Source organism: Roseateles sp. YR242 (assembly GCF_900109745.1).
Lineage (GTDB): Bacteria > Pseudomonadota > Gammaproteobacteria > Burkholderiales > Burkholderiaceae_C > Roseateles.
Map to the genome: position 1 here is coordinate 230687 of NZ_FOAV01000003.1, position 112778 is coordinate 343464.

The 112778-nt window shown below is 67.0% G+C and carries 105 protein-coding genes, 1 tRNA gene, 1 pseudogene and 1 riboswitch (1 of these 108 cut by a window edge); of the genes and pseudogenes, 52 read left to right on the forward strand and 55 right to left on the reverse strand.

Annotation, left to right across the window (positions count from 1 at the left end; all coding sequences use genetic code 11):
- Positions 1-181: 181 nt before the first annotated feature.
- The 3 genes and pseudogenes from BMY53_RS26330 to BMY53_RS08185 all read right to left on the reverse strand — a co-directional run.
- Positions 182-592: pseudogene (locus BMY53_RS26330) on the reverse strand (IS3 family transposase); the annotation flags it as partial.
- A gap of 147 nt (positions 593-739) precedes the next feature.
- The gene (locus BMY53_RS08180) at positions 740-1030 is read right to left on the reverse strand and encodes a hypothetical protein (protein WP_092945447.1); all 291 of its coding nucleotides are present in this window, start codon (positions 1028-1030) and stop codon (positions 740-742) included.
- A 112-nt stretch (positions 1031-1142) separates the two neighbouring features.
- Positions 1143-2333 carry an amino acid aminotransferase gene (locus BMY53_RS08185; protein WP_092945449.1) on the reverse strand — a complete coding sequence of 397 codons (1191 nt, stop codon included), beginning with the start codon at positions 2331-2333 and terminating at the stop codon, positions 1143-1145.
- 140 nt (positions 2334-2473) lie between these two features.
- Here BMY53_RS08185 and BMY53_RS08190 point away from each other — a divergent pair, with 140 nt between their 5' ends.
- The gene (locus BMY53_RS08190; RefSeq protein ID WP_092945451.1) at positions 2474-2881 is read left to right on the forward strand and encodes a PaaI family thioesterase; all 408 of its coding nucleotides are present in this window, start codon (positions 2474-2476) and stop codon (positions 2879-2881) included.
- A 22-nt stretch (positions 2882-2903) separates the two neighbouring features.
- Here the strand turns inward: BMY53_RS08190 and BMY53_RS08195 are convergent, their stop codons facing one another.
- Entirely contained in the window at positions 2904-4223 is a 1320-nt protein-coding gene (locus BMY53_RS08195; protein WP_092945453.1) for a glutamate carboxypeptidase, read from the reverse strand.
- A gap of 421 nt (positions 4224-4644) precedes the next feature.
- Here BMY53_RS08195 and BMY53_RS08200 point away from each other — a divergent pair, with 421 nt between their 5' ends.
- Both BMY53_RS08200 and BMY53_RS25890 read left to right on the forward strand, forming a co-directional pair.
- Entirely contained in the window at positions 4645-4911 is a 267-nt protein-coding gene (locus BMY53_RS08200; RefSeq protein ID WP_255370110.1) for a putative quinol monooxygenase, read from the forward strand.
- 202 nt (positions 4912-5113) lie between these two features.
- On the forward strand, positions 5114-5263 hold the full coding sequence (locus BMY53_RS25890) for a hypothetical protein (RefSeq protein WP_177200788.1): 150 nt from the start codon (positions 5114-5116) through the stop codon (positions 5261-5263).
- A gap of 34 nt (positions 5264-5297) precedes the next feature.
- Here BMY53_RS25890 and BMY53_RS08205 read toward each other — a convergent pair whose 3' ends face one another.
- Positions 5298-5786: a glutathione peroxidase gene (locus BMY53_RS08205; protein ID WP_092945457.1), complete on the reverse strand. Its 489-nt coding sequence runs from the start codon at positions 5784-5786 to the stop codon at positions 5298-5300.
- A gap of 202 nt (positions 5787-5988) precedes the next feature.
- On the reverse strand, positions 5989-6849 hold the full coding sequence (locus BMY53_RS08210) for a DMT family transporter (protein ID WP_092945459.1): 861 nt from the start codon (positions 6847-6849) through the stop codon (positions 5989-5991).
- 489 nt (positions 6850-7338) lie between these two features.
- Here BMY53_RS08210 and BMY53_RS08215 point away from each other — a divergent pair, with 489 nt between their 5' ends.
- On the forward strand, positions 7339-8280 hold the full coding sequence (locus BMY53_RS08215) for a hypothetical protein (protein WP_092945461.1): 942 nt from the start codon (positions 7339-7341) through the stop codon (positions 8278-8280).
- Positions 8281-8355: 75 nt separating this feature from the next.
- Here BMY53_RS08215 and lplT read toward each other — a convergent pair whose 3' ends face one another.
- On the reverse strand, positions 8356-9633 hold the full coding sequence (gene lplT, locus BMY53_RS08220; protein WP_092945917.1) for a lysophospholipid transporter LplT: 1278 nt from the start codon (positions 9631-9633) through the stop codon (positions 8356-8358).
- A 243-nt stretch (positions 9634-9876) separates the two neighbouring features.
- On the opposite strand from lplT, the gene alr reads away from it, so the two are divergent.
- Genes alr through BMY53_RS08235 form a run of 3 tightly spaced genes read left to right on the forward strand, consistent with a single transcriptional unit; the run spans position 9877 to position 12196 of the window.
- Entirely contained in the window at positions 9877-10980 is a 1104-nt protein-coding gene (gene alr, locus BMY53_RS08225; RefSeq protein ID WP_092945919.1) for an alanine racemase, read from the forward strand.
- Positions 10981-10998: 18 nt separating this feature from the next.
- Positions 10999-11406 carry an alternative ribosome rescue aminoacyl-tRNA hydrolase ArfB gene (arfB, locus tag BMY53_RS08230; RefSeq protein ID WP_092945463.1) on the forward strand — a complete coding sequence of 136 codons (408 nt, stop codon included), beginning with the start codon at positions 10999-11001 and terminating at the stop codon, positions 11404-11406.
- 1 nt (position 11407) lies between these two features.
- Positions 11408-12196, forward strand: a complete 789-nt coding sequence (locus BMY53_RS08235) for a hypothetical protein (protein WP_092945465.1) — start codon at positions 11408-11410, stop codon at positions 12194-12196.
- Between the two features lie 13 nt (positions 12197-12209).
- Here the strand turns inward: BMY53_RS08235 and BMY53_RS08240 are convergent, their stop codons facing one another.
- Together BMY53_RS08240 and BMY53_RS08245 are read right to left on the reverse strand one after the other, a co-directional pair.
- Positions 12210-13091: a DMT family transporter gene (locus tag BMY53_RS08240; protein WP_092945467.1), complete on the reverse strand. Its 882-nt coding sequence runs from the start codon at positions 13089-13091 to the stop codon at positions 12210-12212.
- Positions 13092-13285: 194 nt separating this feature from the next.
- Positions 13286-13912: a LysE family transporter gene (locus tag BMY53_RS08245; protein ID WP_092945469.1), complete on the reverse strand. Its 627-nt coding sequence runs from the start codon at positions 13910-13912 to the stop codon at positions 13286-13288.
- 127 nt (positions 13913-14039) lie between these two features.
- On the opposite strand from BMY53_RS08245, the gene radA reads away from it, so the two are divergent.
- The 7 genes from radA to BMY53_RS08280 all read left to right on the forward strand — a co-directional run bounded on the left by radA (position 14040) and on the right by BMY53_RS08280 (position 19415).
- Positions 14040-15401, forward strand: a complete 1362-nt coding sequence (radA, locus tag BMY53_RS08250) for a DNA repair protein RadA (RefSeq protein ID WP_092945471.1) — start codon at positions 14040-14042, stop codon at positions 15399-15401.
- Between the two features lie 148 nt (positions 15402-15549).
- Positions 15550-16023, forward strand: a complete 474-nt coding sequence (locus BMY53_RS08255) for a hypothetical protein (RefSeq protein WP_092945473.1) — start codon at positions 15550-15552, stop codon at positions 16021-16023.
- Positions 16024-16054: 31 nt separating this feature from the next.
- Positions 16055-16978 carry a branched-chain amino acid transaminase gene (locus BMY53_RS08260; RefSeq protein WP_092945476.1) on the forward strand — a complete coding sequence of 308 codons (924 nt, stop codon included), beginning with the start codon at positions 16055-16057 and terminating at the stop codon, positions 16976-16978.
- Positions 16979-17085: 107 nt separating this feature from the next.
- Entirely contained in the window at positions 17086-17292 is a 207-nt protein-coding gene (locus BMY53_RS08265) for a zinc-finger domain-containing protein (protein ID WP_092945921.1), read from the forward strand.
- 18 nt (positions 17293-17310) lie between these two features.
- Entirely contained in the window at positions 17311-17769 is a 459-nt protein-coding gene (locus BMY53_RS08270) for a YybH family protein (RefSeq protein WP_310732106.1), read from the forward strand.
- 17 nt (positions 17770-17786) lie between these two features.
- Positions 17787-18854, forward strand: a complete 1068-nt coding sequence (locus tag BMY53_RS08275) for a YheT family hydrolase (protein WP_092945924.1) — start codon at positions 17787-17789, stop codon at positions 18852-18854.
- A gap of 27 nt (positions 18855-18881) precedes the next feature.
- Positions 18882-19415: a DUF2946 family protein gene (locus BMY53_RS08280; RefSeq protein ID WP_092945478.1), complete on the forward strand. Its 534-nt coding sequence runs from the start codon at positions 18882-18884 to the stop codon at positions 19413-19415.
- 73 nt (positions 19416-19488) lie between these two features.
- On the opposite strand, the gene BMY53_RS08285 is transcribed toward BMY53_RS08280, so the two are convergent.
- Complete coding sequence (locus BMY53_RS08285) at positions 19489-20085, reverse strand: c-type cytochrome (RefSeq protein WP_092945480.1); 597 nt, start codon at positions 20083-20085, stop codon at positions 19489-19491.
- A gap of 351 nt (positions 20086-20436) precedes the next feature.
- Here BMY53_RS08285 and BMY53_RS08290 point away from each other — a divergent pair.
- Positions 20437-20511 (forward strand) — tRNA-Arg (locus tag BMY53_RS08290).
- Positions 20512-20724: 213 nt separating this feature from the next.
- On the opposite strand, the gene BMY53_RS08295 is transcribed toward BMY53_RS08290, so the two are convergent.
- Positions 20725-21666 (reverse strand): LysR family transcriptional regulator, encoded by a 942-nt coding sequence (locus BMY53_RS08295; protein ID WP_092945482.1) that lies wholly within the window; start codon positions 21664-21666, stop codon positions 20725-20727.
- 128 nt (positions 21667-21794) lie between these two features.
- Here BMY53_RS08295 and BMY53_RS08300 point away from each other — a divergent pair, with 128 nt between their 5' ends.
- From BMY53_RS08300 to BMY53_RS08310, 3 genes are read left to right on the forward strand one after another with little or no spacing between them, the layout of a single operon-like run.
- Positions 21795-22799, forward strand: a complete 1005-nt coding sequence (locus tag BMY53_RS08300; RefSeq protein WP_092945484.1) for an alpha/beta hydrolase — start codon at positions 21795-21797, stop codon at positions 22797-22799.
- Positions 22796-23680 (forward strand): NAD(P)-dependent oxidoreductase, encoded by an 885-nt coding sequence (locus tag BMY53_RS08305; RefSeq protein ID WP_310732107.1) that lies wholly within the window; start codon positions 22796-22798, stop codon positions 23678-23680. Before BMY53_RS08300 ends, BMY53_RS08305 begins: the two co-directional genes overlap by 4 nt.
- Positions 23681-23721: 41 nt before the next feature.
- Positions 23722-23910 carry a hypothetical protein gene (locus tag BMY53_RS08310; protein ID WP_143073997.1) on the forward strand — a complete coding sequence of 63 codons (189 nt, stop codon included), beginning with the start codon at positions 23722-23724 and terminating at the stop codon, positions 23908-23910.
- Here BMY53_RS08310 and BMY53_RS08315 read toward each other — a convergent pair.
- The 3 genes from BMY53_RS08315 to BMY53_RS08325 all read right to left on the reverse strand — a co-directional run bounded on the left by BMY53_RS08315 (position 23859) and on the right by BMY53_RS08325 (position 26214).
- Entirely contained in the window at positions 23859-24764 is a 906-nt protein-coding gene (locus BMY53_RS08315; protein WP_092945488.1) for a helix-turn-helix transcriptional regulator, read from the reverse strand. The two genes, BMY53_RS08310 and BMY53_RS08315, sit on opposite strands and share 52 nt — an antisense overlap.
- Before the next feature lie 2 nt (positions 24765-24766).
- The gene (locus BMY53_RS08320; protein WP_092945490.1) at positions 24767-25168 is read right to left on the reverse strand and encodes a VOC family protein; all 402 of its coding nucleotides are present in this window, start codon (positions 25166-25168) and stop codon (positions 24767-24769) included.
- Between the two features lie 275 nt (positions 25169-25443).
- Complete coding sequence (locus BMY53_RS08325) at positions 25444-26214, reverse strand: hypothetical protein (protein WP_143073998.1); 771 nt, start codon at positions 26212-26214, stop codon at positions 25444-25446.
- Positions 26215-26259: 45 nt separating this feature from the next.
- On the opposite strand from BMY53_RS08325, the gene BMY53_RS25895 reads away from it, so the two are divergent.
- From BMY53_RS25895 to BMY53_RS08340, 3 genes are all read left to right on the forward strand, one after another.
- The gene (locus tag BMY53_RS25895; RefSeq protein ID WP_177200789.1) at positions 26260-26406 is read left to right on the forward strand and encodes a hypothetical protein; all 147 of its coding nucleotides are present in this window, start codon (positions 26260-26262) and stop codon (positions 26404-26406) included.
- Complete coding sequence (locus tag BMY53_RS08335) at positions 26396-27121, forward strand: SH3 domain-containing protein (RefSeq protein WP_092945496.1); 726 nt, start codon at positions 26396-26398, stop codon at positions 27119-27121. Before BMY53_RS25895 ends, BMY53_RS08335 begins: the two co-directional genes overlap by 11 nt.
- 912 nt (positions 27122-28033) lie before the next feature.
- Positions 28034-29614, forward strand: coding sequence for a pectate lyase family protein (locus BMY53_RS08340; RefSeq protein WP_177200790.1), 1581 nt, complete (start codon positions 28034-28036; stop codon positions 29612-29614).
- A 150-nt stretch (positions 29615-29764) separates the two neighbouring features.
- Here the strand turns inward: BMY53_RS08340 and BMY53_RS08345 are convergent, their stop codons facing one another.
- From BMY53_RS08345 to BMY53_RS08355, 3 genes are all read right to left on the reverse strand, one after another.
- Complete coding sequence (locus BMY53_RS08345) at positions 29765-30301, reverse strand: DUF1801 domain-containing protein (protein WP_143073999.1); 537 nt, start codon at positions 30299-30301, stop codon at positions 29765-29767.
- A 74-nt stretch (positions 30302-30375) separates the two neighbouring features.
- Positions 30376-32091, reverse strand: coding sequence for a ShlB/FhaC/HecB family hemolysin secretion/activation protein (locus BMY53_RS08350; RefSeq protein ID WP_092945502.1), 1716 nt, complete (start codon positions 32089-32091; stop codon positions 30376-30378).
- Between the two features lie 22 nt (positions 32092-32113).
- Positions 32114-38431 (reverse strand): two-partner secretion domain-containing protein, encoded by a 6318-nt coding sequence (locus BMY53_RS08355; RefSeq protein WP_092945504.1) that lies wholly within the window; start codon positions 38429-38431, stop codon positions 32114-32116.
- 372 nt (positions 38432-38803) lie between these two features.
- Between BMY53_RS08355 and BMY53_RS08360 the strand changes: the two genes are divergently transcribed.
- A complete protein-coding gene (locus BMY53_RS08360; RefSeq protein WP_177200791.1) occupies positions 38804-41050 on the forward strand; it encodes a hybrid sensor histidine kinase/response regulator in 2247 nt (748 codons plus the stop codon).
- A gap of 49 nt (positions 41051-41099) precedes the next feature.
- On the opposite strand, the gene BMY53_RS08365 is transcribed toward BMY53_RS08360, so the two are convergent.
- Positions 41100-42083: an aldo/keto reductase gene (locus tag BMY53_RS08365; protein WP_092945508.1), complete on the reverse strand. Its 984-nt coding sequence runs from the start codon at positions 42081-42083 to the stop codon at positions 41100-41102.
- A gap of 69 nt (positions 42084-42152) precedes the next feature.
- Between BMY53_RS08365 and BMY53_RS08370 the strand changes: the two genes are divergently transcribed.
- Complete coding sequence (locus BMY53_RS08370) at positions 42153-42539, forward strand: helix-turn-helix domain-containing protein (RefSeq protein ID WP_092945510.1); 387 nt, start codon at positions 42153-42155, stop codon at positions 42537-42539.
- A gap of 29 nt (positions 42540-42568) precedes the next feature.
- Here BMY53_RS08370 and BMY53_RS08375 read toward each other — a convergent pair whose 3' ends face one another.
- Positions 42569-43453: a LysR family transcriptional regulator gene (locus BMY53_RS08375; protein ID WP_092945512.1), complete on the reverse strand. Its 885-nt coding sequence runs from the start codon at positions 43451-43453 to the stop codon at positions 42569-42571.
- Between the two features lie 144 nt (positions 43454-43597).
- Here BMY53_RS08375 and BMY53_RS08380 point away from each other — a divergent pair, with 144 nt between their 5' ends.
- The 3 genes from BMY53_RS08380 to BMY53_RS08390 are packed head-to-tail and all read left to right on the forward strand — an operon-like array spanning position 43598 to position 46182.
- Positions 43598-44671, forward strand: a complete 1074-nt coding sequence (locus tag BMY53_RS08380; protein WP_092945928.1) for an alkene reductase — start codon at positions 43598-43600, stop codon at positions 44669-44671.
- 22 nt (positions 44672-44693) lie between these two features.
- Positions 44694-45518, forward strand: coding sequence for a pirin family protein (locus BMY53_RS08385; RefSeq protein ID WP_092945514.1), 825 nt, complete (start codon positions 44694-44696; stop codon positions 45516-45518).
- A gap of 58 nt (positions 45519-45576) precedes the next feature.
- Positions 45577-46182, forward strand: a complete 606-nt coding sequence (locus BMY53_RS08390) for an isochorismatase family protein (protein ID WP_092945516.1) — start codon at positions 45577-45579, stop codon at positions 46180-46182.
- 74 nt (positions 46183-46256) lie between these two features.
- Here BMY53_RS08390 and BMY53_RS08395 read toward each other — a convergent pair whose 3' ends face one another.
- On the reverse strand, positions 46257-47183 hold the full coding sequence (locus BMY53_RS08395; protein ID WP_092945518.1) for an AraC family transcriptional regulator: 927 nt from the start codon (positions 47181-47183) through the stop codon (positions 46257-46259).
- A gap of 99 nt (positions 47184-47282) precedes the next feature.
- Between BMY53_RS08395 and BMY53_RS08400 the strand changes: the two genes are divergently transcribed.
- From BMY53_RS08400 to BMY53_RS08410, 3 genes are all read left to right on the forward strand, one after another.
- Positions 47283-48035, forward strand: coding sequence for an SDR family oxidoreductase (locus BMY53_RS08400; protein WP_092945520.1), 753 nt, complete (start codon positions 47283-47285; stop codon positions 48033-48035).
- Positions 48036-48207: 172 nt separating this feature from the next.
- Positions 48208-50400, forward strand: a complete 2193-nt coding sequence (locus tag BMY53_RS08405; protein WP_177200792.1) for an HAD family acid phosphatase — start codon at positions 48208-48210, stop codon at positions 50398-50400.
- A gap of 51 nt (positions 50401-50451) precedes the next feature.
- Positions 50452-50715, forward strand: coding sequence for a DUF11 domain-containing protein (locus BMY53_RS08410; RefSeq protein WP_177200793.1), 264 nt, complete (start codon positions 50452-50454; stop codon positions 50713-50715).
- Here the strand turns inward: BMY53_RS08410 and BMY53_RS08415 are convergent.
- From BMY53_RS08415 to BMY53_RS08435, 5 genes are all read right to left on the reverse strand, one after another.
- Entirely contained in the window at positions 50709-51431 is a 723-nt protein-coding gene (locus BMY53_RS08415; protein ID WP_092945525.1) for an ABC transporter ATP-binding protein, read from the reverse strand. The two genes, BMY53_RS08410 and BMY53_RS08415, sit on opposite strands and share 7 nt — an antisense overlap.
- Complete coding sequence (gene modB / locus BMY53_RS08420; RefSeq protein WP_092945527.1) at positions 51428-52096, reverse strand: molybdate ABC transporter permease subunit; 669 nt, start codon at positions 52094-52096, stop codon at positions 51428-51430. The genes BMY53_RS08415 and modB overlap by 4 nt, the downstream gene beginning before the upstream one ends.
- 53 nt (positions 52097-52149) lie before the next feature.
- On the reverse strand, positions 52150-52968 hold the full coding sequence (modA, locus tag BMY53_RS08425) for a molybdate ABC transporter substrate-binding protein (RefSeq protein ID WP_255370091.1): 819 nt from the start codon (positions 52966-52968) through the stop codon (positions 52150-52152).
- 153 nt (positions 52969-53121) lie between these two features.
- Positions 53122-53538: a winged helix-turn-helix domain-containing protein gene (locus BMY53_RS08430; protein WP_310732108.1), complete on the reverse strand. Its 417-nt coding sequence runs from the start codon at positions 53536-53538 to the stop codon at positions 53122-53124.
- A 24-nt stretch (positions 53539-53562) separates the two neighbouring features.
- Positions 53563-55773, reverse strand: coding sequence for a diguanylate cyclase domain-containing protein (locus BMY53_RS08435; RefSeq protein ID WP_092945529.1), 2211 nt, complete (start codon positions 55771-55773; stop codon positions 53563-53565).
- A 307-nt stretch (positions 55774-56080) separates the two neighbouring features.
- Here BMY53_RS08435 and BMY53_RS08440 point away from each other — a divergent pair, with 307 nt between their 5' ends.
- The 4 genes from BMY53_RS08440 to BMY53_RS08455 are packed head-to-tail and all read left to right on the forward strand — an operon-like array spanning position 56081 to position 60162.
- Positions 56081-57520 carry a circularly permuted type 2 ATP-grasp protein gene (locus tag BMY53_RS08440; RefSeq protein WP_092945531.1) on the forward strand — a complete coding sequence of 480 codons (1440 nt, stop codon included), beginning with the start codon at positions 56081-56083 and terminating at the stop codon, positions 57518-57520.
- Positions 57514-58482: an alpha-E domain-containing protein gene (locus tag BMY53_RS08445; RefSeq protein WP_092945533.1), complete on the forward strand. Its 969-nt coding sequence runs from the start codon at positions 57514-57516 to the stop codon at positions 58480-58482. The genes BMY53_RS08440 and BMY53_RS08445 overlap by 7 nt, the downstream gene beginning before the upstream one ends.
- Before the next feature lie 36 nt (positions 58483-58518).
- Positions 58519-59355: a transglutaminase family protein gene (locus tag BMY53_RS08450; protein WP_092945535.1), complete on the forward strand. Its 837-nt coding sequence runs from the start codon at positions 58519-58521 to the stop codon at positions 59353-59355.
- Between the two features lie 51 nt (positions 59356-59406).
- Entirely contained in the window at positions 59407-60162 is a 756-nt protein-coding gene (locus BMY53_RS08455; RefSeq protein WP_092945537.1) for a proteasome-type protease, read from the forward strand.
- Between the two features lie 18 nt (positions 60163-60180).
- On the opposite strand, the gene BMY53_RS08460 is transcribed toward BMY53_RS08455, so the two are convergent.
- From BMY53_RS08460 to BMY53_RS08490, 7 genes are all read right to left on the reverse strand, one after another.
- Positions 60181-60963, reverse strand: a complete 783-nt coding sequence (locus tag BMY53_RS08460) for an amino acid ABC transporter ATP-binding protein (protein WP_092945539.1) — start codon at positions 60961-60963, stop codon at positions 60181-60183.
- A complete protein-coding gene (locus tag BMY53_RS08465; RefSeq protein WP_092945541.1) occupies positions 60947-61600 on the reverse strand; it encodes an amino acid ABC transporter permease in 654 nt (217 codons plus the stop codon). The genes BMY53_RS08460 and BMY53_RS08465 overlap by 17 nt, the downstream gene beginning before the upstream one ends.
- The gene (locus BMY53_RS08470; RefSeq protein WP_092945934.1) at positions 61593-62309 is read right to left on the reverse strand and encodes an amino acid ABC transporter permease; all 717 of its coding nucleotides are present in this window, start codon (positions 62307-62309) and stop codon (positions 61593-61595) included. The genes BMY53_RS08465 and BMY53_RS08470 overlap by 8 nt, the downstream gene beginning before the upstream one ends.
- A 380-nt stretch (positions 62310-62689) precedes the next feature.
- Positions 62690-63502, reverse strand: a complete 813-nt coding sequence (locus BMY53_RS08475; protein ID WP_092945543.1) for a transporter substrate-binding domain-containing protein — start codon at positions 63500-63502, stop codon at positions 62690-62692.
- On the reverse strand, positions 63499-64329 hold the full coding sequence (locus BMY53_RS08480) for a GntR family transcriptional regulator (protein WP_092945545.1): 831 nt from the start codon (positions 64327-64329) through the stop codon (positions 63499-63501). The genes BMY53_RS08475 and BMY53_RS08480 overlap by 4 nt, the downstream gene beginning before the upstream one ends.
- A 221-nt stretch (positions 64330-64550) precedes the next feature.
- Positions 64551-65411 carry a carboxylating nicotinate-nucleotide diphosphorylase gene (nadC, locus tag BMY53_RS08485; RefSeq protein WP_092945547.1) on the reverse strand — a complete coding sequence of 287 codons (861 nt, stop codon included), beginning with the start codon at positions 65409-65411 and terminating at the stop codon, positions 64551-64553.
- A gap of 10 nt (positions 65412-65421) precedes the next feature.
- Positions 65422-66120 (reverse strand): fumarylacetoacetate hydrolase family protein, encoded by a 699-nt coding sequence (locus BMY53_RS08490; protein ID WP_092945936.1) that lies wholly within the window; start codon positions 66118-66120, stop codon positions 65422-65424.
- Between the two features lie 73 nt (positions 66121-66193).
- Between BMY53_RS08490 and BMY53_RS08495 the strand changes: the two genes are divergently transcribed.
- The 3 genes from BMY53_RS08495 (at position 66194) to BMY53_RS08505 (ending at position 70047) form a co-directional block, all read left to right on the forward strand.
- Entirely contained in the window at positions 66194-67501 is a 1308-nt protein-coding gene (locus BMY53_RS08495) for a septal ring lytic transglycosylase RlpA family protein (RefSeq protein WP_092945549.1), read from the forward strand.
- Between the two features lie 210 nt (positions 67502-67711).
- Positions 67712-68860, forward strand: coding sequence for a GGDEF domain-containing protein (locus tag BMY53_RS08500; protein WP_177200794.1), 1149 nt, complete (start codon positions 67712-67714; stop codon positions 68858-68860).
- Positions 68860-70047, forward strand: coding sequence for a GGDEF domain-containing protein (locus tag BMY53_RS08505; protein WP_092945553.1), 1188 nt, complete (start codon positions 68860-68862; stop codon positions 70045-70047). The genes BMY53_RS08500 and BMY53_RS08505 overlap by 1 nt, the downstream gene beginning before the upstream one ends.
- A 27-nt stretch (positions 70048-70074) precedes the next feature.
- Here the strand turns inward: BMY53_RS08505 and BMY53_RS08510 are convergent, their stop codons facing one another.
- Positions 70075-71814, reverse strand: a complete 1740-nt coding sequence (locus BMY53_RS08510) for a tetratricopeptide repeat-containing diguanylate cyclase (protein WP_218151204.1) — start codon at positions 71812-71814, stop codon at positions 70075-70077.
- A gap of 278 nt (positions 71815-72092) precedes the next feature.
- Entirely contained in the window at positions 72093-73613 is a 1521-nt protein-coding gene (locus BMY53_RS08515) for a CoA-acylating methylmalonate-semialdehyde dehydrogenase (RefSeq protein WP_092945557.1), read from the reverse strand.
- A 130-nt stretch (positions 73614-73743) separates the two neighbouring features.
- On the opposite strand from BMY53_RS08515, the gene BMY53_RS08520 reads away from it, so the two are divergent.
- Both BMY53_RS08520 and BMY53_RS08525 read left to right on the forward strand, forming a co-directional pair.
- Positions 73744-74736 carry a LysR family transcriptional regulator gene (locus tag BMY53_RS08520; protein ID WP_092945559.1) on the forward strand — a complete coding sequence of 331 codons (993 nt, stop codon included), beginning with the start codon at positions 73744-73746 and terminating at the stop codon, positions 74734-74736.
- Between the two features lie 243 nt (positions 74737-74979).
- Complete coding sequence (locus tag BMY53_RS08525; protein ID WP_092945561.1) at positions 74980-75999, forward strand: YecA/YgfB family protein; 1020 nt, start codon at positions 74980-74982, stop codon at positions 75997-75999.
- Between the two features lie 7 nt (positions 76000-76006).
- Here BMY53_RS08525 and BMY53_RS08530 read toward each other — a convergent pair whose 3' ends face one another.
- From BMY53_RS08530 to BMY53_RS08540, 3 genes are all read right to left on the reverse strand, one after another.
- Positions 76007-77326 (reverse strand): Hsp70 family protein, encoded by a 1320-nt coding sequence (locus BMY53_RS08530; protein ID WP_092945563.1) that lies wholly within the window; start codon positions 77324-77326, stop codon positions 76007-76009.
- 297 nt (positions 77327-77623) lie between these two features.
- The gene (locus tag BMY53_RS08535; RefSeq protein ID WP_092945565.1) at positions 77624-78949 is read right to left on the reverse strand and encodes a D-amino acid dehydrogenase; all 1326 of its coding nucleotides are present in this window, start codon (positions 78947-78949) and stop codon (positions 77624-77626) included.
- Between the two features lie 15 nt (positions 78950-78964).
- A complete protein-coding gene (locus tag BMY53_RS08540) occupies positions 78965-79579 on the reverse strand; it encodes a LysE/ArgO family amino acid transporter (protein ID WP_092945938.1) in 615 nt (204 codons plus the stop codon).
- Between the two features lie 133 nt (positions 79580-79712).
- Here BMY53_RS08540 and BMY53_RS08545 point away from each other — a divergent pair, with 133 nt between their 5' ends.
- Positions 79713-80645, forward strand: a complete 933-nt coding sequence (locus BMY53_RS08545) for a LysR family transcriptional regulator ArgP (RefSeq protein WP_092945567.1) — start codon at positions 79713-79715, stop codon at positions 80643-80645.
- Positions 80646-80681: 36 nt separating this feature from the next.
- Here BMY53_RS08545 and BMY53_RS08550 read toward each other — a convergent pair whose 3' ends face one another.
- Positions 80682-80927: a hypothetical protein gene (locus BMY53_RS08550; RefSeq protein WP_092945569.1), complete on the reverse strand. Its 246-nt coding sequence runs from the start codon at positions 80925-80927 to the stop codon at positions 80682-80684.
- A 271-nt stretch (positions 80928-81198) separates the two neighbouring features.
- Between BMY53_RS08550 and BMY53_RS08555 the strand changes: the two genes are divergently transcribed.
- Complete coding sequence (locus BMY53_RS08555) at positions 81199-81420, forward strand: hypothetical protein (RefSeq protein WP_092945571.1); 222 nt, start codon at positions 81199-81201, stop codon at positions 81418-81420.
- Positions 81421-81539: 119 nt separating this feature from the next.
- Here BMY53_RS08555 and BMY53_RS08560 read toward each other — a convergent pair whose 3' ends face one another.
- Positions 81540-81962: a universal stress protein gene (locus tag BMY53_RS08560; protein WP_092945573.1), complete on the reverse strand. Its 423-nt coding sequence runs from the start codon at positions 81960-81962 to the stop codon at positions 81540-81542.
- A gap of 237 nt (positions 81963-82199) precedes the next feature.
- On the opposite strand from BMY53_RS08560, the gene BMY53_RS08565 reads away from it, so the two are divergent.
- A complete protein-coding gene (locus BMY53_RS08565) occupies positions 82200-83036 on the forward strand; it encodes a metallophosphoesterase (protein WP_092945940.1) in 837 nt (278 codons plus the stop codon).
- On the opposite strand, the gene BMY53_RS26175 is transcribed toward BMY53_RS08565, so the two are convergent.
- Positions 83037-83876: a UPF0149 family protein gene (locus tag BMY53_RS26175; RefSeq protein WP_092945942.1), complete on the reverse strand. Its 840-nt coding sequence runs from the start codon at positions 83874-83876 to the stop codon at positions 83037-83039. It lies immediately after the preceding gene.
- Positions 83877-84067: 191 nt separating this feature from the next.
- Here BMY53_RS26175 and BMY53_RS08575 point away from each other — a divergent pair, with 191 nt between their 5' ends.
- Entirely contained in the window at positions 84068-84310 is a 243-nt protein-coding gene (locus BMY53_RS08575; RefSeq protein WP_092945575.1) for a hypothetical protein, read from the forward strand.
- A 217-nt stretch (positions 84311-84527) separates the two neighbouring features.
- Here the strand turns inward: BMY53_RS08575 and BMY53_RS08580 are convergent, their stop codons facing one another.
- The 9 genes from BMY53_RS08580 to pruA all read right to left on the reverse strand — a co-directional run bounded on the left by BMY53_RS08580 (position 84528) and on the right by pruA (position 94630).
- A complete protein-coding gene (locus BMY53_RS08580; RefSeq protein WP_092945577.1) occupies positions 84528-86399 on the reverse strand; it encodes a phosphoenolpyruvate carboxykinase (GTP) in 1872 nt (623 codons plus the stop codon).
- A 327-nt stretch (positions 86400-86726) separates the two neighbouring features.
- Positions 86727-87038 carry a hypothetical protein gene (locus BMY53_RS08585; RefSeq protein WP_092945579.1) on the reverse strand — a complete coding sequence of 104 codons (312 nt, stop codon included), beginning with the start codon at positions 87036-87038 and terminating at the stop codon, positions 86727-86729.
- 278 nt (positions 87039-87316) lie between these two features.
- Positions 87317-88342 carry a porin gene (locus tag BMY53_RS08590; RefSeq protein ID WP_092945581.1) on the reverse strand — a complete coding sequence of 342 codons (1026 nt, stop codon included), beginning with the start codon at positions 88340-88342 and terminating at the stop codon, positions 87317-87319.
- Positions 88343-88425: 83 nt separating this feature from the next.
- The gene (locus tag BMY53_RS08595) at positions 88426-89145 is read right to left on the reverse strand and encodes an ABC transporter ATP-binding protein (protein ID WP_092945944.1); all 720 of its coding nucleotides are present in this window, start codon (positions 89143-89145) and stop codon (positions 88426-88428) included.
- 14 nt (positions 89146-89159) lie between these two features.
- Positions 89160-89951, reverse strand: coding sequence for an ABC transporter ATP-binding protein (locus BMY53_RS08600; protein WP_255370092.1), 792 nt, complete (start codon positions 89949-89951; stop codon positions 89160-89162).
- The gene (locus BMY53_RS08605) at positions 89948-90835 is read right to left on the reverse strand and encodes a branched-chain amino acid ABC transporter permease (protein WP_092945583.1); all 888 of its coding nucleotides are present in this window, start codon (positions 90833-90835) and stop codon (positions 89948-89950) included. The genes BMY53_RS08600 and BMY53_RS08605 overlap by 4 nt, the downstream gene beginning before the upstream one ends.
- The gene (locus BMY53_RS08610; protein ID WP_092945585.1) at positions 90828-91736 is read right to left on the reverse strand and encodes a branched-chain amino acid ABC transporter permease; all 909 of its coding nucleotides are present in this window, start codon (positions 91734-91736) and stop codon (positions 90828-90830) included. Before BMY53_RS08610 ends, BMY53_RS08605 begins: the two co-directional genes overlap by 8 nt.
- A 95-nt stretch (positions 91737-91831) precedes the next feature.
- Complete coding sequence (locus tag BMY53_RS08615) at positions 91832-92932, reverse strand: ABC transporter substrate-binding protein (RefSeq protein ID WP_092945587.1); 1101 nt, start codon at positions 92930-92932, stop codon at positions 91832-91834.
- A 48-nt stretch (positions 92933-92980) separates the two neighbouring features.
- Positions 92981-94630 (reverse strand): L-glutamate gamma-semialdehyde dehydrogenase, encoded by a 1650-nt coding sequence (gene pruA / locus BMY53_RS08620; RefSeq protein WP_092945589.1) that lies wholly within the window; start codon positions 94628-94630, stop codon positions 92981-92983.
- Between the two features lie 123 nt (positions 94631-94753).
- On the opposite strand from pruA, the gene BMY53_RS08625 reads away from it, so the two are divergent.
- A complete protein-coding gene (locus BMY53_RS08625; protein ID WP_092945591.1) occupies positions 94754-95449 on the forward strand; it encodes a GntR family transcriptional regulator in 696 nt (231 codons plus the stop codon).
- Positions 95450-95468: 19 nt separating this feature from the next.
- Here BMY53_RS08625 and BMY53_RS08630 read toward each other — a convergent pair whose 3' ends face one another.
- Positions 95469-97244: an oleate hydratase gene (locus BMY53_RS08630; protein ID WP_255370093.1), complete on the reverse strand. Its 1776-nt coding sequence runs from the start codon at positions 97242-97244 to the stop codon at positions 95469-95471.
- Between the two features lie 274 nt (positions 97245-97518).
- Between BMY53_RS08630 and BMY53_RS08635 the strand changes: the two genes are divergently transcribed.
- The 3 genes from BMY53_RS08635 (at position 97519) to BMY53_RS08645 (ending at position 99546) form a co-directional block, all read left to right on the forward strand.
- On the forward strand, positions 97519-98196 hold the full coding sequence (locus BMY53_RS08635; protein WP_092945593.1) for a PEP-CTERM sorting domain-containing protein: 678 nt from the start codon (positions 97519-97521) through the stop codon (positions 98194-98196).
- 166 nt (positions 98197-98362) lie between these two features.
- Entirely contained in the window at positions 98363-98950 is a 588-nt protein-coding gene (locus BMY53_RS08640; protein ID WP_092945595.1) for a TetR/AcrR family transcriptional regulator, read from the forward strand.
- Positions 98951-99036: 86 nt separating this feature from the next.
- Positions 99037-99546: a hypothetical protein gene (locus BMY53_RS08645; protein WP_092945597.1), complete on the forward strand. Its 510-nt coding sequence runs from the start codon at positions 99037-99039 to the stop codon at positions 99544-99546.
- Positions 99547-99575: 29 nt separating this feature from the next.
- Here BMY53_RS08645 and BMY53_RS08650 read toward each other — a convergent pair whose 3' ends face one another.
- Positions 99576-100748, reverse strand: a complete 1173-nt coding sequence (locus BMY53_RS08650) for a lactonase family protein (RefSeq protein ID WP_218151206.1) — start codon at positions 100746-100748, stop codon at positions 99576-99578.
- A 255-nt stretch (positions 100749-101003) separates the two neighbouring features.
- Between BMY53_RS08650 and BMY53_RS08655 the strand changes: the two genes are divergently transcribed.
- Positions 101004-102785, forward strand: coding sequence for a hybrid sensor histidine kinase/response regulator (locus BMY53_RS08655; RefSeq protein WP_092945599.1), 1782 nt, complete (start codon positions 101004-101006; stop codon positions 102783-102785).
- Here BMY53_RS08655 and BMY53_RS08660 read toward each other — a convergent pair.
- Both BMY53_RS08660 and BMY53_RS08665 read right to left on the reverse strand, forming a co-directional pair.
- Complete coding sequence (locus tag BMY53_RS08660; protein WP_092945601.1) at positions 102736-104079, reverse strand: voltage-gated chloride channel family protein; 1344 nt, start codon at positions 104077-104079, stop codon at positions 102736-102738. The genes BMY53_RS08655 and BMY53_RS08660 overlap by 50 nt on opposite strands.
- Before the next feature lie 98 nt (positions 104080-104177).
- Positions 104178-104255, reverse strand: a riboswitch (Fluoride riboswitch).
- A 24-nt stretch (positions 104256-104279) separates the two neighbouring features.
- Complete coding sequence (locus BMY53_RS08665; protein WP_092945603.1) at positions 104280-105374, reverse strand: extracellular catalytic domain type 1 short-chain-length polyhydroxyalkanoate depolymerase; 1095 nt, start codon at positions 105372-105374, stop codon at positions 104280-104282.
- 152 nt (positions 105375-105526) lie between these two features.
- Here BMY53_RS08665 and BMY53_RS08670 point away from each other — a divergent pair, with 152 nt between their 5' ends.
- Positions 105527-107272, forward strand: coding sequence for a GAF domain-containing protein (locus tag BMY53_RS08670; protein WP_092945604.1), 1746 nt, complete (start codon positions 105527-105529; stop codon positions 107270-107272).
- A complete protein-coding gene (locus BMY53_RS08675; protein WP_092945606.1) occupies positions 107253-107822 on the forward strand; it encodes an MOSC domain-containing protein in 570 nt (189 codons plus the stop codon). Before BMY53_RS08670 ends, BMY53_RS08675 begins: the two co-directional genes overlap by 20 nt.
- 32 nt (positions 107823-107854) lie before the next feature.
- Here BMY53_RS08675 and BMY53_RS08680 read toward each other — a convergent pair whose 3' ends face one another.
- A complete protein-coding gene (locus BMY53_RS08680) occupies positions 107855-108931 on the reverse strand; it encodes an alkene reductase (RefSeq protein ID WP_092945608.1) in 1077 nt (358 codons plus the stop codon).
- 443 nt (positions 108932-109374) lie between these two features.
- Between BMY53_RS08680 and BMY53_RS08685 the strand changes: the two genes are divergently transcribed.
- The 3 genes from BMY53_RS08685 (at position 109375) to BMY53_RS08695 (ending at position 112262) form a co-directional block, all read left to right on the forward strand.
- Positions 109375-110571 (forward strand): right-handed parallel beta-helix repeat-containing protein, encoded by a 1197-nt coding sequence (locus BMY53_RS08685; RefSeq protein WP_092945609.1) that lies wholly within the window; start codon positions 109375-109377, stop codon positions 110569-110571.
- 116 nt (positions 110572-110687) lie between these two features.
- Positions 110688-111542 carry a 23S rRNA (adenine(2030)-N(6))-methyltransferase RlmJ gene (locus tag BMY53_RS08690; RefSeq protein WP_092945611.1) on the forward strand — a complete coding sequence of 285 codons (855 nt, stop codon included), beginning with the start codon at positions 110688-110690 and terminating at the stop codon, positions 111540-111542.
- A 48-nt stretch (positions 111543-111590) separates the two neighbouring features.
- On the forward strand, positions 111591-112262 hold the full coding sequence (locus tag BMY53_RS08695) for a CAAX prenyl protease-related protein (RefSeq protein WP_092945612.1): 672 nt from the start codon (positions 111591-111593) through the stop codon (positions 112260-112262).
- A gap of 21 nt (positions 112263-112283) precedes the next feature.
- Here the strand turns inward: BMY53_RS08695 and BMY53_RS08700 are convergent, their stop codons facing one another.
- Positions 112284-112778 carry the 3' portion of a helix-turn-helix domain-containing protein gene (locus BMY53_RS08700; protein ID WP_092945952.1) on the reverse strand. 270 nt of this gene lie beyond the right edge of the window, so the window shows 495 of its 765 coding nt (coding positions 271-765); the start codon falls outside the window, past its right edge; its stop codon occupies positions 112284-112286.

Sequence of the window (112778 nt, forward strand, 5' to 3'; positions counted from 1 at the left end):
TTACCTGCTGTGATTGACATACACAACATGTATGACGAGCGGCAATGTCTAGGGAGCGCCTCCACGCCCGCCATTAGCACGCGGCGCAGAAACTTGGTTGCTAGTCTAGAAATATGGCGATTCCGGGCTCTCGAATTCGGCTCGGAAAAATAGCCGATTCAATCTATTGAAGCCGGCGATCGCGACAGATCGACTCGACCGCAACTGCTGGCGACGTTGGTCGACGAGGTCCTTCAGGACTTGATGCGCCGCGGTAGAGCTCCGCCTGCGCGAACAAGCGCGCTGGCCAGCTTCAAGTTCTCATCGGCCTTGCGCAGCTCACGAACCTCACGCTCAAGCCGCTTCACGCGTCGGGCCTCCGTGGTCGTCGTCACGCCTTCACGAACCCCGGCACCGACCCCCGTGCGCTTGACCCATTCATTGAATGAACGTCTGTGGCACGCAGCCAATGTTGGGCGCGATGAACTGAATAGCAGCCCACGGCGTACTCCCCTCGCTGCTCCTGCACCATCCTCACGGCTCGCTCGCGGATCTCGAGCGAGAACTGTGCGACTTGCTCATGGCTCAATCCTTTCCGGGTCGTGGTCCTCATCAAAACCCAGTGCGGCTGAGACGTCGCCCACGACGGTACCCAGGCGCTCGCCAGCGGCGCCGGAGTGTGCCAACAAGCGGCGTAGAGGTCGCTCGGCATGCGGGCCTCCAAGAATTTCTCGTAAATGCCAGAGCACGACTCTCCCGCCTACTCCGGTTTCAGTGACGCCACCAAACCGGACTGCGCCAACTGTTCCGCCGCCCGCTCCATCTCTGCCCTCGTCACGGACCGAACGATCACCAGATTGGGCTCGAAGAACACACGGCCGTTCTCAAGCTCACTTTCGATCTCCTGGCCGAGGCGTGTCGAGTCGTAGAAGTTCAGACGATATTGCTTCTCGGCGACGGTTATCAGCGCCTCTGAGAACCATCCCTTCGCCGCCACTTCCCATTCGTAGTCCGCAAAGTCGGACGGCAAGGTCAACGAATGACTCGACATGCCCACTTTTTTCTACCTCACGCAAACGAGGCTGCTGCAATGGTCTCGTCCATTCCTTGGACGCGGGCGTTGGCAGAAGAGTTGTTGGAGTTTCTCCCCCGCATCACCCGCCTCAGACCACTGCGCCGATGGCGTTGGCCGTGGCCTCGACGTTGCGGGTGTTCAAACCCGCAACGCACATGCGGCCCGAGCGCAGGATGTAGACACCGAACTCCTCACGCAGCCGGTCCACCTGGGCCGCTGTAAGCCCCGTGTAGCTGAACATGCCGCGCTGGGTCAGGAAATAGTCGAAGTTTCGGCCCGGCACCTTGGCCGACAACACTTCGAACAGTGCATTGCGCATGGCGAGGATGCGTTCCCGCATCGCCTCCACTTCACCTTCCCACAGGGTGCGCAGGCGTGGGTCCGACAGCACCTTGGCCACCACCTGGCCACCATGATGCGGCGGGTTGGAATAGTTGCGGCGGATGGTGGACTTGAGCTGGCCCAGCACATTGCCGGCCTGCGCCGCGTCGGGGCACACCACCGACAGCGCGCCGCAACGCTCGCCATACAGGCTCATGTTCTTGGAGAAACTGTTGGCCACCAGGAAGCTCAGGCCGGCACCGGCCAGGGCGCGCACCGCGAAGGCATCTGCCTCCAACCCATCGCCATAGCCTTGATAGGCCAGGTCCAGGAAGGCGATCAGGTCACGTTGCTGCAGCACCGGAATGAGGGCGTCCCACTGCAGCGGCGTGAGGTCCACACCGGTGGGGTTGTGGCAGCAGGCGTGCAGCAGCACGATGCTGCGGGCGGGCGCCTCGGACAGCGCCTGCAGCATGTCGTCAAAACGCAGGCCACCCGTGGCCGCGTCGTAGTAGGGATAGGTGCGGCATTCGATGCCGGAGCCCTCGAACACGGCGCGGTGGTTGTCCCAGGTGGGGTCGGAGAGGTAGATGGCGCTGTCGGGGAAATAGCGCTTGAGGAAGTCCGCGCCCACCTTCAGGCCGCCGGACGAGCCCACGCCCTGGATGGTGGCCACCCGCTGGTCCCGCAGGACGTCACTGTCCGGGCCGAACAGCAGCTTGCCCACCTCGGTGCGGAAGTTCGCTGCCCCTTCCATGGGCAGGTAGGGACGGGCCCCGCCCTGCTCCACCACCGCCAGTTCGGCTTGGCGAACGGAATCCAGCATCGGGATGCGGCCGTCGTCATCGAAGTAGATGCCGATGGACAGGTTGATCTTGGCCGTGCGGGGATCCTTCTGGAATGCCTCGTTGAGGCTGAGGATGGGATCGCCGGGGTAGGCGTCGACGTGCTGGAACATGCTGAACTCCACGGTGCGGACAAAAGGCGTTGCCCATTATCCCCAGGTCCGCGCCTTCCTCCGCGAGCACCGACAATCCCGCGCACCGGCGCACAAGCGCCATCGGGGAGCCTCGGCTCCCTCCCAGAATCAGGAGACCTATGTTCGACCAGACAGCATTCAATGAGCGCGGCGCCACCTGCCTGCCCGGCCACCTTGGCATCGAGATCCTGACGGTTCGCAGCGGGGCGGTGAGCGCCCGGCTGCCCGTGCGCGAGGCCGTGATGGCCCCCAACGGCTACCTGCATGCCGGCACCGTGGTGACGCTGGCCGATACCTGCTGCGGTTATGGCTGCGTGGCCAGCCTGCCCGAGGGCGCCCAGAGCTTCACGACGGTGGAGCTGAAGTCCAACCACCTGGGCACCGCCCGGGACGGCGTGATCGAGTGCACCGCCACCGCCGTTCACATGGGCCGCACCACCCAGGTCTGGGACGCGGTGGTCACGCACAACGGCAAGACCATCGCGCTGTTCCGCTGCACGCAGATGCTGCTGTATCCGAAGGGCTGATCCCGGCCCACGACTTCCGCGGTCAGGGCTTGGCGCCCAGCGCCATCAACGCCCGCGCCACCAGCACCAGCTTGGGCGCGATGCTGTCGAGCTGAACGAATTCGGCCTGGTTGCTGTGAGCGCCAAAGCCGCGCACCCCCAGGCCTTCCACCACCGGCGCCCGCGTGGCTGCGGCCGCGAAGGCAGCGTCCGTGCCACCACCCGTCGGCACATCCCGGACCACCAGCGCCAGGCCTTGTTCGGCGGCCAGCGTGGTCAGGGTGGCTCCCAGCGCACGTGAGGCCGGGGTGGCATGCAGGGGCGGCCGGCGGCGTTCGAAGCTCAGCGAGACCTCGGACTCCGGCAGCAGCCGGTTCTGGATGCGCTTGCGCAGTTCAGCCTCGATGAGGTCGAAGTCCTCCACCCGCTCCACCCGCACATCAGCCGACGCTTCGGCCGTAGGCGGGATCATGTTGCGCACCACGCCAGACCTCGACACCGTCCAATGCACCTGCCGGCCGACCTTGGGGTCGGACAGGTCCCGTGCCTGCAGCACCTGGTGGGAGAGCTCATACAGCGCATTCACGCCACGCTCGGGGGCCGCGCCCGCATGCGAGGCCCGCCCCTTCACCGACAAGGTGGCGGCACCAATGCCACTGGTGGCCAGGCGCAGGATGTCCGGGCCCTCGGGCCCACCACCGCCCTCAAAGGACAGGACGGCGTCATGTTCGCCCCCCAGTTGCGTGATGCGATGGCGCGAGGCGGGGGAACTGATCTCCTCGTCGCCGTTGATTAACACGGTGATCTCGCCGCAGTCCTTCCAGCCCGTGGCTTTGAGCATCGCCAGCACGTGCAGGATCGTGGCCACGCCCTGCTTGTCGTCGGCGATGCCCAGCCCATAGGCCCGTTGGCCTTCAATGCGGAAAGGCTGCTGGGCCAGCATGCCGCGCGGGTAGACGGTGTCCATGTGCGCGATCAGCAGCACCTTGCCCCGCCCCTGGCAGCCCTTGAACCGGGCCAAGACCATGGGGCCGACCTTCTCCGGTGTGTCGAACATGCGGTAGAGGTCGGCGCCGGGTTCGAGCAGGGTCACCTCACCGCCCAGGTCCTTCAGCCGCTGGGACACCACCGCGGCAATGCGGTCCAGGCCCTGACGGTCCGAGCTGCCGGATTCGATCTCCACCAACTGCTGCAGCGTCTTGAGCAGCGCCGGTTGTTCCTGGGCGGCCAAGGCCTGCAGGGCGGGCAAGGGCACGGCGGCAGCAGGGGTCTGCGCATGCGCACTGATGGCAGACAGGGCCAGCAACAGGCTGGGAAGCACACCAGGAAGCAGGCGAGCGAAGCGGGAGGTCAGCGGCTTCATCGAGAGGGCCCAGGAGTGGAAAACACCGATCCTACGGGACCTCTGCATCACTCCCGCGAGCCGAGGTGGCCCTGATTCGGGATGGGGCGCACGGCGCAGACCACAGCCATAGCGGGCGCTATGGCGAGGATTTGCAACGCGGCGGAAAGCCTGAAGCGGGGTCACAGCGGCCGCGAGGAGTCATTCAGAGGTTCATTAGGGGACACCGACGCTGACGGCGCTGCCAAACAGCCGTTGAAAGTGTTTCAGGCATGGCGGACTGTTCCGGTGGCGACCGGCCCTCTAGGATGCAAGCTCATCAACCGTCCCCCGGTCGGGCTGCTCGGCAGCGCCGGCCCGCTGCTTCATGAATGCCACTGCGCCCCTCCAGACTGCCACGGCCCGCACTGCAGCCACGCCGCCGCTCAGTTTCATCGCCGTATTGAAAGCCCAACCTGCGGCGCGGATAGCCATGTCCTCAGCCCTTCAGGCCCTGGTGATGCCAACCCGCCAGGAGCCGGGCTGCCTGGACTATCAGCTGTTCGAGCTGACGGACGAACCGGGCACCTTCTACATGCGCGAGTCCTTCACCGACGAACTGGCCATGGAAGCGCATCGGGCCACGCCCCATTTCCAGGCTTTTGCGGCGCAGATGGACGGCTGGCTGGCCGAACCCATGCGCCTCGTGCGGCTGACGGCCATCAACTGAAGTGGATGGCCTGCCACCTGTACAGCGTCAGGCGCCAGGCAAGGTGGGCTGCCAGCACTTGTTTCTACCTATGGCGACGGCAGGGGCGATGGCCCACACAGCGCCAGGGTCACTACGTTAGGGGTGGCAGCCTGTTGCGGCATGCGGCAAGCTTGATTTCACGGCAGGCGGCACCGAGTCCCCGGACGCGGTTGCTGGCCTGATGAGCAGCCCCTCAAGCCTCGTGCGTTCCACCATGCGCCTCACGCTTGCCCATCCGCTCACGCCCACGACCACCACCGCGCTGATTGCCGCGCTGGCGATAGCTGCGTTCGTCATTCTGGCGGCGTGGACATCGCCCGCACTGGCTTAAGGCCAGCGCAGGTCAAGGCGGGGCCCTCAACGACCTATTGCGCCAGCGCGCGTTCAATATCGCCGCGCAGGGATGCCGGTGAGTCGTTGGGCGCGAAGCGTTTGATCACCTGCCCGTCCCGACCGACCAGGAACTTGGTGAAGTTCCACTTGATCACCTGGGTGCCCAGGATGCCGGGCTTTTCGCCCTTGAGCCATTGCCACAAGGGGTGGGCCTCGGCGCCGTTGACCCTGATCTTGCCCATCATCGGGAAGCTCACGCCGTAATTCAGCTGGCAGAAGGAAGCGATTTCCTCGTTGTTGCCAGGGTCCTGGCCACCAAATTCATTGCTTGGAAAACCAACGATGACAAGCCCGCGCGCCTGGAATTCCCGCCAGAGTTCCTCCAGGCCCTTGAACTGGGGCGTGAAGCCACATTCACTGGCGGTATTCACCACCAGCAGGACCCGGCCACGGTACTGGGACAGCGGTACCTGCTCACCGGTGATGCTGACCGCGTCAAAGTCGAAGGCTGTCTGGCTCATGTTGGATGCTTCCCCTCGGGTTGGTGGGTGGATCGTAGCGCGCAGCGACGCTCACCGTCTGGACACACACGGACGGCACTCGCCCATCACTTCGGCTGATCACGACTGATCACGGCTCACCACGGCTGATCACCGCTTGGCACGCCCGACCTGGCTGCCCCAGGCCGACGGCGGCGCCCACCGCGCGAGCCCGCCCGCGCCCTCAGCTCGGCCGCCGCTCCCAGGCCGCCAGCATGGCGGCCGACAAGATGGCCAGGCCGCCCAGAGCCGTGCGCAGGTCCAGCGACCCGCCGCCCAGCCACAGCGCCGACAGGGCGGCCACCGGCACCTCGGTCAGCATCACCACTGCCGTGACGTTGGCCGGCAGCCGGGTGGCGCCATATTGCAGGGACATGTTGGAGGCGAAGAACAGCAGCGCCATGCCTGCCAGCGGCAGGCACCAAAGCGCGGAAGGCAGCCCCGGCCAGCCCACCAGGCCGCGCCCGGCCATGACGGTGGCCGCCACGCCGGCCACGATCACACCGCCGCTGAACATGGCCAGCGCCCGTGCACCAGGGCTGCTGGCCGCCTGGCGGCGCAGCATCACGTTGTTGAAGGCGAAGGTGAGGCCGCCCAACAGGCCCAGCCCGTCGGCCAGGCTGTTGGGCAGCGGCCAGCCGCCACCCGTTGGCGCCAGCACGACCCACGCACCGCCCAGGGCCAGTGCGATGCGCACGCCCGCCAGCAGGGTCAGCGGCTCCTTGAGCACCACCCGCGCCAGCAGCACGGCCCACAGCGGCATGAGATAGAAGAGCAGGACGACCCGCACCACATCGCCGGTGGCCACCCCCCAGTTGAAGGCGGTATTGGTGGTGCCCGCGGCCAGCAGCACCAGCCACAGGCCGGGCGATCGCAGCAGTTCGGCCACGGCACCGCGCTGCGTCACCAGCACCACCACCCAGGAGAGGGCATACATGATGACCGTGGTCCACAGGGGGTGCAGCCCAACGGCCTCGAACTGGCGGAATGGCCACCAGGAGAGCCCCCAGACCAGGGCGTTGAACATGAGGGCGAGGACCGGCATGGGCAACGCGAGGGCGCGGGCTGGCGAGGGGGACGGGGCGGAGGTGACGGACAAGATGGCGCCCGCTGGTGCGGGATTGAGCGGGTGAGTGAGCGGGTGATCCGGTGCGGTTGGGGCGGTTGGGGCGGATCAGGCGGATGATCGAGCGGATGACCGGAACGAGCGATTGAAGCGAAATGAGTGTCAGCGGGGACATCCGCTGGGCCGGTGCACTGGAAAAGCTGCGGGGTGGAAGCGTTCAACACCCCCTCATCCGGGCGTTTGCCAGACACCTGGGAGTCGCTTTTTAGCGGGATAAGGCCATCAGGGGCTTGGATCCTGCGCGAAGCCGGCCAACAATGCCCAGGGTTTATAGCATGGCGCAAGCCCTGACCCTGACCTACAACCGGGGCGCCTCGCGCCTGTCATCCGGGTGGCCTACGCTTGGGTGAACGGCGTTGACGCTGCTGACACCGAACCGACCGACTCGAGACATTGGGAGACCTCCTCTTGGACCACCTGGCCTGTTTTGCCCCGGAAGACCTCCGCTCCTCGCAGGCCCCCGACCTGCAAGGCTTCCACTGGCGTTTGTTGGCACAAGGGGATTCCTGGTTCTCCACGGCCGAGGCCAAACTGAGCGCCCACGCCAACCTGCTGCAGGAACTGGTGCTCTCCAAGCCGACCGCGGCCGTCAACTGCGCCGGCCAGCGCGAAAGCCTGGCCCGGCTGGTGGAGCTGGCCTCCGTGCCGGACTTTGTGCAGCTGCTCACCGGCCCGGACGCCCCCACCTGGGACGGCATCCTGCTGTCCGTGGGCGGCAACGACCTGATCAAGGCCGCCCAGACGCCCAGCCAGATCGACGGCGAGGACATCCCCCTCGAACTGCGGCTGCTGCGCCGCCAGACCGAATGGGGCCCGCCCTCGGCCGGCGTGGGCCGATATTTCTCGGAACCCGGCTGGGCGACCTATGCCGCCTACCTGAAGGCCAACCTGCAGCACCTGCTGTCCCTGCGGGACCAGGGGCCCTCGGCCGGCAAGCCGGTGTTCATCCACTGCTATGCGGTGCCCGTGCCCCGGCCCGCAGGCGCCGAAGACGCCGGCCACGGCCCCTGGCTGTACCCGGCGCTCAAGGCCTATTCCATCCCGGCGGCGGACTGGGCGGCGGTCAGCCGCCTGATGGTCATGCACCTGGCGCTGCTGCTGAAGACGCTGATGGCAGACAAGGTGGCCTTCCCCGGCCTGTTTGTCTTCGACTCGACCGCCGTGCCCCTGGCCCCGGCGGCGGCGGGCGCCAGCGGCATCAGCGGCGACTGGCACAACGAAATCCACCTGAATCACAGCGGCTGCTTCAAGATCGGCCGCGCCTGGTCCGAACACATCGAACAGGTGCTCACCACCGGCGGGCTGGTGCAGAACACACCCAGCGGCAAGGGCCGGGAAAAGCGGCGCTAGGCACCCCCTGATGAAAAAAACCCGCCATCTGGCGGGTTTTTTCTTGAACGCTGCGGGCTTTGGTGGCCCGGCTGCTCAGTGCTTGTCGCTGCGCGCAATCGCCAGCAAGCGTTCCATTTCCTCGGTGTGTTCGCGCATGTTGTGGCGGTGCCAGCGGCCAACCATCCACATGATGGAAGCAATGGTCAGGCCGAAGACGGTGATGGAGCCGAAGGCCGAGGTGCCGAAGCGGGTCAGGATGGTGTAGAGCGCGCCCAGGCCCAGGATGCAGGCCTGTTCGTTGAAGTTCTGCACGGCGATGGAGCGGCCGGCGCCCATCAGGTTGTGGCCACGGTGCTGCAGCAGCGCATTCATGGGCACCACCAGGTAGCCCCCCACCCCGCCCAGCAGGATCAGGAAGGGCACGGCCAGCCACAGCCGGTCGATGAAGTTCAGCACCAGCATCAGCAGGCCCATGGCGATGCCCAGCGGGATGACGTTGGTGGCCTTGTCCAGCCGAATCGTCATGGACGCCACCACGGCCCCCACCGCCGTGCCCGCCGCCACCACACCCGCCAGCAGGGACGCCTGCGTCGTGCCATAACCCAGCGCCGCACCGGCCCAGGCAAAGACGATGTAGCGCATATTGCCCGACACCCCCCAGAACAGCGTGGTCATGCCCAGGGAGATCTGGCCCAGCTTGTCTTGCCACAGGCGGGAGTTGCAGGCGGCGAATTCACGCACCAGCGCCGCTGCGCCATGCGCCACCGGCTGCAGCGGGGCTTCCGTGCGCGGAATCCGCAGGTTGAACAGTGCGGCGATGCCGTAGAGGATCACCATGAAGGCGATAGCGGCCTGCGGCGCGGTATCGATGCCGGTGTCGATGAGCGGGAAATCGAAGGCCAGCAGCACAGAGGCGGTGCGCGCGTCGATGAGGATGCCGCCCACGCCCACCCCGAGGATAATGGAGGTGATGGTCAGGCCTTCGATCCAGCCGTTGGCCTTCACCAACTGCGAGGGCGGCAGCAGTTCGGTCAGGATGCCGTACTTGGCCGGCGAGTAGGCGGCAGCCCCCAGGCCGACGATGGCGTAGGCCACCAGCGGATGCACCCCCACCAACATGCTTAGACAGCCCACCACCTTGATGGTGTTGGACACGAACATGACCTTGCCTTTGGGAACTGCATCGGCAAAAGCGCCCACAAATGGCGCCAGAACGACGTAGAAGAGCGCAAACATGGGCACCAGCGCGGCACGTTGCCACTCGGCCGACCCATTGGTGCGCAGCATCTCGACGGCAGCCACGAACAACGCGTTATCAGCCAGCGAGCTGAAAAACTGCGCTGACATGATGGTGTAGAAACCTTTTTTCATGGACCCGGCTATCTGGAACTGCGGCTTGCGTCGACTGGCGGCGGAGAACTTGCGGCGGAGATCACGCTGGTCCACACAGGTCATCACAGCGCTGCGGCGGGTTTATAGCATGCGCTTGTTTTCGTAACTGTCCTGCGCAGGTCCAAGTCTGTGTGTTAATTGCAGCCGTTCCGTCCGTGTAAGGTACGGGTGAGGGCTGGGCCACCCCCAGGCGGCGGATGGCTTGCGGGCACAATGCAGGTCATGCCGCGCCCTATAGAAGCTATCATCCATCAGCCCGCGTTGGCCCATAACCTGCAGCGGGCCCGCGACTGCACCCCCGATGCCCAGGTCTTCGCCGTCGTCAAAGCCAATGCCTACGGCCACGGCATCGAACGTGTGTTCGAGGCCTTCCGGGCCGCCGACGGGTTCGCGCTGCTGGACCTGGACGAAGCCCAGCGCCTGCGCGATCTGGGTTGGCGCGGCCCCATCCTGCTGCTGGAAGGCTGTTTCGAGGCCCGCGACCTGGAGCTCTGCTCCCGCCTGCGCCTGTGGCATGCGGTTCATTGCGAGCAACAGATCGACTGGCTGGCCATGCACAAGACGCATGAACCGCACCGGGTCTTCCTCAAGCTCAACAGCGGCATGAACCGTCTGGGGTTCACCCCCAGCGCTTTCCGGGGCGCCTGGACGCGGCTCAATGCCCTGCCCCAGGTGGACGAAATCTCCCTGATGACGCACTTCTCGGACGCCGATGGCCCTCGGGGCATCGACCGGGCCCTGGCCGTCTTCGAGGAAGCCGCGGCGGACCTGCCTGGCGAGCGTTCATTGAGCAACAGTGCCGCCGTGTTGCGCCACAGCAGCCGGCCGGGCGTGCGGGCCGACTGGGTGCGCGCCGGCATCATGAGCTACGGGAGCGCGCCGGACTTCCCGGAGCACGACATTGCCCACTGGGACCTGCGCCCCACCATGACCCTGCGGTCCAAAGTCCTGGCGGTTCAGGCCCTGCAGCCCGGCGACAGCGTAGGGTATGGCAGCACCTTCGTGACCGAACGCCCGATGCGTATCGGCATCGTGGCCTGCGGTTACGCCGACGGCTACCCGCGCCACGCCTGCCACGGCACCCCGGTGCTGGTAGGCGGGCGACGCACCGCCACCATCGGCCGTGTCTCCATGGACTTGCTGGCCGTGGACCTGACCGACCTGCCCCAGGAGGGCGCGGGCAGCGAAGTGACCCTCTGGGGCCAGGGGCCTCAAGGCAGCGTGCTGGCCATCGACGAAGTGGCGCGCGCCGCCGGCACCATCGGCTACGAGCTGATGTGCGCCGTGGCCCGCCGGGTGCCGGTGCACCTGGACCCGCTGGTCTGAGCCGGCGCGGCGACCTCCATGCATCTGGCCTGGACACCGGCGGACTGGGAGGTGGAGATCTCCGCCATCCGCGCCAGCGGCCCGGGCGGCCAGAACGTCAACAAGGTCTCCAGCGCGGTGCACCTGCGTTTTGACATCCACCGCTCCAGCCTGCCGGCGGTGATCAAGGAACGGCTGCTGGCCCTGTCGGACCAGCGCATCACCGCCGAGGGCGTGGTGGTCATCAAGGCCCAGGAATCCCGCAGCCAGGAGCAGAACCGGGCCGATGCCCTGGCGCGGCTGGTGGCCCTGGTGCAAGGCGTGGCCCACACGCCCAAGGCGCGCCGGGCGACCCGGCCGACCTACGGCTCACAGCAACGCCGGCTGGCGGGCAAGGCGCAGCGGGGCGAGGTGAAATCCGGCCGCGGCAAAGTTCGTTTGGATTGACATGTTCAAGGCGTTCCGGATTTTTGTGTTGCTGGTCATCCTCGCCGTTGTCGGCGGCACGGCGCTGATGCAACGCTGGCAAGCGCAGTCCTGGCGCCGTACGCAGGTGATCACCGTCTACCCGATCAATGTGGACGGCAACCCGGCCACGGACGCCTATCTCGACCAACTCGACCAGCTCGAACAACGGGGCGACAGCGCGTTTGCCGACATCGCCCCCTATTTCCAGGCAGAGGCCCGCCGCTACGGGCTGGCGCTGAGCCAGCCGGTGCAGGTGGTGCTGGGCCGGCGCGTGCGGGAACTGCCGCCGCCGGTGCCGCGCGAAGCCGGCATGCTCTCCGCCATGGGCTGGAGCCTCAAGATGCGCTGGTGGGCCTGGCGCAAGACCCCGCCCAGCTCACCCGTGCCGGACGTTCGCCTCTATCTGCTCTACCACCCGGGGGATTTCAACGGCCCGCTGCCGCATTCCACCGGCATGGAAAAGGGCCGCATGGGGCTGGTCCACCTGTTTGCCAGCCGCGCCCAGCAGGGGCCGAACCAGGTGGTGATCGCCCATGAGGCGCTCCACACCTTCGGCGCTACCGACAAATACGACCCCGGCACGCTGATGCCCACCTTCCCGGAGGGTTATGCCGCGCCGGACCAGCAGCCCACCCTGCCGCAGGACCAGGCGGAGCTGATGGCCGGCCGGATCCCGGTGCGCCCGGGCGAGGCGCGCATTCCGGCCCATCTGGGGCAGACGGTCATCGGCCGCAGGACGGCGGAAGAGATCAACTGGATCAAGCGTTAGGAAGCGTGCCGCGTCAGCGCTGCCGCGTCGCGGCGTAGATGCTGCCCAGGCACAGCGCCATGCCCGCCACTGACAGCACGGTGGGGTGCCAGCCTTCCAGCAGCGCGGACAGCACCAGCGCAATCACCGGAATCACCACGCCGGTCAGTGCGGCCCGGGCGGTGCCCTGGCGCTGCGCCAGCTTGAAATACAGCACAAACGCCACGACCGAGCCAAACACTGCCAGGTACAGCAGCGAGGCGATGTAGGACGGCTGCCACGAGAACTGAAGGCCCTCGCCAGCGACCAGCGACATCGTGATCAGGAACACCGCGCCATACCCCATGCTCCAGGCCAGCACTGGCACCAGCGGCAGGCCACGGCGGGTCAGCGTCAGGGTGAGCACATTGCCGATGCAGGCGGCCAGCACGGCCCCCAGCCCCATCAGCAGGCCATAGGTGGCGGAAGGGCGGGCGCCGGTGGAGGCAATCTCCGGCCAGAAGATCATCACCACGCCCAGCACGCCGCCCACGGCCGCCGCCAGGAATCGCGCCGAGACCCGCTGCGCAAAGAACACCCGGCCGGACAGGGCATTGCCGAACACCATCAGGCAGAACAGCACCGCCACCAGGCCCGACGGGATGTGGCGTTCGGCCTCATACACCGAGTAGTAATTGCCGCTGTATTGGACGATGCCCGTGGCCAGCATCAGGCCATGGGCCGACCAGGGCAGCCGCAGCGACAGGCCCTGCCAGCGTGACACCCCCGCCAGGATCAGCGCGGCAATGCCAAAACGCCAGCCCACGGAATTCAGCACCGGCACGCCGGAGGCCAATTGGTAGAGGATGACGTGCCAGGTGCTGGCCCAGATCAGGGTGGGGCCCCAGAACAACCAACGGTCGGACAACTTGGACATCACAGTGGCGCAGCACCCTCAACGGGACTGCGCATGAAGCGTGGGACGCCCCCAGGCGCGCCGGGGGCGAGAAATGAGGGCGGCCGCTCAAGCGAAATGAGACGGAAGAGGCAGCCGTTGGGGCTCGGCAGGCCAGTCCTGCCGGCGGGTGTGACCTGTGGGCCCGGCCGGTGGCAGCAGCGCCGAGGGGTGTGTCAGCTCCGCTTGATGGTGGCGAGCAAGGCACCCGCCGCCACAAAGAGCGAGCCGAACACCCGGTTCAGCGCCTTCAGGTGGGATTCGGAGCGCAGTGCCGACAGCACCCGCGAGGCCAGCGCCGTGTAGCCGGCCATCACCACCGCATCCGTGAACGACAGCGTGGCGGCAATGACGGTGTACTGGGGCCCCAGGTGCTGGTTCAGGTCGAGGAACTGCGGCACCACGGCCAGCAGGAACACGGTGCCCTTGGGGTTGACGGCGTTGATGCCCCAGCCGCGGATGATCAGCTGTCGTCGGGTAACGGGTTTGTCTTCACTGCGTTGCGCCACCAGTGGCTTGCCGGGGGAGCGCCACTGCTGGATGCCCAGGAAGACCAGGTAGGCCACGCCGGCCCACTTGACCAGGGCGAAGGCCTGCTCGGAGGTGGCGATCAGTGCGCCCAGGCCGGCCCCCACCAGCACGATCTGGGTCAGGATGCCCAGGATCAGCCCGATGGTGGTGAAGTAACCGCGCTTGAAGCCGTAATTCAGTCCGGAGCTCATGGCCGCAATGGCGCCCGCGCCTGGGGACAGGCTGATGGCCCACGAGGCTGCAAAAAACCCCAGCCAGACTGACAACTCCATGATTCGCTCCTAAACGAACCGGGTTTGTAGCACGCCACCCCCCATCCGGCCGAAGGTAAGGCTTCACGAATGTGGCCGCCAGCCTGCTGACGGACCGTGACTGTTGCGGCAGCGACAATCCAGGCCTATGGCTTCTCCCAAAACGCACTACGTCTGTTCTGAATGCGGCGCCACCAGCGCCAAATGGCTCGGCCGCTGCCCCTCGTGCAGCGCCTGGAACACCCTGGTCGAGACCGTGGCGGAGAGCGCCGGCAGCGGCAAGAACCGTTACCAGTCGCTGGCGCGGAGCCAGCCGGTGGCGACGCTGTCGGAGATCGAAGCCAAGGATTTTGACCGGACCCCCACCTCGCTGGAGGAACTGGACCGGGTGCTGGGCGGCGGCATCGTCAACGGCGGCGTGGTGCTGATCGGCGGGGACCCCGGCATCGGCAAGTCCACCCTGCTGCTGCAGGCGGTGGAAGCGCTGTCCAAGCGGATGAAGGTCTTGTATGTGACCGGTGAGGAGTCTGGCGCCCAGGTGGCCATGCGCGCCCGGCGGCTGGGGCTGGATGGCAGCCAGGTGCGGGTGCTGGCCGAAATCGGTCTGGAAAAGATCCTGGCCACCATTGAGACCGAGGCGCCCGACTTCTGCGTCATCGACTCCATCCAGACCATGTATTCCGAACAGTTGTCCTCCGCGCCCGGGTCGGTGGCCCAGGTGCGCGAATGCGCCGCCCAGCTCACCCGTACCGCCAAGTCCACCGGCTGCGCCATGGTGCTGGTGGGCCACGTCACCAAGGAAGGTGCGCTGGCCGGCCCGCGTGTGCTGGAACACATCGTGGACACGGTGCTGTACTTCGAGGGCGACACCCACAGTAGCTACCGCCTGGTGCGCGCCATCAAGAACCGCTTCGGAGCGGTGAACGAGATCGGCGTCTTCGCCATGACGGAGAAGGGGCTCAAGGGTGTCACCAACCCCAGCGCCATCTTCCTCTCCACTCACGGCGAGCCGGTGCCCGGCTCCTGCGTGCTGGTCACGCTGGAAGGCACCCGCCCGCTGCTGGTGGAACTCCAGGCCCTGGTGGACAGCGGCGGCCCCAGCCCGCGCCGGCTTTCCGTCGGACTGGACCGGGACCGGCTGGCCATGCTGCTGGCGGTCCTGCACCGGCACGCCGGGGTGGCCACCATGGACCAGGACGTGTTTGTAAACGCCGTGGGCGGGGTGCGCATTTCCGAGCCGGCGGCCGACCTGGCCGTGCTGCTCTCCATCCAGAGTTCCCTGCGGGGCAAGCCCTTGCCCAAGGGCTTCTTCGCCTTTGGGGAAGTGGGCCTGGCGGGGGAGGTTCGGCCGGCACCGCGCGGCCAGGAGCGCCTGAAGGAAGCCGCCAAGCTGGGCTTTTCCGTGGCGGTGGTACCGCAGGCCAACGCGCCCAAGAAGCCCATCCCCGGCCTGACCGTGCATGCGGTGGCCCGGATCGAGGACGCCATCGAGATCCTCCGCGGCATGTGAAACTCCTGGTTTTTCCCGGCAGCCACCCCGCCGATTCCATTTTTTGACAGGCCAAGTCCCCCGCCATGCGCCCAGACTTTCCCTTCCAGCCGCGCATTCAGCGCCCCGCCAGCCAGCCCGATGCCGCAGCCGCCGCCGGGAGCCGCGCATGAACCGCTGGTTCGGCATTGCCCTGGCCGTGGCGGCGATGGCCGTCGGCATCCAGCTGTTCGGCTGGAAAGGCGCCATCCTGGCGCTCTCGGTCATCGTGTTCTGGTTGCTGTTGCAGTTCAGCCAACTCATGCGCATCATGCGCACCGCCAATGAAGCGCCGCTGGGCCACGTCAGCAGCGCCTTGATGCTGCAATCCCGGCTGCAAGCCGGCATGACCCTGGTGCAGCTGATCAAGCTCTGCCGCTCCCTGGGGGTGAAGGTGGCGCCGGAAACCTATCGCTGGGCCGACACCGGGGGCGACGCCGTGGAGGTGGTGATGGCGCGTGGCAAGGTGGTGAGCTGGACCCTGTTCCGGGCTGAAACCCCTGGCGAGGCCACGAACCCGGCCTCTGCCAGTGGCGAAGCCGCCACGGGCGAAGACCACCCATCCGCCACGCCAAGGCAGTCATCCCGGGACGGGGTTGCATAAAATCCGGCTCTTTGACGCACAAGGAATTCCCATGTCTTTGGACGACCGCGACGGCAAGATCTGGATGGACGGCGAGCTGGTGGACTGGCGCGACGCAAAGATCCATGTGCTGACCCACACCCTGCACTATGGCTGCGGCGCCTTTGAAGGCGTGCGGGCCTACCAGACGGACCGCGGCACCGCCATCTTCCGCCTGCGCGAACACACCGAGCGGCTGTTCAACAGCGCCAAGATCCTGCGCATGAAGCTGCCCTTCACCATCGAGCAGGTGGAAGAGGCCCAGAAGCAGGTCGTGCGTGAAAACCAGCTGGCCAGTTGCTACCTGCGTCCGCTGACCTGGATCGGTAGCGAAAAGCTGGGCGTCAGCCCCAAGGGCAACAAGATCCACCTGATGGTGGCGGCCTGGGCCTGGGGGGCCTACCTGGGCGAAGAAGGCCTGAAGCGCGGCATTCGCGTCAAGACCAGCAGCTACACCCGCCACCACGTCAACATCACCATGACGCAGGCCAAGACGGTGAGCAACTACACCAACTCCATCCTGGCCAACATGGAAGCCACGGACGACGGCTACGACGAGGCGCTGCTGCTGGACGCCTCCGGCTTCGTCTCCGAAGGCGCGGGCGAGAACCTGTTTGTGGTCAAGAACGGCGTGGTCTACACGCCGGACCTGTCGGCCGGTGCCCTCAACGGCATCACTCGCAACACCATCTTCCACATCTGCCAGGACCTGGGCCTGCAGTTGGTGGAAAAGCGCATCACGCGGGACGAGGTCTACATCGCCGATGAGGCCTTCTTCACCGGCACCGCCGCCGAAGTGACGCCCATCCGCGAACTGGACCGCCTGGAGATCGGCATCGGCAGCCGTGGCCCGATCACCGAGAAGATCCAGACCGCCTTCTTTGATATCGTCAACGGTCGCAACCCCAAGTACGCACACTGGCTGTCCTTGGTCTGAGCCAGGTGCGGCCCCTTCGCGGGGGCTGATGACCTGCCCTCGGCACCGATGCCAGCCCCCGTCGCCCTGCCACAAGCATGGGCGGCGCCAGCCTCGAGAACAACATCATGAGCCAAACGAAATCCGTCGTCGAAGTCACCGCCCAGGACCTGCAAGGCCCCGGCGTGGTGTTCTGCCCTAACCCGAAGATGCCGCTGTGGAGCAACCATCCGCGCGTCTTCATCGACCTGAGCCATGAGGGCCAGGGGCAGTGTGCTTACTGCGGCACGGTCTATCGGCTCAAGGCGGGTGAAGTGCTGCCGGCCGGCCACTGAGCACGGGCAGGCACGATCGTGCGCAAGGCCCAGCCCGCCCTGTTGCTGGCGACCCCGGAAGACACCGAGGCCCAGTTCTACGAAGCCCTGCAGACCGGCGACCTGGAACGGTTGATGGCCATCTGGGGTGACGAGGACGAAGTGGCCTGTGTGCACCCCGGGGGCCCGCGCGTGGTGGGCTTGTCCGCCATCCGCGCCAGCTTTGAAGCCATCTTTGCGCGCGGGTTCATTCCCGTGCACCCCGAGTGCCAGCGCCGTTTGGTGGTGGGGGACACCGCCATCCACCATGTGCTGGAGCGGGTGGAAATCACCAGCGAGGCAGGCACGGAAAGTGCCTGGGTGGTGGCGACCAATGTCTACCTCAAAACCGCCCTCGGCTGGCGCCTGGTGTCGCACCATGCCAGCCCGGGCACCACGCAGGACGTGAAGCAGGAACCGTCGATCGTCTCCTCGGGATCGCCCACGACACTGCATTGAAAGGCGCCATGCACGCCATGCAGTACCAAGCACCGCCCTGGTTGCCGGGCGGCCATGCGCAGACGATCTGGCCTGTGCTGTTCGCGAAGCGTTTCGTGGGTCCGGCCCCGCAGTTCAAGCGGGAACGCTGGACCACGCCAGACGGCGACTTCGTGGATGTGGAACGGCTGGTGGAGACCGGCAGCCGGCTGGGCGTGGCGGCCGCCAATGACGCGCAGGGCTCCGGCACCCCCGCCCCTCAAGTGGCCGCATCGGCCGCCTCGGCCGCTGCGGCGGAGATCGGCTCCGAGCGCCCCCTGCTGGTGCTCTTCCACGGGCTGGAAGGCGGGCTGGACAGCCAGTACATCCAGGCCTTTGCCGCCGTTGCGGCGGAGCGTGGGTGGGCCTTTGCCATGCCCTATTTCCGGGGCTGCTCCGGTGAACTGAATCTGGCGCCCCGCGCCTACCACTCGGGCGATTTCGAGGAAATCGGCTGGATGCTGAGCCAATTGAGGGCGGCCCACCGCGGCCCCATGATCGCGGCCGGTGTCTCGCTGGGCGGCAACGCGCTGCTGCGCTGGGCGCAGGAAGCTGGCGAGGAGGCCGCCAAGACGGTGAAGGCTGTCTGTTCCGTGTGCTCCCCGCTGGATCTGACGGCGGCGGGCCATGCCATCGGCAAGGGCTTCAACTACCTGGTCTACACCCGCATGTTCCTGAACACCATGCGGCCCAAGGCCCTGCGCAAGCTGAAGCAACATCCGGGGTTGTTTGACGGCGAGCGGTTGCGGCGCGCCCGCAACCTCTATGAGTTCGACAACATCTTCACCGCCCCGCTGCATGGGTTCCGGGATGTGGACGACTACTGGTTGCGCGCCTCGGCCAAGCCGCACCTGGCCCGCATCCGCGTGCCGGCGCTGGTGCTGAACGCGCGCAACGACCCCTTTGTTCCCGCCCACAGCCTGCCGGAACAAAGCCATGTGGGCGCCTTTGTCACGCTGTGGCAACCGCATGAGGGTGGCCACGTCGGCTTCCCTGCCGGCCGCCCGCCCGGCCACGTGCTGGCCATGCCTGACAAGGTGTGCCAGTGGCTCGCCCGGGCGCTCTGACGCCCTCACCCACCCATCAGGCGCCCTATGGACCCCATCGTCGAAGCGGCATTGAAGAAGTGGCCCAACGTGCCGCACTGCTATGGCTGGCTGGCGTTGGATGCGCGCGGTGATTGGTACATGCGCGATGAGCGCATCCAGGCGGCGGGGCCCTTTCCAGTGGTGAAGGGCAGCCGCATCGTCCACGACAAGCTGATCGGCTTCATCCAGCGCAACTATGCGTCAGACGCCCACGGCGCCTGGTTCTTCCAGAACGGGCCGCAGCGGGTGTATTTGGAGCTGGAAGCGGCGCCGTGGATCTGGCGGCTGCAGCCGGATGGCCGGGTGTTGAGCCACACCGGGGAGTTGGCCCAGATCCAATCCGGCTGGCTGGATGAACATGACCGCCTGTTCCTGGTGGCGGACATCGGCCTTGGGCTGGTGCACACGCAGGATATGGGCCCGGCGGCGGATGCCATCGAGGCCGGGCGCTGGACGGTGGAGCAGACCACCCACCAGGCTTTGCTGGCGCGCTGCGGTGTGCAACTGGAACCTGCGCCAGCGGATCCGCCCATCCAATAGCGACCCCTGGACGGAACACCCTGGACGGAAAAAAGGCCGATCCGTGAGGATCAGCCTGCGGATCAACAACCCGTTATTGCGAGGCCGCCGAGGCAGCGCCTGAGGCGCCGTCAGCGGCGGCACTTGCGGCCGCAGGCGCCTTGGGCTCGTCAAACTTGGCGCCGCCATGGTTGGCCATGTAGACCACTGCGCGGGCGATTTCGAAGTCGCTGGCGTCACCGCCACCTTGCGGCGGCATGGCGTTCTTGCCCTTGAGTGCGGAGTGCAGCAGCGCTTCGAAGCCGGTCTTGAGGCGGGGGCCCCAGGCGTCTGCATCGCCGAACTTTGGCGCACCGAGCGTGCCGGTGGCGTGGCAGGCGGCGCACTGGGCCTTGAAAATGTCTTCACCGGACCGGGAGGCGGCGGGGTTGCTCAGGTCTTTGAGCTCGATCGCGCCGACGGGCTGGATGCGCGCAGCAACCGCTTCGGCGTCGGTGACATCGCTGCCGGCAGCGGGCTTGACCTCACTGGAGACATAGTTCGCGGCCAGGATCAGGACCACGATGGGGATCAGGAAAGCAAAGAACACCGCGACGATCAGCTGCTTGGGCGTCTTGATCGGCCCTTCGTGCGCGTCGTGCGCTTGCGCGGCGGAATGCGTTGCCGGGGCGTGATCCTGGGTTTCGCTCATGGAGTCCTCGTTGTGCTCGTTGCTGTTGACTTATAGCGAGTGGAGCTGGCGGCCGGGGTATACCGGACCGTGTGCCCGGTGAAAAGCACCGAGCGCAAAACCGGACAAAGTATAGCCAGCACCCCCCTTTGGCACCCTGGGGCTTTCGTCAAGAACAAGCGCTGTTGATTGGCGTACATGCGACGGGGGTGCGAGGATCCGGGTCTTGCCCTCGCCGCCCTTCAGGCGGGTTCCGAGTCGGTTCAGTGGGGGGCCTCCGTGAGGGTTGGTGCAGGGTGCCGCCAAGCGATGCAACGTTGTTTTGGCGAAATCGCGGGGGCGGCTCGGAACAAGGCTAGAATGCGGGTCGCCGCGACCGTGGTGAAGTGGATATCATTGGGCCCTCCGAAGGCCTAGTCGCAAGTTCGATTCTTGCCGGTCGCACCAGAATTGTTGGCGGGTTCAAGCGCTAAATTTGGTCGCTTCGTGTGGCCGCGAAGGCACCCGGCGCGCTGAGCCTGGATCGCGCGCAGTCGACGCCCCGTGCCGGCTCTTCGCGCAACTGCGGCTTTTGCCAGTGGGCATTACCGCACCGCGAGGAACGCCTCGACCCCCCCCCTGTGTCCGAACCCGCGCCTCTCTGCTGCGGAATTCGCGCAATCAGACCGCGGCTACCAACGCCGCCGGCAGCGCCTCCCTCATCGCGTCCAAGAAGTGCCGCATACGCGCGGGCATGTGGCGGCTGCGCGGATAGACGAGATGAATCGGCAGCGGTGCGGCCTGCCATTGCGGCGCCAGCTGCACCAGCCGACCGGCGGCGATGTCCGGGCGCATCACCCACTCCGACCCCACGCAGGCACCCACGCCACGCAGCGCCGCACCGTGGAGCGCAAACAGGTTGTCCGTGCTGAAGCGCACGCGCAGCGGCACGCGGCGGGTCTCGCCCGTGTGGGCATGAGTGAGCAGCAGTTCGTCGCGATAGAAGGTGCTTTGCGCGATCCATGGCAGCGCAGCCAGTTCATCCGCCTGCTGCGGCACCGGCGCGCCACGCAGCAGGTCCGGCGCCACCACGGCGATTCGCGGCACGTCGGCCACGCGCAGGGCAATCAGTGAGGGATCCGTGACCTCGCCGGCGTGGATGGCGCAATCGATGTTGTCCGCGATGAAGTCGGGCGTGCGGTCATGCAGCAGCCAGTCGATGCTGACCCGCGGGTGATTCGACAGAAAGCCGGCCACAGCATCGATCAGCACCGACTGCCCGAACGCGTGCGGTGCGACCACGCGCAGCGTCCCTCGGGGCGCATCACGTTGGCCGCGCAGTTCTGACTCGAACGCGTCCCAGTCGGCCAGCAGCTCCTGCGCCAATGCGTGGCAGCGCTCGCCGTCCTCCGTGAGGGACAGGCCGCGCGATGAGCGCTGCAGCAGGTTCACGCCCAGTTCGCGCTCCAGCGCCTGCAGCCGCCGGCTAATGGTCGGTGGCGTCGAGCCAAGTTGGCTCGCGGCAGCGGACAGGCTGCCCGCCTGGACGATGCGGACGAAGGTGTGCAGCAGCGCGATCCGGTCGACAGTGCCCGCGGCCGGAAGGAGGTCTCGGTCTTGCATACGTCCAGCGTAAAGCATGTTTGCGGGCCAGCCGTCTTCCGCCGGCCGCCATCGACTTCGACACTGCGTCCCGGCATCGCACACCGCCCCGTCGGGCTGCCACCGATGCCCTCATTTCTGGAGAACGTATGACCGTCGTTGTTACCCCCACTTTCGCGCCCTGGACCTCGGCACCCGCCCGCACCGTTCGACGCGGCCATTTCTGGATTCCCGGCGAGCGGGTCGTCCGGGCCGGAAAGACGCTGCAGGCCGGGCCCATGTACGTTGAGTGGGAAGCGCCGGAGCACCGACAACGGCCCTTCCCCATCGTGCTGATGCACGGTGGCGGCTTCCAGGGCTCGGAATGGTTCGACACGCCGGACGGCCGCCCCGGCTGGGCCCAGCGCCTGGTGGAGGCGGGCTACGTGGTGCTGGTGGTGGACCGGCCCGGCCACGGCCGCTCGCCCTACCACGTGGAAACGCTGGGCCCCATGGGCCCGCCGTTCTCCTACGAGGGTGGCCGGCAGATCTATTTCCCGGGCACCGATCCCCGCCACGACCAGTGGCCGTTCGCCGCGTCCGACGAACATGCCATGGACGAGTTCATCGCCGGCTACGGGCCGCTGCCGGAGGACCTGGCGCTGTCGCAGACGCTGGACGCCGACCGAGGCGCCGCGCTACTGGACCGCATAGGCCCCGCCATCCTGATCACCCACTCGGCGTCCGGGCCGGACGGCTGGCTCATCGCTGACCGACGGCCGGCCCTGGTCAAGGCCATCGTGGCCATCGAGCCCATGGGGCCGCCTTTTGCCAACATTCCCAACATCGGTCTGATGCGCTGGGGAGCCACCGCCGCCCCCATGCGCTTCGAGCCGCCGGTGTCGGACCCCGTCATGCTGCAGGAGGCGCGGCCGGGCACGTACCGACTGCCCTCGCTCGCTGCTGTGCCCATCTTGATCGTCACCGGAGAGGCCTCGGACTTCGCGGCCGCCAGCCCGCCGACAGCGGCCTTCCTTGGCGCGGCCGGCGCTCTCACCGAACTGCTGCCGCTGGCCGAGCACGGCGTGCACGGCAATGGCCACGGGTTGATCTACGAGAAGAATTCGGATGCGGCGCTGGTCCCCGTACTGGACTGGCTGGAGCGCCAGCCATGAACGAGGCCATGGACACCCTGATGGACATCGGCGTGATCGGACTCGGCGCGATGGGTCGCGCCATGGCGGCCAACCTGGTCGCCGCCGGGCACCGAGTCACCACCTGGACCCGTACCGGCGACAGCGTGCCGGGTGCCGTGGCGGTTGCGACACCGGTCGAGGCGATGCAGGGCGACGCCTTGCTCACCATGCTGCCGGACGACGCGGCCCTGCACTCGGTGCTGCTGGCGCCCGGGTGGCTGGGCCGGGCCCGTCCCGGCCTGGTGCACGTGGTGAGCGCGACGATCTCGGTCGCGCTTTCGCGGGAACTGGTCGGCATGCATCAACGGCACGGCATCGGGTACGTGGCCGCGCCAGTACTCGGGCGGCCGGATGTGGCCGCCAGCGCGCAGCTCAACGTGCTGGCGGCGGGCGAGCCCACGGCAGTCCGGCGCGTCGCACCGCTGCTGAGCGCCATCAGCCGCAAGGTCTGGCCCATGGGCGAGGATCCGCCCGCAGCGAACGCCGCCAAGATTGCCTGCAACATGATGATCACCATGGCCATCGAGGCGATGGCGGAGGCCGTGGTCCTCACCGAGGCCAACGGGCTGCATCGCGATCGCTTCTTCGACCTCATCCTCAACACGCTGTTTGGCAGCCGTTCCTACCAGGTGTATGCCTCGCACATCGCGGAGGAGCGCTACGAGGCTGGATTCAAGGCCTCGTTGGGGCTCAAGGACCTGCGGCTGGCGCGCGAGGCAGCGGACGTGGCAGGGCGGGACTTGCCGCTGCTGGAGGCCGTGGCCGGCCAGATGGCGCGGACGGTGGAGGCGGGCTTCGGCGCGAAGGACTGGTCCGCCATGGCCGGCTTCACGCTGCGCAGCCCGGGACTGAGCGCCTGAGCCCTTCCGGGGGCAAGGTGGCCACCTCGACGGCGGAGCATATGACTCCGGGACCTCGACCGCTGCTGGTCGACAGCTTGTTCGTCTACATGCGGCTGATGGCGGCAGGCAGCGCCGCGCAGTTGGCGCTGCAGCCGGGCGGGGTGCTCGGCGTCAACTCGCTCGACGACGCGTTGGCTCAGCGTGCCAACGCAGCTGTGGCGCGTTTCGTCGCCGAGTTCCTGAGGTGACCCCGCACGGCGGTCGGCGAGAACCCGAAGCGGTCCCGGAATCGCACCGCGAATCGGGACGGTGAGTCGTAACCGACGGCCAGGGCGATCTCCGACACCGGCTGGGACGTCGCCTGCAACAGAACCAACGCCGAGGCCATTCTCAAATCCGCGATCAGGTCGCGCAGGGTCACGCCCTCGGCGGCCAGCCGCCGCCGGAGCGTCGCTTCCGACATCGCGAGCGCACGAGCGATCCCGGGTGCGCCCCAGTCGCCCGCCAATTCTGTGGACAGCATGGCGCGGATGCGGCTGGAGAGCTTGGGGTCATTCGGCGGCATTTGCAGCACGAGACCGTCGGCGAGCAGCCAGTGCGCCACCTCCAGCAGTTGCTGCCGGACCACGCCATCGGGGCACGACGAGTCCGGTGCGAGGCCTTGTCTCGAGCGCTCGAATGCCTCGGCCAGACCGCTCGACACGTGCCGGATGGCGCGGGCGGGCGCCGCCGCTCCCCGGGCCCCTGCCAGGCGCTCGACGCTGGTGACGTAGTAAGGATCATCCAGGACGGCAGCACCGAACAGCAGCCAACGCGCCTCGTAGCGCTCACCGTCGGTCACCTGGTTGTGAAAATCGACCGTCTGGCCACCGGCCAACAACAGCGCTTGCCCTGGCAACGCGCGCACCGCAGCGCCGTTGGCCGGCTTCACCACCTTGACGCCTCGATCCACCAGGATCAATGCTGGCCGCTCGACGCGCACACGCACGATTTGCAATCCCGCGCCTTGGATGACGTGAGCGGCCACGCCCAGCGCCGGCCGTACATGCAGGGACCGCGCGAGCTCGTCACCCGATGGCGAGGCTTCGATACCCCGCGGCATGCTTAAGCCTCTACCTTGGGGCGATGCACCGCGCACAGCTTGTTGCCGTCAGGGTCCCGTACATAGGCCAGGTAATACTGCCCCAAGGGATCCACGCGCAGCCCCGGCGGCTCCTCGATCGAGATGCCCCCGTGCGCGACGGCCGTGTCGTGGAACGCATTCACCTCCTCCGGCGAGGTGCATCGAAATGCAATGGTGCCGCCGTTCGCGGATGTTGCAGGTTCGTCGTTAATGGGCTGGGCGATAGCGAGCGTGCCGCCGTCATGGCGATAGAACAAGCGCAAGTGCCCGGTCTTGGCGTGATGCGGCATCGGCTCACCGACGCCGAGCACGCCCAGCACACGATCGTAAAAGCGGCGCGAACGCTCGATGTCGTTGGTGCCAATGACGATGTGATTGAACATGGAAACTCCCGTTGGCTTATGGTTCAAGTGTAGGGAGTGCCCTGAGCGAAGGCAGGCTCGGATCGATCAAGTTTGGTGCCGAATCGCTCAACCAGCGGTGACCTGAGGATAGATCTGAGCTCGCGCATACGGGCGGCGTCTCGCGTCTGGCGACGCGGCACAGCCCTCTATAAATGGCTGCTGCCTGGAAGCGCCTTGATCTCACAGACTCGGCCAGGAGCAGTCATCGGCGAAGGTCGGCTTTCGAGTAGGCTGCATAAGCAGTTGGGCCATACCTAGAAGATGGAAATCTCTCGCGCACAGACGATTTTGCGAGTGGGCGCGGGCCCTCCTTTGCCCGTGCCTTTGCCTCGCGGGCCGCAGCCGCGCCGGACGAAGCGCTGCAGCAGTGGCGAGCCGATACTGCAGGCCTGACCGAAGTCTAACGCGACATCGGCGGGCGCCTCGCCGCCGCACAGCTCGATTGGCAAGCCAAGGCCGTGCTCGGAACGCGGCGCGATGGCACAGCTCTCATCACCGAGTGGGACGCCGATCGCCTGCGCGCACCTTACGTCCCGCGCCTGCCTCTGCTCTCCCAGCGCCAGACCTATGCCTACTGCGCCGGCATCGTCCTTCAGCGCGGCACCGCCGCAGCCGTCAACGCCCTCCAACAGGACCGAATGATTCTCGTCGGCCTGCGCCGTGAGACTTCCACGCTCGCCAATCAAGGCCTCGGTGTCTATGACGACCACATCGTTGTGCTCAATGGTGGGGACGGTCTGCGTACGGCTCGCGTTTTCCCCGCCTGCACCGAGCCTGGCGCCTAATACGCCCACCGCGCCTCTCCTGTAGGCAATGGTCGTCTCGATGACCGCTACAAGAACGTGCGCTTCAAACACACCGAAGGCTTTGACGTGAATGGCGACGGCATCGCCGAGATCGGCCGCCTCCGCGCCGGCACCTACTTCTTCGGGGAGAAGCCGCGAGGTCACGTCAAGCGCCGCGCCTTCGAGGCCACGCGCACCCAAACCGCCGAACGCGACACCAACGGCGATGGCCGATTCCACGCCTTCGATCCCAATCGGATCGACACGAAGAACGCCCAGACTACGATGTACATCCACCGGGGCGGCACCCAGGCCTCAGGCAACACCTGGTCCGCGGGCTGCCAGACCATTCCGGATGATCTCTACTACCGCTTCCTGGCCTCACTGGGCCAGATGTCGTCGTTCCACTACGTCCTCGTCGATGGCTACTGAACACCTCCTGCGTAACGTCGCCCTGCTTCTCGCCACGGCCGGCTTTGCTTCGCTTGCCAGTTGTGCTGGCGCTCCCTCCGAGAACAAGGCCGCGACGACCGTTGCGAACACAACGCTCCCGATTACCGCTTGCAAGTTCGGAGCCTTCGTTGCCGAGAACGATCCGGCCGGCCTCAACGTGCGCGCAGAGCCGAGTGCATCCGCCAAGGTGCTCGGGAAGCTTCCGCGAACCTTCGTCGAACCCTCGGCGGGCTACGGCGTCCGCATCGAGGTCGAGGTTGCCGGGGCGCGCAACGGCTGGTTCCTCATCCGCAACGCGCAGGACAACGATGCCCTCACGGGTCAGCCACCCCGGCGCCTGTACAGCGGCGAAGGTTGGGTCAGCGGAAGCAAGTTGACGGTGAAGTCTCAGGCCGACGTCGGCCGTTCCCTACCCGGACCTGACGCCGCTGCAGTGCTGCGCATCGGCGACAACCAACGCTTCGATGACGACGACACCATCGAGGCTGCTCGCCTGGTGGACTGCAAGGGCACCTGGGCGCAGGTGGAGTTTTCCGAGCAGCGTTTTCCGGCGGACATGCGAGCGAGTTTGAAAGTCGAGCGCGCCGCGCGTGAGGGTCTGCCCTCCGGTCGCTTCCGGGCCTGGGTTGATCGCATTTGCGCGATTCAGGAAACGAGCTGCCCCAGTCTTGGTGCGCCAGAGCCGGCGCCTTGAGACGGCGCAGAAGCCGCCGCCAGGTAGAACAGCCAACGAGGTCCGACGCGGGGCGATCGGCCTTTGCCGTCGCCTCTCTGCCTCTGACACTCGCGCTCAAGACGTGACCCTCCTCAGCTCGTCGGTCAATCGCGCGCTCCACCACCCCCAGCATCCTCTGCCCTTCGCGGAGCGAGTCCTTCACCGCGTTTCCGGACGAGGTCGATGCTGCGCTTCTCGCGGTGATGGAGACGGTCATGGCTTAAGGCGGTTCGGACGAGCGGCTTTGCAGCGATCGGCGACGGTCGGGAGGCTTGGCAGCGGTCACTCAGAGGTCATGAGCGCGGGCGGGATCGTGGAACGGCCGGTCTGGCCTCCAGCCCGATCTGTCTGAGCTTGAGCCGGTCGGCGCCTGGATGACAGGAATGCGCTGATGACCGGTCGCACCACGCGCGGCGTCGAATGACCGAGAACGCTGCAAAGCAGCCTTCGCTTCAGGCCGCAAGCAGTTAGAGCGTCTTCTCCGGCGCCCTACCAAAAGCGACAAGGAGCCGACGCGCTCCGTTGTTCCCAGGTGGCATAGCCGACCCAATGATCCGGTCCATTGAACGACCTGAAGAAGCTTGCGGCACACGAGGCTTAAACACCCTACGTGCCCACGCTCGGGGACGAGCTCGCTGAGCGCCAACTCCACGCAATCGGAGTGAGACCCTTACAGGGCCTTACAAGGCCTAACAGCGGCCGAGCGTGTGACCTGACACAATCCAGCAAACAAAAGCAAAAGCGTGCCACGATTCAAATGCGCACGTCGCTTGAGGGCGGCCTTTGCGGCCGTGAGGACACCAAAGCGCCACGAGGTAATGGCGCTGCGGTGTGTGCATGCAAGGATCACGGCCGTATCCGCAGCGGTGTGGGCCCTTGCGGAGGACCACTGTGAATTCACTTACCGGGCGCCCCCAGTGGCGCACTCGCGTCATTGCCATGGCGTTTGCCGTGTCCGCCGCCCTGGCCTTGGGCGCGTGCAAGGACGGCACCGACCAAGATCCCCAACCCGCGCCAAGCGGTGGCGCCGCACCGGGCGCGCCGGAGGTGCCTGCGAGTGCTGCTTCGGACAGCGTCAGCACGCCGGCCAGCTACACCTTGACGGTACAGCCTTCCACCAACGGCACCATCACCGGGACGGTCAGCAATTCGTCCTATGCCGCCGGCACGGCCGTCACCCTCACGGCCACGAGCGACGGCACCTATGGCTTGAACCAATGGTTGGGTGACGCCGCTTCCTGTGGATCAGCACCGACTTGCACCGTCACGATGAACGGCCACAAGACGGTCGGTGCCATTTTCAAGACGGTCCCGGTGGGCTACGGCGCAGCGGTGACCGGCGGAGCCGGCGGCCAGGTGGTGGATGTCTCGACTGCGGCGGAATTGAAGGCGGCCCTTTGCAATGCCTACAACGGCTCCATCTGCGTGGACACGACGCCTCGGATCATCCGGGTGACCGCCATGATCGATTTCATCGGGCAGGAGGGGACGACCACCGGCAAAGCTTGCGTCTATTCCCACAACAATTGCTCGCTGAACGGCAAGCAGGAAAAGATTCTCGACTGGAATGCCTACTGCGCCGACCGCACCCTGTTTGACCTCACCTACGATTCCGCAGGGGGTTCTCCGCTTCGTGTCGGCTCCAACAAGACGGTCATCGGCGTCGGCAAGGCGGCCGGTGTCAAAGGCAAGGGCTTCTACCTGCGGGACGGCGTCTCCAACGTCATCATCCGCAACCTGAACATCACCGACATCAATGACGGCGTGATCTGGGGCGGCGATGCCATCACCATCGATGGCGCCAGCGACGTCTGGATCGACCACAACTACATCGCCCGCATCGGCCGACAGATGATCGTGACGGGTTGGGGGCCCGCGGACCGCGTGACCATCTCCAACAATGTGCTGGACGGCACCACCGACTATGGTCACTACTGCGACGGCCGCAGCTATTGGTTCATGCTGCTCATTGCCGAAGGACAGACACTGACCATCATCGGGAACAAGATCTACAACTCATCCGGCCGCGCGCCCGAAGTCGGACGCAGCCCATGGGCTTTGCAGAAGGGGATGGTCCACCTGGTGAACAACCTTTATGACAGCAACTTTTGGATGGGTCTGGGCGCTTCGGATGATGTCGCTACGCTCGTCGAGGCGAACGATTTCACCTCCACCCCTCTGACCTTCTACCCCATCTTTAGCGGCTCTGAAACGAACTTGGTGTTTGCCCCCCTGCAGACGAATACCGATGTGGCCAATGGCTACTGCACCGGCGTGCTGTCCCGCAATTGCATGCCCAACAGCGCATCCAATAGCACGGTGGATTTCGTCGTGAATCCAGCAGTGACTGACCTCCTCCGACAAAACGCGACATGGCGACAAGGGGCTGCTGCGGTGCGTCCCATCCCGGCGGCCAGTGTCCGTGCCAGGGTCAACGCCACTGCCGGCCCTCAGCTCGATCCTGACAGCTGAACGGGCATCGCGCGGTGCGGCCTGCATCCCCAGTCGTTACTTCACGGAACTTGATGACCCGGTCTGAGGTTCGTGATCGTGCATGCGCCTGAAGGCCATTCTGGGCGGGGTCGTTTACTTGAACTACTCGCCGGCGAGGAACGAGATTTTTCACCCTTTCAGCCTAGGCGACCTTTTCTCCACGCCGGAGTCTGGCGGACCCGATGTACCGCGAAGCGACGGGCTGACTTCCCCCAATGTTCTGGTCGCACCCTTCTCAGCGACATGGAGCTCGTGGGTCGCTCCCCCGGCCCGATCGGCAAGCCGCATCGCCTGAAACTCGCGTGCGATCTGAACCACCCGCCGGATGGCCGGAGACTCGGCCTCTGCAACGGAGCCAACCTTGACGTGACGCATCGACTTGCCTGTTCCTTCGACCTCAAGCTCGTCCACTTGCAAGCTGGCTCCGTGATAGAGGCCCAAATTCACATGCCCTGCGTGCAAAGCGATAAACGCATAGTGCTCTGACATCTTCTTGGGACCAAAGCCGAAGCTGATGATCTTGTGTGCTGGCCAGGCCAAGACTGTTGCATTCGGGTGAACGTCCAGAAGCGCCTTTCGCAATGCCAGCGCGACGCTCTGCAGCGGCGGTGAGGCGCTCGAAATGACGCAACCTTCAGCATCGGACAGTGATGAGGCGAAGTGCATAACTGGTGGGGTAGCTACAAGATGTCTCGAACATACCGTTCGCCAAAGGGGTGGGCCCGGGAGGCCCCACCTCATTAAAACACCCACCCCGCCTGAAACCGAACAATGGTCTTCGAGATCGGCTCGCTGAGCGGCTCCCCGCCCTTGCTCCTATGTGCCACCTGCACCTTGGCGAACCCACCCCGAGCCATGGTGGCGCTCAGCCCCAGTCCGACATCCCCCAGGCTTCTCCCGCCGCTGTTCACCCCTTCCACGACCCGGGCCGGCCGGGCCCAGCCGTAGTCACCAAACACGCTGGCGGACCATTGAACATTCGTCAGGGTTCCCAGCGCCCGGGCCAGTTCCAGATGGGCCAGCGCGGCATGATCCCCGCTCAGTTCCCCGATCGGATAGGCCACCACGGCGGAAAGGCCGGAGACGCTCATGCGCTCGCTGCCATCCAGGTTGCGGTGGTTCAGCGCCGCCTGCCCTTTCAGACCGGCGGTCAGCGTGAACTGGCGCGGCAGCAGCAGCACCTGAGACACGCCCGCATTGAGCTTCCAGTAGCTCCCCTTGGTCTGCGCGCCCGCAGCGTCGAGGGCCTCTGCCGTCGCATCGCGGAAATCCAGGTAGCCACCGGTCAGCGAGGCTTCCGCCGTTCCCAGCCCGTCATATCCCATCACCAACGACTCGCGCCGCGCACGCACTGAGGCAGTAACGCTGTAAGAGCGTTTGCCCGTGATCGTGTTTGTCGCAGAGATCTCGTCGCGCAAACGCCGCGCGGCCAGTACCAGGCCTCCTTCCACGCTGACAGCAGTGGTGCGCTTGAGCGGTGTGGAGGCGCCCAGCTCGATCGAGTCGGCCGTGCCGGTCGCGCCCAGTGCGTCGTAGGCATCCCCAAGCTCATAACGGGTGCGGGCCAGGGCCAGCTCCATGCGGGTGCCATTCGGTGCAACCAGCGCGGAATAGGCCAGGCGCCCGTTGTACAAACCGGCACCGTCGGTCAGCATGCCGCTGACCGAGAGCTTGTCGCCACGGCCCGTGGGTGAATTCCAGTCCAGATTGCCGGACAGTCGCGTCTTGCCTGTGTAGACCGAGCCGTAGTTGTCCAGCAGCAGGTAGCCATTCAGCCGGGAGGTGGCCAAGGTGCCCACAGCGAAATCGCTGGTGCCCACCTGCTCGCCGGGCATCACGTCCGCCCGCACCACCTTCACGCCGGGCGTGTCGTTGATGATGAGCATCGATCGCTCCAGCGTGTCCAGCGAGACGATGTCGTACTTCTTCACGTCATCCAGCAAGCCCTGGACGATGTCATCGCGCACCAGCGACTTGTTGTCCAGCACGAACTTGCCGTAGTTGCCCTCCACCACGCGCAGCGTTACCACGCCAGCATCCAGCTCCTGGGCCGGCACGTAGGCACGCGCCACGAAGTAGCCCTTGGCGCGGTAGTAGCGGGTCAGGCGCACCGCCACCACCTCCAGTTCGGCCAACGTGTAGCGCTTGCCGCCTTCGCCCTGGATCTGTGCGGCGAGCTCCGCCGTGCCGATCTCCCGGTTGCCGACAATGCGGAAGGACTTCACGTCAATGGCGGTGCCGCCGCCCGGCAGCGCCTGCATCGGGGCCTCGGCGGGCAGGCCTCCAATCTTGGGCAGCGTCGCGGGCGCGGAGGCCGGCAACGATGGCGGGCGCACCTGCCGCAACACGTCGCCGCTGCCCGGCGCCGTCTGGGCCTGAGCCGAGTGCAGCGCTTGCAGCGAGATCAGCGCCATCGCGCTGGCGAGGGAAAGACGGTGCCTGCTCATCTTGTTCATGTGTGTCCCTGTAGTGGCCGCATTACTTCGTCGCCTTCACCACGAACAGCATCTGCTCGACGCCTCCGGGCAAACGCACCCCGCCATTGACAATCTCCGCCAGGGAGTTGCGGCTGACCGGCACACGCACCTCCTGGCTGCCGCCCGCGCCCTGCCCGCCGGGGCTGCCGACCATTCGACGGGCCTGTGCGAGCGTCACGCCTTCGCTGGGCTCCTCGCCCGAGGGCGCGGAGAGCACGACCAGTGGCGTGCCCTCGCCCCAAGAAGCTGCCAGGGTCGAAGGCGTGTTCACCACATTGGCGGCCGTGGATCCCAGGCTGCTGGTGCCCGCCAACGTGACCGTTCCCAACAAGTCGGCAGTGGGCACATAGGTCCGTTGTGCGGTGGCGATGATCGAGGCCAGTTCGTCCGTGACCACCGCCGCCTGATCGGCCGGCGTGATGCGCACGCTACCCGCAGGCGCCGTCGAAGCCACCTGATAGTCGCCATTGGAGAGCATCAATGTGCCCACGCTGCTCACCGTGTGGTTCCCGACGCCTGCGCCGTCCAGCAGCGCGTGGCCACTCAGCGTGGCGCTGTCGCCGTTCAGCAGGCCGGTGTAGGCGAACAGGCTGGCATCCAGATTGGATGTGTTGTCAAACACCCGCGTGGCGCCGCTCACCAGGGTGACGTCGATCAGCCGTGGCGTGATGGTCACGCCGCCCGTCAGGCTGGAGGTGTCCAGCACATAGTCCGCATTGGCGACGGAGAGGCTGCCAGCACCGGTAACGGTCCGGCCGCCGGCATGGCTGCTGTCCAGCGTCGCGCTGCCCGCCAGGCCCAGGCTGTCTCCCGCCACCGCATTGCTGACGGTGAACAACGAGGCTGAGGCGTCGCTGGTGCCGTCGTAAACGCGGGAAGCGCCCGCCGTCGGCGCCAGCGTGATCTGGCGCGGCGTCACGGTGACCGTACCCGTCGGCGCGCCGCTGGCCAGCACATAGTCCGAATGACTGACCGACAGCGTGCCCAGCGAGGCCACCCCACGGGTGCCCGCGTGAGCGCTGTCCAGCACACCGCTGCCGCTGAGCGCCACGGTATCGCCGTTGACCACGTTGCCCAGGGCGAACTGGCTGGCCGCAACCGCGGTGGTGCCGTCGTACGTCTGCGTGGCGCCCACGGCCGCCGCCACGGACAGGACGCGCGGCGTGATGGTGAAGGTGGGAACGAGGTAGCTGACCTCGAAGGTGGTGGGGGAAGCGCCGCCGCCGTAGGTGAACACCAGGACGTTACTGCCCGCCAGTGCGTATTGGCCCGCGTGCGTCGTGGCGTCCAGCGCGGTGCCCCAGGCCACACTGGTGATGATGCCGGCGCAATTCACCGTCGGGCAACCGGTGATGGTCGCGCCCGCCAGCGACGGATTCGCGTCGCCATAGGGCCGGCTGCTCACACCCAGGTCGACCACGATGCTCTCGGTAAAGCCAAAGGCCTTCAGTACGGGATAGGCGTCGTTGATGCTGTCCTTGCGTCCCCAGACGCCGGTGCCAAAGGTGAAGTCCCAGCCGGCAGCGACATAGGTGGACGTGCTGTTCATCTCCGCCGTGGTCTTGCCGGTGCCGTAACCGGTGCCGCCGCCGGTGGGGTTCTTGGTGGCGTCGTAGAAGCTGTTGGTGACCGTATAGAAACCAAAGCCCGCCAGCCCACCAGAGCCGAAGGACGAGCCCAGATCCGCCGCGCTGACCACGCCGCTGGAATAGACGCGATTGAGCGTCAGGGTGCCCGCCCCACCCCCTGCGAAGCCGCCTGAGGCTGCGAAGGACGGGTCCGTGGCCGTGACGTTGCCCGTGGCATAAGCATCAGTGATGGCCGCATTGCCCGTGCCGATGAACCCGCCCGCGAAGCGGACCGCCGTCACTGCGCCGCTGGCGTAGCTGCGGTCGATGACGGTCCCGCCGTACGGCGAGTCACCGATCAATCCCCCGACATTCTCTGAGCCGTTCACCGTGCCGGTGGCATAGCTGGTGGTCACGGTATTCCCGAGCGAAGGGCTGTCCAGCACCCCCACCAGGCCGCCCACGCCGATGGCCCCGGTGACCGCACCCGTGGCCCCGCTGTCCGTGATCGCCAGGCCGTTCTGCCCCTGGCCCAACAGGCCGCCGGTGTTGTTGGCGCCCGTCACGGTGCCAGTGGCCGTGGACGTATTGATCGTTCCGCCCGAGGCGTTGCCCACCAGCCCCCCGACGTTGTTGGCACCAGTGACATTGCCGCTGCTGTCGGAGGCCGTGATGTCAGTCTGGTCTGCCGAGCCCACCAGGCCGCCGGCGTAATCGGAGCTGGCCGTGACCGTCGCGGTGGCATGCACGTTCGTCAGGGACGTGCCCGCGTTGTTGACCACGCCGATCAGACCACCGGCATAGGTGCCGGCACCGCCATTGGCGTTGGTCGCGTTCACCGTGCCGCTCACGGTCACGTTGGCGATCTTGGACGGGTTGTTGATCGTCCCACCCAGCAGCGCCCCCACCTGCCCCGGCCCGGTGATGTTCACATTGCTCAGTGCGAGGTTGCTGAAGTCGGCGTTGTCCGCCAGCCCGAACAGCCCCACCTGGAAGAGCGCCACATGGCGCGGGGCCGTCTGGTTGATGGTCAGCCCGTCGATGCCGTGGCCGAGCCCGTTGAACTTGCCGACATACGGGTAGAAGGTATCCGCGATCGGCTTGAAGCCCTCACCGCCGTTCCAGCTCGCGGCAGAAGAGGCGTCGATGTTGGTGGCCAGCGCGTAGTTGGTGAAGACGTCCAGACCTTGCAACGTGCCGTTGGCCAACTGCTCGTCGCCCTGGCTGCCGAGCTGATTGACCAGGGTGTAGCCCTCGCCGTTGATCGTGAGGATGCCGGTGCCGGCGCGGTCGATATCGACACGGCCCGTGAAGGCGTGTGCCGCATCCATGCCCATGTTGACGCGGTAGCCGGGCGCGTAGACAGGCGCAGACGCGTTGAAGTTGTAGCCGGCCTTCATGTCCAGCTGCGCGCTGCCGGTAACGCTCAGCACCGCGTTGATGTTGAGATTGCCTGCGGCTTCCAGGTCCAGCTTGAAGTTGTTCCAGGCGAGCGGCCGGTTCACGTTCAGATCGCCGGAGGGCGCACGGGCGGCGATCACGAAACCATCGTAGTTCCCGGCACTGGTGGTGAGGTTGAGGCTGTAGCTGAGAACGCCACCGGTCTGGGAGAGCGTCATGGTGTCGCCCGCCAGCAGCCCGGCGGTGGAATAGACCACCGGCGCGCCGCCGGTGCTGGCCAGCCAGCCCGCGTCGATCAGGATGGTGCCGATGCGCTCCACATAACCGGCGCCGCGCAGCACCGGATATTTGTCGTTGACATCGTCCCGGCGCGCCCAGATGCCACCGGAGGCCAGATTCCAGCCGGCATTAATGAAGGTGCTGGAAGTGGTCATGTCGGCGGTCGACCGGCCCGTACCGCCAGCGCTGCCCGCCGTGCCGCCGGCAACGCCGCGGCCCGAGGTCTCCACATCCCAGAAGCTGTCAGTGACGGCACCGCCCGAGGACGCGCCAATCAGCCCGCCCACATTGACACTGCCGGTCACCAGGCCCGTGGCGTAGGCGTGCGACACGGTGGAGCTGTTGCTCCCTATCAGGCCGCCCGCCCAGCGTCCGTTCACCGAGTTCACGTCACCGCGTGCATAGACGTCGGTGAGCGTGCCGTTGATGGTCTCGCCGATCAGGCCGCCCACCCACCAGTTGTTGCCCGGCAGGGTCAGGTCGCCCACCGCATAGCTTCTCTGGATGGTCATGTTGCGGGCGCGGCCCACGAGCCCCCCGTACCAGAAGCTGCCCGGGGCGCTGGCCACCACGGCCGTGTCCGCATAGCTGTCCGTTACCGTCCCGACATTCAGATAACCAAGCAGGCCACCGATCTGCCCTGGGCCTGAGGCGCTGCCACCCGCTGCGAAGCTGTTGGAGATCACCAGCGGCACCGAGGCACCACTGCCGTCGGCCGCGCCGATCAGCCCGCCACCGGTACTGTTGCTGACGGTGACGTCCCCGCTGGCGGAGGTCTGGTCAATGACCGTCGCGGTGGCGCCCCCGGCAGAGATGTAGCCAATCAGGCCGCCCACGTTATTGCCGCCGGTTGCGGAGCCACTGGCGGAACTGGTGCTGACGGTGCTGACGCCTTCCACCTTGCCGATCAGCCCGCCCACGCTGTTGGTGCCATCCACGGTGCCACTGGCGGTGGACCCTGTCACGGTGGCGCCATTGATGCTGCCCACCAGGCCACCGGTGTTGTCACCATAGGGGCCCGAGACGTTGCCTGCGGCGCTGCTGTCGCGGATGACGGCACCGGTCTCGGCCCGGCCGACCAGCCCGCCCGCATCCCCGGCGCCGAATGTGATGTCCACCTTCGCGTAGCTCTGGGAGATGGTGGTGCCCGCAGATGCCAAGCCCACCAGGCCGCCCGACTGCGGCGCATAGGCCGCCATCTGGCCCGTGGCAAAGGCATTGCTGACACTGCCAGCCGAGAGCAGGCCGACCAATCCACCGAAGTTGGGCGGCGAGTCCCCACCCACAACGATATTGGTCACGCCGATGTTGCGCACTGCGGCGCTGGCCGCATTGAGCTGGCCCACCAGGCCGAGGTTGTTGGCGCTGGCGCTCAGGCCGTAGCCGAAGACCACGTGGCCCAACCCGTCGATCACGCCAGTGAAACCGGCGACACGGCCAATGGGGGAAAAGCCGTTGCCGCTGCCCCAGCTGCCCCAGCCCGCCGATGCGGTGGCGTCGATATTACTGGCCAGGGCATATTTGCCGCTCAGATTACCGTTGATGCCCTGCAGGTCGGTACCCGTGGTGCTGCCGGAAGCCCCCAAGGAATTGATCAGGGTGTACGCCGCACCGTTGATGGTGAGCAGCCCGGTGCCGGTCCGGTCGAAGTCAATGCGGCCGACAAAGGACGGCGTGCCGCTACCGTCCACTGTCCACTTGGTGCGCACCGTCTTGCCCAGGTTGAAGGTGGGGCTCGAGGTGTTGAAGTTGTAGCCGGTCTTGAGATTGAGCGTGGAAGTGCCGGTGGCACTCATCACGGCGTTGACGTTGATGTCGCCGTGGGCCTCGAGCGTGAGCAGGTTGGCACTCCAGGCGACCGGCGCGTTGACATTGATGTCCCCGGCGGCCGACCCCGTGCTCTGCGTCTGGATGGTGACGTTGCCGGCGCCCAGCGCTGTCTGCAAGGTGGTGGCGCCGATGCCACTGGTGCTTGAGGCGGCGCTTCCTGCGCTGATTTCGAAGTTGGTCGGGTCGATCAGCCAGGTGCCGTTGCTGCCTTGAGCCGCCGCCGTGGTGACCTGGGCCCCCGCCTTGACCGCCACGGCGGGCCCGGAGGTCTCGATGAACCCACCGTTGCCGGCGCCCGTGTTGGTGGCGTCCAGGCTCCCTGCGACTTCGACCCCGCCGCCCTCGCCCAGCAAGACGATCTTGCCGTTGCGCTCGCCGACCGACCGCGCCTGGATCTGGCCGGTATTGTTGACCACCGTGTCCAGCAACGCCTCGGCAGCCGTTGCCTTCAGCAACACCGTACCCCCATCGGCCAGCACCGCGCCGCCATTGCTGACCAGCGCCTCCAGCGCGCCCTGGTCCACCGTGACGCCCACCAGGGAGCGGCCGTCGAAGTTCAGGCTGACGCGATTGCCGGCTGCCAGGGCCACGGTTCCCAGCCGTGCAGTGATGACGCCGTCATTCCGGACCTGCCGCCCGATCAGCGCGACATAGCCGCCATCGGCAGCGGTCAAACGACCGGCATTGACGACGTCGCCTGCGCCGGTACCGCTGAAGGTCGCCTTGCCCGCCATGAAGTCGGCATCGGACAGATGGCGCGTCGTGGCGACCAGACCGGCGGTGTCCACCCTGGCACTGGACGAGAACAACACGCCGTTAGGGTTGAGCAGGAAGACCTGGCCGTTGGCCTTGAGTGCGCCGTCAATGACGGACTGCTGGCCGCCGGTCACCCGGTTCAGCATCACCGCGTTGGCGTTGGGTTGGGCAAAGGTGACGCTGGCGTCCTTGCCAATCGAGAACCCCTGCCAGTTGATGGCCGCGCGCTGGGTGCCCTGCGTCACGGTCATGGCGGCGCCGGACTGGGTGATGACGGCATTGCCGGCACTCACCTGGCCACCGTTGGGCAAGGTGGTGGCGCCTGGTGGCGCGGCCATGGCGGTGCTCACCATCAGCAGGCCGACCGCCGCAGCAGCCCCCACCAAAGCCCCACCGGGCGTCTTGCCGCGACTGCGCGCGGTCTCCGCAACCGCCACAAACGCGCCCAGGCGGACGCTCCAGATCTTGCGATGGATACGATTCATGACTGCTCCCTGTCCAAACACCCATCCGTCCGCACGCCGTTGCGAGCGGATCAGGAAACCGGAAGGCAGGTGGAATCAGGGATATCGGTCGTAGCCACCGGTGGCACTGACCATGACGGGCGGGCTGTCTTCCCATGTCGGGCGACGCTGTTGTTCTATGGAGGCGCCAACTTGCATGTCTGCTCCCATGAGGCCTGTGGCCTGGAAGCTGTCAGATCCTGAGAGTCAGGCTCACGACAGCGGTCCGGACAAAACGGGGCAATGCGGATGCCCAAACCACGGTGAAACCCCTGCGGATTTCAGGCCCATTGCATGGGATGGCAAGTTGGTCCCGCCCGCGGCAAACTCGCGAGGCCGCGTAACATCCGCCCCATGAATACAGTCGGTCAAGACGTCGCGGCGGTGGCTCGGGTGGCGGTCGTGCCTGCCATCATGGAAGTGGTCAGCCAGACCACGGGCATGCGGTTTGTGGCCGTGGCACGGGTGACCGACACCTCCTGGACCTGCTGCGCCGTGCGCGACGAGATCGGGTTCGGGCTGCAGCCGGGTGGGGAGCTGGAGCTCTGCACCACCATCTGCGATGAGATTCGCCAGCACCGTCAGCCGGTGCTGTTCAGCAGTGCCAGCGCAGACCCCAAATACCGAGACCACGCCACTCCCCGGCAATATGGTTTCGAGAGCTATCTCTCCATCCCGATCGTCAGGGCGGATGGCTCCTTCTTCGGCACCCTGTGTGCGCTCGACCCCAAGCCGGCCCAGCTCGACAGCCCGCTCACCCGCAAGACGTTTGAACTCTTTGCGCAGCTCATTGCCTCCCACCTGGACGCGCAGGAACTGGACGACCAGCGCCTGCATGCGCTCGCCGTGGCGGCCGACACCAGCCGACAGCTGGAGCTGGAGAACGACCGCATCGTGCGGCTGCTTGATGAGCGAGACCAGACCGAGGTGCTCATCAAGCGCGAGCTCAAGGACACCCGAAGACTGCGCGACGTGGCGGCGGCGCTGCTGGGTCCGGACGGCAACTTCGATGCGCTCTACAAGGAAATTCTGGACGCGGCCATCGAGATGTCCGATGCGGATGCGGGCACCATCCAGTTGCTGGAACCGGCCAGCCAGACGCTGAACATGCTGGCCAGCCGCGGAATTGAGCGCGGCATGCTCGACCATTTCGCGTGTGTGGATGCCTCATCCGGGTCGCCTTGTGGCGTGGCCCTCGCCACCCGCAAGCGCTCGTTTGTGGAGTTCGATGCCCCGGACGCCCCGGACATCGACGGTTCCAACCGCATGCACCTGGCCGCCGGTCTTCGATGCGCGCAATCAACGCCGCTGATGAGCCGCTCCGGCCGCGCGCTGGGCATGTTCAGCACCCATTGGAAACACCGGCGCGAACTCAACGAACGGGAAGTGCGCTTCCTCGACCTGCTGGCTCGCCAGGCGGCCGATCTGATCGAGCGCAACCAGGTGCAGGCCGCGCTGCTGGAGAGCGAGCGGGAGCTGCGCGAGGAGGCCCGGCGCAAGGATGAATTCCTCGCGGTGCTGGCCCATGAACTGCGCAACCCCCTCGCGCCCATCCGCAGCGGCGTGGAGGTGCTGAAGCGCGCCGCGCACGACCCGGCCCTGGTGGAACGGGTGCGACCGATGATGGAACGTCAGGTGGCGCACGTCGTACGTCTTGTGGACGATCTGCTGGACGTGTCCCGCCTCAAGTCGGGCAAGGTGCATCTCAAGCGAGAGCCGGTGGCCCTGGGCGACCTGGTCAACCGGGCGCTTGAAGCGCATCGCGCGCAGGCAGCAGCTGCGGGCATCGACCTCTCGTCCGAACTCCACGATGGGCACCTGGAACTGGTCGTGGACCCCACCCGGCTGTCGCAGGTCATCAGCAACGTTTTGCACAACGCGGTGAAGTTCACACCGGCCGCGGGGACGATTGCCCTCCGGTCTGCCGTCGAGCCGGGCCCGGAGGGCGACACGCTGGTGTTGCGCGTCGCGGATTCCGGGATGGGCATTGCGCCCGAGGTATTGCCCACCATCTTCAACCTGTTCACCCAGGCCCGCACGGACCGGCATGGAGGCATGGGCATAGGCCTGGCGCTGTCCCGGCAGTTGATGGAACTGCATGGCGGCTCCATTGAGGCCCGCAGCGGCGGTATCGGCTTTGGCAGCGAATTCATCATTCGCCTTCCGATGGGCCCCAAGACGGCGCAACGCCAGGCACCCAGCGCTGAGCAGCCGCTGGACGGCATGGCGGGTTCTCGGGTCTTGGTTGTGGATGACAACCAGGATGCGGCCGACTCCATCGCCATGCTGCTGGCAGGCGCCGAGGCGGCGGTGCGGGTGGCTTATGACGCGGCTGCCATCGTGGAAGTAGCCAAGGAGTTTGACCCTCACCTGGTGCTGCTGGACATCGGCCTTCCCGGCGTGGATGGCTATGAGGCCTGCCGTCGCCTGCGGGAACAACTCGGGCAGTCCGTCCAGATCGTCGCCCTGACCGGTTGGGGTCAGGAGGAAGACCGCCGTCGCGCGTCCGAGGCAGGCTTTGACACGCACCTGACCAAACCGGTGGACTTCGCTCACCTGGCCAGAGTGGCGCGGCAGGCGCTGCAACGGCCCGTGGCTTAACCCGTGACTTGAGCGGCCGCTGCTTCTCACGGGCGCGGCAGGCAAGGAATCAGAGCGAGACCCCTTGGACGGCGGCCGCCAAGGGTGCGATCACCGCCATCTCCCGCTCATCCAGGACCAGGGTGGCGGCGGCCACGTTCTCCATCAGCCGCGCCCGACGACGTGTCCCCGGGATGGGAACCACGGTCACGTCCAGTTGCCGGGCCCGAGTCTGGAGCCAGGCCAGCGCAAGTTGGGCGGTGGAGATGCCTCTCGCTTTTGCCAGTTGGTCCAACGTCGCGACCAGGTGTGCGTTCGCTGCCTGGTTCTCGGGCTGGAAGCGGGGGAAGTGACGGCGGGAGTCGTCCGTCTCCAGCCGTTGACCAAAGGCGGCGCCTGTCAGCAGGCCCCGGCCCAGCGGGGCATAAGGCACGATGGTGATGCCCAACGAGGACGCCACGGGCGCGACCGCCTGCTCGATCTGACGACTGAACACCGACCATTCGGACTGCAGCGCAGCAATGGGATGGATGGCATGGGCCGCCCGCAATTCCTCGGCGCTGACCTCACACAGGCCCAGCGCCCGCACCTTGCCCGCCTTCACCAGTTCAGCCATGGTGCCGACCGAGTCTTCCAGCGGCACATCAGGTGTGCGCCGATGCATGTAGTACAGGTCGATGGTGTCGATGCCCAGGCGACGCAGCGATTGGTCAACCGCGTGGCGGATGTGCTCTGGCCGGTTGCTGAGGCTCCAGTCGTCCGGCCGCTCCGCCGTGCGGGTATAGCCAAACTTGGTGGCAATCACCACGCGCTGCCGATGGGCCTTCACAAAGGGCGAGAGCAACGATTCATTGGCACCCAGGCCATACATGTCGGCGGTGTCGAACAGCGTCACGCCCAGGTCCAGAGCCTGTTCCAGGGTTGCGCGCGCCTCCGTGGTATCCGTGGCGCCGTAGAACTCGCTCATGCCCATGCAGCCGAGGCCCTGGGAACCCACCAGGGGGCCGTCCACGCCAAGGTGTACACGCGGCAGTGTGGGGAGAGAAGAATGCATCTTGTTGATTCCGGAGAGAGGAAGCCGCTGTTATAAGGACGTAGTGCACTACAGGGTCAAGGGAGCGCCATGCTGTTGTCGGAGTTCGCGAAGGAGACGGGTCTGTCGCCCGAGACGGTCCGGTTCTATGTCAGCAAGGGCCTGTTGAAGCCGCGGCGCGGCGCGCTCGGCGGCAGCAACCCCTACCAGGTGTTTTCGGCCGATGACGTGACGGCCGTCCGGATGATTCAGCTTCAGAAGTCGCTGGGCTATTCGCTGAGCGAGATCTCGGCGCTCAACCGTGCATACCGCCAGGGGGCGACATCGGCAGTACGCACCGCGCAGGTGTTGCGAGACCAGATCGACAAGCTGCAGTCACAACGTGCTCAATTGGATGCGGCCCTGACTTTCCTGACCGAGAAGCTGGCGTGGGTGGAAGCCGGCAAGCCGGGGACAGCGCCGCAGTTTCCGTGTTGACCCGCAGCCCGTTGGGGCCACCCATGGCCTCAGGCAGCGGCGTGTTGCCCCAGCCGCTCCTGCAGGAACTCGATGAAGCGCTGTGTCTTTGCGGGCAGCAGGCGCGTCTCCGTCAGGGCGTAGACCGGCGTTGAGCGGCCCAGCCAGTCCGTGAGGATGGGCCTGAGCCGTTGGGCCGCAACATCCTCGGCAACGATCTCCTCGGGCAGCAGGACAATGCCTTGATCAAGGGTCGCCAGGCGCCTGAACATGCCGACGCTGTTGACCTGAAAGCGGCCGCCTACGGGCACCTCCACCGCCTCCTTGCCGCGCTGCAATGCCCACTTGCCGGCGCGGGAGAAGCCCAGGCATTCGTGCTGCTCCAGTTCCGACGGATGCCGGGGTTCGCCGAAGCGCTTCAGGTAACCGGGCGATGCATACGCGCGCACCGAAAGCCTGGCCAACAACCGGGCCACCAGGTTCGAATCGCTCAACTCACCCATGCGGATGGCCACATCAAAGGGCTCGGCGACCAGGTCCACGCGCCGCGGTGTGAGATCGAAGTCGAAGGTGATGCCGGGGTATCGGGCCGCGAATTCTGCAATCAGCGGCGCCATGTAGATGGTGGCGAAATCTACCGGCAATGAGGCCCGCAGGACGCCGCTGGGCTGCGCCTGCATCTCCCGCAATTGCTCATGTGCCAGGCGGGCCTCCTCCACGATGCGCCGGCAGCGCTCGTAGTACAGCTGACCTGCTTCGGTGAGCTCCACCTTGCGAGTGGTTCGATGCAGCAGCCGCAGCCCGATGGCCTTTTCCAGGGCGCTGATGCGCCGCGACAGCGTGGAGTTGGGCACACCGGTGACGTCGGCCGCCCGACTGAAGCTCCGGGTGTGGGCGACCTCCACGAACAAGGCCATGTCGTTCAGCAGCTCCATCCAACTATCCCATTATTGGAAGAATGATTGCCACTCTACCGTATTTATCTCGTTGACGGATTAATGGAACATTCATTCATCGCGGCGGCCAGCCTCCATCAAGCGGCCCGCCACCTTCCCAGACCCTGCCTCAAGGAATTCAACATGACCCAACTGCTTACCCCGGTCCGCATTGGCCGCTATGTCGCCCCCAACCGCCTGGTGATGGCGCCGATGACCCGCTCCCGCGCCGACGGCAATGGCGTCCCCAGCGACATGACCGTCACCTATTACGCCCAACGTGCCAGCGCCGGTCTCATCATCTCGGAGGGTGTGTTCCCGTCGGCAATGGGCAAGGGCTACGTCCACACGCCCGGCATCGAGACTGAAGCGCAAGTGGCTGCCTGGAAGAAGGTGACCGAGGCCGTGCATGCTCGAGGCGGCCGCATCTTCATGCAGGTCATGCACTGTGGCCGTGTCTCGCACCCATCGTTGCTGAACGGGGCAACGCCGGTCGCACCTTCGGCCATCAAGCCAGCCGGCCAGGCCTGGACGCCGGTGGGTCAAGTCGACTTCGAAACGCCCCGCGAGCTGACCGTCGCCGAGGTCACCGCCGTGGTGGAGGACTACCGCATGGCCACCCGCCGTGCCATGGAGGCCGGCTTCGATGGCGTGGAGCTGCATGCTGCCTCCGGCTACCTGCCCGAGCAGTTCCTGTCCTCGGGCAGCAACCAGCGTCAGGACCTGTACGGCGGCTCGGTCGAGAACCGTGCCCGCTTCGTGCTGGACGTGCTGGACGCCATGGCTTCGGAGGCCGGGTCCGACCGCGTGGGTATCAAGATTTCTCCGGAGATGAACTACAACAGCATCACGGACACCAATCCGGCAGAGACCTACACCTACCTGGTGGACCAGCTCAAGGGCTGGGGGCTGGCTTATCTGCATGTGGCCCTCTTCGGCACGCCAACCTTGGACTACCACGCCCTGCTGCGTCCACGCTTCGAGGGCACCTACCTCATGGGTAGCGGCCTGACGCAGGACAGCGCCGAAGCGGCACTGTCTGAGGGCAGGACCGATGCCACCGTCTTCGGCAGCGCATTCCTGGCCAATCCGGACCTGCCCGAGCGCTTCCGGCTGGGCGCTGCCCTCAACACGCCGGACCGCAGCACCTTCTTCGCACCGCCGACCGCGCAGGGCTACATCGACTACCCCGCACTTCCGGTCGCGGAAACCGCTTGATTCTCAAGAGAGGCTGACCGCCATGACGACCACCGCCCGCATGCAACGTGCCAACCGGGGCGCTCACTTCCGGGCTTACCGCCTGCACAGCGCCGACCCGGCGCAGTTCGATCCCTTCATGGGCATCGATCACGCCTGGATGAGTGAGCCGACGTTCCCGCCACATCCGCATGCCGGCTTCTCCGCCGTGACCTACCTGTTCCTGGATTCGGAGACCGGCATTGCCAACCGCGATTCCAACGGAAACCGCACGCTGATCCAGCCGGGCGGCCTGCACTGGACGGCGGCCGGGCGGGGCGTGGTGCACGAGGAGAACCCTGCGGTGCTGGGCAGCACCACGCACCTGCTGCAGATCTTCGTCAACCTGCCCCGTGAGCGTCAGAACGACGCGCCGTTCGCACTGACGTTGGCACCGCAGGACGTCCCCGTGGTGACGAAGCCCGGTGTGAAGGTCCGCGTGCCCCTGGGCCGTTTCGAAGAGGCGCAGTCGCCGCTGACGCCGCCCACCGACGTGACGCTGCTCGACATTTCCCTGGAAGCCGGCGCCGAACTGAAGCTGTCGATTCCCGCAGACCAGCGCGCCTTCCTGATGCCCATCTTTGGCAGCGCGTCGCTCGACGGCGAGCGCTTCGGCCTGGATGACCTGGGCGCGCCCCTCCTGCCCCCGGCGGATGGCGCAACAACGCACCGGCTCGCCGGCGGCGCGGAGGGCGCCAAGGTGGCCGTCTTCATCGGCGAACCGCTGCACCAACCCGTTATTTCGAATGGGCCCATGGCTTTTGCAAGCCAGGAGCACCTGATTGCGGCAACCGCCGCCTACCAACGTGGCGAGATGGGGAGGCTGTAAAGCAGCCCGCCACACCCCGGGGCGTCAGCCCCATCACTACACACTTAGGAGCGACATCATGAAGATCGAACGTTTCACTGCTGAAAACTCTGCCCTGCTGCTGATCGACCACCAGGTCGGCACGATGCAACTGATCAAGAACATCAACAAGGACTTCGCTGCCAAGCAGTCGATCGCCCTGGCCAAGATGGCCAAGATCCTCAACCTGCCGGTCGTGATCACGTCCAGTCAGGAAGAGAATGCGCAAGGTCCGATCCTGCCGGAGATCGCCGAGATCCTGCCGCAAGCGTATGAAGCCCGCGTCAAGCGTCCTGGTGTGGTGAATGCCTGGGCCTATGCCGACTTCCGCAATGCAGTGCTCGCCACCGGCCGCAAGAATCTGATCATGGCCGGCGTCACCACCGACGTCTGCCTGATCTTCCCCGCCATCGACGCCGCCGTCGAAGGCTTCAATGTGCAAGCCGTGCTGGATGCCTCGGGTTCACCGAGCGACCTGTCCGAAGAACTCTCGCGCCAGCGCATGCACGACGCGGGCGTGGTGTTGACCGCCACCAACACCCTGATGGCGGAGATTGCACAGGACTGGTCCACCCCCGCCGGCCAGCAACTCATCACGCTGCTGTTCACGGATGTCTTCCCGGCACTGGGGGCGGGCATCCAGTAAGGGATGACCGGATCTCCAGCGGCCAGCTCGGCGACATCGGCGCATCCGCCTTCTTGCGCTGGCACCTGATGCGCTCAGGCGTGAGTGTCCTGCCATTGCTTCACAAACCGCCCGGGTGGCGCCCCCACCTGGCGGGTGAACGCCACGCCAAAGGCGCTCACGGAGCTGTATCCGACACGCTCGGCAATCGTCGCCATGGGCAGCGCCTGCTGCAGGAGCATCTGCTTGGCCAGCGCCATGCGCCAGGCCAGCAGGTATTCGGTCGGGGCCATGCCAACGATTCGGCCAAAGCGTTCAAAGAATGCGGAACGCGACATGGCGGCCTCCGCCGCCAGTCGCTGGACGGTCCACGGCTGCGCCGGCCGTTCATGCATGCAGCGCAACGCCTGCGCCAGCTTGGGATCCGCCAGGCCACTCACGAGCCCCGGGGTCGAGGCGGAACTGGCGGACGAGCGGAACGCTTCGATCAACATCACCTCCAGCAAACGCGCCGTCACGATCTCCCGTGCGGGGCGGTTGGCGCGTGACTCATCCGCCACGAGTTGGACCAGGCTGGCGAGACGGCGGTCACCACGCACATGGATCCATTGCGGCAGCAACGAGACCAGCAGCGCCGCATCCGGCGAACCCAGTTCGCAGTTGCCCACCAGCATGCGCAAGTCCACGAGGCCATGGGGATCACCCACGCGGGCACCGCCCGACATGGCCGCGATGGGGGTGGTGACCGACTCCCCTTCGCTGGGTGGCTCCCGGTCCAGGCTGGAGGTGGCGAAACCCCGGGAGGCCGGGATCAGCACGAAGTCACCCGCCTCCAGCGTCAGCGCCTCGCCGGCCCCTGGCCCATCGACCTTCAAGCGGCAGCCCCCCTCCAGCACCACGAAGTAGAACGGACGGCCGATCTCCGAGCGACGCACCGCCCACGGCGCCGAGGCCACGACCAGTTTGGAGAACGGCGCACTGGGCCGCAGGAGGGAGACGACTTCGGCCAGCGGGTCTGTCATTCTGGACGATCTCAACAAATATCAAGACTTTGAAGTGTAGTCAGTCCGGTGACTGACGCCTATCGTGAGGCTGTTCATCCACCCTCACTGCACTCATCCATGTCCACCACACCTACTGTTCTCATCACCGGCTGTTCCTCTGGCTTTGGCCTGGAGACGGCCCGTCTCTTTCTCGACCGGGGATGGCGCGTCGTTGCGACGATGCGCACTCCGCGCGAGGATCTGCTGCCGGTCTCGGACCGGCTTCGCGTTCTGCCACTTGACGTGACGCTGGATGACAGCATCGAACGCTGCGTGGCGCAGGCCGGCCCCATTGATGCGCTGGTCAATAACGCAGGCGTTGGCGTGCTGGCTCCGCTGGAAGGCCTGACGATGGCCAGCGCGCGGGACGTCTTCGAGACCAATACCTTGGGCACCATAGCCATGACCCAGGCCGTAATGCCGCAGTTTCGGGAACGGCGCGGCGGCGTGATCGTGAACGTCACCTCCAGCGTGACCTTGAAGTCGCTGCCCCTGCTGGCGGTCTATACCGCCAGCAAGGCTGCGGTGAACGCCTTCACCGAATCATTGGCGCTGGAGCTCGCACCGTTTGACGTGCGTGCGCGGCTGGTGCTGCCGGGTCGCTCACCCACGACCAGCTTCGGTTCCAACGCGCAGCGCCACATGGCGCACGGTGCTCCGGACGCTTATGCAGCCTTCACACAAAGCGTCTACGCCGGGGTGCGAAGCATGGAGACCCCCGTGACACTGCCGGAGGATGTGGCCGAGGCGGTATGGAAGGCCGTTACCGATCCCGGCGCACCCATGCGGATCCCGGCTGGGGCGGATGCGGTGGCGATCTTCGGGGGCTGAGGACTCCACGTTTCATCTTCCGCCCCGCGACGAATTCAAGCGTTGGGCAATGCCGGGGTCCATCTGCTCATCAACCTGTCGGATGGCATCACGCCGGCCGATGCCAACTCGACCTGCGGCTGCGTTCCAATACAGCCTCCACGGGAGCGATGTTCAGCAGGAGATGAGCGAGATGAACGTATGGGACCGAACGATGCGGGGGCTGGTGATGCTGTGCGGGGCCGGTGTGATGAGCGCCGCTCACGCCGCACCGCCGTTGGAGATGACCAACGCCGTGCTCTGGCAGCAACGAAGCGTCGAATACGACGCGCTGGCGCGCCAGACCTACCGCCAGGCCACCGCCGCCTTTGACGAAGCCCTCGCCCGCTGCGACCGCAAGCACCTGAAGGGCTGCGAACCCGTCGCGATCGAACAGATCGGCACCCGGCCCGCCGCCCTGGCGCGCATGCGCCCCGCCGTCATCGTGGACCTCGACGAGACCATCCTCGACAACTCACGCTTCCAGGGCGAAATGCAACGCCTGGGCGACGACTTCACCGACGGACTGTGGGACCGCTGGGTCGCCGCCTCCGGTGCGCCCGACGCCGAACAGACCTTCGGCCGGCTGTTCGTGCCCGGTGCCATCGAGTTCCTGCAACACGTCGGCCTGCGCGCTGACGTGTTCTTCGTCAGCAACCGCGAATGCCCCGCCGGCCAGCCGCAAGACCCGAAGAACTGCGACGCCCTGCGCGCCAGCATGGCCCTGCTCAAGGCCCACAAGATCCCGCGCGCGGACGACCCCGCGGCCTACTACTTCAAGACCCATGGCGTGTCCGGCGAAAAAACCGGCCGCCGGGCCGAGATCGCCAAGCTGCCCCGCCGCATCGTGCTGCTGGTGGGCGACGACCTCGGCGACTTCGTTAGCCGGCCCGACCGCGACCTGCTGCGCGCCCATCAACAGCCCGCACAGGCCCGCCATATCGAGGCGCAATGGGGCCGACGCTGGTTCGTGCTGCCCAACGCCATGTACGGCTCATGGGACGACTGGGAAACCAAGGCCGCCGCCGCCAGCTGCGGCAAGGACACCGCCGACCCTGCCGTTCGCCAGGCCTGCCGCCAAAGCCGAGCCGACGCCAAGGACGCAGCCATCAAGGGCTTCCAGCCGCCCGCCCTGCGCGTCGTGACCTGGAACCTGGGCTGGCACGTGGCCCAGGCCGAGGTGCCCGCCTGGGCCGCCGTGTGCGATCAGTTCTTCAAGGAGACCAGCAAGGACCGCTGGCAGAAGGTCCCCGCAGGCACCGACGGCGCCGTGCAGGGCTGGAGCATCAAGGGCGGCCGCCCCGTGATCGAGGGCAATGACCTCTCGGTGATGCCGCCCTGCACCGCCTACCGCGACGCCAGGTCCCAAGGCGTCTCGGTCACGCCTACTGCCTATGCGGCACGCAACCGGCAGTTGGCGGGCGTGCTGCGCCAGCTGCATGCCGATGTCATCGCCTTCCAGGAAGTCTCCGGCGCAGCGGCCGTGACGGAGGCCCTGGGCGATGAAGCTCCCCACTACAACGTCTGCTCTTTCGACCCCAAGTACAAGGTGCAGCGCCTGGCCTTCGCCTGGCGCAAGACGCTCGGTGAGGCCGCCAGCCCCTGCGAAGACCTCCCGGCCCTTTCGCTGCCCACCGCCGCGCCGGAGCTGCAACTGCGCCCGGGTTTCTCGTTGGTGCTCAACGTGGACGGCAAGAAGGTGCGCTTTCTGACCGTGCACCTGAAGTCTTCCTGCGTCTCGCCGCTGGAGGCGCGGGGCAAGCTGGACGCGGGCATGAAGCCGGACGACGCCTGCACGCTGCTCCAGCAACAGGTGCGCCCGCTGGAGACGATTTGGGAATCGCTCGGCCAGGGGGTCGACCACTTCGTGGTGCTGGGCGACTTCAACCGCAATCTCTGGCACGAAGCCCATGTGGCCGACAACGAGGCCGTACGCAGCGACGGCTCCAGCGACCTGACCACCCCACTGCCCGAGGGCGTGCGGACCCGCAACCTGCTCCGTGAAGTGAATGACAGCGCCCCGGCCAGCTCGAAGGCCGAGCTGCTCGCCGCCCGCTGCCCGGGCAGCGCCGATGTGCAGCAACTGTGCGAGACCGCCAAGCACGCCCTCCTCAGTGGGGCTGAGCAGTCCCGATTGGGCGCAGCGGACGCCCTGGGCTGCCGCAATCCGATCGGGCTGGACCAGGTGCTGGTCTCCACCTCATTGAAGACCGCCGTGCGCGACATCAGCAAAGTGCCGCTGGGCAAGCTTGGCGGCTCCATGAAGGCGTCGCCGCCACAATTTCCGGAACCGCGCCTGGCGGTATCGGACCATTGCCCGACACTGTTGGAACTGGGCTTGCAGTAATTGATAAACGAGGGTGGCCGGTATCACCAGCGATATCGGCGCAGCGCGGCAGTGGCCGGCGACCTGATCACCTACACCATCACGTTTTCCAACCTCAGCACCGAGGCCATCGTGTCGCTGAAGGTCACCGACGCCACGCCAGCCTACACGGTGTTCCAGTCCGCGGCCTGCGGCACCATGCCGCTGCCCACCCTGACCTGCAGCATCTCCGCCCAGCCTGCGGTGGGTGCCAATGGGCGGGTGGAGTGGACGATCGGCGGTGCGTTGAACAGCGGGCTGTCCGGCACGGTGACCCTGGTCGTGAAACTTCAGTAGCGGTGGCGCTGCCCGCCGCTCACCATGTCCGCCAGTGCATCCGCGGCCATCGTGCGGATGGCGCCGTCCAGGATGGACACCGTCTGTTCACCGAAGCGTTCCAGGTCTTGCGGATCATGCGTGATCATCAGCATCGGGATGCTGATGCTGTCCAGCAGGGCTTCCAGTTCGTCGCGGGTTCGCTCCCGCAACGAGGGGTCCAGCGCGGAGAACGGTTCGTCCAGCAGCAGCGCCCTGGGCTCGTTCACCAGTGCACGCGCCAGCGCCGTGCGTTGCCGCTGGCCGCCAGAGAGCTGGTGGGGGCGCTGGTCAGCCACGCGCTCCAGCTCCAGGGACTTGAGCCACCGCGCCACCGCGTCGCCGCCAGCGCCCTGGCGGGCCGGATTGAGCCAGCCCTTCTGCAGGCCGAAGGCAATGTTCTGGCGCACCGTCAGGTGCGGAAACAGCGCGTAGTCCTGGAACAGATAACCCAGGCCGCGTTCGCGCGCAGGCACGTCGATGCCCTTGGCGTGGTCGAACACCGGTTGCCCGTCCACCCGGATCACGCCTTCGTCGGGCCTCAACAGGCCGGCGACGGCTTGCAGCGTCAGGCTCTTGCCGGCACCCGAAGGGCCGTAGATCACCGTGCGGCGCGCCTCGGTGCGGAAGCGGACCGCCAGCTCGAACTGCCGGCCATGCGCACCGACCCGCTTGCGAATGTCGACCTCGAAACTCATGCCACCCCTCGGGGACGCGCCAGGCGGCCGGCACACAGCAGCACCACGATGCAGGTGACCGAGATCACCAGCACCAGCAGGTTGGCGGTGTCGTCCTGCCCGGCCTGCACTGCTTCATAAACGGCGATGGAGAGCGTCTGGGTCTTGCCGGGAATGCTGCCCGCCACCATCAGCGTGGCCCCGAACTCACCCAGCGCACGGGCAAAGGCCAGCAGCACACCGGCCAGCACGCCGTGCCAGGCCATTGGCAGCGAGACACGGAAGAACACGGCCCACTCGCCCAGGCCCAGGACGCGAGCGGCCCGCTCCAATTGCGGGTCCACGCCTTCAAAGGCCGCCCGCGCCGACTTGAGCACCAGCGGAAACGAGACGATGGTGGCCGCCAGCACAGCGCCTTGCCAGGTGAAGATCAACTGGATGCCGAAGTGCTCATACAACCAGCCACCCAGCCAACCGCGCCGGCCGATCACGACCAGCAGGTAATAACCCAGCACGGTGGGGGGCAGCACCATCGGCAGCGTGAGCACGGCATCGATGAACTCACGGCCGGGGAGACGCCAGCGGGCCAGCGCAAAGCCCGCCGCCACGCCCAGCACCAGGTTCAGGAACGTGGCCCAGCCCGCCACCTTGAGCGAGAGTGCGAGGGCGATCCAGGCGGCTTCCACGATGGGTCAGGTCCAGCGCTCGGGTTCAGCGGGGTTCAGCAGGGTTCAGCGCCTCAGGGCTTGGAGAAGCCGTACTTGGCCAGCACTGCCTGACCCTCAGCCGAGAGTACATAGTCGATGAAGGCTTTGCCGCCGGTCGCATTCGGGGCCTGGTTGATCAAGGCCAGCGGGTAGCGGATGGGCGTTTCCGTGGGTACGGTCAGCAGGATGCGGACCTTGTCCTTTTGTACCAATGCGTCCGTGCCGTAGACAAAACCGGCTTCGGCTTCGCCGCGCGACACATAGTCCAGGGCCTGGCGCACGTTCTGTGCAAACACGGCCTTGGGCTCCACCACCGACCACAGCTTGGCCGCCTCCAGCGCGCCCTTGGCGTAGCGGCCGGCCGGCACACCCTCCGGCTTGCCAATGGCCACGCGCTTGACGCCGGCCTGCTGCAGATCGGCCAGCGACTTGAGCGGCAGGCCACCCTCCACCGGCGTGATCAGCACCAGTGAGTTGCTGACGAAGTCACGGCGGGAGCCGGCAGCCAACAGTTTCTGCTGCTCGGCCCGGTCCATGGTTTCCTGGTCCGCCGAGGCGAACACATCGACCGGCGCGCCCTTGGCGATCTGAGCCAGAAGCGCATCCGACGCGGCAAAGTTGAGCTGCAGCCGGGTGCCGGGGTGCCGGGCCTCGAAGGCGGGCGCCAGTTCCTTGAAGGCATTGGTCAGGCTGGCGGCGGCGGAAACAGTCACATCAGCGGCTTGGGCGGCGAAGGACATCACGCCCAGGCCCATGCCCAGACCGAGACCCACTGCCAACCCGAGGCCCTTGGACCAGGCCCGGCGGGCGATGCGGCGACGGTTCACTCCCGGGACTTGATGTGTGTTCATGTGCGCTCCAGCAAGCGCCTGCCCTCCGTGGGTCAGGCCGGCCCGCAATATATCCCAGGATATGACGCCACGCGTCCGACCCGGTCAAAGGCAGGTGGGCGCCCACGCGGTGCTCGCACCCTTGGCGGCGCTGGCGCCATGGGCGGCGTCAGATCACTCCGCCAGCATCTTCATCAACTTGCGGATATCGCCCGCGCAGTGGCTGAGCGCTTGCGCTTCGATGCGGCGGTACAACGCCACCAGTGCCCGGCCGCTCTTGGTCAGCGCGCTGCCACCGCCCTGGGCGCCGCCTGCGGCGGTGGCCACCGCCGGCTCGCGCAGGGATTGGTTCAATTCATCGATCAACAGCCAGGCGCGGCGGTAGGACATGCCCAGCGCCTTGGCGGCGGCCGTGATGGAGCCGGCCTCATCCAACGCTTCCAGCAAGGCGATCTTGCCGGGCCCGATGGCGATCACCTCGCCCTGGGTGGCCCGCATGCGCAGCTTGAACTGAGGCGTCAGGTCCTCGGTGGCGGCGGGGTTCACCACTTCGGTGGTGGCGTCGGAAGGGGAAGTCTTGGCGCGGGACATGGCGTGATTAAACACGAGCCCCGATCAACCCCAGGGCGTGGGGCCGGACGGGCCAGGCTGGCCGGTCTGGCTGGTCTGACTTGTCGGCAGCGGCGCCCGTGCCAGGCGCCAGCAGCCTCGCCCGGCCGCCTTCGCGGCATACAAGGCATCGTCCGCCCGGGCCAGGAAGGCCAAGTCGCTCTCCGTGTCCGCGCCTGTGCAGGCAATGCCGATGCTGGTGGACAGCTCCACCGGCGTGCCCAGCACCATCAGCGGTGCACGGACGGCATCCAGCAGCTTCTGGGCCACCGGACCGGCCTCGTCCGCATCGTTCAGGTTCTCGACAATCAGCACGAACTCGTCGCCCGCCAGCCGGCACAGCAGGTCGGTCTCACGCACGGCCCGGCGCACGCGTTCCGCAAAAGTCTGCAGCACCACATCACCGCCCGCATGGCCGAGGCTGTCGTTCACCTGCTTGAAGCGGTCCAGGTCCATGAACATCAGCGCCATGACATGGCCGCTGCGCCGCGCCCGCGCCAGGGCCTCGGCCAGGCGCTGGTCAAACTGGCGGCGGTTGGGCAGGCCGGTGAGCGGGTCGATGCGGCTGAGCTGGTCCAGTTCCCGCTCCACCTGCTTGAAGGCAGAGACGTCGGTGCTCAGCGTGTAGACACCGGCCACCGTGCCGTCGGGCCGCAGGTCGGGCACATATTCGGTCAGCAGGTCGCGCATCACGCCGTTGGATTCGGAGCGGGTCTCGAAGCGTTGCCGCACGCCCGCCAGCGCGCCCTTGAGTGATGGCATGCGTTGCTCATAAAGCACCGGCCCGATGGTCTCGAGCAGGGTCTTGCCCAGCGCCGCCTCCGGCTCGGTGCCCAGCCAGGTGCGGAAGGTGGCATTCAGGAAGCGCAGGCGCTGGTCGGCGTCGATGTAGGAGATGAGCACCGGCAGGTTGTCCGCGATGGTGCGCAGCCGGCGTTCGCTGGCTTCCTGGCGCTGCATCGCCACCTCCAGCTCGACCGTGCGGGAATGCACCCGCTCCTCCAGCGAGGCATTGAGCTGGGCCAGGGAGGCGTCCTGCTGCGCCTGGCGCTGCGCCAGTTCGGTCAGCGCGTGGGAGAGCACCGCCACCTCGCGGTAGCCGCCCACCTCGGGCAGCGCGTCCTCGCTGAGATGGCGCCGGTTGGCGATGGCGAGCGAGAGCTGGTTCAGCGGGCGGGACAGGCGGCGCGCCTGCCACCAGGACAGCGGCACCGCCAGCGCCAGCAGAATGAGCGCACTCAGGATGATCTGGTTGCGCAGGCGGTAATAGTCTTCCAGCGCCACGGTCACCGGCTGGCGCACCAGCACCGTCCAGCCCAGGCCCGGGTACGGGCCGTAGCCCTGCGTCTGCACGCTGATGGCGAAGTACTCCTTGCCGTCGAAGTCGTAGTGCCGCAAGGCGGCGCCCGCATCGGGCTGCACCGGCACCTTCTTGCCCTCCAGGTTGGAGGGGCCCAGGATCACCGAGCCGTCCTTGCCCAGGATCAGTGCGTCCGCCTGGTGGCTGGCCATGGTGGCGTCGATCAGCTCGGACTTGATCTGGCGCGCCCAGCTCCAGCTCAGATGGGCACCGAACACGCCACGGCGCTGGCCGTTGTTGTCCACGAGCGGAATGGCGAAGTCCACGAAGCGCCAGGGGTCGCTCTGGCGCGGCAGCAGGCGCTCCAGCAGCACGGCCGCATGCAGGTCTCCCACAAAGGGGCCGCGCTGGGCGCCCTGGAACCAGGGGCGCTTGGAGACATCCACGCCGTCCAGCAGCCCCCCCGCGGCAGCCACCACCTTGCCATCCGCATCGGTCACGCCCAGCCAGGCGAAATGGTCGAAGCCGATCTGGACCTGGTCGAGCGCCCGGCGCATGGCCGCAGCGTCACCACCCCGGAAGGTCTCCAGCTGGGCCAGCACCCGGATCTCCCGGAACTGCTGGGACATGCCGCGGTCCAGCGCGTCGCGGAAGTCGATGGCCACCTGGCGCAGGGACTGGACAGCCCGGCGCTCCGCATGGGCGCGGGCGAAGTTTTCGATCAGCACGGCCGAACTGAGCAGGGCCACGGCCACCGCCGAGAGCACCACGGCCGTCAGCCAGCGGCCCAGCGATGCGCGAGAGCCGCGTGCCGGCACAAACAACCGGGGGCTACCGGACGAGGAAGGAGGCACGGACGTTGGCGCGGCGGCCTCAGACGTGGAAGATACCGTCGGGTCCGGGGTGGGAATCTGCATGAGGTATTTTGACCAGTTGCCCCCCGGTGATGCAACGCGGGATAGTGCGGCCGCACCACAGCAGGGCCACCCTCACGGCCGGCACCTCAGCGGCTCGCCAATCGCACCAAAACCGGTAATGCTTGCGCCCTGGACGCAGGCACAGAACTGCCGGTGCGCCTCAAAGTGGGCCGCAGCCCCCGGCGGGCGCGGCTTGTGGGCGGCTTGAAGGCAACCGGGCCCGGACGGACGGGGGCACCATTTCCAGGCACGCCCCTTGCAATCACTCCGTCCGGACCGCCACCGACGGTCCTCCCTTGGAGCCTCCATGCACGCGCTGACCCTGCCGGCCTCCGGCCATTACGACGAGATGCTGCTGCAAAGCGGCGGCATCCGGCCCAGTTACCAGGCCTTTGCCGACTGGCTGCATGCCCAGACCCCCGACGCCCTGGCCAAGAAGCGGGCCGAGGCCGACCTGCTGTTCCACAAGGTGGGCATCACCTTCGCCGTTTATGGGGACGAAGCTGGCGCCGAGCGGCTGATCCCCTTCGACACCGTGCCCCGCATCGTGCCCGCCGACGACTGGCGCATGCTGGAGCAGGGCCTGCGCCAGCGGGTCAATGCCCTCAACCGCTTCCTCTGGGACATCTATCACGACCATGAAATCGTCAAGGCCGGCCTGATTCCGGCGGAGCAGATCTTCGCCAACGCGCAGTACCAGCCGGCGATGCAGGGGCTGGACCTGCCGCTGGGGGTCTACGCCCACATCACCGGGGTGGACCTGATCCGCCATTCCGATGGCGGTTATTACGTCCTGGAGGACAACCTGCGGGTGCCCTCCGGCGTGAGCTACATGCTGGAGAACCGCAAGATGATGATGCGGCTCTTCCCGGAGCTGTTCGCCCGCTACCCGGTGGCTCCGGTGGCCCACTACCCGGCGCTGCTGCTCAACACGCTCCGCCAGGCCAGCCCTGCGGACAACCCCACCGTGGTGGTGCTGACGCCGGGCCCCTTCAACTCCGCCTACTTCGAACACGCCTTCCTCGCACAGCAGATGGGGGTGGAACTGGTGGAGGGGCAGGACCTGTTCGTGAAGGACGGTTTTGTCTTCATGCGCACGACGGTGGGCCCCAAGCGCGTGGACGTGATCTACCGCCGCATCGACGATGCCTTCCTGGACCCGCTGGCCTTCCGCGCCGACTCGATGCTGGGCGTGCCCGGGCTGCTCTCGGTCTACAAGCAGGGCCATGTGGTGCTGGCCAACGCCATCGGTACCGGCGTGGCGGACGACAAGTCCATCTACCCCTACGTCCCGGACATGATCCGCTTCTACCTGGGCGAGGAGCCCATCCTGCACAACGTGCCCACCTGGCAGTGCCGCAAGCCGCAGGACCTGGACCATGTGCTCAACCACATGGCCGACCTGGTGGTGAAGGAGGTGCACGGCGCCGGCGGTTACGGGATGCTGGTGGGCCCGGCCGCCACCGCGGCCGAGGTGGCCGACTTCAAGGAGCGGGTGAAGGCCAACCCGGCCAACTACATCGCGCAGCCCACCTTGTGCCTGTCGAGCTGCCCGACCTTTGTGGAGCGCGGCATCGCGCCGCGCCACATCGACCTGCGGCCCTTTGTGCTCTCCGGCCGTGAGGTCAACATGGTGGCCGGCGGCTTGACGCGGGTGGCGCTGAAGGCGGGGTCGCTGGTGGTGAATTCGTCGCAGGGCGGCGGCACCAAGGACACCTGGATTCTGGAGAGGAGCACCGCATGCTGAGCCGCACCGCCGCCCAGCTCTACTGGATGAGCCGCTACCTGGAGCGGGCCGAGAATCTGGTCCGCATGCTGGACGTGACCCATTCGCTGTCGCTGCTGCCGCAGAGCCGGGGCGCCGCCACCGAACTGGCCGCCCCGTTGGCGGTCACGGGCACGCTGGAGGCCTATCAGGCCCGCCATGCACGGCTGAGCGCGGAGCAGCTGTTCCGCTTCATGGGCCTGGAGCTCGAGAATCCGGCCTCGGTGCTGTCCTGCATCCGCCAGGCGCGGGAAAACGCCCACGCCGTGCGCGGCCAGATCACCGCCGAGATGTGGGAGGCCATCAACACCAGCTGGCTGGAAGCGCGTGAACTGGCGCGCCGCGGCATGGCGGACCCTTCCTCCTTCTTCGACTGGGTGAAGGAACGCTCCCACCTCTTCCGCGGCGCCACCTACGGCACGCTGCAGCGCAACGACGCCTACTGCTTCATTCGGCTGGGCACCTTCGTGGAACGGGCGGACAACACGGCGCGGCTGCTGGACGTGAAGTCCCAGCTCATCGCCCCGGCGGTGGACACGCTCGCGCCGGTGGACGTGCCCAGCGAAAGCGCACCGGATTTCTACGCCTGGAACGCACTGCTGCGCTCGCTCTCCGCCTTCGAGGCCTACCATGCGGCCTACCGCGACAGCCTCAACGGCCGCCGTGTCACCGAGCTGCTGATCCTGCGCCCGGACGTGCCGCGCTCCCTGCGCGCCTGCTGCGACGAGATCCGGTCCATCCTGCCGCAGATCGAATCGCGCGAGGGTGCCTCGGATGCCGGCCGTTCCGTCAAACAGCTGGCCGGCGAGCTGGCCTTGCGGCTGGAATATGGAGCGGTGGACGAGATCCTGGACACGGGCCTGCATACCTGGCTGACCGGCTTCCTGGAAGACTCCGCCCTGCTGGGCCTGGCGATCCAGCGCGCCTACTTCGAGGCGCAGTGAGCGCCATGACTGCACGAGCACCCAACGGAACGCGCCATGCATCTGCACATCTCGCATGACACGGTGTATGCCTACGCGGCGCCGCTCAGCCGCAGCACCCAATACCTGCGGCTGACGCCGCGCCGTTCACCAGGCCTGCAGGTGCTGCACTGGGGCCTGCAGCTGCCAGCCCAGGCCACGGTCTGCAAGGATGCCTTCGGCAACACCATGCATGTGCTGAGCCTGGATGGCCCGCGTGGAGAAATCCACCTGCATGCCGCTGGTGAGGTGCGGACCGACGATGCCCCGCCGCGCCCCGACCCCACCGACGAATTCCCCGCCCCGGTCTTCCTGCGGGACAGCCAGCTGACCCGGGCGGACCCCGCGCTGCGTGAATTTGCCCAGGGTTTTGCCGACACCGCCCGGCGCGACGCGCATGCAGCCCTGCTGGCGCTGATGGCGGCCCTGGGCGAACGCATGCCGTATGTGCGGGGCTTCACCGATGCGGCCACCCCCGCCGCCGAGGCCTTTGCGTCCGGCCGCGGCGTCTGCCAGGACCATGCGCAGGTCTTTGCCTGCTGCGCCCGCCTGCTGGGCCTGCCGGCGCGTTATGTCTCCGGCTACCTGGCCACCGACGCCGAACACGTCGCCAGCCACGCCTGGACGGAAGTCCGCCTGCCGGACGGCGGGACCACCTTCAGCGAGGCGGCCGAAGGCGGCTGGCTGGGCTACGACATCAGCAACCAGTGCCTGGCGGACGGGCGGCATGTGCGTCTGGCCTTTGGCGCCGACTATCTGGACGCTTGCCCGGTGCGGGGCGTGCGGCTGGGCGGCGGTACCGAGACGATGCGGGCGAAGGTGCTCGTGAAACCTGCCACGCACGACCAGCAATGAGCACGCGGGCAATGTGCCGCGCTGCCAAGGGATAGGCTAATCTCACGGCCCATGACTTACTGTGTTGCCATGCGGCTGCGTGCCGGCGTGCTGTTTGCGTCCGATTCCCGCACCAACGCGGGCGTGGATCACATCGCCACGTTCCGCAAGATGAACCTGTTTGAGGTGCCGGGTGAGCGGCTGGTGACGCTGCTGAATGCCGGCAACCTGGCCACGACCCAGAGCGTGGTCAGCATCCTGCGCCAGCGCGCCAAGGAAGGGGCCGGGCAGCATCTGCTCAACATCGGCTCCATGTATGACATTGCCGAGCTGGTGGGCCGCACGCTGAGAGAGGTGGTGGCACGGGACAGCGAAGGTGGTGGCCAGCACAGCCAGGGCGTGGACTTCGGTGCCAACTTCATTGTCGGCGGCCAGATCCGTGGCGAGGTGCCGCGTATTTTTCACGTCTATCCGCAGGGCAACTTCATCGAAGCGACGGAAGACACGCCTTACCTGCAGATCGGCGAATCCAAATACGGCAAGCCCATCATCGACCGGGTGATCGATTTCGAAAGCTCGCTGACCGAAGCGACCAAGTGCGCGTTGATTTCATTCGACTCGACCATCCGCAGCAACCTGTCCGTGGGCCTGCCGCTGGACATGCTGCTCTACCGCACCGACAGCTTCGCGCCGGCGCAGCCGCACCGCATCACCCACCAGGACCCCTACTTCAGCGCCTTGCGGCAAGGCTGGGGCGGCGGCCTCAAGCGGGTGTTCGCCGAACTGCCGGACGGCGACTGGTTCTCACCGGACCAACTCGGCAGCTGAGGCGGCTGAGCCGCCTGGTCAGTCGTGCAGGGACGCGAGGAACTGCTTGAGTTCCGGCGTCTTGGGCGCACCGAAGATCTCGGCCGGCGGGCCGATCTCATGGACGCGGCCCTGATGCATGAAGATGACCCGGTCCGCCACCTTGCGGGCAAAGTTCATCTCGTGGGTGACCATCAGCAGCGTCATGCCCTCTTCGGCCAGTGACTCCACCACGCGCAGCACCTCGCCCACGAGTTCGGGGTCCAGCGCGGAGGTGATCTCGTCGCACAGCAGCACCTGGGGTTCCATGGCCAGCGCACGCGCAATGGCCACACGCTGCTGTTGACCACCGGACAGTTGCTCCGGCAGGGCATCGAACTTCTCCGCCAGCCCGACGCGCGCCAGCAGGGCCTTGGCCTGCGCCGTCGCCTCGCGCACGCTGCGCTGCTTCACCAGCGTGGGCGCCAGCATCACGTTGCGGCCCACCGTGAGGTGCGGAAAGAGGTTGAAGCTCTGGAAGATCATGCCGACCTGCTGGCGCAGGGTCCGCATGGCCATGGCGCTTTCATGGAGCAGCGGCTTGCCGGCCACCGTCAGCGAGCCGTCCTGGAACTGCTCCAGGCCGTTGATGCAGCGCAGCAGTGTGCTCTTGCCGGAGCCGCTCTTGCCGATCAGCGCGATGACCTCTCCCCGCAACACGTCCAGGTCGATGCCCTTGAGCACTTCGTTCGTGCCATAGGACTTGCGCAGCGCGGTGATGCGCACCACGGGCACACGGGGCGCCACCGTCGGCGCCGTGAGGTCTTCAGGCTGGGCGGCCATGGCTTTTCCTTTCCAGATATTGGGCGAACAGGCTCACCGGGAAACACAGGACGAAATACATCAGCGCAACGCAGCCAAACACCAGGAAGGGTTTGAAGCTGGCGTTGGCCATCATGCTGCCGGTCTTGGTGAGTTCGGCGAAGCCGATCACCGACGCCAGGGCGGTGCCCTTGATCACCTGCACCAGAAACCCCACCGTGGGGGCGATGGCCAGGCGCAGCGCCTGCGGCAGCACCACGTGCCGCAGTTGTTCACCGAAGCTCATGGCCAGGCTGCGTGCGGCCTCCCATTGCCCCTTGGGCACGGCCTCCACGCAGCCGCGCCAGATCTCGGTGAGGTAGGCGCTGGTGTAGAGGGTGAGCGCCACACTGGCCGCTGTCCACGCGGACACATCCACGCCCAGCAGCGACATGCCGAAGTAGGCCAGGAACAGCTGCATCAGCAGCGGCGTGCCCTGGAAGACCTGCACATACAGGCTGATCAGCCGACCCGCGCGCCGGCCCAGGCCCAGCCGCAGGCACAGCAGCAGGGCGCCCACCACGCCGCCGCCGATGAAGGCGATGAGTGAGAGCGCCACTGTCCAGCGCAGGGCCATCAGCAGGTTGCGCAGGATGTCCCAGAGTGTGAACTCAACCATGGCGGGCTCCCAGCCAGCGGCTGATCAAGGTCGGGCGGGCGGCCAGGGTGGGCGCGCTGCCGAACAGGAACCGGGCGCCCACCCATAGCAGCAGGTGGCGCACCACGATGCTCAGGGCCAGATAGAGGCCTACTGCCACGAAGGTGGCCTCGAAGGCCCGGAAGTTGCGGCTGTGGATCAGGTTGGTGGCGTAGCTCAGTTCTTCGGTGGAGATCTGGCCGCACACGGCGGTGCCCAGCATGACGATGATGATCTGGCTGGTCATGGCCGGCCACACGCGCTTGAAGGAAGGCGGCAGCACCACCCGGACGAAGGTCTGCATGGGTCCCATGGCCAGGCTGTAGGCGGCTTCCCACTGGCCCTTGGGGGTGGCCTGGATGCCGGCGCGCAGGATCTCGGTGCCGTAGGCGCCGAGGTTGAGTGTCATGGCGATGACCGAGGCCAGTTCGGGCGACAGCTTCACGCCGAGTGACGGCAGGCCGAAGAAGATGAAGAACAGCTGCACGATGAAGGGGGTGTTGCGCAGCAGTTCCACATACACACCCACTGTGCGCGCCAGCCACCGGGGCCCACAGGCACGGGCCCATGCGCCGGCCGTCGCGGCCAGCAGCCCCAGCGGCACGGCCACGGCGGTCAGGCCGACGGTCCAGCCCAGCCCGCGCAGCAGCAGCGGCCATTCCGCCAGTACTGCGCCAAAGTCGAACTCCATCACACCCTCCTTCAGACTTACCCACAGCCCGTCGCCCGAACGCGCCAAAGGCGCCGTTCAAGCGGGGCTCTCACCAGCACCGCAGGCCTCCTTCAGCCTCACCTACACCGCACCTCTTCGCATCCAGTCGCCTGAACGCGCCGCAGGCGTCGTTCAAGCGGGGCTCTCATCAGCGGAGCGAGGCTCTCACCAGTGCCGCAGGCCTGCTTCAGCCTCACCTACACCGCACCTCTTCGCATCCAGTCGCCTGAACGCGCCGCAGGCGTCGTTCAAGCGGGGCTCTTGTCGGCGAAGCGGGTCTCCGCCGGGCCGCCCCAAGGAGGCCCGTTGCCCCCTCGGGGGGCGGCTGTTCGGGCCCTAGGCCCGAACAGCCGGGGGCATCATTCAGGAAGTTCACCCGTCCCCCGGCCCAGCCACTTCTTGGAGAGGGCCTCCAGTTCACCGGCTTTTTTCGCGGCGGCGATGATGCTGTTGACCTTGGCCAGCAGCGCGTCTTCACCCTTGGCGACGCCGACAAAACACGGGCTGTCCTTGAGCAGCAGCTTGTATTCGATGTTCAGGCCGGGGTTGCGCTGCATCAGGTTGGCGGCCACGGCCGCGCTGGTGGCCAGCACCTGCGTCTGCCCCGCCGAGAAAGCGGCGATGGTGGCGTTGTTGTCCTCGAAGCGCTTGAACTCCAGCGACGTGGGCGCCACCTTGCCCAGTTCCTGGTCTTCCATCGCGCCACGCGTCACCGCCACCGACTTGCCGGCCAGATCCGCAAAGGACTTGATGGCCAGGCTCTTGGGCGCAAACACCGCCTGGTAGAACGGCGCGTAGGCGGCGGTGAAATTGATCACCTTCTCGCGGTCCGGGTTCTTGCCCAGCGAGGAGATGACCAGGTCCGCCTTCTTCGTCTGCAGATAGGGGATGCGGTTGGCGCTGGTGACTGGCAGCAGCTCGACCTTCACGCCCAGCTTGGCCGCGATCAGTTCGGCCATGGCCACGTCCAGGCCCTGGGGCTTCATGTCGGGGCCGACGAAACCGTAAGGCGGGTAGTCCGTCGGGATCGCGATCTTGATGGTCTTGGACTTGGTGATGGTGTCCAGCGCGGTCTGGGCCTGCACACCGGCAACGGCAAGGCACAGGCCGGCGGCCAGCAGCAGCCGGCGCGTGACGGTGGCGGGAACGAAGGAAGCGGCGGCAAGGCTCATAACAAGGCTCCTAGATAGGCGGCGGGGGGATCGTCGGCGGCAGTGATGCCGGAGTCGGGGTCGGCATCAAGGCCGGAGTCGGAATCAGGCCCTGCGCGGGCACGTGCCTTCCGGGCGGCGGTTCCAGCCGTCCGTGGGGAACGCGCCCGGGGCACGGGTGCCAAGGCCTGCCGAAGCAGGTGAAGCGGATCACTGTTGGCGGGCAGTTGCAGGGCCGCCTGCACACTGGCCAGGTGCGCGGCCATCAACGCCTCGGCCTGGGCAATGTCGCCCTGCTCCAGCGCGTCCACGATGGCGACATGCTCCTGGCAGGACTGCGCGGCGTCATGGGAGGACTGATACAGCATGGCCGTCAGCGTGGTGCGCGCGGTGAAGTCGCGCAGCGTGTCGGCCAGCAGGCTGTTGCCCAGGCACTCCGCCAGGCAGACATGGAAGTCGCCCAGCAGGAAGCTGCGTGCCCCCACGTCGTCACCCCGCAGGGCGGCGCGCTCCTGCTGCAGGTGCCGGCGCAGGCGGGAGAGTGCGGGTTTGTCCAGCTGACGCTGGGCGGGTTGGCCGCGGATGAGGCCCAGCTCGATGACGCGACGGGCCTCGAAGGCCTCCCGCGCCTCGTCCTGGGAAGGCGCGATGAGATACCAGCCGCGCCGCGCGCTCACCGTCACGATGCCGCGCGCGGCCAGACGCGTCAGCGCTTCCCGGACGATGGTGCGGCTGCAGTCGAACAGCAAGGCCAGTTGCTGCTCCCCCAGCCGCGTGGCGGGAGGCAGCTTCTGCGCCAGCACGGCTTCGATGATGCGCTGGCTGATGTCGGTGGCGGTGGAGCCCATGCCCTGGGCTTTGCAGCTTCCGTGCCAGCGTTCATCTGTCTTGTATGCAAGCCATGCGCACAGCCTTGGTGTGCGGCGGCGGCCGGCATGCCCGGTTCTGGCTCATGGGGCGAGCCACGGGCACTATCCCAGTGCCGAGGCTGGAAACGAATCAGCCGGCGGCCGCCGGTGGGGCGGCTCGCCGGCTGCTGGGCAGACCGGGGCGGCGAAGCGCGGACGCTTCAGCCGTCGACGCGCATCGAGTAGTCCACCGCCTTCACATCCTTGGTCAGGCGGCCGATGGAGATGCGGTCCACCCCCGTGGCAGCAATCCAGCGCAGTTGGTCCAGCGCCACGCCGCCGGAGACTTCCAGCAGCGCCTGGCCAGCACTGATGGTCACCGCCTCGCGCATCATGGCTTCGCTGAAGTTGTCCAGCAGCACGCTGACCGCGCCGGCAGCCAGCGCCTCGCGCAGCTGATCCAAGGTTTCCACTTCCACCTGGATGGACACACCCGCCTGCAGCGCCTGCGCCTGTTGCAGTGCCTGCGTGACGCCACCGGCAGCGGCGATGTGGTTTTCCTTGATCAGGATGCCGTCATACAGCGCCAGGCGCTGGTTGGCACCGCCGCCCACCCGCACCGCGTACTTCTGCGCCAGCCGCAGGCCCGGCAGGGTCTTGCGGGTGTCCAGCACCGCGCAACCCTTGGGGTTGGGGCTGGCGCCTTCGATTGCCCGGGCATGGGCGCGGGTGGTCGTGGCGGTGCCGGAGAGCAGTTGCAGGAAGTTCAGCGCGGGGCGCTCGGCCGACAGCAGCGCACGGCCATCCGCCTCGATCTGGCAGACGACGGTGTCGGCCGCCATGTCGGCGCCTTCCTCATACTGCCAGGTGATGCGGCTGGAACCGTCCAGCTGCTGGAAGACACCTTCGAACCAGTCCCGTCCGCAAAGCACGGCCGCCTCGCGGACACGCACATGCGCACGTACCTGGCGCCCGGCAGGCACCAGTTGTGCTGTCCAGTCGCTGACACCGATGTCCTCGAACAGCGCGTCGCGGATGTTGCGCTCGCGCGCCTCGGCCAGACTCTCGTTGTGGTCGAACATCGCAGAGGTCTTATTCGGCGTCGCCGATCTGGATGGTCAGTTCGCCGAAGCCTTCGATCACACCATGGATGGTGTCGCCAGGCTTCACCGGGCCCACGCCTTCAGGCGTGCCCGTGTAGATCAGGTCACCCGGCTGCAGGTGATAGAACTGCGAGAGATTGGCCACCAGTTCGGGGATGCTCCAGATCATGTCGGAGAGATCGCCGCGTTGCTTTTCGGTGCCGTTCACACTCAGGGTGATGGCGCCGGCCTTGAGCTCGCCGAGTTCGCTGCGGGGCACCAGCGGCGTGATGACCGCCGAGTGCTCGAAGCCCTTGCCCAGGTCCCAGGGACGGCCGATGGCCTTGGCTTCGTTCTGCAGGTCGCGGCGGGTCATGTCCAGGCCCGCAGCGTAGCCCCAGACGGCGTCGGCGGCCTGCTCCGGCGTCGCGCGGAAGACCGGTTTGCCGATGGCAACCACCAGCTCCATTTCATAGTGGAGGTTCTTGGTGCCCGGTGCGTAGGGAATGGTGCCGCCCGAGGGCGCCAGGGCGCTGGCGGGCTTGGTGAAATAGAACGGCGGTTCGCGGTCGGGGTCGCTCCCCATCTCCCGGGCGTGTGCGGCGTAATTGCGGCCCACGCAGAAGATGCGGCTGACGGCGTAACGGGCATCGGTGCCACGCACGGCCACGGCGGCCTGCGGAGCGGGTTCGAAGATGAAGGAGTTCATGGCTGTACGGGAATGAACGAACCCGTGCAGCATAACCTTGGCAAAACCGGCCCACATTGCTAGGGTTGCGCCCATGTTTGAAGCCCGCCCCGCCGGCCAGCGTCTGGCCGTCCTGACGAGTGCCCTGATCCTGGCCGCCTGTGCCAGCCGTGGACCCGCCCCCAGCCGCCCCGCCACACCCGGTACTTCCAGCCCCAAGGTCACCCAGTGGCCGTCCCGCGACGGCCCGGAATCCGTGGTGCCGGCCGACCTGGACAAGATCCCTGACGCCCTGCCCCGCCCGGAATCCATCCGCAAGGGGGGGCCCAACAAGCCCTATGCGGTGGCCGGCCAGCGATATGAACCGCTCACCGACGACGACCAGCTGGTGCAGCGGGGCCTGGCGTCCTGGTATGGCCGCAAGTTTCATGGCAAGCCGACCTCCAGCGGGGAGGTCTACAACATGTACGCCATGACGGCGGCGCATCCCACCATGCCCATCCCCAGCTACGCGCGGGTGCGCAACCCGAAGAACGGGCGGGAGGTGATCGTGCGCATCAACGACCGCGGGCCGTTCCATGGGGGCCGCATCATCGACCTGAGCTACACCGCCGCCCTGAAGCTGGACCTGCTGCGCGGGGTCTCCGAGGTGGAGGTGGAGCGCATCACCTATGAGGACATCCGTACCGGCGCCTGGCTACGCGGCAAGGACATGCCTTCGCCGGCGGACGTGCCGGACACCCCGGTGTATGCGGCCGCCACGCCCAGCGGCGCGCCGGAAGTGACCACGACGGGGCAGTTGCGCAACGCGCCAACGGCAACGGCAGCGCAAACATCCAGGCCCACGCCGCGCCCGGTGGCCCCGACGGCCCAGGCCACCCAGCTAGCCTCCGTGGCGCAGAACACCCCGGCCCAGGTGGCTCAGCCCGCAGCGGCGAGTGGGAACGTCGGCGCGGGTGAGGCGGGCTATGCCGCAAGTGGTGCGAACAACGGCACAAACAACGGCACAAACAGCGTTGCATCCAGCGGTGCAAACAGCGGCATGGTGCCCATCCCCGTGGTGGCACTGCCCCCTGGCACGGACCTGGACAGCCCCAAGGACCTGCCCACCGCCTCCCCCACGTTGGCGCCGGACGCCAAACTGCCGCGCATGCAGGTGGCCGCCGCTGCGGGGTTCTGGCTTCAACTGGGCGCCTTCTCGCGCCTGGAGGGGGCGGAGACCCTGCGTGAACAGTTCAACCGCAGCCTGGACTGGATGGCACCCATGCTGACCATCTTCAAGGACAAGCAACTGCACCGCCTGCAGGCCGGTCCGTTCAACTCCCGCGAGGACGCCCGGGCCGCCGCGGAGAAGGTACGTACGGCCATGGCGCTGACGCCGGTGCTGGTCGAGCGGCGCTGATCGGACGGCGCTTTCCGTACAGCGTCCAGGGAGCACCCTCACTCAAACTCCTTGACTGTCCCCGATCGAGGTTTCGGCGGGGCCGAGCGCACCCGGTGCCACCGCCGCCCGGAGAAGCGCTGCGTCCGGCCTGTGCGCCCATGTGGCCCGGACCACCTGCCCAAGGGGTCCTCATTGTGCGGGCCATGACGCTTTGCGATGATGCCGCGCATGCCGACCCTGGACGCCGCGACACTGCTGTTGGTGATCACCGTGGTCGACGTGTTCGCCTGCGTGGTCTGGCTGCTGCTGGGCGAAGTGCTGCGCATTGCGCCACGGGCCGCAAGACGCATCGCCCTTTATCACGGGCTGCTCGCCATCGTCTGGTGGCCCACCGTACCGGCCGGCCTGGAGCCCTTGGTGGGCCTGCCGGTGACGCTGGTCTGCGCCGGCCTGCTCACGGCGGGCGTGCGCGGCCTGATGCGGCTGCGGCACCAGCTGCGTGACGTGGTGGCGGTGGTACTGGTGGGCCTGGCCGCGCACATCGTGGTCTATCCGGACCTTTCTGCCGCCCGCGCTGTCTCCAACGTCTTTGCCGCCGTGCTGGCCCTGATGGCCGGTTACGACATCCTGCGCGGGGCGGGCTTCCGCCGTGCGGTGACCCTGCTGCTGGTGGTGCCCTACCTGGTGTTGGCCGGTGCCGCACTCTGGCGTGCGGGCGGGCTGCTCGGCTGGCTGCCGCCCGGGCTGGGGCTGGCGGGCCTGACAACCAACGCGCCGCTGGCGCTGTTGCGGCTGGTGGTGAACCTCTCCATCACCACCGGCCTGGTGGCCCTGGTGCTGCAACGGCTGATTGCCCGCGTGCGCCACCTGACCCGGCGCGACCCGTTGACGGGCCTGCTCAACCGCCGCGCCGTCGAGGAACATCTGCAACGCCTGCAGCAGCAGGTGGACCGGGGACGCAGCCACGCCGTGGTGGTGCTGGACGTCGATCACTTCAAGCGCATCAACGACGACCTGGGCCACGCCGGCGGGGATGCCGCGCTGCAGCATCTGGCCCAGGTGCTGGGCGAAGCGCTGCGCACCACGGACTGCTTTGGCCGCCTGGGCGGCGAAGAGTTCACCCTGCTGCTGCCCGACACTGACGAAGCCGGCGCCGTGCTGGTGGCAGAGCGGCTGCGCCGGCTGCTGCAGGAACGCCCCCTGACCTGGGTCGACAAGATCTGGCCCATGAGTGCCAGTTTCGGCGTGGCGGCCATGCGCCTGGGCGAAGCCCACGGGCTGGACGCCCTGGCTCGCGCGGATGCCGCCATGTACGCCGCCAAGGCACGTGGGCGCAACCGCGTGCAGCGCGCCACCGAGCAGGGGGAGCCGGCTTGATGCCCGACAGCGATCCGGTCACGATGATCGCCGCCCTGGTGGCGGTGTTTGGCGTGGCCATGGTGATCTGGTTGCTGATCGCCGCCGGCCTGCGCGAATCCTCACCCGCCTGCCTGTGCCTGGCGGGTGCCAACGCCCTGCAGGCCGGCGCCATGCTGCTGCTGCGCGTGCCCGAACCCGACATGCGCTGGCTGGACCTGGGCGCCGACCTGATGCTGCTGACCGCCTTCGGCCTGACCCGCCTGGCCGTGCCGCTGATGGCGGAGCGACCGGCGCGCTGGCCGCCGGTGCTGGCCACCGTGGTCCTGGTGGCGGCCTTGCTGACACAGCTGCCAGCCGGCCCGACGGGCTATGCGCACCTGATCGTCCTGGACGGCACACTGGGCATCCTGTGCCTGCTGGCTGCCCTGGATACCTACCGGCTACTGCGGGCGCGGGAGCTGAAACGCCCACTGGCGGTGGTGTTCGGCGGCCCCTTCCTGCTGCTGGGTCTGCTGCTGCTGGCCCGACCCTTGGGGGTGATGTGGGCACCTGCGGGCGGCCAGGAGATCGACATCCACAGCAGCTTCAACATCGCCTGGCTGTGGGCGGCCCTGGTGGTGGCCTTGGCGCTCAACGGCACCCTGGCGTTTCTGCTGGTGATGAAGCTGGTGCTGCAGATCCGCCGGTTGACGCTGCGGGACCCGCTGACGGATGCCCTGAACCGCCGCGCGATGGCGGAGGCCATGGCGCGGGAGCATCACCGGGTGCAGCGCGGCCACCCCTATGCCCTGGTGCTGCTGGACATGGACCGCTTCAAGCAGCTCAACGACACACTGGGCCATGCCGCCGGGGACGCGGCGCTGAAGGCGTTGGTGGACGTGCTGCAGCCCTGCCTGCGCGAGGTGGACCTGCTCGGGCGCCTGGGGGGTGAGGAGTTCTGCGCCCTGCTTCCCTACACCAGCATTGCGGGCGCGGCCCTGGTGGCAGAACGCATGCGGCACCTGCTGGCGCGCCAGGCCTTTGCATGGAATGGCCAGGCCTGGCCCTTGAGCGCAAGTTTCGGGATCACCGAGGCCGTGGCGGGTGATGAAGACCCGACCGAAGTGCTGCGGCGGGCGGATGAGGCGCTGTACCGGGCCAAGGCGCAGGGGCGCAATGTGGTGCAGGCCGTGGAGGCCGTGGATGCGAAGAAGGTCGCGCCATAAAGCTCGCGCGACTTACGCAGAGCGTCCTCAGGCCAGGGCGACCCGGTTGCGCCCCAGATGCTTGGCGCGTTGCACGGCCTGCGTGGCGCGGCCGATGAGCCGGTCGGTGGCATAGGGCGGCGCGCTGGCCAGGCCCATGCTGAGCGTGACGTCCAGGCCCGCCGCGAGACGGTGCCAGGGGTGCACGGACACGCTCGCGCGGATGCGCTCGCAGACCTCGAAACCACGGTCGGCAACGGTGTCGGGGAACACGATCAGGAATTCCTCGCCGCTCCAGCGCAGCGCCAGGTCGCTGGTGCGGGTGTTCTCGCGCAGCAGCTGCGCCAGCTCCTGCAGCACCCGGTCGCCCACGTCCCGCCCATGGCGCTCGTTGATTTGTTCCAGGCCGTCCGCGTCGACCAGCGCGATGGTCAGGGGGCGTTCGTCCTGCTCTGCCGCGCGGAGCATCGGCGGCAGCCGGGTCTCCAGGCAACGGCGATTGCCCAGGCCGGTGAGCGGGTCGCGGAAGGCGGCGGGGTCACGGTCGGCGCAGGCGCCACCGTCCACATTGAATTCAGCCTCCAGCCGCGAGACGAAGTATTGCGACTGTGCCATCAGCTGCAGCACCCCACGGCGCCGCTCCACCGCGCGCGCGGCCTCCAGGTGCCATAACGCCGGACCGAGCAGCGCCAGCGCCTTGGCGGCGCGGTAGGAGGCCTGGTGCAGGCGGAGGTGGATGAACGGCGGCAGCCGGTCCAGTACCGGCGCGGTGCTCGCCCCTTCGAGGTTGGCGCCAAGGGTGGACGACGGACCGGCGCCGGGATGTGCGTGGACGCCAGCACCCGTCGGCGTCATGTTCAGGTTCAGGCTCACCACGGGCGCCAGGCCGTCGCCGGGGTCGATGCCGCCCACGGCCGACGCATCAATCATGCGCAGTTCCGCAAGGAGGGTCTGCAATCCCTGCCAGGCCTCCCGGGCATGGCCACGCGCCAGTTGCAGTTCGGCCCAGGTGCAGCGCAGCCGCCACTCAAGCAGATGGAAGCCCACCCGCGCGCTGGCGTCCAGGGCTTCCTGCAGCAGCGGCTCGGCCTCGTCGGGGCGGCCCATCAGCAGCAGCACTTCACCAAAGTTGGTGGCGGTCAGGGCGATGGCGTAGGCATCGCCCAACTCCAGGGAGAACGGCCGCGCCTGGCGCGCCAGTTCAAGCGCCCGCACCAGGGTCTTGGTCGCCTGCTCCGGCGCGGCGCCATCCCGCTGCAAGTGGTAGGCGCCCAGCGCCACCGTGCAGAGATTGGTAAGCGTGACCACCCGCTCGTAGGGGGTGGCCGCCTCGCGCAGCATGCCGGCGGCCTCACCCATCAGGCGTTCGGCCTGCCAGGGGTCGCCCATGCGTTCGAAGCAGGCTCCCAGGCCATTCAACGCGACCGCACGCAGGCGCGGGTCGCCGAGCTCGATGGCCTGTTGCAGGCCTTCATGAGCGCACGCCAGCCCTTGTTCATAGTCACCGAGTTCACAGGCGGCCAGGCTCATCCAGCGCAGCAGCTCGCACAGGGACACGGAAGGGCCCAAGGGCCGCAGCAGGTTGAGCGCCGGGGCGCCCGCTGCCAGCATGCCGGCCAGGTCTCCCAGGCGCAGGAGGAAATAGCTCCGCAACTTGCCGGCTTCCGCCTGCTCGTTGATGAAACCCTCGGCGTCGGCGCGTGACCAGACACGCTCGGCCAGCTTCAACCCTTCGTCCAGGCGCGCCTCCCGTTGCGCCAGGCGCGCACGGTCCAACCATTCACTCAATGGGGCGTCTTCTGACAACTCGGGGGAGAACTCCAACATGGGAGAGGAGGATACACCTCGCTACGGATGGCTCCTGTCGCGCCGGTCCTGCGCTGGCGGCCGCGCCCAGCGGCCTGCCATCGGGGGGGCGAGCCCGTCCGCCGGGTGTGAGTCCGCTCACCTGCCATTTGATCTGCCAGTTGATCCGCCAGTTGAGCTGCCAGTTGATCTGCCAGTTGATCTGCCAGTTGAGCTGCCAGTGACCGGCCCATTGACCTGCCGCAGGGGCGCCCGCCCGCTTACTTGCTAACGGGCATCGCGAACTCGGGCCCCTTGGCGATAGTGGCAGGCCAGCGCTGCATCACGCTCTTTTGCTTGGTGTAGAAGCGCACGCCTTCTTCGCCGTAGGCGTGCATGTCGCCGAACAGGCTCTTCTTCCAGCCGCCGAAGCCCTGCCAGGCCATGGGCACCGGGATGGGCACGTTGATGCCCACCATGCCCACCTGCACCCGGCGCGCAAACTCGCGCGCCACGTTGCCGTCGCTGGTGAAACAGGCCACGCCGTTGCCGAATTCATGCGCATTGACCAGCGCCAGCGCCTCGGCAAAGCCGTCCACCCGCACGCAGGCGAGCACGGGACCGAAGATCTCTTCCTTGTAGATGCGCATGTGCGGCTGCACATGGTCGAACAGGGTGGCGCCCGTGAAGAAGCCGTTCTCCTGGCCCGCAGCCCGGAAGCCCCGGCCGTCCACCACCAGCGAGGCCCCCTCCTCCAGGCCCAGGCCGATGTAAGACTCGATCCGGTCACGCGCCTCGCGGGTGACGATGGGGCCCATCTCCGCGTCCAGGTGGATGCCGTCCTTGACCTTGAGCGTACGGGCCCGCTCCGCCAGGCGAGGCATCAGCTTGTCCGCCACATCCCCCACCAGCACCGCCACCGAGATCGCCATGCAGCGCTCGCCGGCCGAGCCGTAGGCGGCGCCGATGAGCGCGTCCACGGCCTGGTCCACATCCGCGTCCGGCATCACCACCATGTGATTCTTGGCACCGCCCAGGGCTTGCACCCGCTTGCCGTGATGAGCACCCGTCTCGTAGATGTATTGCGCAATCGGCGTGGAGCCCACAAAGCTGAGTGCCTTCACATCCGGATGGGTCAGCAGGGCATCCACCACCTGCTTGTCGCCTTGCACCACATTGAAGATGCCGTCCGGCAGGCCCGCCTGCTTGAAGAGTTCAGCCAGCAGCAGGCTGGGTGACGGGTCGCGCTCGCTGGGCTTGAGGATGAAGGCATTGCCGGTGGCAATGGCCAGCGGCGCCATCCACATGGGCACCATGAAGGGGAAGTTGAAGGGCGTGATGCCGGCCACCACCCCCAGGGGTTGGCGCATGGTCCAGTTGTCGATGCCGGTGGACACCTGCTCGGTGTAATCGCCCTTGAGCAGTTGCGGCACACCGCAGGCGAATTCCACGATGTCGATGCCGCGGGTGACTTCGCCCTGGGCGTCGGTGAACACCTTGCCGTGTTCGGCGGTGATCATGGCGGCCAGTTGGTCCCGGTGCTGGTTCAGCAACTCCAGAAATTTGAACATCACGCGGGCGCGACGCAGTGGCGGCGCTTCCGCCCAGGCCGGGAAGGCCGCGAGGCCCGATGCGACGGCGGCCTGGACATCGTCCACGCTGCCCAGTTGCACCTGCCGCGCCACGGCACCGCTGGCCGGGTGATAGACGGCCTGGCTACGCCCCGCCGTGGCGGGGTGGCGCCGGCCCGCGATGAAGTGGGTGATGTCGGCCGGGTCGGTATAGGGGATGGGCTGGCTCACGTGGTGTCTCCCGAAGACTTGGGGCTGGGCAAGGGCGCCGGATTCAGCGCCATAGAGCCCGAGTCTAGGCAGCCCCACGCCCGCTGCCTAGGCCAGATGGGCGTTCACACTGTTCGGTAAACTGAACAATATGCCCGACCCATCCAACGCCCCGCCCGCCGCCGAAGCTTCCAGAACCGCACCCGCAGCGCCGCGTACCGAGTTGCGGGATGAATTGCTGTGGTCCCAGCTCCAGGCGCTGGTGGCCATTGCCCGCCTGGGCAGCTTCACCAAGGCGGCACAGCGGCTGGGCCTTTCCAAGGCTGCCGTGAGCCAGCGGGTGGCGGACCTGGAGCGACACCTGGACCAGCAACTGGTGCAGCGCACCACCCGCTCCGTGCGCCTGACCGATGCGGGCCAGACCCTGGTGACGCAGGCCGAGCCGGGCCTGTTGCTGCTGAACCGCAGCCTGAGCGAGGCGCGCGAAGCGGCCGGCACGCCGCGCGGCGTCTTGCGTGTGACGGCGCCGGTGGCCCTGGGCCGTCAGCACGTGGCGCCCGCACTGGTGGACTTCTTTGATCGCTACCCGGCGTTGCGCATCGAACTGGATTTGTCCGACCGGCTGGTGCCGCTGGCGCAGGAGGGGTTCGATCTGGCCATCCGCCACACCAGCCAGCCGCCAGACACCCATGTCGCCTTCCGGTTGTGCGGCTCCCGGGCCTTGCTGCTGGCCAGCCCTGCGTACCTGGCGCGCTTCGGCACGCCCGCGCATCCGGCCGAACTGGCCGAGCACCGCTGCCTGCCGTATCTGCGGCCGGGGCCTGCCCAGTGGTTCTTTGAACGGCGGGAATCTCCGGAGGAACGGCTGCGCGTGCCCGTGCAGGGTCTGTTCAGGGCAGGCAACAGCGAAGTGCTGCGGGATGCAGCGCTTTCCGGGCTGGGCCTGGCCTTGCTGCCGGATTTCAGCGCGCGCGACGCCTTGCGACGCGGCGAGCTGGTGGAGGTACTGCCGCGCTGGCGGGTGGTGGGCTTCTTTGGCGATGCGATCTATGCCATCCACCCCTGGAGCAGCCACACCCCACAGGGGGTCCGCCTGCTGGTGGACCACTTGCGAGGGGCGATGAGCGAGGGATTCGCCGCCTGACCGTCCCGGCCTGAAAAAAAGGACGCCCGACCAGCGAGCTGACCGGGCGTTGCAAGTCCTAGAAAGGACGTCGTTGGGACGGGTGCACCCCGCAGGGGGTGCTTGAAAGTGACTCTAGGGCGAACCCTGAGTGGCGGACATCCCCAGTAGGTGGGATGGCGGCGAAAAATCGTCAGTAGCTGTAAGCATCACTTCGCGATGCGGGAAAGCGTCGGGCTTGGAGGCCTCCCGGATAATGCGTTGATGAGCGCCTCCAAGCCGTCGTCCAAGAAACCGCCCGCACGTTCGGCGGGCCCGTCGTCCAAGCCGGCCGCCAAGCGCGCGGCCCCCAAACCACCGGGCGCACCGGCCAGCCGGCATCCCGCACCGGCGCCGTCCAGGCCCGGCCCAGCGTCCCGTGGCGGCACGTCCTTCCGGATCGACCCGTCATTCCGTGATCAGGAAAGCCGCGCTGATCGAGGCCCGGTTGATCGAGGCCGGGTTGATCGCGGCCCGGCGGATGACGCCCCGGCCCGAGGGAGCCTGCCCCGTTCGGAGCCCCGCAGCGGTCAATTCCCGGTGGGCGGCGGCCGCCAGACGCCGGCGGGCGCTTACCTGCGGCAGGAGCCTCCCGCGCCGCCGGAGGCCTGGAGCGACGAGGACCTGGAGACGCTGCAGGCCTTGCTGGATGAGGCCGCCGAGAACTCGGAGCCGCTGGACGTGTCGATGCTGGATGGCTTCCTGGTGGGTGTGCTGCTTCAGCCCAAGCCGGTGGCGTTGTCCGCCTGGTGGCCCTGGGTACTGGACAGCGAAGAAGGCCGTGCGCCCGAACGCGGGGACAGCCAGGCACTGCTGAGCCTGGTGCAGCGCCGTTACGGCGAGCTCCGCCAGGCCATCAGCGACCGGCAGTGGTTCGACCCCTGGGTGTTTGAACTCGACGAGGACGCGTCTCCCTCGGAGACGGTGCTGCCCTGGGTGGCCGGTTTTGCACTGGCGACCGATGTGTTTCCGGGCCTGATGGGCTTGGATGAAAGCCAGCTCACCGAGCCGCTGGCCCAGCTCTTCATGCATCTGGATCCCGAGGATCTGGAAGATGCCGACGCGCTGCTGGAGGAAATCGAAAGCCTGGAGCCGCCCGAGGAACTGGACGACGCGGTGGAGTGCCTGGTGCGCGCCAGCCTGCTGCTGGCGGATGTGTCCTTGCCGCGGGCAGAGCCGCGTGGCGGCCGGACCGGTGGCCGGCCCGGCCCGCAGCGGCGCGGGCCGCCGCACGGGCGGCGCTGAAGCGCCTTCAGCGCGCGAACAGCCTCGACGCGTGCAGGCCCAGACCGGTGGCGACCGAGGCAAAGCGGTCGCCCCGCACCTGCAATGCCCCCGGGTAGTCGGCGGCGATACGCTCGGCCAGCAGACGGAAACCGGTGGAACCGCCGGTGAAATACAGGGCGTCCACATCCGCCGGGGTCAGCCCCGCCATGGCGACCGTTTCGCGGCCGGCGGCGGCAATGCGTTCGATGTCGGACTGCAGGGCGCCAACGGCGGTTTCCTCACTGAGGTCCACATTCAGGCCGGACTCGATCAGGCCCAGGTCGATGTTGCAGCCGCCACCGCCGGAGACGGCGATCTTGGCGTCTTCCGCGCGATGCGCCAGCTCGTGGCCCAGGCGGTCTTCCAGCACCGTCATCAAGCGCTGGTGATGGCGGGCATCCCCGTAGAAGGGGCGCATGTTGCGCAGCTCCATCACGCGCTGCGGGCTGTAGCAGGTGTTGATCAGGTGCCAGGTGGCCAGGTCGAAGTAGATGCCGCTGGGCACTTCCCGCGGTGGCTGGCCAGCCTTGGCCGGGCCCATGGCGCGGTAGCCAAATTCCCGCAGGATGCCAGCCAGTTCGATGTGCCGGTCAAAGTCCGTGCCGGCTATGTGCACGCCGTGGTTGGCCAGGATGTCGTCACGCCGGTCCAGGCGCTTCACACGCTCCGGGCCCACGCGGACCAGTGAAAAGTCGGAGGTACCGCCGCCGATGTCGGCCACCAGCACGCGTTGTTCACGCGTGGCTTGCTGTTCGTAGTCGAAAGCGGCGGCAATGGGCTCGAACTGGAACTGCACGTCCTCGAAGCCGACCGCGCGGGCGGCGGCCGCCAGGGACGCTTGCGCGGCAGCGTCACGCGCCGGGTCTTCGTCCACGAAGTAGACCGGGCGGCCCAGCACCACGCGGCGCGGCTCTACCCCGCCCAGCGCGGCCCGGCGGCGCAGGTATTTGAGGTAGCCCGCCAGCATGTCGGCGTATTTCACGCCACGGCCGCCGCCCACATCGGTGACCTGGTCGATCAGGCTGGAACCGAGGATGCTCTTCATCGAGCGCATCAGACGGCCGTCAGTCCCTTCCTCATAGGCGGCCATGGCGGCGCGGCCGAAGGCACGCGGCGGGCCATCGGCGTCATGCCGGCCTTCCGCCAGATAGAACACGGCCGTGGGCATGGTGGTGTACTCGCCTTCCAGCGGCACCAGGCGCATGGCGCCCGTACCGGCGGCGTCTGGCACGGCCACCGCCGAGTTGGAAGTGCCGAAGTCGATTGCGCAAATGTCGCGCGGCAAGGCGCTGGACGAGGAAGCCATGGTGCAAGCCGTTCCGTCCGCCAACAGCCCGGAAGGCCTGGCAGACATCGAAGGGGTCAGAAGGGGCGCGGATTCTAGCCCTGGGACGGCGTACGGGGGTCGTACAGGCCGAGACGGGTTTCACGATCGGGGCAAATGGAGGGCCAACAGGCCCATCCGTGCCGGGATGGACGGGGCTGGCTGGGCTGACGTGGCCCAACTGCGGGGGCCTTCTGGCTCGACTCTCCTCAGCTCAGCTCAGCTCGGCTTGGCTTGGCTTGGCTTGGCAGGCGGTCAGGCGGTCAGGCGGTCAGGCGGTCAGGCGGTGACCATGGTCCTGGGAGCCGCGGCGGGAAGCGCGTCCCCATAGAACGCAAAATCCAGCGCCGGCCGCTGGCCGCTGATCAGTTCCGCCAGCGCGCGCCCGGAACCGGCGCCGTGTGTCCAGCCCAGCGTCCCGTGGCCGGCATTGATCCATAGGTTGGAGGCCTTCTGGCTGCGCCCGATGTAGGGCACGTTGGTGGGTGTGCTGGGCCGCAGGCCGGTCCAGAAATTGGGCTCGGAGGTGTCGGCCACGCCGGGGAAGAGTTCTTCGTAACGACGCACCAGGGAGTCGCAGCGCACCTTGGAGGTGGGGCTGTCCAGGCTGGTGTCCAGGCCCACCAGTTCGGCAGTGCCAGCAATGCGGACGTGGTCGCCCAGGCGCGAGATGGCGATCTTGCGGGCGTCGTCCAGCAGCGAAACGGTGCTCGCCAGTTCGGGCTTGAGCAGCCGCATGGTGGCGGAGTAGCCCTTGGCGGGATAGATGTTGAGCGTCTCGCCCAGCGGCTTCATGAGGCCCGGGGCGTAGGAGGCCAGCGCCATCACATAGGCGTCCCCCTTGAGCCACTGGGACTCGCCGGTCTCGCGGGAAGTGATCTTCACGCCGCCAATTTCCTGACCCTTTGCGCCGCCCTGCGGTTGCAGCAGGTCGATGTCGTGATTCCAGAGGAACTGGGCGCCTCGACGGGCCGCCAGCTGGGCCAGCGCCTGGGTGAAGACGCGGGCATCGCCGGATTCGTCGCTGGGGGTGTAGGTGCCGCCATGGACATATTGCGAGGCGTTGCGCAGGGCGGGCTCGATGGCCAGCACTTCGTCGCGCGACAGCACGCGGCGGTCCACGCCATGGCGGCGCATGATCTCCGCCCCCTGGGCCCCCGCCTCGAAATCGGCCTGGCTGCCGAAAAAGTGCAGGATGCCCCGCTCCAACCGGTTGTATTCAATGCCGGTCTGCGTCACCAGGGCCCGCATCGACTCATGGCTGTAGCGGCCCAGGTGCACCAGCTGCTCCACATTGCGCTCAAACGCCGCGGTGGTGCATTGGCCCAGGAAAGACAGGCCCCAACGCCATTGCGCCGGATCCAGACGGGGCCGGAACAGCAGCGGCGCGTCATCGCGCAGCAGCCATTTCGCCACCTTGAACGGTGCGCCCGCATTCGCCCAGGGCTCGCAGAAGCACACCGAGATCTGGGCACCATTGGCGAAGCTGGTTTCCAGGGCGGCATCGGGCTGGCGATCGACCACCACCACGTCGTGGCCCTGCTCCAGCAGGTACCAGGCGGTGTGCACGCCGATGATGCCGGCGCCCAGGACGATGACTTTCATGCACTAACTCCTTGTTCAGCCCAGCGGGCGCAACAGCAATTGCAGGCCGAGCCAGGCCATCACCAGGGCGATCACGGCGTCGATGCTGCGCCAGACCACCGCGCGGCGCAAAGGCGCCGCCACGGCCGCCGCGCCGAAGCCCAGCAGCGAAAACCACATCACTGAAGCAAGCGACGCGCCAGCCGCAAAGGGCAGGCGGCCCTCGGGCGACTGCTGGGCGCCCACGGTGCCCAGCAGCACCACGGTGTCCAGATAGACATGCGGATTGAGATAGGTCATGGCCAGTGTGCTGCTCAGCACGGCACCCAGGCTCGCGGTGCCCACTTGCGCCTGCAACCCGGCCTTGGGCGACAAGGCACGCCGGGCGGCGGTGAAGGCGTAGGCCAGCAAGAAGGCAGCGCCGCCATACCGGAACAGCGTCAGCAGCAACGGGCTGGCGGCGATCAGGCTGCCCAGGCCGAACACACCCACCACGATCAGCAGCACATCCGACATCGCGCAGACCGCCACCACCGGCACCACATGCTGGCGCATCAGGCCCTGGCGGAGCACCAGCGCATTCTGGGCGCCAATGGCCACGATCAGCCCGGCGCCGGTGAGCCAGCCTTGAAGAAGCGCGGTGGAAGCCATGGACATGAGTGCAGTGCGTCGAAGGAGCGAGTTCAACCGGCGGCCGATGGCGGGGTCGAACGGCGGATTGTGATGAGCCGTGCCGGGTTCATGAAGCCGCATTAATATCTCAGCGACATCATTAGGACTGCTTATGAAAGACCTCGACGCCGCCGGCCTGGATTGCCTGGCCGCGCTGGCCGATGAACGCAGCTTCGAGCGTGCCGCGGAAATGCTGGCCATTACGCAAAGCGCGGTTTCGCAGCGGCTGCGCAGCCTGGAAGCGCAGGTGGGCCAGTTGCTGGTGGTCCGGTCTCGCCCGCTGAGGCTCACGGAGCCCGGCAAACGGCTGCTGCGCTACGCCCGGCAACTGCATGCGCTGCGGTCGGACGTGGTGCGGGAATTGGGCGTGCGGGCGACGGCGCCCGAACGGCTGCCGATTGCCGTCAATGCCGACAGCCTGGCCACCTGGGTGCTGCCGGCACTGGACCCGCTGGTGCAGCGCGGCCTGCGCGAAGGCTTCGGCCTGGAACTGGTGGTGGACGATCAGGACTTCACCCACGACTGGCTGCGCCAGGGCGAGGTGCTGGGCTGCGTCACCGCCGTCCGGCAAGCGTTGCGAGGTTGCGTGGCCCAGCCGTTGGGGGTGATGCGCTATGTCGCCGTGGCCAGCCCTGACTTCGTCGAGCGAGAGCTGCCGCAAGGCCTGGGCGCCGCCAACTTCCCGCAGGTGCCGTTTCTGGTCTTCAACCGCAAGGACGATACCCAGCAGCAGTGGGTGCGGCAGGCACTCGGCCTGCGGTCGGCACGGCTGAATGCGCGCTACGTGCCATCGAGCGAGGCTTATGTGCAGGCCGTTCGGCGGGGATGGGGGGTCGGCGTGGCGCCGGAACTGCAGATCCGTCCGCTATTGGCCAGCGGGGAACTGGTGGTGCTCTGGCCGGACGTCCATGTGGAGGTGGCCCTGTATTGGCATCAGTGGAAGTTGGGCAGTGATGCCGGCGCTGACAGCACCGCGCCACCGACCCTGCTAGACCAGATAGGCGAAGCGCTGGCGCTGGGTGCCAGGGAAGCGCTGCGGGTGTAGGGCGCTGCGCTGGATGAGGATGGAATCAGCCCGGGTTCAGCGCTTGGCCGTCAGTTGCACCTGGCCGGGTGCTTCCGGCTTGGCCGGGACGGCCGCCACGCGAGGGGCAGCAGGCATGGCGGGACGCAGTGAAGTGGCCGCCGAGCTGGCACCCGAACTGGCGCCCAGCAGCAGACCCCGACGTTCATGCGCGACCTGAACGTTGCCGGCCAGCCAGGTGGACATCAACACAACAGCGCCAACGATGGACCAGGTCAGCGAACGATGAATCAACGGAGACATGAGTAGATGCACAGGAATGCAACGAGCACAAGTGCCGAAGCATAGTGAGCCCCGGAGGTGGGGGGGATCCTACCAAAGTGGGTTGAGTGGTTATTTGGCTGCACCCTGTCGCAGAGCTGCGCCAATTTGTGTGGATTTGTGAACGTCTTTGTCTGCGCCACCCAAAGTGGGGATTTGCCTGAAGACAACTTCGCTCACACTGTGGCATAGCAACGGCGCCCACGAGACATGGTGCCGGGCATCCACCCCGTGCTTTTCGACGAGGTCCATCATGGGAATCGCCTCCGCCCTGCGCCTGTTCCGCCGCAACAGCCCTGACCATCACGAACCGGAACCCGCCGACATGGGGACGGCGTTCGGCATGGAAGCGAGCTTCGGTGATGCCAGCGAATATGAGGACTTCCGCCGCAGCGACTACGGGCTGGAATCACAGTCTGCGCCTGCGACGGCGATCGAATCACCGCTGTCCTGGATGACGGCTCGCCGCAGTTGATGGAGCTGGCGCTGCCGCTGATCCCTCAGCGGGAACGGCGGCTTCGAGCGGCTGTCGCTTTGCTCGCTTCAGTCGCCTCACTCGCCTGACGGCGCGCGCGAGGCGGGTCGTCTCGAAAGTCAGCGCACCAGCAGCACCGGCACGTCACAACTGACCATCACCTTGGTGGCAACCGACCCCAGCACCAGTTTGCCCAGGGCGCTGTGCCCGTGGGAGCCCATCATGAGCAGGTCGAACCGGCCCTTGGCGGCGACGGCGGTAATGGCTTCCGAGGCATGGCCGGTCTTGATGACGTACTTGGCGCTGATGCCTCGTTTGTCCATGAATGTGCGGATGGGCTTGAGCACCTTTTCCGATTCATCGCTGTAGTAATCCGCCAGCACGGCCTTGTCCAGCACCGCTGCGGCGCGGGGGGGTACGGCGGGAACCACGTGCACCACGGTGTAGTCGTGGGCGCTACCCAGCCACTCGTCGTGCGCCGACAGATAAGCCAGCATGCGCTTGCTGTAGACACTGCCATCAACGGCCACAAGGATCTTCATCGCGAATGCCTTCCAAGGACGCCGTGGGACGGCTTGGATTGAGTGTGGCACATCGGTACCTCGCAAAAACCAGGGATTGGCCCACAAATCTCTGCGGAATGACAAGGCGCAAGTTTGCGCACGGCCCTGAAGCGGACTGGCGCTGCCGGCGCGCCGGGAGTTGGTGCCGTGGCCGCCGCCCTGGGCTCGCTGCTGGGGGAGAATCCGCCTCTCCGCCGTTCCAAGCCCTACCCAGCCGTGCGCCTGCAACTGATTTCAGACCTCCACCTGGAACGCCAGACCGATGTGGTGTCCGTCGCCGTGCCCGACATCGACTTGCTGGTGCTGGCGGGGGATGTCGGTTCGTACCAGACGGGTTCGCAACTGGTGACCGACGACTTCGGGCTGGGCCGTTTCTCACCGAAGCGCGCCGAGGCGGCCTGGCCCCGCGTGGTGTATGTGCCGGGCAACCACGAATTCGACGGGCTCGAATACAGCGCCACCTACGACCGGCTGCGCCGCACCTGCGAGGATTTGGGCATTGATTGGCTGGACCGGGAGACGCTGGTCATCAACGGCGTGCGCTTCCTCGGCACCACCTTGTGGACCGACTTTGATGCCCTGGCCGCCGAACTGAGCACCCCGACCCAGCAACTGGCCGCAAGGGGCAAGGCCTTTCGGGCGGCCAACTACTACCTCCGCAAGTACTCCACGCTGCGTGATGGGCGTTTACTGCTGGCGGAAGACCTGCGAGAAATGGCGCTGGATTGCCAGGCCTGGCTACGCGAGCAGCTCGCCACCCCCTTTGAAGGCAAGACGGCGGTGGTGACCCACTTTGCACCGAGCCTGCGCAGCGCGGATCCGCGCTACGGGCTGGTGCCGGGCACGGCGGGGTTCTGCAATGCGCTTGATGAGCTGTTCCCGCTCACCGACCTGTGGATGCATGGGCATCTGCACTGCATGAACGACTATGTCGTGGAGACCCCCACCGAGAGCGGCGGCGTGCACCGCTGCCGGGTGGTGGCCAACCCGCTGGGGTATGCCAGGAAGGGTGAGCAGGAAGATTACCGGCCGGGGCTGGTGATCGAGATCTGATCAGGCAGCGCCGTGGCACTGCTTGAACTTCTTGCCTGATCCGCAGTGGCAAGGGTCGTTACGGCCCAGCTTGGGCACGTCCCGACGCACCTGCTCCACGTGGAAGCGCTGGGTCTCGGTGGCGGATTGCAGGTCCACCACGCTGAGCACCAGGTCCTCGATGGCGTCATCCAGGTCCTTGAGCGGGTGCTCGCGGTTGAGCGTGTCCACCACTTCCTGCTCTTCCGGTGTTTCCACCGGCAGATGGCGATAGAGGCGGGCCAGCAGCGCGTTGATGTTGTCGTCGGCCTGCTCATGCAGGTCGGGGAAGGTCACCGCGGCGTATTCGAAACCGCCCACCCATGGCAGCAGGGTGCGGGTGATGGGGTCCGTCGGAATCGCCAGGGCACCTTCGGCCGCCTCTTCCGCTGAGACTTCCGCTGGGACCTCCGCTGGGACTTCCGCTGAATTTTCGGCAGCCGCAGGCGTTTGTGCCGACTCAGCGCCTTCAGCATCAGCCTCGGCTTGCGCAGCAGCTTCCGCTTCCAGATCCAGCACCACTGGGTAGAACCAGCCCTGCTCCAACATGCTCTGGTTGAGGGAGGCGTATCGGCGCTCCACCAGGCCGCGGATCCGGGCCAGCCAGGCCGGGTCCACGTCGTCGGGCAGCGCGTGGCCCTCGTAATCGAAGATCGGCGGCAGCCATTCCTCGATGGGAATCAGGCGGGGCTGCACCAGCACGCCGCACAGGTAACCGTCCAGCATGGACGTGTCCAGCGCCTGCAACGGCTCCGGGGTGGCGGCGAGAAGGTCGTCGAGTTCGTTGAACTCGGCGTCAGAAAGGTCGTGGGCAATGCTCATGGGGCAATTGTCGCCGTGATTGCCGACGGCAGGTCGCCCACGGGCAGCGCCGGCGGCCGGTACAAGTTCACGTGGCATTCACGCGGCTTATGGAGTCGATTCCAACTGATCATTGGCGGGCCGTCTAGGGTTAACCCTAAACTTCGTTCCGTTGGTTCTACAGAGCCATCGCTACTAAAAAGGAAATCGCCATGAGCGTCGCTACCCAAACCTTCGGTCTGCCCGTTAGCCGCACGGTTCGTCGCGGCGGCACGTTTGCCACCATCGGTGCCCGTGTCTGGGCCCGCAGCATCAGCAACATCAAGGCCCGCCTGGAAGCCGCCCGCATCGCCCGTTCGGAGCGCGAGCTGCTGTCCCTGGCTGCCCAGTATGAAGAGAGCATGCCCTCCTTCGCTGCTGAACTGCGCGCTGCCTACGCCCGCCGCAACGGCTAAGAAGCCCTGATACCGGTCCGCAGCGGGACAACGGTGTTGTGATGTGAGTACCGGCTCTTGTGCCGGTTGTTGCCACCGCTGCTTGCTGGTATCTGCCAGATTAAAAAAGCCCGCCATGTGAAAGCATGGCGGGCTTTGCTTTTGCGGGTGCTTTTAGGGCTGCTTTTAGGGCGTCACCCAGTGCACGGCTGCTGCAAAAAGCAGCAGCTGGCCAAGCTCAGCGCTGGGCAGCGAGGCGGGTTTCAATGCGGACCTTGGTGGCAGGGAGTTCCGCCGGGAGGTTGTGAGCCAGTTGGGCAAACAGTTCGTCGTGCAGCTTGAGTTCCGCAGCCCAGTCGCTGTCCGAGATGTGCGTCACGGTATGGAACTGTTCGGGCGTGAAGGCCAGACCCTGCCAGTTCAGGTCTTCATAACGCGGGCTGGTGCCGAACGCATGTTCCACGCCCTGGCCCTCGCCTTGCACCCGTTCCAGCATCCACTTCAGCACGCGCATGTTCTCGCCATAACCTGGCCAGACGAACTTGCCGTCCGCGCCCTTGCGGAACCAGTTCACGCAGAAGATCTTGGGCAGCTTGGCGCCGGCCTGCGTCAGCTTGGCGCCCAGGGCCAGCCAGTGCTGGAAGTAGTCGCTCATGTTGTAGCCCATGAAGGGCAGCATGGCGAAGGGGTCGCGGCGCACCACACCTTGCTGGCCGGCAGCGGCGGCGGTGGTTTCGGAGCCCATGGTGGCGGCCATGTAGACCCCTTCCACCCAGTCGCGGGCTTCGGTCACCAGGGGGACGGTGGTGGAGCGGCGGCCACCGAAGATGAACGCATCGATGGGTACACCGGCCGGGTTGTCCCAGTCGGCATCCAGCGCGGGGTTGTTGACGGCGGAGACGGTGAAGCGAGCGTTCGGGTGAGCCGCCTTGGCGCCCGTGGCCTTGGCGATCTCGGGCGTCCAGTCATTGCCTTGCCAGTCCACCAGGTGCTCGGGCGGTGTGGCGGTCATGCCTTCCCACCAGATGTCGCCGTCGTCGGTCAGCGCCACGTTGGTGAAGATCACGTCCTTGTTCAGGCTGGCCATGCAGTTCGGGTTGGTCTGCACGTTGGTGCCCGGGGCCACACCAAAGTAGCCCGCTTCCGGGTTGATGGCATAGAGACGGCCATCCGGGCCGGGCTTGATCCAGGCGATGTCATCACCGATGGTGGTGACCTTCCAGCCTTCGAAGCCTTGGGGCGGGATCAGCATGGCGAAGTTGGTCTTGCCGCAGGCGCTGGGGAAGGCGGCCGCCACGTGCTGCTTCTTGCCCTCGGGCGAGGTCACGCCCAGGATCAGCATGTGTTCGGCCAGCCAACCCTGGTCCCGGCCCATGGTGGAGGCAATGCGCAGCGCAAAGCACTTCTTGCCCAGTAAGGCGTTGCCGCCGTACCCGGAGCCGTAGGACCAGATTTCGCGGGAGCCGGGGTAATGGACGATGTACTTGGTCTTGTTGCAAGGCCACTTCACATCGGCCTGGCCGGCTTCCAGCGGCGCGCCGACCGTATGCACACAAGGCACGAACTCGCCGTCGTCACCCAGCACGTCCAGCACGGCGCGGCCCATACGGGTCATGATGCGCATGTTGACGGCCACGTAAGGGCTGTCGGAAAGCTCCACCCCAATGTGCGCAATGGGCGAGCCGATCGGGCCCATGCTGAACGGCACCACATACAGGGTGCGGCCGCGCATGGCGCCCTTGAACAGGGCGTTGTCCCCGGTCTGCAGCAGCGTGCGCATCTCCTTCGGCGCCATCCAGTTGTTGGTGGGGCCCGCGTCTTCCTTGCGGTCGGTGCAGATGAAAGTGCGGTCTTCCACGCGGGCCACATCGCTCGGATCGCTCCAGGCCAGGTAGCTCTTGGGGCGCTTGGCGGGGTTGAGCTTCTGGAAGGTGCCGGCATCCACCAGTTGCTGGCAGAGGCGGTCGTATTCGTCCTGGCTGCCGTCGCACCAGTAGACGTCCTTGGCCTCGGTCAGGACGGCGATCTCCGCCACCCAGGCGATCAGGCGCTGGTGTTTCACATAAGCGGGTGCGTTCAGGCGCAGCCCTTCCATCACGGGTCGGTTCATGGAGTTTCCAATCTGAGGATATGAAAAGCGGGATTGGGTCAGCGCCGGGGGAACGCCTCGTTGCAACGGCCGACTACCGTTTTTCAGAGGAGAACCCGCGACGCTGACCCAATGCCGCGCACCATGGTTAGCGATGAGGATGGCTATGCAGGCAATGTAATCACGCCGTAACTCGACGGGTGAGGTTATGCGCTTGGTGCATACATTGATGCGGATTGGAAAGCGGTACCGGTGTCATGGGCTGGGTGCCCGGTGGTCGGCGTCATCGGCGCCATGCCGACGGTAGAGAGACTCAGGTCGCCGGCAGCGCCGGGACGCAGGACCCGGTTAGTCCTCGGTGTCGCCGAAAGCGGTCATGAACGCCTGGGCGAACGCGGGTGATGCGCTGAAGGTCAGCGTCACGGTGACCCAGCCGTCGGCCTCGCGCTGAACCAGCAATTCGTCGTCCCAGTCGTGACCGTCTTCCACGGGGCCTTGGCGGCCTGAAAATTCGCGGCGGGCCCAAGCGCGCAGGAGATCAACCTCCGTCATCACCGCGCCGTGCTGCGTGTCGCGTGTCGAAGCCATGGCTTCCACGGTGAGGATGTCGTCAGAGCCGTCGGAGAGGTCGATGGTGAGGTAGCAGATGGGAGAGCTCATGGCGGCGCTCATGGCGGCATTGGAGGAATGCTCCGAAGGGAGTGTCGGAGCATGGGCGCATCGTATCCAAGATGGCCCGGCGCACAGCCAGCACCTTGGGATACGCTGACGCACATGCGCCAGTCACCCGAGGCGATGGGCAGCCCACAGGGCCTTGGCCGCTTGCCCTTGAAGCACATAGGCCCCGCAAGCGAAACACCGGGCACTCAGCGGACCCCCACAGCCCTCCGTCGGTGTTCCGAAATCTTGCTCAACAACAGCCGATGCGCCGGTGGGGCTCAGAAGCTGTGCCGGATGCCCACGGTCAGCGCACTCGCATCCACGCCTGCCGACACGGCCGGGCCTGTGCCGGTGGCAGCCGAGGTCGTGTATGCGGTCGCGGTCTGGTTCTCGATCTTGCTGTAGGTGGTGTACAGGCTGGTGCGCTTTGACAGGGCATGCACGTAGGCTGCCGACCACTGGCTTGCATCCTTGCCCGACACGCCGCGCGCCTTGGCGTCGGCCACGCCCAGCTGCACGGTGCCCGACACACTGACCGGCACGGCCGCCTGCAGCCAGAATTCCCGGCGATCGTCGCGCGCACCCACTGCACCAGTCAGGTTCTTCACGTCCTGCCAACCCACCACGAACTTGACGACGTCGAAGTCGTAGCTGCCCGCAAGCGTGACGACCTTGAGCTTCTCAGCCGTCGCCCTTTGCAAGTAGGCCGCACTGACGGCCAGAGGGCCGTCCGCATAACGCAAGTGGCCACTGCTGGACTTGATGCCGCCCTCACCCGCTGTCTGCATGATCGAGCCGGTCACCGTGCCGGCGATCTTGGGCAGCTCATAGGTGACCGCGTTGTCGGCACGGAAGATGGTGGTCAGCACGCCGCTGGCGTAACCGCTGCCGGCACCGGTCCCGAATATGTCATTGGCCACGCTGGCGAAGAAATGCGGCGTGTAAGGGCGGCCCAACATCACGGCGCCCCAGTCCTTGCTGCCCAGCCCGACGAAAAGCTGGCGCCCCCAGAACACGCCGCCCTGCGTGACGGTGCCGGTATCCGCGGCGACGCCATGCTCCATGGTGAAGAAGGCAGACAGGCCACCGCCCAGATCCTCGTTGCCGCGCACACCCAGCCGTGAGCCGCTCAGGCCGCCGGACTGCAGGGCGAAGCTGTTGGCGTTGCCCTTGCCGTACTGACCGTAGAGGTCCAGCAGGCCATAGAGGGTCACATTGGTCGTGGAGGTCTGCGCCGCGGCTGACAGCGCGGCACAGAGCAGCGTGGCGGCAATCAGGGCACTGCGCTTGAGACGGTTCTTCATCTTTGAGTCCTGGTTGTTGAAAGGAAACACGGGAGAAAAAGGGCGGCCGCCACCGCGGGCGGTGCCGGGCAGGTAGCGCGGAGTCAGGCGGCGCGACCGCCCAGATACAGCTCACGCACCTGCGGGTCGTCCATCAAGTCCGCAGCACGGCCGGTCAACGCAACACGGCCCATGGAGAGCACGTAGGCACGGTCGGAGATGCGCAACGCCTCCATGGCGTTCTGCTCCACCATCAGGATGCAGACGCCCTCGTGGTCGCGGATCTGCTGCACCGCCTCGAAGACCTCCGCCAGCATCTTGGGCGAGAGCCCTGCCGAGGGTTCGTCCAGCAACAGCATGCGCGGACGTGGCATCAGCGCCCGCGCCAGCGCCAAGATCTGCCGCTCGCCGCCCGACATGGACGCGGCCGGGTCCTTGAACTTGCGCTTGAGCACCGGGTAGTGCTGGCACAGCTCCTCCATCCGCTCGCGCACCGCGCGCTCCGGCAGGTGGTGGCCACCGACCTGAAGGTTCTCCCGGATGCTCAGCGACGTGAACACGTTCTCGGTCTGCGGCACGAAGCCCAGTCCGGTCTGCTGGATCTTGCGGTGCACCGGCAGGCTCGACACGTCCTGCCCTTCGAGCAACACGCGGCCGCTACGTGGCGTGAGGTAGCCCGCAATGGTCTTCAACAGGGTGCTCTTGCCGCAGCCATTGGGGCCCAGCAAGGTCACGATCTCGTCCTGCCTCGCCCGCACGCTCATGCCGCGCAGGATGTCGACGTCGGGGGTGTAGCCGGCCACCGCCTCGTCAACGACGATCATGTCTTGGGTGCTCATCACACGGTCTCCTTGTGCTTGTCACCACCGCCCAGATAGGCCTGCAGCACACGTTCGTTCTGCGCCAGCTCCGCCGGCGCGCAGCTGGCCACGATGTGGCCACGGTCTAGCACCACGCAGCGGGTGCAGAGCTCGCGGATGAAATGCATGTCGTGCTCCACGACCACCAGCGTCATGCCCTGCCCATTCAGGCGCTTGAGTGCATTGACGATGTCGTTGCGCAGATTGGGATGCACGCCAGCGGTGGGCTCGTCCAGCATCAGCAGACGCGGCTCGCCCATCAGCGCGCACACGATGCCCAGCAGCTTCCTCTGGCCGCCCGACAGCGTCGAAGCCGGCAGGTCGCGCACCGGCGTCAACAACAGTTCGTCCAGCAAGGCTTGGGCCTTGGCGCGGGATTGGGCTTCGGCCTCGGCGGCTGCGCGAGTCCCGAGCAGGGTGCCCCAGAAGCCGTGATGCGCGATGGCTGCCGCCATCGCGACCTCGATCACGGACATCTTGGTCGGCATCGAGGGCAGTTGGAACGTACGCCCGACACCCTCGGCGACGATGCGATGGGCCGGCAGCCGACCGATGGACCGGCCTTGCAGCAGGACCTCGCCGGCATCGATGGCCTCAAAGCCGGTGATGGTGTTGAGCAGCGTGCTTTTGCCGGAGCCATTGGGGCCCAGCAGGCCGACGATCTCGCCGGGCTGGACGTCGAAACTGACATCCTGCAGCACGAGGTTGCCACCGAATGCCTTGGCCAGCGAACGTACCTGGAGGATGGATGGAGAGGGGCTCGTCATCATGGGATCTTGCGCAGTTGTTCTTTGACCAGGCCTTCGCTGCGCCACATCAGGCAGACGAGCAGGATCAGACCGATCAGGCCCAGCCGCAGCGCGCCGGACAGGTCGGAACTGAGCTGGAAATAGTCCTTGGCAAAAGGCACGGCCGCATAGGCCGCCTGCACAAGCAGCACGCCGACGAGCACGCCCACGGTGTTGCCCAGGCCACCGATCATCAGCATGGTCCACAGCATGAAGGTCTCGGCGGCCAGCAGGCAGTCAGGGCCGACAAAGCTCATGTAGTGGGCATAGAGCGAGCCGGCCATGGCCGTCAGCGCGGCACCGGCGACGATGGCCCGCGTCTTCAGCGAACGGAGGTCATAACCCATGCAGCGCGCCAGCGCGGGCTCCTCGCGCATCAGGCGCAGTGCGCGGCCGAAACGGCCGTCGGCGACGCGGGTGAAGGCCCAGGCGGCCAGCCCGAGCAGCACGGCGACGACGATCAGGAAACCCACCGCGTCCCAGGGCCGCTGCCAGTGATCGAATAACGAGGGAATCGCGCTGATCCCTTGCGCACCGCCGGTCAACCCAGCTTCGTTGGTGGCGACCGTGCGGAGGATTTCGGCGATGGCCAGTGTGGCGATGCCCCAATAGTCCGACGCGAGCTGGCGCCCCAGGCGGGCCATCAGCCAGCCCAGGCCGCAGGCCAGCCCGATGCCCAGCGCCGCGCCGGCGAGCGGCGGGTAGCCCGCCTGGACCGCCATGCCGGTCGCGTAGGCCCCCAGGCCGGCGAAGGCGATGTGGCCGAAGTTGAGCAGCCCCGCGCAGCCCGCCTGCAGGTTCAGGCCGAGTGCCATCAGGCCGTAGATGCCTGCGATGGTGAAGGAGGAGATGAGGAAATCAAACACGACGCACCTCACGGTCGAACAGGCCGTAGGGCTTGAACAGCAGCGCCAGCAGCAGGATCAGGAAAGAGGCCGCGCTGATGTAGGAGACCGGCATGAACGCCATGGCGTCCCCGCCGCCGAACCAACCCAGCAACGGGCCGAAGTTGATGTTGGTGACGGCCGTCTCGGTGAGCGCGATCAGCAGTGCGCCGGCCACCGCGCCGATGGGGTTGCCCAAGCCGCCCAGGATGGCGGCAGCAAACACCGGCAGCAGCAAGTCGTGGCCCAGATTGATGTGCGCGCCGCTGGACAGGGCCAGCATGGCGCCACCGAGCGCCGCGACCGCGCCGCTGACGAAGGCAACACCCCGGGTCAGCCCTTCGGCATTCAGCCCCGAGGCCGCGGCCAATGGCGCATTGCTCGACAGTGCCCGCAGCGCACGACCCATGCGGGTGTGGAACAGCACAATGCAAAAGACGGTCAACACCAGCAGGCTGACGCTCAGGGTGGTGGCCTGCAGCGGTGTCAGCATGGCGCCGCTCAGCCGCCACGGCGCGGTCACCGGCAGGTTGAACATGCGCGGGAATGAGCCGGCGACACCCTGCATGACTGCAACGATCAGCATGGCCACGGCCAGCGATCCAATCATGGTGATGGCCGGGCCCGAGCGCAGCAGGCGTCGGAACACCAGCAGATGCAACAGCAGTGTCAGGGCGCCGGTCAGCACGCAGGCAACGGCGATGGCCGGCACCAGCGTCAGGCCGGCATCGCGCAGCCCGAAGCTGAGGTAGGCGCCCAGCATCGCGTACTGCACATGGGCAATATTGGGGAACTTGACCAGGCCGTAGACCATGCTCAGGCCGAGCGCGACAAGCGCCAGGTCGGAGGCACGCAACAGCGTGTCGATGAGAAATTGCAACATAGGAGGAACTGCAGGCATGACCAGGCCCAACCCGCCAGGCAGGCGCCCAGCGGGGTAGGTTGGTCTTGGGGAGGATCAGCGCGGCAGCGCGACGGTCAGCGGGGAACCACTTTTCCGTCGTACTTCAGCTTGGCGTAGGGCGGGTCGATGCGCTGGCGGTCGGCATCGAAAACGATGGGTCCGGTGACGCCCACATAGCCGCCTTTGCCCAGCTCCTTCAACGCCGCCTGGATGGCGGCAGGCTCGGTGGACTTGGCCTTGTTGATGGCGGCGGCGGTCAGCAGCACGGCGTCATAGGCATAGCCGGTGTAGGAGGTCTTGGTGCCTTCCTTGTATTTGGCGTTGAACGCGGCCAGGTAGGCGCGGCCCGCCTCGCCCGAGACATTGCCGACCTCCATGCCCAGTTGGCCCTTGGCAATGTCGGCTGGCGTGTCAGACAGGCTCATGCTGAGCAAGATGGCATACCAGGGCTTGGCACGCAGGCCCAGCTCCATGGCTTCGCGGTTCAGCACGGCAGACTCCTGGCCGTAGGCGGTGTAGATGTAGGCATCCGGTTCGGCACGGGACATCTGCTGCAGCTCGCGGCGGTAAGTGCTCTGGCCCTGCGTGTACAGCAGCTCGCTGACGATCTGGCCCCCCAGTTTCGTGAACTCCTCGCGGAAGCCATGCGCCACGCCCTGGCCGTAGGCATTGTTGGGTGCCATCACGGCCACTTTGCGGTAGCCCAGGCTCCAGGCGTCAGCGGCGGAGAACTTGTTGCCGAGGTTCTCGAGGCCGATCAGGTTGAAGGCGCTGCCACCGAGATCGCGGATCTTGATGCTGGTACTGGCGATGTTGAAGTGGGTCACGCCCTCCTTCACCAGGTACTGCGCCATGGGCAAGGTGATGCCGGAGCTGTACTCGCCGATGACCACAGGCACCTTGTCAACGCTGACGAGCTTGCGCGCGGCGTTGAGTGCGGTGGTCGCATTGCCGCCCGAGTCTTCGATGATGACGTTGAACTTCTTGCCCAGTACGCCGCCGGAGGCGTTGACCTTCTCGGCCGCCAGCACAACGGCGCGGCGCACGTCTTCACCGACAGTGGCGTTGGAGCCGGTGAGGGACAGCACGGCCCCCATGTTGATAGTGTCCTGCGCATGCACCGGCAGCGCGGCGGCGAGGATCAGACTGGAGACAAACAGGCGTCGAGAACTCATCGGGGATCTCCTTGTTGGGGGAAGCGAGCAGTGAAACGGGGCCAAGGCTCAGGCCGCAGCCATATGGGCGTAGCGGTAGTCGATCGGAGGCACCAGCGTTTCCTTGATGGTGCGGGGCGACACCCAGCGCAGCAGGTTCAGCGCCGAGCCTGCCTTGTCGTTGGTGCCGCTGCGGCGCGCGCCGCCGAAGGGCTGCTGGCCAACGACGGCACCGGTGGGTTTGTCATTGACATAGAAATTGCCGGCGGCGTTGCGCAGGGCGGCATCAGCCTCGGCCAACGCTGCACGGTCCTGGGCGAAGACCGCGCCGGTCAGCGCATAGGGGCTGGTGGCATCAACGGTCCGCAGCAACTCCGACCATTGCGCATCGGCGTAGACATGCACGGCCAGCACGGGGCCGAACAGCTCCTCGCTCATCAGCGCATGGCCTGGGTCGGTCACCTCGATCAGCGTCGGCGGCACGAAGTAGCCCACGCGGTCGTCGGGTTGTGCGCTCGTCAGCACGCGGGTGCCGCTGTCCTCCCGGGCGCTGGCGATGGCGCGGGAGAGCCGCGTGAAGGCACGGCGGTCGATCACAGCACCCATGAAGTTGCTGAAATCGCTCACATCGCCCATGCGAAGCGTGGCAATCAGGTCCAACAGCTGCGTTTTGACCTGCGGCCACAGCGAGGCTGGCACGTAGGCACGCGAGGCGGCACTGCACTTCTGGCCCTGGTACTCGTAGGCGCCGCGCAGCAGCGCCACGCACAACGCGTCGACGTCGGCCGACGCATGAGCCAGCACGAAGTCTTTGCCGCCGGTCTCGCCCACCAGGCGTGGATAGGCACGGTAGCGAGAGAGGTTCTGTGCTGTCTGCTGCCAGAGCTGGTCGAACACGGCGGTGGAGCCCGTGAAGTGGATGCCTGCCAGTCGGGGGCTGGTCAGCAGTTCCGCGCTGATGGCCTGCGCATCACCGGGCAGGAAGTTGATGACGCCAGGCGGCAGGCCGGCCTCCTGCAGCAGCTCCATGAACAGGTAGTTGGACAGCACCGCCGTGGTCGAAGGCTTCCAGATCACCGTGTTGCCCATGAGGGCCGGCGCGATGGCCAGATTGCCGCCAATGGCGGTGAAGTTGAAGGGCGTGACCGCGTAGACGAAGCCCTCGAGCGGCCGATAGTCGGTGCTGTTGCGCATGCCAGTGCTCGACTGCGGCTGCTGCGCGGCAATCTCCTGGGCGAATTGCACGTTGAAGCGCAGGAAGTCGATCAGCTCGCAGGCCGCATCGATTTCTGCCTGCACGGCCGTCTTGCTCTGCCCAAGCATGGTGGCCGCGTTGAGACGCTGGCGCCAGGGGCCGGCCAGCAACTCCGCGGCCTTCAGGAACACGCGGCTGCGCGCCTCCAGCGACCACTGGGCCCAGTCCCCTGCTGCAGCGGATGACGCGGCGATGGCGGCCTGCGCCTCGTCCCGGCCGGCCTGGGCGGCACGGGCCAGAACGCGCTGATGCGCGTGGGGGCAGACCACCTCAACCTGAGTCTGGGTATGGACCGCCTGACCCCCGATGACCAGTGGCAGATCCACCGTCTGTTCGGCCTGGCGGCCCAGCGCTTGACGCAGAGCATCCCGCTCAGCGCTGCCCGGCGCATAGGCCAGCACGGCTTCGTTGTGCGCCACGTACTGCGGCTGTCCCCACTGAGGTTGAATCCCTTGAACCGCCATTTGAATATGATCGTTGGTTGATTGGATCCAATCCTAAGCAAAATGAATTCTGTTGGACAATGGGCTTTACCCGCGGACGAGGAAACGACGCGGCGACGCCACAACACGCAGACGAGACAACCCATGCCACCCAAGAAGGACTCGAAGGCGCTGCACGAGGACATCCGCGACCGGTTGCGGGAAGACATCCTGAGCGGCGTACTGGCCGCCGGTACGCCGCTGCGCCAGGACGCCCTGGCCGAACGTTTCAGCGCCAGCCGCATCCCCGTGCGCGAGGCGCTGCGGCAGCTGGAAGCCGAAGGGCTGATCGCTCACCAGCTCAACCGCGGTGCGGTGGTGGCGGGCATGAGCGTGGAGCAGATCTGCGAGATGCTGGACATCCGCGTGGCGCTGGAGTGCCACGCTGCGCGGCTGGCGGTGCCCAACATGGTTGAGCGGGACTTCATCGCGATGGAGTCCATCCTGAAGGCTTATTCCGAGTCCAAGACCATTCCGGAGTGGGCCGAGCACAACCGCCGCTTCCACCGTGCGTTGTCTGCGCCTGCCAACAACCAGCGCCTGTTGCGGCTGATCGAGGAGTTCTGCCTGAACACCGATCGCTACACCCATGTGGCGATGTCGCGCGCCACAGGCAAGGACAAGCCGCAAGAGGACCACTTCCGCATTGTTGAGGCTGCACGCGCCGGCGATGCGGACGGTGTCGCGGCGCTGCTGGAAGTGCACATCCTCGATACCAAGAAGGAGCTGATGGCCAGTGCGCGCATCGGTGCCATCAGCAGCCTGAGCCTCAGAGGGGCCATGCCATCGGCGGCGGTTTGAAGGCCGCCGCCGGCGCACCTCACTCCCCATCCACCAGTTGGTACTCCCGCAACAGGGCAGCAATCTCCGTCCCCTCCAGCTTCTTCATCAGCATGTGCCTGATGAATGCCGGCCCCGGGATGTCGATGCCCTTTCCATCGCGCAGCGGCTTCACCGCCGCCAGCAGCGTGCGCACGTCATAGGTCGAGTTGAAGACCTCCGGCACACCTCGCTCCACGTCCAGCAACGTGTACACGGCCTCCATCGCCGTGCGCACCGAGTATTCGGTGGTGAAGATGCAGTCCCGTTCCTTGGTCTCGGCAAACTGCCCGATGAACGCAAAGTTGGTGGCTCCGCTGGGCACCACATCCGGACGGTCACCGGCCTGCCGCGGCATGAAGAAAGCGGTGATGTAGGGCATCATCACCGGCACGGTCTTGGCGCCCGTGGCGGCCAGCGCCGGGATCTCGTCCTCCGGCACGCCCAGGTGGTAGAGCCATTCCTGTGTGATCTCCTCGCCCGTGCAGTCCTGCATCGGCTTCTTGACGTAGTCCCCCGGCCTTTCGACAAACAGCGAATAGAACCAGCACACCACCTGATCCTTCGGCTGCTGTTTGAAGTGGGGTTGACGGTTCACCGTCCAACTGCACAGCCACGCCGAATCCTTGACGGTGACGATGCCGCCACTCACCACCTTGCCGCTGAAGGGATCGCGCTTGGTGATGCGCCGGATGTACGCCGGGATGCGGTCATCCAGCGTCGTGATGGTGGCCGACTGCCACTTCGTTTCAGGGATGTGTGCCCCGAAAACATCCGGCCGGCCGAAGGCGGCGTCCTGGGCCGCGATGCGCCGCCAAAGGTCCCAGGCGGGCGCCGGGCCGGTCTTCAGCGCGGCCGGGGTGTGATGGTCCCCGTTGTCCGAGTTCTCGGTCAGTGAGCCGATCGTGAAGAACGCCAGGTCGTCCGGCCCGAGGTCCACACCGCCGGCTTCGCCATCCACCTTCCAGTGAAGGCGCGTGGCCTGCTTGCGCCCCTCGCGGATGTCGAAGTCAACGTCCGTGACCTCCACCCCATAGCGGAACTGGACGCCCTGCACCTGGAGCCAGGTGACCAACGGCAGCACGAGCGATTCGTACTGGTTGTAGCGGGTGAACTTCAGGGTGGAGAAGTCCGCCAGGCCTTGGATGTGGTGGATGAAGCGATGCAGGTAGAGCTTCATCTCCAGCGCGGAGTGCCACTCCTCGAAGGCGAACATGGTGCGCCAGTACAGCCAGAAGTTGCTGGCCAGAAAGCGAGGCCCCAATACCTCGTTGATGCGCTTGTTCTCCATCTCCTCCCGGGTGGCAAAGAACAGCCGCAGCAGGTCTTTCTGGGCGTCGTCATCCAGCGTCAGAAGGGCCTTGTCCGGCACGTCCTGCCCCTGGTTCTGGGTCGCGCGCTGCAGCGAGAAATTGGGGTCGCTCTTGTTGAGCCAATAGAACTCGTCCAGCACACTGGCCCCGTCGATCTCCAGGGAGGGGATCGACCGGAAGAGGTCCCACAGGCACTCGAAGTGCGACTCCATTTCCCGCCCGCCGCGGATCACAAAGCCCTTTTCAGGCTCCTTGAGTCCATCCAGGGCACCACCGGGAAGTGTCAGTTCCTCCAGCACGGTGATGCGGTCCCCCGCCATGTGTCCATCCCGGATGAGGAAGGCGGCTCCCGCCAGCGACGCCAGGCCCGAGCCGACGAACCACGCCGTCTTGCTCTCGACACCCGCTGGCTTTCGCGGGCGGACGAACGCCTCGTAGTTTCCGCTGCTGTAGTGCATGTGCATGAACCCTGTAGTGAAGAGACTGAAGAGCCATGGCAACCGTCGTGCGCAGGCGCCGTGGCCGACTTTTCCACTGTAGGGCGATGCCCTGACCAACTTGTTGATGCCAGCCTCTAAACCGGTCGAGGGTTGACCTTGCGCAAGCATTGAGTCGGTGACGTGTCACTCGAATCCATGCCACCCCGTTCTGGATTCGCCCGCCGCCGTTTCCTATTCTTCCGGGCGCCCGCACTGAAGCGCGCATGCAGCGCGCTGTGACGGCAGCAGGGAGAGTCACATGTCAAACACCGACCTTCACTCGTCTGGGCTGGCGCGCTTGCGCGTCTGGCTGGCCACGCTGCTCGGCCTGATGCTCCTGGCGCTGGGTGGCCCCGCCCGGGCGGAGTGGTACCAGTACACGTTCATGTCTGACGTGTTCAACGTCCACTCCGTGTCCGATCGCGCACCTGGTACCAATGAATGGGATGTGCCCGCGCAACTCCGCATCGAGTTCTACTCCTGGAGTCAACTGTCGGGCAGCGCGACGGAAAGCGACATCATTTCCTACAAGATTTCCATCTGGGGCGGTGGGCCGGCCAACCTGCTCTCGCTGTCGACACCGTTGCCGGAATCGGGATGCTTTCCGCCCGGGGGCTGCTATGAATACACGGGCAACTTCAACGTCGGGTCATTCGATGCCAACGGCCTGCCCACCACCTGGAACATCTGGCTCGACCGCTACTCACAGGTGCCCATCGCGCAGGAGTTCTTCAATCTCTCCTCGTCCAACACCGGCAGCAGCCTGGATCTCAGGGCTTATTCCTACTACAGCAGTATCGGCAGCGTGACGGCCCAGGCCGGCGAACTCGGCGGTGTCTGGTCCCTCGCCGTGGTGCCGGAGCCGGCAAGCTATGTGCTTCTGCTGGCCGGGGTGGTGTTGGTAGGCGGCATGGCACGGCGGCGGCGTGCGGCCTGAATGATCGGCAACAGGAGCCTTCGTCGTACGGGGTCACCTCGGCCGCGAGAGTTATGCAGGGGTTCCCAGGCATTTGCGTCATCGGGTTCATTCGGCCCCTTGACGCATAGCCTACCAACTAGTAGATTGCTAACCCATTCGAGTGTCGAGATGACCCCGCCCCCTGATGCTTCCAGACCTGTCCCCCAAGGCCGCCCAGATTGTTGGCTTTACCCGCCAGTTGCTGGTCAACGGCGGCTACAACAGCTTCAGCTATGCCGACCTGGCCGAGCGGGTCAACATCACCAAGGCCAGCATTCATCATCACTTCCCCAGCAAGGAAGCATTGGTAAAGACCGTGGTCATGTTTTACCGGGAGGACGCGACCGAAGGGTTGGCCTCCCTGCAGCGCCAGCTCAACGACCCGGTGGCGGAGCTCAATGCCTACACCGCCTATTGGGCCGGGTGCATCACCAGCGGTGAGTCACCCTTTTGCATCTGCGCGATGCTGGCCACCGAGATGCCGACCATTCCGGAGGAGGTCGCCGCCGAGGTCCGTGGCCACTTCCAGGCCCTGACTGACTGGCTCGCGGGCGTGCTGGCACGCGGCGCCGCACAAGGCCGCTTGCACCTCACAGACAGCCCGGCGCAATCGGCCCGGGCCTTCCTGGCCGTCGTTCACGGGGCCATGCTGGTGGCACGTGCCTTGGCCGACCCCAAGGCCTTCGCGGCCATCGTGCAACCCGCCATCGGCAAGCTGACTCAGGCGGCCTGAATCTCTCATTTCCTGTGGCGGCCTTGGCCGCTATTCTTTGACGCCCACAACCTACCTACTAGTAGATCGTATCCTGGAGTTCCACCATGCCTCATCCCCTCTCAGCTCTCGGAGTGGTTCACACCCTGATCAGCCTTCCGCCCGTCGTCGCCGGCCTGTACAGCTTTGCCCGGTTCCATCGCATCGATGTCTCGATGCGCGCGGGCCAGTTGTACCTGGCGGGACTGACGTTGTCGGTGCTCACCTCCTTCGGCCTGTCGAGCACCGGTGGCCTCAATCCGGGCCACGTGCTGGGCGCGCTCGCCCTGCTGGCAGCCTTCACGGGCGCACTGGTGGTTCCGCGGCTCCAGTTCCTGGGGCGGCTGCGCCCCCATCTGCAGACCTTCGGCCTGTCCTTCAGCTTCTTCCTGCTGCTGGTGCCCGGCATCAATGAAACGCTCTCGCGGCTGCCGGTGGGCCGACCGCTGGCCGCAGGCCCCGACGATCCGACCGTGCAGGGTGCGCTCCTGGCCTGGCTGCTGCTATTCGTCTTCGGATTCGCACTGCAAGTGCGGCAGATCGTCGTGAGTCACCGAGCCCAGCGCCGCGCTCCCTGAGTCACGCCGGGCCAGGTCACGGTGGCGTCTCACGGGATGCTGACGATCTCTACCCAGTTGGCATCCTTGCCGACCGGGTACCGGCCGACGGCCGTCAGCCCACCGTCCGCCGGGTCGATGCGGTAGACCGTGACCTTGTCAGACTTCTGCCCCGTCGCCACCAGGAACTGCCCGGTGGGGTCGATGCGGATACCTCGCGGCTGGGTCTCCGTGCTGAAGTTGGCCACATAGCTCACCCGGCCCGAGCCTTCCGCCACGCGCAGCAATGCGATCTTGCTGGTGGTGCGGTCGGTGGCGTAGAGGAACCGGCCATCCGGTGTGAGCTGGAGGTCGGCGGCCCAGACCCTGGGCCGCTTGTCCTCCTCGGCCTTGCCGGCCGCCACCGCACTCGCCGCGGCGGCCGCGGCATCCGGTGACAGGCCCAATTGCAGACCGGCTTCCTTGGGCACGGTCTGCGTGGACCCCACCGGACTCAGGGTGCCGCGCACCGGATCGACCGCGTATTGGTCCACCGTGCCGGAGAGCTCGTGCAGCACGTAGAGGAACTTTTGATCCCGGGAGAAGACGATGTGGCGCGGCCCGCTGCCTGTCGGCGTCTTCACCACCGCTGGCTCCGCTGCGGTGAGTTGGCCGGTGCCTGCATCGAATTTGAACTGGTGGATCTGGTCGCCGCCCAGCGCCGCCGCATAGGCGAACTTGTTGCTCGCATCGGTCCGGATTGAATGCGCGTTCTTGCCGGTAGGCAACACCTGCGCCGCATCCTTCTGCACCAGGCCACTCGACTCGATGGGGCTGACGGCCACGACACTGGCGCCATACGACGCGGTCAACAGAAAACGCCCCGTGGCGTCAGTGGACACATAGGCCATGCTCTCCGGCAACGGCGCACGTGCCTGCTGCTCCAGCTTGCCGGTCTGCGCATCAATCTTGTAGGAGAGTACCGCCCACGGCTTGGAGCGCACCACGGCATACAGATGCCGCTTGTCCGGGCTCAGCGCCATGGGCATGACTTGCTTGCCGGCAACGGCCTTCCCGACCGGCGCCAGGGCCCCCGTCTGCACATCCATGACGTAGGCATCGATGTCGCCATCTTCCGCATTGGCGACGTAGACGAAGGTCTTGGCGCTCACCGGCATGGCCGCCGCCATGCTGAGACCAATGGCGGCCGCCAGGGGCCGTGCCCGTTTCTTGAACTGGTTCAATTCATGTCTCCTGATGTGAGCTCGCGGGGCACCGGAGCGCGTTGCGGGTCAGGCCGATGTCCGGTGCGCCGAGTGTAGAGAAGGACAACGCGCCCTTGTTGACCGCCCGGACGATGGGTTCAGCCTGGAGACCCTGGCCGAGTCTGTGACAACACGTGAGCCGGTCCAGGTCATCACCGCATAAGTCCCTTGTAAGCGCCGATACTTCGGCGCTTCCGGGCCTGCCCCCCGACGCCCGACCACGCACTCAACCGTATGACCGCCCCCACCTCCCGCGCCGAGCTCCTGCCCCTGATCGGGCAGCGCGCGTCCGCCGAGATCGCCGCGCTGGTGATCCCGCCCGTGGTGGTGGCCGGCGTGCCCAGCCACGCCTCATCGACGTGGGCCTGGGCCTGGGCGGGCGCCTACCTGGCCGCAGCCGTGTGCCTGGTGCTGGCCCGCCGTGTCTTCCGGCGCGACCATCAGAGCCTGCCCTCCGCGCAGTTCGAGGCCTTGTGGGTGCCCCGCGCGCAATACGCTGCGCTGGTCTTCGGCGCCATCTGGGGGATGCTGCCCTGGATCGGCATTGGTGCGGGCTCGTTTGAATACGCCCTCTTCCTGTATCTGGTGCTGGCCGGCACCACGGCCTCCACCGTCTCCTATGCGGCCGCCGACCTGGGTGTGTTTGCCCGCTACCTGCTGCCCGCCTGGGGCCTGGCCGCGCTGGCCGTGCCACTGGCCTTCCCCGCCCACTGGGCCACGGTGCTGCCGCTGAGCCTGCTGTACCCCTGGCTGGTCTGGCGGCATGCCCGCACGTCGCACAGCTTTCTGGTGCAGCAGTCTCAACTCAAGCACCGCAGCGAAGCCCTTGCGCGTGCCCACCAGGAAGCGCGGGACGCCGCCGCCGCCGCATCCCGCGAGAAAAGCCTCTTCCTGGCGACGGCCAGCCACGACCTGCGCCAGCCGCTGTACGCCCTCACGCTCACGGCCCAGGCCGCTGTCCAGCGCAACCGGGATGCGACGCTGGACCCGCTGCTGGTGGACATCAGCCACGCCGCCAGCCACGTCAGCGACCTGCTCAACGCGCTGCTGGACGTCTCCGCCCTGGACAGCCGCGACGCCACCCTGCCCCTGCAGCCCCTGGCACTGACGCCCCTGCTGTGCGAACTGCATGAGCGCTTCCAGCCTGAGGCCGCCGCGCGTGGCCTGGACTGGCGCCTGCGCGGGCCGGAAGCACCGGCCTGGGTGATGGCCGACCCCATCCTGCTGCGCCGCGCTCTGTCCAACCTGCTGCACAACGCGCTGCGCTATACCCCGCAAGGCGGCGTGCTGCTGGCGGTGCGGCAACGCGCGCCCGGCTGGGCCATCGAGGTCTGGGACACAGGGGTCGGTATCGAGGAACAGGAGCGCCAACGCCTCTTCGCTGCCTTCGAACGCGCGGACGATGCCGGCCAGGCGCCCGAAGGCCACGGCCTGGGCCTGTCGGTGGTGCGAGATTGTGTGCACCGGCTGGGTGCCGCCATCGAGTGGCGGTCCAAGGTGGGCGCCGGCTCCCGGTTCCGGATCACGCTGGCTGCCGCCCGGTCGCCCAGCCCCAGCATCGCCCGGCAACCGCGCACGGTCTCGCACCTGAACCGGCTGCGGGGCCGCGTGCTGGTGATCGAGGACGACCTTGGGGTGGCCCAGGGCCTGCGCCATCTGATGGACGACTGGGGCATCGACAGCCGCATTGCCACCGACGCCGTGCAGGCCTACCGGGCGCTGGCCGAGGGGTTCGAGCCCTCGGTGGTGATGAGCGATCTGCGGCTGCGGGGAGACGTCAGCGGCTATGACTTGATGCTGGCGCTGTTGCCCCGGTTGCCGCAGGCCAAGGGCCTGGTCGTGACGGGTGAGCTGGACCATCCTGACCTGCAACGGGCCGATGACGACGGCTATCTGGTGCTGCGCAAGCCGGTGGCGCCCGAAGGGCTGCACCGCGTGCTTGCCAGCCTGCTGGGCCCCTCGCCGCTTATTCCTGACCGCCGGACGGTGGGTCCTGCGGTGCCGCATTCCTCCTGAAGGCCGACACCTCACCCAGCTTGAGCCCCTCGGGGATGTGCGGGTGCTTGGCCAGCCCCACGCGCTGCGACTTGTAGATACCGGTGTGGCCGGAGCAGAGATAGCTGACCACGCACGCCAGCGCGGCATAGACGCCAATCTCCGCGCCAAACAACTCCACCGCCATGAAGGTGCAGGCCATCGGGGTGTTGGCGGCACCGGCGAACACGGCAACAAAACCCAGCCCGGCGAGCATCGGGAACGGCAGGTCGAGCAGCGGTGCGAGCGCGTTGCCCAGGGTGGCGCCGATGAAGAACAGCGGTGTCACCTCCCCGCCCTTGAAGCCGCTGGCCAGCGAACCGGCGGTCAGGGCCAGCTTGGCCGCGAAATCCCCCGCAGACAGCGGATGCTGGAAGGCCTCCACGATGACCGGAATGCCCAAGCCCGCAAAACGCCACGCGTCCAGGCCCCAGATGACCAGCGCGATGACCACGCCCCCCAGCAGCGGCCGCGCAGGTGCGTAGGCCACATGACGTTTCATGAAGGCCTGGCCCGCGTGCGTCAGCGTGGCAAAGGCCATGGCCACCAGGCCGAAGACCACGGCGGCGAGCACCACGGCTACCAGCGGCCACAGCGAGATGGCCGGCAAGGCCCCCACCGCATAGTGCGTGTGATGGGCGCCCCAGGCCGCCGTCACCTGGTCCGCCACCACGGCGGCAACCAGACAGGGGAGCAAGGCGTCATAGCGCAGGCGTCCGATCACCAGCACTTCCAGGCCGAAGACGGCGCCCGCCAACGGGGTACCGAAGACCGAAGCAAAACCCGCACTGATGCCGGCCATCAGCAGCACACGCCGATCTTTGGCGGGCAGCCGGAACAGCTGGGTGAGCTGATCCGCCAAGGCCCCGCCCATTTGCACGGCGGTGCCTTCCCGCCCGACGGAGGCACCGAACAGGTGCGAAATGACGGTGCTGACGAGGATCAGGGGCGCCATGCGCAAGGGCACGACTTTTTTCGGATCATGGATTTCGTCGATCAGCAGGTTGTTGCCGGCCTCGACGTCGCGCCCCAGCTTCAGGTAGACCCAGCCCACGCAGAAACCGGCGATGGGCAAGCCCCAGATCAGCCAGCGGTGCGTTTCACGGGTGTCAGTGGCCCACGCCAGGGCCAGCAGGAACAGCGCTGACGCGCTGCCCGCCAGGACCGCCACGAGGCTGGCCAGCACCAGCCAGCGCAGGACGTAGGGAATGAGGTGGAAGTGCTCGGGTCGCCCGGGACGATTCGGCGACGGTTTCAACAGGTTCAGCGGGTTCATCGGTAGCCCAGCGGTTGCAGGAGCATGTGCTCGACGGTTGCAAAAACGACTGGTCAACAAAGGCCCGGGCGAACACCCACAAGGCCCTGGTCTCCCAGGACGATGTAGGCATCATCAGCGTCACGGCGCGGGGGCCGTGAGGCGGTTCGCGGAGGAATGCCATCTCCGTGCGGCGGATTCTAGCCGCAGGCGGCGCCCGCTCACTGCCCTTCAGCCCAGCACTTCGCCACGAAGCGCCAAACCAGGCTGGACGCATCCGGCCCCTTCGGGTCGCTGAACGCCAGGCTCGCCGGTCCGCCGCTCCAGGCGTGCCCCAGCTGTTCCACTTCCACCAGCGAGACCAGCGTGCGGCCCTCGCGGCGGTAGTCGGTCACGGTGGCGGGATGGCGTTGCCCGCGCTGGGTCCGGCGCGGCGCCGTGGCCATGGCCCCGGTGGCCTGCGCCCACTGCTCGGCCGCCTGTCGCCCGTTGGCAGGCACCACCACGCGGTCGGCCTGGCCCTGGATCACCAGCAGCGGCGGCCAGTCCTGGCGCTCGGCAGGCGGCGGTGCGCTGCGGCCGCGGCCGCGCATGGCACGCAGTGCCGTCGCCGTCGAGTGCGCCAGCCCGGGTGCCACCCCGGCGCACATGGCCACCGCCGCAAAACGTGTGGGGTAGCGGCTGGCCAGCAGGGCCGCCATGCTGGCGCCGGCCGACAGCCCGGCGACGGCCACCCGGCGGCGGTCGCCCCCATGGAGCAGGCAGACCTGGTCCACTGCCTGGAGAATCAAGGCGGCCTCCGCCTGCGCATGGCCAGATTCGGTCTCGAACCAGTTCCAGCACCGCTGCCCATTGGCCAGGCGGCTTTGCTCGGGGTAGAGCACCAGGCTGTGTTCCCGCTGCGCGCCCTTGTTCATCCGGCACGAGCGCGCGAAGCCGGCGGCGTCCTGCCCGCAACCGTGCAACATCACCAGCACGGGCAGGCGTTCTCCGAAGCGCGTGCCCGGCGGGCGATACAGCTGCCAGGCCCGCATGCCGCCCGCCCCTGCCGCCACGCCGGTCAGCCAATCGCCCGGCCCGGGCGGCGGAGGGCTTGGGCGGGACAGGCCGCCCTTCACCGCGTGGCGGGCGCCCTCCACGACAGGCTTGGCCAGCCGCCGGGCCGCCGATGCAGCGGCCGCCGCCACCTGGGTGGCCTTGACCACGCGGGCGCTTGTCTTTTTCGCCTTGGCAGACATACCGCCTGGCCGCAAGGCCTGCGCCCAGGCGCGTTGCCAGTACTTCTGCCAGGAAGACGCGGCGGAACGTTTGGCCATGTCGGCATTCGGCCACCGCCAGCGCGGCCTGTCTGTGCGGTCGGGGACATCCCACCCGCCCGTGGGCCCCTCAACCAGGGGCCTGCGGGGCCCGGCAGGCGCGTGCCCCGGGCGCAGAATCGAAGCTCCTTCGCGCCGACAAGGTTCGCTTGATGCCCTCCGCTTTTTCCGGGCTGTCCATGCGTGCTCGCCTGCTGGTCACATTGGGGCTGTCGCTGGTGATGGTGGCGGCTTCCGCGCTGCTGGGCCTGTGGCAGACACAGCGCCTCGCCGACACCGCCGAGTCCCTCTATGCCGACCGGCTGATTCCCCTGAGCCTGCTGCGCGACATGGCGCGCGACCTCGGCCCGCAGGGCCTGGGCCAACTGCTGAGCCCCGCCACCAGCACCGGTGCGCCTCTCACGGAGCGGGACACCCAGCGCCTGGGCAGCCACCTGCGCCGCCAGTGGCAGGACTATCTGTCCACCCGCTTCGTTGCCACCGAAACGGCGATGGCCGAGCGCGTCCAGTTGCAGTTGGAGACCCTGCTCAAGGGGGTGGACACCGTGGACCAGGCCTCTGCGGAGCAGTTGCGGGCGCTCAACCAGCAGCGGTTGGCGTTGATGAAGCTGATTGACGACCTGGCCACCCTGCAACTCAGCCAGGCCCGGCTGGACACCGAGCGCAGCCACGAAGCCACGGGTGACGCGGCCCGGTTGGGCGTGCTGCTGGTGATGGTGACCGCCGGCCTGTGCGGCGCCATGATCTGGACCATCTGGTACCGCTATGACGAAGAACGGCGTGCCAGCCACGACGCACGCGAACGCCTGCAGCGCATGTACCAGGCGCTCTCGCAGACCAACCAGCTCATCGTGCGCCGCGAGGCCGACCTGGACCTGGGCCCGTCGGCCGAACAGGTGCTGTTTGACGGGCTTTGCCGCATCTGCGTGGAAACGGGGCATGCGCGCGTCGCCACGGTGGTGCTGGTGGAAGGCGCCTCTTTTGTGCGGACTGCCGCCTTCGGCAACGTGGCGCGGTGGATGCCGGGCATGCCGCCTCGCTGGTCGCTGGACACGACCTTCTCGCAAAGCTCCATGAGCACCCGCGCCATCCTCGCGGGCACCCACCAGGTTAGCAACCGCGCGCTGCAGGACCCCACTATCAGCAAGCCCGGCTCGCCGGTCATCCCGCCGGGCATCGAGGCGATGGCCGCCTTCCCGCTGCGCCGCGGCGGGGAGGTGGTGGGCGCGCTCAGCCTGCTGGCGGGTGAACCGGATTTCTTCGATGACACCGTCATCGGTCTGTTCAACGAGATGGCGGGGGATCTTTCCTTCGCCCTGGACAACCTTTCCCGCGAGCGGGAACGGGCGCAGGCGTTGTCCACCGCCCGTGAGGCCAGCGACGAGCTGCGCTGCCTGATCCAGGCCATGCCGGTGCACATGGTGCTCACCCGGTTGCCGGACGGCCTGGTGCTGGAGATCAACGACGCCATGTGCCAGCGCTATGGCATTACCCGGGATGAGGTGATCGGCCGGCGCCTGATGGACCTGGGCGTGGGCATGCTGCCGCCCTACCGCGGGCGTTATTACGAGCTGCTGCGGGACCACAAGGACGTGGTGGGCCTGCCGGCCCGCGCCGCCACGCGTGACGGGCGGGTGCTGGCGTCCCGGGTGCATGCGCGGCGCCTGCGGTATCACGGGCAGGATTGCGTGATCGGTTGCAGCGTTGATCTGGATGACCCGAAGGACACCGGGCCGGCGTTGGACGCCGTGATCAATGGGGCGGCCCGACACGAGCGCGGCGACGAGCGGGGTAACGAGCGCGGCGACGAGCGGGGTAACGAGCGAGCCAACGAGCGGGGAGGCGGACGCAGGGCCCAAAGTCCTGGAGAATCGCCTCATGCAGATTCTCAGTCTTAACGTGGCCCGCGCCGAGCCGCTGATGGTGGCCGGGCAGGAAGTCCTCAGCGGTATTCGCAAACGTCCGGTGGAGGGCGCCGTGCCGGTGGCCACGCTGGGCCTGGCAGGCGACGAACAAGCCGACCCGCGTTATCACGGCGGCCAGGCCAAGGCGGTCTACGCCTACCCCACCGAGCACTACGCGTTCTGGCAGACCGTGCGCGCCCAGGCCCAGGTCGGAGACTGGAACACGTCGCTGCCCTGGGGCAGCATGGGCGAGAACCTGAGCATTCAGGGCCTGCTGGAAAGCGACGCCTGGATCGGCGACGTGCTGGTGTTCCCGGACTGCGAGCTGGCCGTGAGCGAGCCGCGCTACCCCTGCAGCAAGTTCAACGCCGTGATGGGATTCAGCAAGGCGTCGAAGATGATGGTGCAGAGCGGCTGGTGTGGCATCTACCTCGCGGTGCGCCAGCCCGGCACGCTGGCAGCCGGGCAGCGCTTCGAGATCCGCCCGGGCCCGCGCGAGGTCACCATCGCCGAGCTCTTCCGGGCCAAGAAGCCCAAGGCCTGAGCGACAGGCCCCGAAAAACTTGGCTTGGCGGGTCAGTCGGCCAGCGCGGGGTAGTCCGTGTAGCCCTCGGCACCACCGCCGTACATGGTGGCCGAGTTGGCCTTCTGCAGCGGAGCATTCAGGCGCAGGCGCCGCACCAGGTCCGGGTTGGAGATGAAGCTGCGGCCAAAGGCCACCGCGTCCACGCTGCCGTCCGCCACGGCGGCCAGCGCCATGTCCCGGGTATAGCCGTTGTTGGCGATGTACGGGCCCTTGAAGCGTTCGCGCAGGGCAGCGTAGTCAAACGGGGCCACGTCACGCGGGCCGCCGGTCTGGCCTTCGATCACATGCAGGAAGGCCAGCTTCAGCGGCGAGAGCTGCTCCACCACGTAGTTGAACAGCGCCTGTGCATCGCTGTCCTGGCCGGCGTCGTTCACCGGGGTGACAGGCGAGAGACGCAGGCCGGTGCGGTCCGCGCCGATGGCGGCCACGATGGCCTGCATCACTTCCAGCAGCAGGCGGGCGCGGTTCTGGATCGAACCACCATAGGCATCGGTGCGGTCGTTGATGCTGTCGCGCAGGAACTGGTCCAGCAGGTAGCCGTTGGCACCATGCACCTCCACCGCATCAAAGCCGGCTTCGATGGCCGCGCGGGCCGCATGCACATAGGACTGCACCACACCCGGCAGCTCTTCCGTCTTCAGCGCGCGCGGGGCGGCCACGTCCACAAAACCTTCCTTGGTGAAGGTCTTGCTGTTGGCCTGGCGGTTGGTGGAAGACAGCGGCTTGGCGCCCTCGGGCTGGAATTCCGCATGGGAGATGCGGCCCACGTGCCACAGCTGCACGGCGATCTTGCCGCCGGCTTCGTGGACGGCGTCCGTCACCTTCTTCCAGGCCGCGATCTGCTCGGGGGTGTGGATCCCCGGGGTGTCCAGGTAGCCCTGGCCTTCCTGCGTGATCTGGGCACCCTCGCTGATGATCAGGCCGGCAGTGGCGCGCTGGCGGTAGTACTCGACAGCCAGCGGCCCGGGCACCAGGCCCTGGGAGCGGTTGCGGGTGAGCGGGGCCATCACGATGCGGTTGGCCAGGGACACAGCACCCAGTTGCAGCGGATCAAACAAGCTCGGCATATCAGTCACTTCAAAAAGGAGGTCATGGGAACCCCATCGATGCGTCCAGCGTGGCGGCCACCATCACCTCGTCGGGCGGTTGGGGGCTGGCGGCGCTGCCGTCACCGATGAGGGAATCGGAGGATCGGGGATGTGCGCAGCTTAGCCGCCACCACGGCGGCTCGCTGAACCTGCGCGACAGCCCGGATGCGGGCTGGGGGCTTGCCGGGCGGCCTGCGCGCCGAAGCCAGCTTGGCTACACTGCCCCGCCTTCCAGGTCCTCGGCATGGGCCTGCGGTGGCCATAGTTCCAAAGGCTCGTCCGCCCGTGAGCGCCTTTCGCCCACCGCAGCGCACAGGGTCGACGGGCAGGGCCGACGCACAGGCCCGGATCATGGGGGAAGGCAGGGCGGCGTCTTGCCGCTATCGTGGGCAAGTCGCGACCTGCCCCCCCCCCAGAGAGCCATGTTCAATCCGCGTTCCGGCCCGTCCGCCTTCGACCCTGGCCGTCGCCGCCTGATGTTGGCGGGCGCACTGTCCACCGCGCCGCCGGTTGTGGCGCATGCCCTGACACCGGTGGCCGATGCCGGCCCCGTGCTTCGGGTCGGCCCCGGCCAGCGGCTCACCACGCTGGCTGCTGCGGCTGCCGAGGCCGCTCCGGGAAGCATCATCGAGGTGCAGGCGGGCGACTATCGCGCAGATGTCGCCACCTGGACGCGGGACGACCTGACGCTGCGGGCGGTCGGCGGCCGGGTGCGTGTGCTCGCCAACGGCGCCCACGCCCAGGGCAAGGGGTTGTTTGTGTGCGCAGGCCAGCGCATGTCCATCACCGGCTTCGACTTCATCGGCGCCCGTGTGCCGGACCGCAACGGCGCGGGCATCCGCCTGGAGCGAGGATCGCTGACGCTGCGCGAGTGCCGGTTCGAAGACAACGAAAACGGCCTGCTGGCCGCCAACGACCCCGCCATCACCCTCGACATCGAACGCTGCGAGTTCGGCGCCATCGCCCCGGGGGAGGGCCGCACCCACAACTGCTATGTGGGCGGCATCGGGCGGCTGCGGGTGGTGGGCAGTTATTTCCACCACGGCCACACCGGCCACCTGCTCAAGACCCGGGCAGCGGTGAACCAGATCTTCTACAACCGCCTCACCGACGAGACCGGGCGCGCCAGCTTCGAGCTGGAGTTCCCGAATGGCGGGCTGGCGCTGGTGGTGGGCAACATCATCCAGCAGAGTGCTGCGACCGAAAACTACCACCTCATCGCCTACGGCAGCGAGGGGCTGGTGGGCCCGCGCCATGAGCTGCACCTGATCAACAACACGATGGTGGACCTGCGACCGGCCGGCGGCGTCTACCTGCGCATGGCGCCGGGGGCGCAGAAGGTGCGCCTCATCAACAACCTGCTGGCCGGCAAGCGGGAGCTGCCCCCCGGCTCGGGCTGGGAACAGCACCACAACTACTTCGTCGGCCTGTCTGCCTTTGTCGCGCCGCAACGATTCGACTATGCCCTGACGCCGGGTTCGCCCCTGTTGGGCCGGGCGGCCGAGCCTGGTGCGGTGGATGGGCAGCCGTTGCGGCCGGTGGCGCAATACCGCCACCCTTGCGACACGGCACCGGTGCCGGTGGGAGGCTTGTACAGCCCGGGGGCGATCCAGGTCTGAGGGGGGCGGGGGCCGGGATCGCATGGCGGCGACGGCGATCCGGGCAGTCATGCAGAGGTTCCCTTGCCATCAGGGTTGGCCGCCGTGGACGCTGCGATCACAGGTACAGTGCCGGAATGCTCGCTTATCGACACGCTTTCCACGCCGGCAACCATGCCGACGTGCTCAAACACCTGGTACTGGCCGAAGTGCTCCGCTACATGGGGGAGAAGGACAAGGCCTACACCGTGGTGGACACCCATGCCGGCGCGGGCGGCTACGCGCTGGACGGCCGCTATGCCCAGAAGAATGCCGAGCACCTGGGCGGCATTGCCGCGCTGTACCACCGCAAGGACCTGCCCGAGCCGCTCCAGAAGTATGTGGAACTGGTGCGGGACTTCAATGCGGGTGGCGCGCTGGAGCAATATCCCGGCTCCCCGGCCATCGCCCGCATGCTGATGCGTGAGCAGGACCGGCTGCGCTGCTATGAGCTGCACCCGACCGACCAGCGCATCCTGGAGGCCTATCTCGCGGACCGGCCCAACTCCCAGGTCAGGAACTCCGACGGTTTTGCCGGCCTGCGTGCCGAGCTGCCGCCGCCGTCCCGGCGCGGGGTGGTGCTGATCGATCCGCCCTACGAGATCAAGACGGACTACGCCAAGGTCATCGGCGCGCTGCGAGAGGCGCTGGAGCGCTTCCCGGACGGCACCATCGCCCTCTGGTACCCGCAGCTCCAGATGCTGGAGTCGGCGCAATTGCTGCAGCGCCTGAAGGCTGTTGGCGAGTCGTCGGCCAAGAAGGGCTGGCTGCACGTGCGGCTGACCGTGGCCCAGCCGGATGAACGCGGCTTCGGCATGCTGGGCAGTGGCATGTTTGTCATCAACCCGCCCTACGTGCTGCACGACAAGCTGGCCGAGTGCTTGCCCTTGCTGGTGGACGTGCTGGGGCAGTATGACGACGCGAACTATCTGCTGGAGCAGCAGACCGTCTGATCCGGTCCCATCTGATCCGGCCACAGCTGATCCGGCCACAATCAGCCCATGCTGAATGCTGCTGCCTGGGCGCGGGTTGTTCCCTTTGCCCTTTTCATGGGTCTCCTTGCCTTGCGAGGAGCTGTTCCCTCTGACAACGCCTGGGGCTGGGACCCACGCTGGTTCTATGCCTTGAACCTCGTGGTGGTCGGCGGCGCGCTGGCCTGGTACTGGCGACAGTACGGCGAGCTGGCGCGGCAGAACCTGCCCCGGTGGCGGGAGGTGGTGGCCAGCGTGGGCGTGGGGCTGGTGGTCTTCGCGCTATGGATTGTTCTGGACGCGCCGTGGATGCAACTGGGCGAGCCCACGGCCGCGTTCGTGCCGGTTCGGCCGGATGGCGGGCTGGATTGGCCGCTGATTGTGGTGCGCTGGCTGGGCGCGGCCTTGCTCGTGCCGGTGATGGAGGAGCTGTTCTGGCGCAGCTTCCTGCTGCGCTGGATCAGCAGCCCCCGTTTTGAAGGGGTGGACCCGCGGGAGTCCGGGCTCAAGGCCCTGGTGCTCTCCACCTTCCTCTTCATGCTGGCCCACACCCTCTGGCTTGCTGCCATCGTGGCGGGCCTGGCCTACGGCCTGCTGTATCAACGCACCGGGAAGCTCTGGTGTGCCGTCATCGCGCATGGGGTCACCAACGGGGTGTTGGGGATCTGGGTGGTGTGGTCGGGACGCTGGGCGTTCTGGTGACGCATCGCTGCGGCCCGCCACTCACCCCTTCAACGCCCGCGTTACCGCGGATGGGCGTTGCAGATGCGCAAAACGCTCGAAGAGCCAGCAACGCATGCCCATCATCAAGGTGAACTGGCGCTTTTCCTGCTCGGGGAGTTTCTGGTCCAGCTGGTGCTGGCGGGCGAAATCCTCGGCCACCCGCTGCAAGCGGTCCCGCAGCTCGCGGGCCATGCCCGGGCTGAGTTGGCCGTGGACCAGCATCAGCAGTTCCGCGTCGCCATCAAAGCCGCCATTGAAGAAATCCTGCATGACGTTCTCGCGGAAGAACTGCATCACCGGCCCGTGGGGCCGCCAGCGGAAGGTCTTGGCCACCTGCAGGCGGTAACGGTTCAACGGGCGCAACTCGATGATGCCCAGCCGGTCCAGCTGGGCCAGCGCGTGCGTGGCCTCGGCCTCGGAGAGCCGATAGGTGGCCACCACCTGCTCATAACGCCATTGGCTCAGGCAGCAGATGGCCATCAGCAGCAGCTTCTC

Coding starts and splice junctions, on each gene's coding strand:
- BMY53_RS08575 (WP_092945575.1), top strand. CDS start 84,068: ATGAGCGTCGCTACCCAAACCTTCGGTCTGCCCGTTAGCCGCACGGTT.
- BMY53_RS08370 (WP_092945510.1), top strand. CDS start 42,153: ATGCTGTTGTCGGAGTTCGCGAAGGAGACGGGTCTGTCGCCCGAGACG.
- BMY53_RS08535 (WP_092945565.1), bottom strand. CDS start 78,949: ATGAAAGTCATCGTCCTGGGCGCCGGCATCATCGGCGTGCACACCGCC.
- BMY53_RS08495 (WP_092945549.1), top strand. CDS start 66,194: ATGTTTGAAGCCCGCCCCGCCGGCCAGCGTCTGGCCGTCCTGACGAGT.
- BMY53_RS08400 (WP_092945520.1), top strand. CDS start 47,283: ATGTCCACCACACCTACTGTTCTCATCACCGGCTGTTCCTCTGGCTTT.
- BMY53_RS08365 (WP_092945508.1), bottom strand. CDS start 42,083: ATGCATTCTTCTCTCCCCACACTGCCGCGTGTACACCTTGGCGTGGAC.
- BMY53_RS08680 (WP_092945608.1), bottom strand. CDS start 108,931: ATGCCGAGCTTGTTTGATCCGCTGCAACTGGGTGCTGTGTCCCTGGCC.
- BMY53_RS08655 (WP_092945599.1), top strand. CDS start 101,004: ATGACCGCCCCCACCTCCCGCGCCGAGCTCCTGCCCCTGATCGGGCAG.
- BMY53_RS08380 (WP_092945928.1), top strand. CDS start 43,598: ATGACCCAACTGCTTACCCCGGTCCGCATTGGCCGCTATGTCGCCCCC.
- BMY53_RS08635 (WP_092945593.1), top strand. CDS start 97,519: ATGTCAAACACCGACCTTCACTCGTCTGGGCTGGCGCGCTTGCGCGTC.
- BMY53_RS08690 (WP_092945611.1), top strand. CDS start 110,688: ATGCTCGCTTATCGACACGCTTTCCACGCCGGCAACCATGCCGACGTG.
- BMY53_RS08695 (WP_092945612.1), top strand. CDS start 111,591: ATGCTGAATGCTGCTGCCTGGGCGCGGGTTGTTCCCTTTGCCCTTTTC.
- BMY53_RS08600 (WP_255370092.1), bottom strand. CDS start 89,951: ATGATGACGAGCCCCTCTCCATCCATCCTCCAGGTACGTTCGCTGGCC.
- BMY53_RS08525 (WP_092945561.1), top strand. CDS start 74,980: ATGAGCGCCTCCAAGCCGTCGTCCAAGAAACCGCCCGCACGTTCGGCG.
- BMY53_RS08245 (WP_092945469.1), bottom strand. CDS start 13,912: ATGGAGTTGTCAGTCTGGCTGGGGTTTTTTGCAGCCTCGTGGGCCATC.
- BMY53_RS08445 (WP_092945533.1), top strand. CDS start 57,514: ATGCTGAGCCGCACCGCCGCCCAGCTCTACTGGATGAGCCGCTACCTG.
- BMY53_RS08470 (WP_092945934.1), bottom strand. CDS start 62,309: ATGGAGTTCGACTTTGGCGCAGTACTGGCGGAATGGCCGCTGCTGCTG.
- BMY53_RS08480 (WP_092945545.1), bottom strand. CDS start 64,329: ATGGGCTCCACCGCCACCGACATCAGCCAGCGCATCATCGAAGCCGTG.
- BMY53_RS08385 (WP_092945514.1), top strand. CDS start 44,694: ATGACGACCACCGCCCGCATGCAACGTGCCAACCGGGGCGCTCACTTC.
- BMY53_RS08465 (WP_092945541.1), bottom strand. CDS start 61,600: ATGGTTGAGTTCACACTCTGGGACATCCTGCGCAACCTGCTGATGGCC.
- arfB (WP_092945463.1), top strand. CDS start 10,999: ATGCATCTGGCCTGGACACCGGCGGACTGGGAGGTGGAGATCTCCGCC.
- BMY53_RS08580 (WP_092945577.1), bottom strand. CDS start 86,399: ATGAACCGACCCGTGATGGAAGGGCTGCGCCTGAACGCACCCGCTTAT.
- BMY53_RS08360 (WP_177200791.1), top strand. CDS start 38,804: ATGAATACAGTCGGTCAAGACGTCGCGGCGGTGGCTCGGGTGGCGGTC.
- nadC (WP_092945547.1), bottom strand. CDS start 65,411: ATGTTCGACCACAACGAGAGTCTGGCCGAGGCGCGCGAGCGCAACATC.
- BMY53_RS25895 (WP_177200789.1), top strand. CDS start 26,260: ATGTACATCCACCGGGGCGGCACCCAGGCCTCAGGCAACACCTGGTCC.
- alr (WP_092945919.1), top strand. CDS start 9,877: ATGCCGCGCCCTATAGAAGCTATCATCCATCAGCCCGCGTTGGCCCAT.
- BMY53_RS08675 (WP_092945606.1), top strand. CDS start 107,253: ATGCAGATTCTCAGTCTTAACGTGGCCCGCGCCGAGCCGCTGATGGTG.
- BMY53_RS08345 (WP_143073999.1), bottom strand. CDS start 30,301: ATGCACTTCGCCTCATCACTGTCCGATGCTGAAGGTTGCGTCATTTCG.
- BMY53_RS08350 (WP_092945502.1), bottom strand. CDS start 32,091: ATGAACAAGATGAGCAGGCACCGTCTTTCCCTCGCCAGCGCGATGGCG.
- BMY53_RS08190 (WP_092945451.1), top strand. CDS start 2,474: ATGTTCGACCAGACAGCATTCAATGAGCGCGGCGCCACCTGCCTGCCC.
- BMY53_RS08440 (WP_092945531.1), top strand. CDS start 56,081: ATGCACGCGCTGACCCTGCCGGCCTCCGGCCATTACGACGAGATGCTG.
- modA (WP_255370091.1), bottom strand. CDS start 52,968: ATGAACACACATCAAGTCCCGGGAGTGAACCGTCGCCGCATCGCCCGC.
- lplT (WP_092945917.1), bottom strand. CDS start 9,633: ATGAAAAAAGGTTTCTACACCATCATGTCAGCGCAGTTTTTCAGCTCG.
- BMY53_RS08395 (WP_092945518.1), bottom strand. CDS start 47,183: ATGACAGACCCGCTGGCCGAAGTCGTCTCCCTCCTGCGGCCCAGTGCG.
- BMY53_RS25890 (WP_177200788.1), top strand. CDS start 5,114: ATGAGCAGCCCCTCAAGCCTCGTGCGTTCCACCATGCGCCTCACGCTT.
- BMY53_RS08275 (WP_092945924.1), top strand. CDS start 17,787: ATGCAGTACCAAGCACCGCCCTGGTTGCCGGGCGGCCATGCGCAGACG.
- BMY53_RS08390 (WP_092945516.1), top strand. CDS start 45,577: ATGAAGATCGAACGTTTCACTGCTGAAAACTCTGCCCTGCTGCTGATC.
- BMY53_RS08335 (WP_092945496.1), top strand. CDS start 26,396: ATGGCTACTGAACACCTCCTGCGTAACGTCGCCCTGCTTCTCGCCACG.
- BMY53_RS08670 (WP_092945604.1), top strand. CDS start 105,527: ATGCCCTCCGCTTTTTCCGGGCTGTCCATGCGTGCTCGCCTGCTGGTC.
- BMY53_RS08310 (WP_143073997.1), top strand. CDS start 23,722: ATGACTCCGGGACCTCGACCGCTGCTGGTCGACAGCTTGTTCGTCTAC.
- BMY53_RS08615 (WP_092945587.1), bottom strand. CDS start 92,932: ATGAGTTCTCGACGCCTGTTTGTCTCCAGTCTGATCCTCGCCGCCGCG.
- BMY53_RS08685 (WP_092945609.1), top strand. CDS start 109,375: ATGTTCAATCCGCGTTCCGGCCCGTCCGCCTTCGACCCTGGCCGTCGC.
- BMY53_RS08505 (WP_092945553.1), top strand. CDS start 68,860: ATGCCCGACAGCGATCCGGTCACGATGATCGCCGCCCTGGTGGCGGTG.
- BMY53_RS08305 (WP_310732107.1), top strand. CDS start 22,796: ATGAACGAGGCCATGGACACCCTGATGGACATCGGCGTGATCGGACTC.
- BMY53_RS08355 (WP_092945504.1), bottom strand. CDS start 38,431: ATGAATCGTATCCATCGCAAGATCTGGAGCGTCCGCCTGGGCGCGTTT.
- BMY53_RS08560 (WP_092945573.1), bottom strand. CDS start 81,962: ATGAAGATCCTTGTGGCCGTTGATGGCAGTGTCTACAGCAAGCGCATG.
- BMY53_RS08645 (WP_092945597.1), top strand. CDS start 99,037: ATGCCTCATCCCCTCTCAGCTCTCGGAGTGGTTCACACCCTGATCAGC.
- BMY53_RS08610 (WP_092945585.1), bottom strand. CDS start 91,736: ATGTTGCAATTTCTCATCGACACGCTGTTGCGTGCCTCCGACCTGGCG.
- BMY53_RS08285 (WP_092945480.1), bottom strand. CDS start 20,085: ATGAGCGAAACCCAGGATCACGCCCCGGCAACGCATTCCGCCGCGCAA.
- BMY53_RS08405 (WP_177200792.1), top strand. CDS start 48,208: ATGAACGTATGGGACCGAACGATGCGGGGGCTGGTGATGCTGTGCGGG.
- BMY53_RS08280 (WP_092945478.1), top strand. CDS start 18,882: ATGGACCCCATCGTCGAAGCGGCATTGAAGAAGTGGCCCAACGTGCCG.
- BMY53_RS08460 (WP_092945539.1), bottom strand. CDS start 60,963: ATGGCCGCCCAGCCTGAAGACCTCACGGCGCCGACGGTGGCGCCCCGT.
- BMY53_RS08430 (WP_310732108.1), bottom strand. CDS start 53,538: ATGTCCCGCGCCAAGACTTCCCCTTCCGACGCCACCACCGAAGTGGTG.
- BMY53_RS08300 (WP_092945484.1), top strand. CDS start 21,795: ATGACCGTCGTTGTTACCCCCACTTTCGCGCCCTGGACCTCGGCACCC.
- BMY53_RS08295 (WP_092945482.1), bottom strand. CDS start 21,666: ATGCAAGACCGAGACCTCCTTCCGGCCGCGGGCACTGTCGACCGGATC.
- BMY53_RS08630 (WP_255370093.1), bottom strand. CDS start 97,244: ATGCACATGCACTACAGCAGCGGAAACTACGAGGCGTTCGTCCGCCCG.
- BMY53_RS08520 (WP_092945559.1), top strand. CDS start 73,744: ATGCCCGACCCATCCAACGCCCCGCCCGCCGCCGAAGCTTCCAGAACC.
- BMY53_RS08590 (WP_092945581.1), bottom strand. CDS start 88,342: ATGAAGAACCGTCTCAAGCGCAGTGCCCTGATTGCCGCCACGCTGCTC.
- BMY53_RS08550 (WP_092945569.1), bottom strand. CDS start 80,927: ATGTCTCCGTTGATTCATCGTTCGCTGACCTGGTCCATCGTTGGCGCT.
- BMY53_RS08315 (WP_092945488.1), bottom strand. CDS start 24,764: ATGCCGCGGGGTATCGAAGCCTCGCCATCGGGTGACGAGCTCGCGCGG.
- BMY53_RS08540 (WP_092945938.1), bottom strand. CDS start 79,579: ATGGCTTCCACCGCGCTTCTTCAAGGCTGGCTCACCGGCGCCGGGCTG.
- BMY53_RS08435 (WP_092945529.1), bottom strand. CDS start 55,773: ATGCAGATTCCCACCCCGGACCCGACGGTATCTTCCACGTCTGAGGCC.
- BMY53_RS08660 (WP_092945601.1), bottom strand. CDS start 104,079: ATGAACCCGCTGAACCTGTTGAAACCGTCGCCGAATCGTCCCGGGCGA.
- BMY53_RS08415 (WP_092945525.1), bottom strand. CDS start 51,431: ATGAGTTTCGAGGTCGACATTCGCAAGCGGGTCGGTGCGCATGGCCGG.
- BMY53_RS08195 (WP_092945453.1), bottom strand. CDS start 4,223: ATGAAGCCGCTGACCTCCCGCTTCGCTCGCCTGCTTCCTGGTGTGCTT.
- BMY53_RS08240 (WP_092945467.1), bottom strand. CDS start 13,091: ATGTCCAAGTTGTCCGACCGTTGGTTGTTCTGGGGCCCCACCCTGATC.
- BMY53_RS08185 (WP_092945449.1), bottom strand. CDS start 2,333: ATGTTCCAGCACGTCGACGCCTACCCCGGCGATCCCATCCTCAGCCTC.
- radA (WP_092945471.1), top strand. CDS start 14,040: ATGGCTTCTCCCAAAACGCACTACGTCTGTTCTGAATGCGGCGCCACC.
- BMY53_RS08585 (WP_092945579.1), bottom strand. CDS start 87,038: ATGAGCTCTCCCATCTGCTACCTCACCATCGACCTCTCCGACGGCTCT.
- BMY53_RS08555 (WP_092945571.1), top strand. CDS start 81,199: ATGGGAATCGCCTCCGCCCTGCGCCTGTTCCGCCGCAACAGCCCTGAC.
- BMY53_RS08260 (WP_092945476.1), top strand. CDS start 16,055: ATGTCTTTGGACGACCGCGACGGCAAGATCTGGATGGACGGCGAGCTG.
- BMY53_RS08180 (WP_092945447.1), bottom strand. CDS start 1,030: ATGTCGAGTCATTCGTTGACCTTGCCGTCCGACTTTGCGGACTACGAA.
- BMY53_RS08375 (WP_092945512.1), bottom strand. CDS start 43,453: ATGGAGCTGCTGAACGACATGGCCTTGTTCGTGGAGGTCGCCCACACC.
- BMY53_RS08320 (WP_092945490.1), bottom strand. CDS start 25,168: ATGTTCAATCACATCGTCATTGGCACCAACGACATCGAGCGTTCGCGC.
- BMY53_RS08265 (WP_092945921.1), top strand. CDS start 17,086: ATGAGCCAAACGAAATCCGTCGTCGAAGTCACCGCCCAGGACCTGCAA.
- BMY53_RS08210 (WP_092945459.1), bottom strand. CDS start 6,849: ATGCCGGTCCTCGCCCTCATGTTCAACGCCCTGGTCTGGGGGCTCTCC.
- BMY53_RS08665 (WP_092945603.1), bottom strand. CDS start 105,374: ATGGCCAAACGTTCCGCCGCGTCTTCCTGGCAGAAGTACTGGCAACGC.
- BMY53_RS08625 (WP_092945591.1), top strand. CDS start 94,754: ATGCCACCCAAGAAGGACTCGAAGGCGCTGCACGAGGACATCCGCGAC.
- BMY53_RS08235 (WP_092945465.1), top strand. CDS start 11,408: ATGTTCAAGGCGTTCCGGATTTTTGTGTTGCTGGTCATCCTCGCCGTT.
- BMY53_RS08255 (WP_092945473.1), top strand. CDS start 15,550: ATGAACCGCTGGTTCGGCATTGCCCTGGCCGTGGCGGCGATGGCCGTC.
- BMY53_RS08640 (WP_092945595.1), top strand. CDS start 98,363: ATGCTTCCAGACCTGTCCCCCAAGGCCGCCCAGATTGTTGGCTTTACC.
- BMY53_RS08500 (WP_177200794.1), top strand. CDS start 67,712: ATGCCGACCCTGGACGCCGCGACACTGCTGTTGGTGATCACCGTGGTC.
- BMY53_RS08205 (WP_092945457.1), bottom strand. CDS start 5,786: ATGAGCCAGACAGCCTTCGACTTTGACGCGGTCAGCATCACCGGTGAG.
- pruA (WP_092945589.1), bottom strand. CDS start 94,630: ATGGCGGTTCAAGGGATTCAACCTCAGTGGGGACAGCCGCAGTACGTG.
- BMY53_RS08490 (WP_092945936.1), bottom strand. CDS start 66,120: ATGAACTCCTTCATCTTCGAACCCGCTCCGCAGGCCGCCGTGGCCGTG.
- BMY53_RS08450 (WP_092945535.1), top strand. CDS start 58,519: ATGCATCTGCACATCTCGCATGACACGGTGTATGCCTACGCGGCGCCG.
- BMY53_RS08545 (WP_092945567.1), top strand. CDS start 79,713: ATGAAAGACCTCGACGCCGCCGGCCTGGATTGCCTGGCCGCGCTGGCC.
- BMY53_RS08595 (WP_092945944.1), bottom strand. CDS start 89,145: ATGATCGTCGTTGACGAGGCGGTGGCCGGCTACACCCCCGACGTCGAC.
- BMY53_RS08455 (WP_092945537.1), top strand. CDS start 59,407: ATGACTTACTGTGTTGCCATGCGGCTGCGTGCCGGCGTGCTGTTTGCG.
- BMY53_RS08530 (WP_092945563.1), bottom strand. CDS start 77,326: ATGGCTTCCTCGTCCAGCGCCTTGCCGCGCGACATTTGCGCAATCGAC.
- BMY53_RS08475 (WP_092945543.1), bottom strand. CDS start 63,502: ATGAGCCTTGCCGCCGCTTCCTTCGTTCCCGCCACCGTCACGCGCCGG.
- BMY53_RS26175 (WP_092945942.1), bottom strand. CDS start 83,876: ATGAGCATTGCCCACGACCTTTCTGACGCCGAGTTCAACGAACTCGAC.